We start from the raw sequence: 115343 nt of genomic DNA, 5'->3' as shown, positions 1-115343 counted from the left end.
TGCCGCTGAGGCTGCCGTTCAAGGCCAGATCGTTGCTGCCGACCAGCGTCAGTTGATCGTTCAACACGACGTTGTTGCCTACCGTCAACGCGGCAACGGCATCCAGTTCGGCAGGGCCGTTGACCAGCACGTCACCCGCGCCAAGCGCCGCATTGTTCCCAAGCACCAGCCTGCCTGCGTCCAGCGCAACGCCGCCGGTGAAGGTATTGGCGTTGCTCAACGTCAAGGTGGCGTTGCCCTGCTTATCGATACCACCGATGCCACTGAGCACGCCGTTGAGCGCAATATCCTGCGTGCCAGGCAGGGTCAACGTGCCATTCAAGGCGACTGCATTGCCCAGCGCCACGGCGGTGCTTGCCTCCAGTGTGGTACCGCCTGCGGCGGTCAAGGTGCCCGCGCCCAACGCCGTATTGCTGCCAACCAGTAACGACCCGCTCTGCAATTGCAGCCCACCGCTCCAGGTGTTGTTGCCGTTGAGGGTCAGCGTTTGCGCGCCTGACTTGATCACGCTGCCGGCGCCATCGATCGCGCCGTCGAGCGTGAGGTTTTGTCCATCGATCGTCAGCGCACCGTTGGTGGTGAGCGCGTTCTGCAAGGTCACCGCAGCCGCTGCGGTGAGCGCCGTGCCGTTGGCGGCAGTGAGTGCCCCGCTACCGAGCGCGGTATTGCTGCCCACGGCCAGGGCGCCGTCGTTCAACACGGTGCCGCCGGCGTAACTGTTGTTTCCGTTGAGCGTGAGCGCTCCGGTGCCTTGCTTGACCAGGCTGCCGGTGCCGCTCACGGTGCCGGTCAAGCCCAGGGTGTTGTTGCCGGTCAACGACAACGCACCATTCAGCACCACGTCGTTGCCAAGCGTGGTTGCCGCGGTGGCCTGCAGTTGCGTGCCGCCGGCCGCGGTCAACACACCGCTGCCCAGTACCGCGCCGCTGCCGATCGACAAGCGACCCGCGTTGAGATCCACGCCGCCAGCGAAGGTGTTCGCGCCGGTCAGCGTCAGCGCTGCAGCGCCGTCTTTGATCAGGCCACCGATGCCGCTGATGCCACCGGTGAGGGTCAGGTCCTGGCTGCCGCCCAGTTGCAGATCCGCATCCAGCACCACGTTGTTGGCCACCACCCGTGCAGTGGTGCTATCGAGCAGGCCGCCACTCACGTTCAGGCCGCCCGCCCCGAGTGCGCCATCGCTGCCCAGAATCAGGCTGCCTGCCGTCAGACGAGTGCCGCCGAGATAGGTGTTGTTGCCGCTGAGGGTCAGGCTGGCAGGGCCGAGTTTGTCCAGGCTGCCGGCGCCACTGATGCCTCCGGTCAGCGTGAGCGCGTTGCTGCCACCCACAGTGAGCTGCCCTGCCAGTGCAATTGCATTGGCAAGCGTGCTCACTGCCGCGCTGTCCAATGTCGTGCCAGCCGCTGCGGTCAGGGTCCCGCTACCCAGCGCGGTATTGCTGCCCACCGTGAGCTTGCCGGTGTTGAGCGCGGTGCCACCGGTATACGTGTTGTTGCCGCTAAGCGTGAGATCGCCGCCGGCCTTGACCAGGCTACCGGCACCGCTGATGGCGCCGCCCAAGGTCAACGCTTGCGCACCATTGACGGTCAGCGCACCGGTGCCCAGCGTCACTGCGTTGCTCAGCGCGGCAGCGGCGGTGTTTTGCAAGGTCGCAGAACCTGTGACATTCAACGCACCGGTGCCCAGTGCGGTGCCGCTGGTCACCTGCAAGGTGCCCGCGTTGAGGCTGGTGCCGCCGGTGTAGGTATTCAGGCCAGCCAGCGTCAGCGTCCCGCCGCCAAGTTTGTCCAATGCGCCGGCGCCACTGATGGTGCCGGTGAGACTCAACCCGTTGCCGCTACTGCCGACGCCCAAGGTTCCAGTCAGCGCAATCGCGTTGCCCAGCGTGGACGCGGCCGTGGCATCGAGCTCACCACCGCTGGCGACGAGCGTGCCCGTGCCCAGGGCCGCATTCGAACCGACCACCAGCCGCCCGGTGCTGAGCGTGGTGCCGCCGGTGTAGGTGTTGGCGTTGGTCAGCGTGAGATCGCCGGTGCCGCTCTTGATCAAACTGCCTGCACCGTTGATGGCACCGCTGAGCGTCAGCGCTTGTGTGCCGGTCCAGTTCAACGGCGCAGCGAGGCTGATGCCATTGGTCACGGTCAATGGCGCAGTGGTACTCAGGCTGGATGCGCCGGTGACATTCAATGCGCCCGTGCCGAGCGCGGACGCGGTACCCAGCTGCAGCGTGCCCGCTGCGAGCGTGGTGCCGCCGCTGTAGGTATTGGTGCCGCTGAGCGAAAGCGTCCCGGTGCCGATTTTATTGACACCGCCAACGCCGGCCAGCGTGCCGCTCAAGGTCAATGCGTTGCCGCTGGCACCCAGGCCCAGCGTATTGGTGAGCGCAACGTTGTTGGTCAGGGTCAGCGGCGCAGTGTTATCCAGCAAACCGCCTGCCGCCGTGACCGTGCCAGTGCCGAGCGCACCGGATGTCTCCAGCAGCACGCTGCCGGCACCCAAGGTGGTGCCACCGCTGTATGTATTGCTGCCACCCAAGGTCAGCGTGCCGGCGCCAACCTTGTTGAGCGTCCCGGTGCCACTGACCGCCCCTCCGAGTCGCAGCGCGTTTGCGCCTCCAATACCAACCGTGTTGCTCAGCGAAAACGCATTGGCCAGGTTCACCGCGGCACCTGCCAATACGCTGCCGCCGGATGCGGTGACCGTGCCGGTGCCCAAGGCGCTGTTGGCACCCACCGTCAACGCGCCATTGACGAGGTTGACGCCACCGCTGAACGTGCTGGTACCGGTCAGCGCCAGTCCGCCGGTGCCGGTCTTGGTCAATGCGCCGGTGCCGGTGATTGGGCTGCCGACGGTCAGGTTATTGGTGCCCTGTACGGTCAGGCCGCCCGCGCCAAGCGCAATGCCATTGGTCGGTGCAAGGGTCAGGCCTGCAGCCGTGGCTTCGAGCGTGCCGCCGTTGGCGGTGATGGTGCTGCCCAACTGCGCAGCATTGGCGAACTGCAGCACGCCGCCATTGAGCGCGCTGTTGGCGAAGTTGCTCGCGCCGCCCACCGACCAGGTGCCGCTATTGACGCGCAAATTGCCGAAATTGATGTATTGCGCAGTGCTCAACGTCCCGGTGCCGGCGCTACCGCTGCCGGTTCCGACTGCAGAATTTTGCAGGATCAGCGTGTTGTTTCCGCCCAGGCCTCCATCCACCACACCGGTTTGTGCGAAACTCAGCAGACCGCCGGGGCCAAGCAATTCCAGTGCAAGCCCCCCGCCGCTGTTGACGCTGCCACCGGTGACTGCAGTGAAGCTGTTGGTGCTGCCCGCCCCCATCGAAACACTGCCGTTGATGGTGCCCGAGTTGACGAACGTATTGCCGGTGGCCGAACTTTGAAAGCCCGCCCGTCCGTTGATGGTGCCGGTATTGACCGCGTTGACGGTGCCTCCACCGGTCACTGCGATCACCGGCGTGTCAGGCCCCAAAATCGACAGCCCTAGCAACGGGCGACTATCGATCACGCCGGCGTTGTTGATCTGCACCGTCCCGTTGCTGGCCGACGTCAGCCCCAGCGCCATGCCGTCGAGATTGAGCAGATTGGCGCCGAGCAGGCCGCCAGTGCCGTAGAGCGTGCCGCTGGCAAAGTTGTTGACGGTGACTGCAGTGGAGCTGGCATTGCCCATGGTCATGCCGCTGCTCAGTACCGAGAGCAGCCCAAGCACGGAAGGGTCGATGGTGCCGGCGTTGTTGAGTGTGGAATTGGTACCGCTCAGAGCGATGGCGGTGCCGCCCAACAAGCCTGCGGTCATCTGGCTGCCGGAGGCGACATTCACGGTCAGGTTATTGGCGCTACTGGAAAAGCTGTTACTGGTGACCAGCGTACCCGAGCAGGTGACTGTAGCGCCCGCCGCGGGGATGGCCGGCGTGCATGCGCCCCAGGCCAGCATTGGTGCGGCGGCCCCCAACGCAAGGACCACCAGGGCCGGCAAATGACGACGGGTAGAGCCAGGCTTGCGACGCCGACGCACCAACTCATGCGTCACCACCCAATTACCAATGGCTGCGTTCCAGACCAGCGCAAATGCACGATTCATTTGAATTCCCCCTGATTGCCGAGCAGAGACCAGCGCGCACCCATGCACGCACCTCCAAAGACGGGATTGGAATGACGGTAGATCCGGTTTAAAGAATCCAGGCCAGTTCAACAGTAAGGCTAAGAACCAGAAGCCCCTAAATAAGGAAGAGTTCGGTTAATACCAATACTGAATTACTGCGACGCTATATTAATAGGCGAATCAATCGACCTAAAACTGTGTCGAATATCACTAAGCTTGAACTCATCCACCACACTCACCGATTCTGTGAACTGATTTGCTCGTGCTCGTTAATTGCACTTTCGCGACCTCATCAGTAAAAGCTCACGATGCACGAACCAACTGCTTCACTAACAAAACAGGAACTTACCGACTTTTTCAAAGGCACCGACTGGATGAGGCTGGATTATTAAAACCAGGCTGATGCGTCGTTAAAACTCGGCGCAGTAGTGCCTTGTAACAATCGTTTTCAGTGAAACTTGCTGCGTCGCAAAAGTTCGATACATGCGCTTGCAGACGCTCCCGCCAATTTATGAGTTCGCTTTTATGAGTAAGACCACTGCACCGGTCGACACCGATTGGGGAGTGCGGTATTTGTATAACTCAGGCGCAGCGGCAGCAGTTATTGTCGGGGCTGCCAGCTTGTTTACCGCGTGGAACTACCCCAACGCTGATAGGGAATGTACGAATCGTGCAGACCTCATCACCTATCGATGACCCCGGTTTGTTTCTAGTAGCGGTGCAGTGTGATCTTCGACACGGAACCTGACGCCATGACGCTAGCCCCGGACGACAAACCGCAGGATCGCCACTTCGACTGGTCAGGCGTGCCGATCGACCTGGGTGGCATGGAGCCACTCGAGCAAATCGCACGATTGCTTTGCCATGCCCTGGTTTCGCCGGCTGCTGCGCTGACCATCACCGAGGGCGGGCGCCTACGCGTGCTGGCAGCGCGTGGTATCAGCAGCAGTCATGTCGAGCAGGCGATGGAGTTGTGCCAGCAGGTTCCGGCAGCGCCCAATGGCGTGACCGAGTTGATCGAGCATGCAACGCTTGCGCAAATCAAACTGGGCGATGCCGCCTTCCCCGGCTTGCCCGCGCGCTTTATCGCCTGTGTGCCGGTGGGTGCCCCGCAGACAGGCATTTCCGGCACCCTGTGCGTGATCGACACACGCGAGCGCCGGCTGGCGAGCCAGGAGCACCAGCAACTGCTGATGTTCGCCAATGTGGCTGCCGCACAACTGGAATTGCAGTTCGGTGCAGGCAGGCGCGAACCGCATAGCGGCTTGCTCAATACGCGTCAGCTGCAATCGGATCTGGACGCCCTCGCCTTCGGCAGCCATAGCGTGCCCACCATTGCTGCATTTATTGAGGTCTACGATACCCAGGCCGCCAACGAGGCGCGCCAGGCGCTGGGCATGCAGCCGTTGGAAGAATTGGTTCGCCACGCCAGCTATGTGTTGACGCGCGCCTTGCGCGGCAAGGCGACGGTGTACCACGTGGCCTCGATGCGCTTTGCGTTCTTCCTGCTCAACTCCGCGCCGGACGAGATGGAAGACCTGCTGCTGGATCTGCGCGACATGCTGCTCAAGCCGGTGGATGCCGCCGGCGTACCGATGTCGCTGACCTTTCATGCCGGTGTGGTGCGCTTTGCCCCGCAGCAGCCGGACACCAACGACGTGATGCGCAAGGGCTTGGTGGCGCTGGGCGATGCCATCAATAACCATGCCATCGTGTGCTGGTATAGCGCTTCGCACGACGATGCGATCCAGCGCTCCTACCGCTTGGCACTGGATGCCGAACAGGCACTGGACGCTGGCGATTTCCGGCTGGTGTTCCAGCCTCGCATCGATCTTGAAGACCTATCGGTGACCGGCTTCGAGGCGTTGCTGCGCTGGCATCATGCCAGCCTCGGCCCGATTGGTCCCGACGAGTTCATCCCGCTCTTCGAAAAAACCGCACTGATGTGCACGGTCACCAATTGGGTGATCGAAAGCGCCTTGGTACAGCTGGCGAAGTGGCGTGCCCAGGGCCTGGATTTTTCTATCTCCATCAACCTGTCGTCGCGCGATTTCGGCAACATCAATCTGGCAGCGGATGTGATCAACCGCTGCAAGGATCTGGCGATTCCCACCACATGCATCGAGCTGGAGATCACCGAAGGGCGCTGGCTGCGCAGCAATGTCGAAGCGGTGCCGCGGCTGCGCGCGTTGCGCGATGCAGGCGTGAGCGTGGCCATCGACGACTTCGGCACCGGTTATAGCAATTTCGGCTATCTCACCGAGTTGCCGGTCAATGTGCTCAAGCTGGACCGGTCGCTGGTGACTGGCATCGCCACCAAAACCGGCATGCAGATGCGCGCCGAGGCGGTGGTGCGCCTGGCCAATGCATTGGGTTATCGCACAGTGGCCGAGGGCATCGAGCACGCCGATGAGATTGCCTTGCTGCGGAGTTGGGGATGCGATGAAGCGCAGGGGTATCTGCTGGCCAGACCCATGGAAGCGCATCTGGTGGCCGATTACGTCAAACACACCGCGGCGGTGCAGCGCCTGCCGTAACGCCGCGGCGGCGCGCGGAGCCTGCCGGACAGGCAATCGCACCGCGCCGCTGTGCGGTTGCATACACGATGCCTGGCAATGCGATGCACGTCCAACCTGTTGCCTGCAATGCAGCGAGGCCCGCTCAACTGAGATCGTGCAGGTCCTTGCCTGACGGCGCACTCAGTGCCCAATCGGAGAACCGCACCTTCAGTCCGGCGCGCTCGGGCGTGCAGCACATCGGCCCGACCAGATAGGCGTTTGCTATCGGGAATGGACATAGCCGCACCAACGGCCAGTGACGGCCGTCCGCAGAGACCTGCAGGCGTAGCACACCGTCGGCAACCGTGGCACGGATCCAGAAATCCTTGGGGTCGGCTTCGTAAGGACCAGTGGCCCAATCCGATACCGGGTTGGTCAACACGCTGCTGAGCATGGCACGCCCGTCGCTGAGTTCGATCCCGGCCTTGACCCAGTGCCGCTCGTCCACGCGCACCATGATGCCGGCCTGGTCGTACAAGGCTTCGTACTGCGCGCGCACACGCAGCTGCGCGGTGAAGCCTGCGCCGGCCTTGATGCCCAGAAAGTGCCCGCTGTCGCGGGTGAACCCGTAGTGCGTCTTGCGCCAGAAGTCGGTCGCCTGGTCGGTCACCACATCCAACGTGTCGCCGTTGATAGCGAATGTCTTCGGCCGGTTGAGCCAGGTTCCGGCGTGCCAGCTGCTGTCCTGCGCCATGGTGTTCCTCGGGTTGGTCTGTTGTGCAAACGCGCCACCACTGAGCGTCAACCCGACCACGCCAGCCAACACGCGCCTGCGTGCGCCATTGAATGCAGCGTGTTGCATGGATCTGCGCTCGTGCAATTTATGAAAGCGTAGTTTACGCGCTGTACGCGCAAGGCCGCATGCGTGCGGCCCGTCCTCTGCTGGCCATGCAGGCAACGCGCCGGTCCATGCTGCGACGATGCACGGCCGTGCAGACGCGTCGCACACATGCGACGTAGCCGCAGAACCCTGGCCCGAATCCGCACGCGAGCAATCGCTGCGCGCGGCGTACAGGGATTTGCCGGCCAACCCTGCCGCGTACGTGCCTGAGAGCGGCTAACACAACGCAGCGAACAGTCGTCAGGTAGGCGTGGACGGCGCGGAGAAACCGGCGTGTACGCGTGGGACATGCCGGCTCCGAGCACCGGCAGCGCCCGCCTGGCGGCTGCACAGTCGTTTTGTCAGCTGCACTGAGTGCCCTGCCCTCAGTGCTGCGCCAATGCGTAGTCGATTGCCGCGCAAATTGCCGCGACCTGCGCAGCGTTGCATTGGTCGGGTGTGGCGCGCGGGCTATCCGGATAGACCTCGGTGGTCGTGCGATACCGCGCATCGGTGACACCGGCGCACAGGCCCAGTCGCCGCACCGGATAATTGATGACCCCATGCCCCACCACCGGTGCCCCGATGAGCCGCCCATCCGCATCGGCGGGCGCGATATGCGTCACCTCGGCCACCGCCGCGATCACCGCCTGCTGGAAGGCGGACTGCGGATCTTCACTGTCGCCCACCAGATAAAACCCGTCCGGGATGCTTCCCGGCACAAACACCGCACCGTCGCGCGCCGCCAACGCTGGGCGAAACTCGCTCTCGTCGCTATCGGTGGTTTCGTGCAGGTCGATATGCACCAGCATTCGCCCGGGGGTCGCAGCCACCACCCGCATCAGCGCAGCCAACTCTTCGGCCGGGCTGTTGTTGCGAAACGCGCGATTCGGATCCACTGCATCGGCATTCCAGCGCTGGATGCGCTCATAACCCCATGGGTTGATGCACGGCGCCACCAGTACATTGCAGCTGCCTGCGTAGTCGGCAGCACGTTGCTGCAGGAATTGCAGCGCACCTTGCACGCCGCTGGTTTCGTAGCCGTGCACGCCTCCAGTAACCAACACGCATGGCAGGCTGTCGTCCCACTGCTCGCTTCGTAGTGCCAGCAAGGGATACTCCCCTTGCGCATGGGCAATGGTGCCGTACTGCACGCGCTGGTATTGCTCGGCCAGGGTGGCGATCTGCTGCACGACATCGTCCGCATAACTGCGCTGCTGCAGCTGGCGTGCGCGCCACATGGCGCGTTCCGGCTCGCCCCACGGTTGCCCGGGCGTGCCGATCGGATACGTTGGGTTGGTCGTCATTGCAGACACCGGTGCGAGGAAAGCGCCAAGGGTAAGCGCTCTGCACGCAGAAGCAAAAAGGCCCCGCACTGCGGGGCCGATGCAAGCTGACGTAGCCGACGTTTACTTCTTTGCGGTAACCCCTGGGGTGGCGTCGCGTACCAGGAACTCTTCAGTCAACTCCGGCAGATGCGCCAGTAGCCAATCGGCCATGGCCTGCTCCTGGGGCAGGATCTGCTCGCACACGCGCTGCGTTTCGGTATCGCCTACCGTTTTGGCGGCACCCAGCAACGCGGTGTAGGTGGCGATCTCCAGGTTCTCGAACACGTAGCTGGCCATCGCACCCTTGACGATTTCGTCGGAGGTGGTCATGCCGCCCATCGCCTGCCCGAAGGCGGCCATCTTGCCCATGGCGTCCTTGATGATCGACGGTGAACCGCCCAGGCGCTCGATGCACGACTCGACCAAGCGCTGTTGCCCCAGCGTCTCTTCCAGATGCTGCTCGATGCGGGCTTTGAGCTGGGGGTAGTGCTCGATGCGTGCGGCCTGGGCCTTGAGCATCTGCTCGGCCTGCTGCTCCATTGCATGCGCATCGCGCAGCCAGTCCATCAGGTTTTCTTGGGGTTCGGCCATGGGGTTCTCCTGTTTGTTTGCGATATGTCCAGCCTGCAGCGGCGCGGATGAAAGATGTGACTGTTCCAGGTGAACGCTGCGTGCGCCGTCTACGTGCCATAGACATGGCGCGACGGCGCTGCGACCCCGCCATCCACAGACTGTTTGTATGCGGTCAAAACAGAACTGAGGACCTGCCTGGCGATCCCTCAGGACCTGCATGCAACGCAGGGCCGCCGACCACGCTGACCACCTGAGGTCGATGCGTTCGGCTACCGATCGCGGGGACACTTCACGCGGCGGCGGTGCGGTGAGCCCGCAATCCGGGGGGGTGCAAATCCTGCCGAGGTTAGGAGCTGCAGCAGGGCTGGAGTGAAATTTCTCCGTGCAATCGATGTCGGACATCATGCAGGGCTGCAAAAATTTCTCGCTTGTGCACGACGCATTGCACCGCAGGCGCTCGTGGATCTTTCAAGGTGCACAGAACATCACACGCGATGATTGCGTACAAAAATTTGCAATCGATTGCGCATTATCGCGCGCACAAATCGGTTTGCTTCAAACCAAAAACAGCACAGGCGCTAGGCCGCATGGGCGTAGCGCCTATACCCAGCCTCTCGCAAGATCCGCTCCCGAACAGGCGCGCCATGGCACGCCGATGGCTGGATTAAGCGGATTCTTCCTGCGGCTTGGCCTGCTTGGAACGCCCGCCCTTGCTGCCGATCCGCGACATGTGATCGCGATCGCGGCTTACGGCCTGGCCACCCTTACGACCAGCTTCGCGCGCTTCGTCGCTAGTAAATTCGTGCGCATTGCCGCTGGCATGCGCGGCTTTGCCACCGCTACTCGCCAACAGGCGGCGCTTCTCCGGATCCAATGCGGCAAAGCCGCGCCGGCTACGGGTCGTGTTTTGTCCGTCTTCCACTGTGCCTCCTCTCGATGCTTCGGTTACGCCTGGGTAGTGGGCTAACCGCAACATTCGTGCCAACCCGGAAAGGCAAGTCCCGCGGTGCATCGCGGATGGATGCAGGAAAAAATGGCTGCGCTCGCTGCGCAAATCTTGCACACCTTCGCATCGCCGGACGATCGGGCCTCCTTATTGGGTGGATCGCGCTATCAAAGGGCGCTGCTGCGATGCCGCAGCCGCCAGACAGCTTGCGCAGGCGTCGCAGGATCAGCTGCTGTGCCTGGATCAACTGCCCGCCGCTGCTGCGGGCGTGCTCCGATCTCGCGTCGCCTGATTGCCACGTACGGCGAGGAATCAGCCGTCGGCGTTCGGCCCACCAGATCGCCGCGTGAGGCCATCGCCTCGGTGATGGCGTGCACCGCGCCTCGCAAGGCGCGTGCTGTCGATACCGCAAGATCGCTCGGCCAATGCGCTACGGGCACGCTCAGAGCGGCGCAGCCACAGGTCGAAACAGGCAATGCACGCACACAGACTGCGCGCGGATCTGGGCGCGCACTGACACGCCTTCAACGCGCCACGTCGATACACCCTGCGAAAGACCTTGCGGTTGTGTGCAGGCTTGTACCACTGGCCGACGTTGACACCAGGCCGGAACCATTGCCAATGCATGCCGTCCACGCACGGATGCGGCTGGCCCAGAGGCTAGGCAGGGAATCTTCGGGATGCGCACGCACGAGCCGCACACGGTACCGCAGCCCAGGCGTTGCTTGAGTTGCGCAAGGTCGGCGCCCTCGTCGATGGCGGCGTGAATCGCGGCGGCCGAGACATGCATGCAGGTGCACACGATCGGATCGCCAGCTGCGCTGTGGGTATGCGCGAACACCGACAGCCGCGCACCATGCCACGGCTTGCCAGCCAATGCGGTGGCCAGCAACGATCGATTTTTGGCGTCGCTGGGTTGCGCGGCAGTGAGCAGCACGCCGTCGATATGGTGATGCCCGTCGTGCATGCGCCAGCCAACGCGGCGCATCAGCCCGCGGCGCAGGTCGCGATACTCCAGCACATCCGTGCCGGCCGGCAGATGCAAGGCGGCGACCAGGCGATCCATCCACGTGGCATCGGGCGCGCGTTCGCAGGCGGCATGCAGCACGACCCAATCCCCGGATGCATGCTGCCTGCTGCCGCCCAATGGCTCGGCATGCAGGCGCAGCGAAGCATAGCCGCAGTCGCGCAACAGTGGCTGCAACGTCTGCTGCAAGGCGATTGTATCCCCGCGCCGCGCCGCCAGCAGATGCCAGCCGAACGTGCTCTTTTCCACCCGCACGGCCGTGTGTTTGAGCTCGGGCTGTTGCGAACGCGCATCCACTGCCGGCGTGCTGACTTCGTTGATGCCGCCGCTGGACAGGCTCTGCCCGCTCCAGTGCATGGGGGCAAACACCGTGCCCGAGCGGAGTTCGTCCGACAGTTCCAGCGGCAATACCAGCGCGCCGCGTTTGCTTGCGATCTGCACCAGTTCACCGGCCACAAGACCACGCCGTTGCGCATCGCCTGGATGCATGCGCAGCGTCGGCTCGGGACTATGCGCGAATGCCGCCGCCACCCGCCCGGTGCGCGACATGCCATGCCACTGGTCGCGCAGACGGCCGGTCAACAGCCGCATCGGAAACCGTGCCGAAGTGGCCTCGGCCACCTTGCGATATGGCGTGACATGGAAGCGCGCACGTCCGTTGGCGTGCGCGAATACGCCGTCGGTGTAACGCCGCCCCTGCCCTTGCGTACTGCCTGCCGGAAATGGCCATTGCTGCGGCCCGAAATCCAGCAGCGCGTAATCCAGGCCGCTGGACGTGGCCCGATGGTGCCATGCAACATGGCGCTGGTGCGAGCCATCTTTTCGGAGTGTGTCGGATGCCGTTGTTCCCGTTGTTCGCCAACCTGCAGGGGCGCGCCGTACTGGTCATCGGTGGCGGCGAAGTCGCCACACGCAAGGTGCTGGCGCTGCTCAAGGCGCGTGCGCACATCCGGCTGTATGCGCACGCGCTTTCGCCCGAACTTGCCCAGCTGCTGCAGGCCGGGCGCTTTGAACAGATGACAGGCGAGTTCGATCCTGGCTGGATCGACACCGTGTGGCTGGTCGTCGCGGCCACCGACGATGTGGAGCTGAATCAACGTGTCGCCGCAGCGGCCGGCGCACGCCAGCGCCTGGTCAATGTCGTGGACGATGCCGAACTCTCCACCTACCAGGTACCGGCCATTGTCGACCGCGATCCGCTGGTGGTTGCGATTTCGTCGGCGGGCGCGGCGCCGATGCTGGCGCGCCGACTGCGCGAGCGACTGGAGCGCGAACTGCATGCGTCGGTCGGTATGCTGGCGGCCTTGTTCGCCCAGCATCGCGAGCGCATTCGTCAGCAGTTGCCGGACATGAACCGGCGGCGTCGCTGGTTCGATCAGGTGATCGACGGCCAGGTGCCGCAATTGCTGCAGGCCGGCGATACCGCCGCCGCCGAAGCGGCCTTTGCCGCCGCGTTGGAGGCGGTGGACAGCGTTCCGGCGCGCGGCAGCGTGCAATGGGTTGGTGCCGGCCCGGGCGATCCGGGCCTGCTGACGCTCAATGCCTTGCGCGCCCTGAACCTGGCCGACGTGCTGCTGCTGGCGTCGGACGTGCCCACCGCGGTGGTGGAACTGGCGCGCCGGGATGCGCAACGGCGCGCCTGGCCGCAGACGCTGGGCGAGCAGCAGGCCGTCGTAGTGGAGTTGGTCGGCGTCGGTCTGCAGGTCGTGGTCCTGCGCATGGGCAGCGGCGATACCATCCCGGCGGAGCTGGACGCCGCCCTGCATGCGCACGGCATCCTGTCAGCGGGGGTGCCGGGGTTGCCGCTCCGCTAGGTTTTTCCAAGCGCGTTGCCGATTCGCACACCGGCCATGTCTGCCTGATGGTGAGAGTCGTTGCTGTTCGCTGCGCTTCGCAGGCTTGATCGAAATCTTGGCTGGCTGAGGGCATCTAGCGCTTGCCGCTTGCAGGACACGCGGCGTGGTCCCGACACCGTGCTGCTTCAGCGCAGCAACCAGTCAGCCAGCAGGAATCCGCCGCTCATCGCCACGACGAGCAATGCACCGGTCAGACGTGGCGGAGCGGGCAGCGGCAAGTCGAGCAACCGGCAGCCGATGCCGATCGCCAATGCGAGCAGTACCCCGAGCACTGCCAGGCTCATACGTCGCCCTGCCGGCCCACGCGGCCGTTGGGCCCGCCACAATGCCCCAGATTCTTGGCGGCACGCTTGGCCAGAAAGCGGTCGGCCAGTGCGTAGCCGCACGTCATTGCCAGCACCAGCAGCGCGCCGACCAAAGCCGTCGGAGCAGGCGATGGAATGCCGGCCATACGGCAGCCGAAGCCGATTGCCACACCCAACGCGACACCACTGATGAACTTCCAGTCCACGGGCATCAGATATCCGAGTGCGCGTGCGGCGGCAGCGCAGCACCACCGCCACCGACGAAGTGGAGCACCACCGGCGCGCGCTCGCCGTGATGCAGGGCGCGGATCTGTTCCTGTAATTGGCGGTCGTCGCCGGTAACGCGTTCGTGCTGCCGCAAATGCTCCAGCCATGAGGCAAGGATGAAGTATTCCAGTTGCACACCCGGCGTTGCAGCGTCTTCGGCGATGCCCCAGACCACGGCGCCATCGCGGCGGCGCGCATTGCCCAGTTGTGTTATCAACTGCAAGAACGCGACGCGTGCCTCGGCAGCGATACGGTATTCCACTGTCACCAGCACCGGGCCGCGGTCGTGCTCGACGCGATCGACTTGCGCAGGTGCAGGCCAATGCCCACCGGGGGCGAGGTCCAGCTGTTCGGTCCCGGCAATCCGCGCGCGTTTGACCAATAGCGCGGCGATCACTGCACCGGCAGCGGCGATCTGCAGTGCTGTGGCAATCGACGTGCGTTGCGCCAACGCACCCCATAACAGCGAGCCACTGGCCATGCCTGCGGAAAACACCACGATGTACAGCGACAATGCACGGGCACGCACCCACGCAGGGACGGCGGTCTGTGCGGCGATCTGCAACGACGACAGCACCGTGATCCAGGCCAGGCCGTTCACCACCATCACCACGCACAACACGCCAAGCAGCCGCGACAACGCCAACCCCAGCAGCGATGCGGCGCACACCAGGGTGGCAACGAACACCAACAGATCGCGGTCGTAGTGCGCACGCAGGCGCGGCAACAGCAAGGCGCCGCTGATCGCTCCGAAGCCGATGCAGCCCAGCAAGACGCCGTAGCTGCCGGCGCCCAGCTGCATGTCGCGGCGGACCACCAACGGCAGCAGCGCGGTCAATGCGCTGGCGAACACAAAAAAGCCGGCGGCCTTGATCAGCACCGCCTGCAGGCGGCCGGCGCGCGCGGCGTAGCGCAACCCTGCGCGCAGGCCTGCGCCAAAGCTCTCCGGCGGCAGCGCCGAGGCGTGCACATCGCGGCGCCACCGCCAAAGCACGTACAGCATCATGCCAAAGGTCAGCCCGTTGAGCAGAAAGGCCCACGGCGGGCCGAATTGCGCCACGATCAGCCCACCCACGGCCGGGCCGATCGATCGCGCGATGTTCATGCCGATCGAATTGAGCGCCACCGCCGAAGCCAGCATCGGGCGCGGTACCAGTTCCGACACGATCGCCGCCTGCGCCGGCATCGCCATTGCTGCGCCCACGCCCATTGCAAAGGTGAGCGCCACCAAGACCCAGGGCGTCAGCAACTGCAGATGTGCCAATAACGCAAGCGTACCGGCCACCAGCAGCATCCAGGCCTGGGTCAACAGCAGGTAGCGACGACGGTCGACGATGTCGGCCAGCGTGCCGGCGACCAGTGCCAATAACACCACCGGCAAGGTGGTGGCCGACTGCACCGCCGCCACCATCAATGGCGAGCCGGTCTGTTCGGCCATCACCCAGGACGCGGCGACATCGTTGATCCAGGTACCGATGTTGCTGCCCAGGATCGCCAGCCACAAGGCGCGGAAAACCGGCTCACGCAGCGGCGCCCAGGCACCACCTTCGGCAGGTGCGGCAGAAACAGTCATCGCGGCAAGACTCCAGGCAATGGGATGAAACAAACGACGCGGGGGTGCGCCGCACCCAACGCACAGGCACGCAGAGGTGCCGGGGAAAACGCCATCAGAACGCGAAGCACGCGCATCCCAAGGCGCCCCAGAAGCTACGTAGATCATCGGTTGGGACAGCATGCAGCCCCGCATGCGCGTGCGTGCCGTGGGCTCGACACGCGTGGCCGTGCGCATGCGCGTGCGGCGCAGCGGCTAGCCCGCTCACCCTGCCTCCGACCTGGTAGCCGCCGAACCGATTCACCGGCGACCAGTCCGGCATGGCAGGCGGTAGCGTGGGGGCGAGCGCGGCAAAGTCGCCCTCGCCATGCACGACACGCCCGCCCAGGACGGTCAGCACGCTGGTGATGTCGGCGATGGCCGCTTCGTCGATGCGGAAGTAATCGTCAGATAACACGATGAAGTCGGCCAACTGCCCCGCCGCCAAGGTGCCCTTGTTGGTCTCGTCACCGGAAAACCAGGCGCTGCCCTGAGTCCACAACCGCAGTGCCTGTTCGCGATCGAGCAGATTCTCGTCGCCATACAGGGCCAGACCGCCCACCGTGCGGCCGGTGACCAGCCACGACAGCGCCACCCACGGGTTGTAGCTGGCCACGCGGGTGGCATCTGTGCCCGCGCCGACCGGAATTCCCGCTGCGAGCATGCGTCGCACTGGCGGCGTCTGCCTTGCGGCCTGCATGCCATAGCGCTGCACGAATGCCTCGCCCTGGTAGGCCATGCGATGTTGCACGGCGATGCCGCCGTTCAAGGCGCGAATGCGATCGATATTGCGCGGGGTAATCGTTTCGGCATGGTCGATGAACCAATGCAGGCCATCGAACGGGAGGTCGGCGTTGACCTTTTCGTAGACATCGAGAATGCGCGCGATGCTTTGGTCGTATGTTGCATGGATACGGAATGGCCAGCGCTTTTCCACCAGCAGCCGCACCACTTGCTCCAGCTCGGGTTCCAGCTCCGCCAGCAGCTCTGGGCGCGGCTCGCTGAATTGTTCGAAGTCTGCAGCAGAAAACACCAGCATCTCGCCGGCGCCGTTGTGACGCAGCAGGTCATCGCCCTTGCGTACCGGCAGTAATTCGGTCCAGCCGCGGAAGTCGTCGACCTCCTTGCCCTTGTTCTGGGTGAACAGGTTATAGGCGATGCGCACGCTCAGTTGATCGGCCGCGTGCAGCTGTTCGATGACCTGGTAATCCTCCGGATAGTTCTGGAAACCGCCGCCGGCATCGATCACCGAGGTGATCCCGAGCCGGTTGAGCTCGCGCATGAAATGGCGAGTGGAGTTGGCCTGGTATTCCAGCGGCAAGCGCGGGCCTTTGGCCAGGCTGGCGTAGAGGATCAACGCGTTGGGCTTGGCCAGCAGCAAGCCGGTGGGGTTGCCCAGCTTGTCGCGCTCGATGCGCCCGCCCGGCGGATCCGGGGTGGTCTTGTCGTAGCCGCAGGCGCGCAGCGCGGCGCGATTGAGCAAGGCACGATCGTACAGATGCAACAGAAACACCGGCGTGTCCGGCGCGATGGCGTTGATCTCCTCGAGCGTGGGCAGGCGTTTCTCAGCGAATTGGTACGCAGTGAAACCGCCGACCACGCGCACCCACTGCGGCGCTGGCGTGCGATCGACCTGCGCCTTCAGCATCGCCATCGCATCGGCCAGCGAGCGCACGCCATCCCAGCGCAGCTCCAGGTTGTAATTCAGACCACCACGGATCAGATGGGTGTGGCTGTCGTTGAGGCCGGGCAGCAGACGTCGCCCCTGCGCATCGATGGTGCGCACGCCCTTCGCCAAGGCCATGATCTGCGCATCGTCGCCGACTGCCACGATGCGTCCATCGGCAACGGCGATGGCGGTGGCGCTGGGCTGGCGCGGATCGAGCGTGGTGATGCGCGCATTGCAAACGACGAGATCGAGCATTGGAGACTTCCCTGATGCAGACGAGGCAGCCGGCAATGCACCCAACGCAAGACCGGCTGCGGCGCCCTGCATCCACAAGCGTCGTCCGGCATCGTGCTTGCCTGGCATGTGGCTCATGGCACACGCCTACGCAGGCGATCCAGCGACCAGTCGCCAGCACCGGCCGCAGCGAGTGCCAGCAACACCAACATCCATATCAGCGGGTATTCCATTCCACCGTGCATCCAGAACCAGCCCTTGGGCACGGCAACCAGCACGGTGGTTGCGATGAACAGCACTGCCAGTGCGGCGCTGGCACGCGTCCACACCCCCAGCAAGACGGCCAGCCCGGAGAGGGTCTGCACCAGGGCCAGCAGCAGCGGCAACGGTGCAGCGGATGGAAAGCCGAACTGCTGCAACTCAGCGGCAAATCCGGTCAAGCCCGGTCCACCGAACCAGCCCAGCAACTTGCCCAACCCATGCGGCAGCAGGAAGCCGCCGCCAGCGATGCGCAGCATCAGCAACGCTGACGAAAGTCCGGCGGTGCCACGTGGTGCCGATGCGTTCAATGCCCGCCTTCCTGCGCACCGAACATGCTCTTGGCGTACTGGATGCCGATGCCATAGCCGCCGGCATGTGCGCGTGCGATGCCGGTGGTCAGCGCGTAGGTGTCGCCACGTGCCCAGTCGCGCTGCAATTCCAGCAGGTACTGCACACTGGTCATGGGCGCAGCGCCGGCCTGCACCATGCGCGTGACTGCACGTTCGTGCGCTTCATCGCTCACGTCGCCGCAAGCATCGGTGATGACGTACACCTCGAACCCTTGTTCGATCGCCGACAGTGTCGGGCCGACGATGCATACACTGGTCCAGAGACCGGCGATCACCAGACGCCGCTTGCCGATTGCGTTGATGCGATCGATCACCCCCTGGTCTTCCCAGGCGTTCATGCTGGTGCGGTCGAATACCGGCTCACCGGGAAAGATGTCCGGCAGCTCCGGGAACAACGGGCCGGAGAACGACTTTTCAGCGACGGTCGTCAGGATCACCGGCACCTCGAACCCTTTGGCGCCCTTGGCAATCAAAGACACGTTGTTGCGCAGCGCCGAAATGTCGATGGTGTGCGTGGCGAATGCCATCTGCGATTGATGGTCGATCAGAATCAGGGCGTGATCGCCGGGCGATAGCAAGGATGTGCCGGGTACGGCAGTTGCAGTGGTCATGCGGGTTGCTCCATGGAAAGTGAAACCGATTCACCGCCGCGCCGCTGCGACGAGGGCATGTGGGCAGCGCCGCACGGCTCCATCGCCATCTGCGCGGCGAAACGCGCCGGCGTGCAACCGGTGGCGTTGCGAAAGCTGCGAACGAAGTGGCTTTGATCGAAGAAGCACAGATCGGTCGCGATCTGGCTGATGGTGTGGCCGCCCTCGCGTAACATCGCCTGGGCACGTTCGAGCCGACGAAGACGCAGGTACTCCATTGGGCTGGTGCCGACCGCATCGCGGAACACGCGTGCGAAATGGAAGCGGCTCATGCAGGCCGCTTGCGCAAGATGCGCCACGCTGACAGGTTCGTACAGATGCGTGTCGATGTACTGCATCGCGCGCGCAACAGCGCGCACACGCGGTGCCTGTCTGTGCATGCGCCCTGCAGCACGCGTATCGGGGCAAGCAACGGCAGTCAGAGGTGCCATGGGGCGTCTCCGGGGGGAATGACCGCATGGTGCCGGGGACAGCCTTGCTGCCCTACCCCTGATGGTGAGGCGAATCGTTCCCTCTTTCGGGGGAGTGCTTGCACGTCTTTGCCATGGGCAGCAGCTTGGATGTGATACGCGTTCGATAGAGCGCTGCGTCATGCCCCGATGCCGTGCCAGTGGAATCGGGAGAACGCAACGCATCGCCAGACATCGCGCTGATCAGACAGCGCGCCGCTGTTCAATGTCGCGATCAACACGAAACGGCGCGTCGAGGCGACCGGGAAGCAAACGCAACGGCGATGCGGTGCAGTCGAGCTGCAGCATGTCGAGGCGTTGCGCGCTGCCCTACAGTTCCCGCATCACGCGCGCGGCTTGCGTCAGTCGCTAAACCAACTCGGTACGCACGTGCCTCCCCCGAAAGAGGTGGTGGTGCTTCCCCCGATCCCGCCCGACAATGATGCGATGCCGCATGAGCCCGTCATCCATTCGCGTTCCTTGTCGCGCTTGCGCCCGGCAGCGGTCGTGGCGCTGTGGTGGCTATTCATGCTCTGTCGTCCCGCCTGCGCAGCCGGCATTGCCGCAACCCGCGACGGGCTGCTGCAGTTCCACCACACCGCCTGGAGCATCGAGCGCGGTGCGCCGGCCGACATCTGGGACATCCAGCAAGCCGATGGCGGCGCGCTGTGGCTGGCGACTGGCTTCGGGCTGTTCAAGTTCGACGGCGAACACTTCACCCGGCAGGCGGCGCCGGAGGGCGAAGCCTATGCATCGCACAATATGACCGCGCTGTCGCTGACCACGGACGACGGCGCGTGGATCGGCTATTTCAATGCCGGCATCGATCGCCTGGCAGACGGCCATCTCACCCATTTCGTGCCCGGCAAGGATGTGCCGGATGGGATGGTGTTCCGCATCGAGCGCGATGGCAGCGGCCGCCTGTGGGCCGCCATCGATGGCGGGCTGTGCTGGTTCGATGGACGGCGCTGGCACCGCGCCGGTGCCGACTGGGGCTACCCGGAATCCAGCGCGCAATGGCTGCTGCGCGATCGCCGCGGCATTCTGTGGGTGAGCGATGGCAGCCGCATCCTGTCGCTGCCACCGGGTGCACGACGCTTCGAATCCAGCGGCCAGCAGGTCGGGCACTTCACCACCATGGCCGAGCACCCCGACGGCACGATCTGGGTCGCCGATCCGCACCGCGGCGTGTTCGCGCTCACCGATACGCATGGCGCGGTGTTACCTGCCGTGGCACGCAACCGGCAGCAGTTTCCCGGCTTGTTCGCCCATCGCATCCGTTTCATGCGCGACGGCGCGCTGTGGGGCAGCGACTACATCGCAGGCGGGGTGTTCCGTGTCGCCCAGCCCACATCGCCTGCGCCGGTGCTCGAACGCTATGGCCCGCTGCAGGGTCTGACCTCCTCCACTGCCGGCCCGCTGCTGGAAGACCACGAAGGCAATCTCTGGGCAGGCACCAATCTGGGGCTCAACCGCTTCCGGCATCGCGCCCTGCTGCCGCTGGCGGCATTGCTGCCCGGCCATCCCACGGCGGTGGCGATCTTCGCAACCGTCGCCACGCCAGGCGCACCGATGTTGCTGGCGGTCCTGCGCGACGAGCGTCAGCTGGCCTTGACGCACCGGCATCCAGGCCCTGCAACGCGGCGCGCCCGCCAGCGTGCTGCAGGTGCCCGCCAGCGCCAACGGCTGGTTGCTCGGCGACAACCGCCTGCTGCGCCTGCACGCAGGCCGCACGCACGCCTTGCCCCTGCCGCAGGACGTGCGCACCGGATCGATCCGCGCGTTTGCCGTCGATGCCCAGGACACGCCCTGGGCGTGTCCCGATGCCAGTGGCCCGCAGCGCTGGGATGGTCATCGCTGGCAGGCGATTGCCAGCTTGCTGGACCAACCCTGTTCGGTCCTGCTCGCCGCGCCGGACGGCGCGCTGTGGGTAGGCAGCGTCACCGGTGAGCTCAGCGTGCTGCGTGGCGGGCAGGTGCGGCACTACACCGCCAACAACGGCTTGTCGGTCGGCCCGATCACCGCCGTTTGGCACAGCGCGGCCCTCACCCTGGTGGCCGGCGAAAGCGGGCTGGCAGTGCTCCGCAGCGATGGCCGCTTCCAGCAGTTGGCCGATCAGGCCAATCCGGTGTTGCAGGGCATCACCGGCATCGTGCGCGACCGTCACGACACCTTCTGGTTGAACGGCAATCGCGGCGTCGTGCAAATCGGCAGGCAGGCATTGCTGCGCAGCCTGCGCACCGGCGTGGTCAGCCCCACGCTGCGCCTGTACGACATCATGGATGGCCTGCCCGGCGTCGCCCAGCAGGCCACCCCGGTGCCTACCGCGATCGCCGCGGCCGATGGCCTGCTCTGGTTCACCACCAACCAGGGCCTGGCCTGGCTCGATCCCGAGCAGACCTACCGCAACCCCACCGCGCCGAAGGTCTTCATCACCGACGTGGTCGCCAACGACCGGCCTTACCCGCGTCAGGACGGCCTGCACCTGCCCAAATGGACCGACCGTCTGCGCATCGGCTACGACGCGATCAGCCTTACCCGCCCGGAGCGCGTGCGGTTCCGCTACCGGCTGGAAGGGGTGGATGCACGTTGGCAGGACGCCGGCAACCGCAACGAGGCCTTCTATACCAACCTTGCGCCCGGGCGTTACCGCTTCCGTATTGCGGCCGCCAACAACGACGGCCTGTGGAATGCACGCGGCGACACCCTGGACTTCGTCATCGAGCCGGCCTTCATCCAAACCTGGCAATTCAAGGCCTGCTGCGCGCTGGCGTTGCTGCTGGCGCTCGGCGTCGCCTGGCGCATGCGGACCCGGCAGGTGGCTGCACGCCTGCGCGCGCGTCTGGAAGAGCGTTACCGCGAACGCGAACGCATCGCCCGCGAATTGCACGACACCTTGCTGCAGGGCACCCAGGGGCTGATCCTGCGGCTGCATGCCGCCAGCCGCACGCTCCCCTGGAACGATCCGCGCCGGCTGGAGCTGGAACAGGCGGTGGATCTGGCCGAAAACGCGCTGGCCGAAGGCCGCGATCGCGTCAGCGGCTTGCGCGACAGCCAGTCCCTGCACGAAGACCTGGCCGCCGCCCTGCAGCGGGCGCGTAACGCCACCATGCCGCCGCCAACGGCCGCACTGCAGGTCTCCGTCGAAGGCCGGCCCGTGCGCTTGCGTCACCTGGTGGCCGACGAGCTGTTCCAGCTCGGACGCGAAGCGCTTGCCAATGCCGACCGGCACGCCGATGCCACCGGCATCGCGCTGGAACTGCGTTACGGTTCTCGTGACTTCACGCTGCGCATCCGCGACGATGGCCGCGGCCTGGATCCGGATGTGCTGCACGGCCACGCCCGCACCGGGCATTGGGGCCTGACCGGCATGCAGGAACGCGCGCAGCGCATCGGCGCCAAGATGCAGCTGTGGTCGCGTCCCGGCAGCGGCACCGAAATCCAGATCACCCTGCCCGCCCGTGCCGCCTACCTGCGCGCCAAGCGATGGTGGTGGCCAGTTCACACCGCACGATCCACGGAGAGTTCCAATGGCTGACATGGTCCGACCAACCGACGTGCTGGTGGTAGACGACCATCCGCTACTGCGCGATGGGCTCAGTGCCATGCTCGCCGCCGAGCACGACATGCGCGTGGTCGGCGAAGCGGAAGACGGCGAACAGGCGGTGGCCTGCTACACGCGCCTGCGCCCGGACGTGGTGCTGATGGATCTGCAGATGCCGCGCGTGGACGGGGTCGAAGCCATCCAGCGCATCCGCCAGGTCGACTCCGCCGCCAAGGTCATCGTGCTGACCACCTACACCGGCGACGTGCGCGCGGTACGCGCCCTCCAGGCAGGCGCCTGCGGTTACCTGCTCAAGAGCGCGCTGCGCCGTGAGCTGGTCGACACCATCCGCGACGTGCGTCGCGGCCAACGCCGGCATGTGCCGGCCTCGGTGGCAGAAAATATCGCCGCCCATGTGCTCGATGACGCCCTGTCCGCCCGCGAGACCGAAGTGCTGAACCTGGTCGCTACCGGCTGCTCCAACAAGCAGATCGGCAGTGCCTTGCGCATCTCCGAAGAAACCGTCAAGGCACATATGAAGAACATCCTGGGCAAGCTCGGCGTGCGCGATCGCACCCATGCGGTCACCGTCGCGCTGCGGCGCGGGATCCTGTCGCTGGAGACCTGAGCGGTGGCTTGCCAATCCTGCGCGCCACCCAGGAGGTAGCTTTTGCTATACGGTCCACCATTATTGAACGCGAGGCGACACGCGCGATAGACGCGCGCGCTCAAACCGATCGGCTTGCGCTATCGTATGCACCGCCAAGCGGCATGGGGGCCGCTTCAGCATCTGGTTCGACAGCCGATAACGGCTACGTCCAACCGCCGCACTGCGCTGCGGCGGCACTCGACTCAATCATTTAAACGCGTTCAGGGGAATTGCGATGCTTCGTCACTCTTTGCGGGTGCGCCTGCTGTTGCCGGTGCTGGCCTTGGTGCTGGTCGTGGTGGTGGCACTGACGGTCATTCTGGCCATTACCGAAGCGAACCGGGTCAAGTTCGAAACCGGCGACGCGATCGAGCGCCAGTCGGTGTCCTTGCAGACCTTGTTCGCGGGCACCCGCGCGATGATGCTCGACCGCGTCAATTCCTCCATGCGCCAGCTGCGCAGGGAAGCCAACAAGGAAGGCGCGCCCAGCGTTGGCGGCGACGTCCGCGTCGCCGATCGTAGCGCCAACGACCTGCTGCTGGGCCAGCGCTCGCAGGCAAATGCCTTCACCTTGGTCGACGAGGTCACCGCCATCCACGAAGGTACCGCAACGCTGTTCTCGCGTACCGGCGACGACTTCGTGCGTATCTCCACCAACGTCAAGAAGGACGACGGCAGCCGCGCCATCGGCACCGTGCTCGATCCGAACGGCCAGGCCGCCGCCAAGCTGCGTAACGGCGAAAGCTTCTACGGCGTGGTCGATATTCTCGGCAACCCGTACGTCACCGGCTACGAGCCGATCTTTGCCGGCAACGACAAGCGCGTGATCGGTGCGTGGTACGTCGGTTACAAGGCAGACACCCAGGCGCTGGAAAACGTGGTCAGCAGCCGTCGGGTGCTCGACTCCGGCTTCATTGCCGTGTTCGACAGCAAGAACAAGCTGCGCTTCCAGTCCACCACCGGTGCCACCACCGACACCGCCACCATCGAGCGTATCGTCAGGGACACTCCGGATGATTGGGTCGTCACCAAGGAACAAGTACCCGATTGGGGCTTCACCCTGGTCTCGGCCTATCCCAGAAGCGACGTCAATGGCGTGATCGTGCGCCAGTCGCTGTGGATCGCCGGCATCGGTCTGCTGGTCTGCGCCCTGTTGCTCGGCCTGCAGTGGGCCTTGATCTGGAGCCGCGTGTTGCGCCCGATCCAGCACTTGACCACCGTGGCCGAAGAACTGAGCCTGGGCAAGTGGAACCACACCATCGCAGAGGTCAACCTCAAAGATGAAATCGGTACCCTGGCGCGCGCCATTTCCCGCTTGTCCAACAGCGTCCGGTTGGCCATGGAGCGCCTCAGTAAACGCTGAGTCGCTGTCACCCACTCCGTACCTGATGCTGCAAGGAAGACGCCATGTCCACTGAATTCCGTCCGCTGATCGAGATCTTGCGCGAGCTCAAAGCGCTGGCATTGAAGAAGGCGTCCGGCTTTCTGTTCATCGTCACCGAGGAAAACCACTCCTGCATCGTCCGCATCAACAGCGGGCAGATCGAAGAAGTGGTGTTCCGCATGCTGCGTAATGATGAGGCGGTACAACGCCTCACCATGGTCAACGCGGCGAAGGCGCGCTTCCAGGTCGACCCCGGTGCCGGCCTGGGCAAACCCTCGCTGTTGAGCGACGACTCGCGGCAGTGGTTGATGGGCGGTTTTGAACAGGATCTCGGCGGCGCACCGTCGCCGGTGCGTGCGCCGGTTGCGCCGACACCCGCACCTGCCGCACCTGCCGCAAGCGCGAGTGCGGCGCCGGTTGCCACTGGCGCCGGGCCCGACGACAGCGTCCGCGCTGCACTGGAAGCGGTCGCACTGAACTATCTCGGCCCGATCGCCGGCATGCTGTGCGATGAAGCCTGGGATGCTTCCAGCGACATCGAGCAGGTGCTCAGCCAGCTCGCCGCCAATCTGGCCACACCGCAGGAAGCACAGAAGTTCATGGCCGACGCCCGCGTGGCATTGGCCAAGGTCCGCTGAGCATCTTCAGTTCGGCTCATGCATCAAGCCGCGCACTGCGCGGCTTTTTTGTTGGCGCATCAGTGGCACTCGCCATGCGTTGCAACATCAAGCAACGGTGACGCAGGCCGAGCATCGGCCGTGCGTTGCGGGTCTGCGAACCGTGCCCAGTGGCCAGCGTGGCGATAGATCAGGGCATCCGACGCAAGCTCAGCACGTCGGCCATCGGCAAACGCGCAGCTCTTGCAGACCGCAATGCGCGACCAAGCGCGGCAGATTGCCCGACAGACGTTTTTGCCGGTGCCGGATCCGGTAGAAGCGCCGCGTCGCATGCGGGTCTACAGCGCGCCACGCCTGGGACAACCGAGTGGCATCACGGACTGTCTGGCCTGGTCGGGGGCTGAAGCAGAAGCCTGAGCAGAGGATTCGGGAAACGTCGCGACATGGTCACCGCATGGAAGGTCTCCACGATGTCCGGCAATTGATCGCCTTCCATCAGTGCGCCAGCGGCGATCTCGTCCTTGACCACGATCGGCGGCAGAACCGCCAGGCCGATGTCCTCGCGGGCAAGCAGTCGCATCATCGCCATGTCTTCCACTTCCGCCACGATCTGCGGCCGCACGCCCAGGCGGTCGGCCAACGCGTCGAAGCCGATGCGCACGCTGCTATCCACCGTGGGCAGGATGATGGGGTGGCTGCGAAGGCGGTCGGCGAAGCTGGCCGCATGGCCCAACCGATCCGGCGTGCCCACCAGGCTGACCGGGTACTCCGCAAGCCGGTGGGTGACGAAGGGGGACAGCGCGTCACCGGCAGGTGCCCGATTCAGCAGCACCACGTCGAGATTGAGCGCCTCCAGCGCGCGCAGCAGCTCACCCGCGCTGCCCGAACGCAGGATGAGGTCGATGTCGGTGCGGCCCAGCAGCGGCCGCAGGAACTCCATCTGGAAGTTGCGCGACAGCGTGGCAAGCGAGCCGACCCGCAGTGCCTGCCGCGCCGCACCCGTCTGCCGCAACGTGCCAAGCAACTCATCGCCGGTGGCAAAGATCGCATCGGCATGGTCGAGCACGATCTGCCCGGCTTCGGTCAGATGCAGTTGCCGCCCGCGACGTTCGAACAGCGCGTGGCCCAGGCGCTCCTCCAGTTTGCGGATTTGCACCGAAAGCGCCGACTGGGTGAGGTTGAGACGCTCGGCAGTACGGGTGAGGTTCCCCTCGTGCGCGACCGCCCAGAAGTAGCGCAGATGGTTGTAGTTCAAGGCGGCCATATCATTCGATAATAACGAACGAATCTGCAATAACAATGAATTTTTATTCAACCCCACCGATCGTTATCGTGGCGCGGCCCGCCACCACGTTCGTTCCTAGGGGATTGTCTTGTCGCTCTATCTACTCCCACTGTTCGCACCATTCCTTCTGCTGACCGCCGCTGTCGTCGCCCTGGTCCGCGGCGGTCGCCCTCCATTGATTCCCCTCCTCGCCGAAGGCACCGCGCTCGGCGCGCTCTGCATCGCGATCGCATCGCTGGCGCTGGTGCTGTCGCGAGGCACTGGCGACAGCCCACTGATCGGATGGGGCGACATCGGCCTGTCCGCGCGGCTCGACGCGGTCAGCGTGACGATGCTCTTGCTGGTGACCTTCGTTGGCTGGATCGTGGTGCGGTACGCACGCACCTATCTCAACGGCGAGGCTCGCCAGGGCTACTTCACCGGCTGGCTGTGCATGGCGCTGGCGGCGGTGCTGCTGCTGGTGCAGGCAGGCAATCTGATCCAGGTCGTCATCGCCTGGATTGCCACCAGCATCGCGATGCATCGCCTGCTGCTGTTCTATCCCGAGCGCGTGGAGGCGCAGCGCGCCGCACGCAAGAAGCGCGTGTTCTCCACCACCGGCGGTCTCGCCCTGACCTGCGGCGCGCTGCTGATCTGGAAAGGCACGGGCACGACCGATATCGCCACGATCAACGCAATGGCCGCGCATGGGCAGCACTCCTGGTCGCTGGTCGCGGCAGCCGCTCTGCTCGCACTTGCTGCGGTGCTGAAATCGGCGCAGTTCCCGACCCACGGCTGGCTCACCGAGATGATGGAAGCGCCCACGCCGGTATCGGCCTTGCTGCACGCCGGCGTGGTCAATGGCGGCGGTTTCCTGCTGATCCGCTTTGCCGACCTGATGCTTGCCGCCCCCGGCGTGCTCGCCGTGCTGGCCATGCTGGGCGGGTTCACCGCCTTGTTCGGCGCGCTGGTGATGCTGACCCAGCCGGCGGTCAAGACTTCGCTCGCCTGGTCCACGGTCGCGCAGATGGGATTCATGATGCTCCAGTGCGGTCTGGCGCTGTTCCCGCTGGCCCTGCTGCACATCGTGGCGCATTCGCTCTACAAGGCGCATGCGTTCCTGGCCTCCGGCGGCGCGGTCGAGCAGGTGGCGGCCATCCGCAGGCCCGGCCCGGTCGCCGTTCCGAATGGGTCGGCGGTCGGCCGCGCATTTTTGATCGCACTGGCGATCTATATCGGCATCGGCACTGCATTCGGGTTCACCTTCGGCTTCGAGCACAAGTCGCCGCAGGCGCTGGCACTGGGCGCGATCCTGATCTTTGGGGTCGCCTATCTGCTGGCCCAGGGCCTTGCCGATGCCGCGCCGCGCGCCCTCACCCGCAGGACGGCGATCTACGCCAGCGCCGCGGCGACCGGCTACTTCGCGCTGCAGACCGCCGCCGAATGGCTGACGGCCGGCGTGCTGCCGGCAACGCCCGCACCGGGACGCCTGGAGTGGACGCTGATGGCGCTCGCGGTGCTGAGCTTCGGGCTGGTGGCGGTGGCGCAGGCGCTGTTTCCGCTCTGGGCATCGCACCCCGCTGCCGCCGGGCTCCGCGTCCACCTCTCCAATGGGCTGTATGCCAACGCCACGATCGATCGCCTGCTTGGCGGCTGGTCTGTTCGCAAGACCTCCTGACCCCCTTCACGCCAGGCATCCATGCTGATGACCACCACGACCACCACAATGTCTCTGTCCCACGATGTGATCATCGCCGCCGCGCAGCGTGCGGCACGCGCCATCCCGCCGCTGTGGCCGCTCGCCTCCAGCGTTGCGGTCAACCCCTTCCTCGGCCAGGCCAGCGAGCCGCTGGAAATGGCGGCGGCGCGACTGCGGCGCGCGTCCGGTATCGCCGTCACCATGCCGCGGCATTGGTATGCAGAACGGCTACAGTCCGGCGAAATCACCGAAGACGATCTGCGGGCGGCCTTGCAGAACGCGCCGACCGCACTGCGCCCGCCGAGCTTGTCCGCGCTCAAACACGCCCTCGCAGCCACGCGCCCTGCCCCGCAGGCGATCCCCACGGTCGCCGAGCTGGCCCGCGCTGCCGCTGCGATCGACTGGCCCGGCATCGTCAACGAACGCATCGGTCATTGGGCAGCCGGCTATTTCGACCAGGGCCAGGCGCTCTGGGCGGTCGGCCAGTCCGGTGGCGCTTACAGCACCTGGCGGATCATCGCGACCCACGATCTGACTCCGGAAATCGCCGGCCTGGCAGGTTTCGCACGGTATGTGGCGGATGCGCCGGCCAATGTCGAGGACGCAATCGTCGACTGCGTCGCCCGCCTCGGACTTTCGCGAGACGCGCTGGACGGTTATTTCCACCGCTTGCTGACCACGTTGGGCGGCTGGGGTCAGCTCGCCCGGTATCGGCTCTGGCAGGCTGAGTTGAGCGGCGCAACCGATGCATGCGCCACCGACCTGCTCGCCATCCGCATGCTCTGGGAAGCCGCGCTGCTGGGCAACGGCGGCGCCGCGCTGGTGCCTGGCTGGCGGACGGCCGTTGCCGCCTACGCCGAGCCGGTCGCTGCAACCTCGGACGATGTCATCGACAGCATCCTGCAGGAAGCGGTCGAACGTGCAGCGCAGCGAAGGCTCAACGCCGTGCTGGCCGCGCCATCGCCGGCCAAGGTCGCAGCTGGCCGTGTGAAGTTGCAAATGGCGTTCTGCATCGATGTGCGCTCGGAAGTCTTCCGCCGGGCGCTGGAAAGCCTCGATTCGGGCATCCAGACCCTGGGGTTTGCAGGGTTTTTCGGCTTGGGCATCGGCCATCGCCGGTTTGCCTCGGACGTGGTCGAAGCGCGCCTGCCGGTGCTGCTCGCTCCAGGTGTGGTCACCTGCGCAGGTGACGCGACGGCGTCGGCAGCCGCCTCCGACCTCAGCGCCCGGATCGCGGCACGTGCCACACGCGCCTGGGGCCGCTTCAAGCTGGCGGCCATTTCCTCGTTTGCCTTCGTCGAGGCCACCGGCCCGATCTACATCGCCAAGCTGCTGCGCGACGGGCTGGCGCTGGCTCGCCAGCATGCACCGAACGAGCCGGCGCCACGCGCTGCCGACGGGCTGGACCTGGACACCCGGCTGACCATGGCCACGCGCATCCTCAAGGCGATGTCGTTCACCGGCGGCTTCGCACGGCTGGTGGTACTCGCCGGCCATGGTGCGAAAGTGGTCAACAACCCCCATGCGAGCGCGCTGCACTGCGGCGCATGCGGCGGCTATTCCGGCGAAGTGAACGCGCGACTGCTCGCGTCGCTGCTCAACGATGGCCAGGTGCGCGCCGGTCTTGCCGCACGCGGCATCGTCATTCCCGCCGACACGTTATTCCTGGCCGCACTGCACGACACCACGACCGATGCGGTCACCCTCTACACCGCCGACCACGCTTCGCCCGGGCATGCCGAAGATCTCGCCCAAGCGGCGCAGTGGCTGGCCGCAGCCGGGGCGCTGGCGCGCGGGGAACGCGCCGCGCGCCTGCCCCGCGCGCACCGCAGCCAGGACATCGCACATCGCGCCCGCGACTGGGCCGAGATTCGCCCCGAATGGGCACTTGCCGGCTGCCAGGCCTTCATCGCCGCACCGCGCGCGCGCACTGCCGGGCGCGACCTGGCCGGGCGCGCCTTCCTCCACAACTACGACTGGCGCTACGACGACGGCTTCGGCGTGCTGTAGTTGATCCTGACCGCACCGGTCGTCGTCGCCAGCTGGATCAGCCTGCAGTACTACGGATCGACCGTTGCGCCCGAGCGTTTTGGCGCCGGCAACAAGCTGCTGCACAACGTCACCGGCGGCATCGGTGTGGTCGAGGGCAATGGCGGGATCCTGCGCACCGGATTGCCGTGGCAATCGGTGCATGACGGCCAACGCCTGACCCACGAGCCGCTACGGCTCTCCGTGCTGATCGACGCACCGCCCGAAGCGATCGCCAACATCCTCGAACGGCACCCGCAGGTCCGCGCCCTGTTCGACAATCGCTGGCTGCACCTGTTCGCCCTGGACGACGAAGGCCGCATGGCGCACCGCTATCTCGGCGACCTGCGCTGGGAGACGTCTTTCGGGGATGCGCCTTCGCAGAGCAATCGCACACCCACCCTTGCGTAAAGCAGGTTCCAGCTCGACTGGCGCCCTCGCTCGTGAATGGCGAGGGCGCACCTGGGGTCTACTTCCAGCCTCAAAGAAACGCCGCGCGATCAGATCACCGGTGCGGCGATTTCGATCGACGAAAGCGTGGGCCCGACAGACCGGCGGTCACTCCCACTCGATCGTCGCAGGCGGCTTGCCGGAAATATCGTAGACCACCCGCGAAACGCCGCGCAGCTCGTTGATGATGCGGTTGCTCACCGTGCCGAGGAAGTCGTACGGCAGGTGCGCCCAGTGCGCGGTCATGAAGTCGATGGTCTCCACCGCGCGCAAGGCGATCACCCATTCGTAGGCGCGTGCATCGCCGACCACACCGACCGATTTCACCGGCAGGAACACCGCGAAGGCCTGGCTGGTCTTGTCGTAGAGATCGGCCTTGCGCAGTTCGTCGATGAAGATCGCATCGGCCTTGGCCAGCAGCTCGGCGTACTCGCGCTTCACCTCGCCGAGGATGCGCACGCCCAGGCCCGGGCCCGGGAACGGGTGGCGATACACCATCGTGCGCGGCAGGCCAAGCTCGACGCCCAGGCGCCGCACTTCGTCCTTGAACAATTCGCGCAACGGTTCGACCAAGCCCAGCTTCATGTGCTCCGGCAGGCCACCAACGTTGTGATGGCTCTTGATCACGTGCGCCTTGCCGGTCTTGCTGCCGGCCGACTCGATCACATCCGGGTAGATCGTGCCCTGTGCCAGCCACTTGGCATTGGCCAGCTTGCTGGACTCTTCGTCGAAGATGTCCACGAACAGGTTGCCGATGATCTTGCGCTTGGCTTCCGGGTCGCTCACGCCTTCCAGCTTGGCGAAATAGCGGTCGGCCGCGTTGATGCGGATCACCTTGACGCCCATGTGCTCGGCGAACATCGCCATCACCTGGTCGCCTTCCTGCCAACGCAGCAAGCCGGTATCGACGAACACACAAGTGAGCTTGTCGCCGATCGCCTTGTGCAGCAGCGCGGCAACCACCGACGAATCGACGCCGCCGGACAGCCCGAGAATCACTTCGTCGTCGCCCACCTGTTCGCGTACGCGCGCGATCTGGTCCTCGATGATGTTGGCCGCAGTCCACAGCGTCTGGCAGCCGCAGACATCCACCACGAAGCGACGCAGCAAGGTCTGGCCCTGCAAGGTATGCGTCACCTCCGGATGGAACTGCACGCCGTACCAGCGCTTGGCTTCGTTGGACATCGCCGCCACCGGGATGCGGTCGGTCGTGGCGGTAATGGTGAAGCCCGGCGGCACCTGCGACACGTGGTCGCCGTGGCTCATCCAGACGTTCAGGCGCGACGCGCCTGCGTGATCGGTCAGCCCAGAGAACAACGCGTCGGCGGCGACCACCTCGACTTCGGCATGGCCGAATTCGCGCTGGTCGGCGGCTTCGGTGGCCCCACCCAACTGCGCGGCGAGCGTCTGCATGCCGTAGCAGATGCCGAACACCGGCAGGCCGCTATCGCACACTTCCTGCGGCGCCACCGGCGCGCCAGGCAACGTGGTCGACTCCGGGCCACCGGACAGGATGATGCCCTTGGCACCGAAACCGGCAATCTCCGACGGATCGTGATCCCATGCCCAGATCTCGCAATAGACCCCGATCTCGCGGATGCGCCGCGCAATCAGCTGGGTGTACTGCGCGCCGAAATCGAGGATGAGGATCTTGTCGGTATGGATGTTGGTCATTGAGAGCCGGGAATCGAGAATCGGGATTGGGGAATCGCAACAGCAAACGCAGCACCAGCCGCTATCGGACGAGGAAGCGGCGGGCTCTTACGATTCCCGATTCGCGATTCCCCATTCCCGATCATCCAGCGCGATAGTTCGGCGGCTCTTTGGTGATCTGCACGTCGTGCACGTGGCTTTCGCGCTGACCGGCGCCGGTGATCTTGACGAACTTGGGCTTGCTGCGCATTTCTTCGATGGTGGCGCAGCCCACATACCCCATGGTCGCGCGCAGGCCACCGATGAGCTGATGGATGATGCCGCCGACCGGGCCGCGATACGGCACGCGGCCCTCGATGCCTTCGGGAACCAGCTTGTCGGCATCGGAAGCATCCTGGAAATAGCGGTCCTTGGACCCCTTTTCCATCGCACCCAGGCTGCCCATGCCGCGGTAGCTCTTGTAGCTACGGCCCTGGAACAGTTCGACCTCACCCGGTGCTTCTTCGGTACCGGCCAACAGGCCGCCGACCATCACCGTCGAGGCACCGGCCACCAGCGCCTTGCCGATATCGCCGGAATAGCGGATGCCGCCATCGGCAATCAATGGAATGCGGTCCTGCAGCGCCTCGGCCACCATGTCCACCGCAGTGATCTGCGGCACGCCCACGCCAGCAACCACACGCGTGGTGCAGATCGAGCCCGGGCCCACGCCAACCTTGACCGCGTCCGCGCCGGCATCCATCAATGCCAATGCCGCATCGCCGGTGACGATGTTGCCGCCGATCACCTGCAGCTGCGGATAGGTCTTTTTGACCCACGCCACGCGATCGATCACGCCCTGCGAATGGCCGTGCGCGGTATCGACAATCACCACGTCCACGCCGGCTGCGGCAAGCAGCTCGATGCGCTGTTCGGTATCGCCGCCCACGCCCACCGCCGCGCCCACCAGCAAGCGCTTGGCGCTGTCCTTGGCCGCATTGGGGTTATCGGTCTTCTTCTGGATGTCCTTGACCGTGATCAGACCGCGCAGCTCGAAGCTGTCGTTGACCACCAAGACCTTTTCGATACGGTTGCGATGCAGCAGCTCGAGCACTTCCTCATCGCTGGCGCCCTCGCGCACGGTGATCAGGCGGTCCTTCTTGGTCATGATGTGGCGGACCGGATCGTCGAGCTTCTTTTCGAAGCGCATGTCGCGGCTGGTGACGATACCGACCAGTTCGCTGCCATCCACCACCGGCACGCCGGAGATGTTGCGCGCGCGCGTCAGCGCCAGCACTTCGCCGATGGTCGTGTCCGGGCTGACGGTGAACGGCTCGGTGATCACGCCGGATTCGAACTTCTTGACCCGCGCCACTTCGCCGGCTTGCTGTTGCGGGGTCAGGTTCTTGTGGATGATGCCGATGCCGCCCAGCTGGGCCATGGCCACCGCAAGACGGTGTTCGGTCACTGTGTCCATCGCCGCCGACAGAATCGGTAGTTTCAGGCGCAGGTCGCGCGTCAGCCGGGTTTCCAGGCTGACGTCCTTGGGCAGGACGATCGAGTGAGCAGGGACGAGCGAGACGTCGTCGTAGGTAAGAGCTTCAGCCTGGATGCGTAGCATCGGCGGACCCGAGTTTGGGGAAGCGCGGCATTTTAACGCATTGGGGCCGGGATTGGGGAGTCGGGATTCGCAACAGCGTCGCGTTGCACCGCCCACCGTTCGCCTGTTTGCCGATTGCCGGCCGATCTCGGATGCAATCCGGATCAGCCGATGCATGCACTTCGCCGTTGCCTTTAACGAATCCCGGATCCAGAATCCTGAATCCCGGCCGCATCAGCGGCCTCGATGGTGTTCTGCATCAGCGTGGCCACCGTCATCGGCCCGACCCCGCCCGGCACCGGGGTGATCCAGGCCGCGCGCTGCGCGGCGGCGTCGAAGCCGACATCGCCCACCAGGCGCCCATCATCGAGCCGGTTGATGCCGACATCGATCACCACCGCACCCGGCTTGACCCATTCGCCCGGAATCAGCCCCGGGCGGCCGACTGCCACCACCAGGATGTCCGCATTGCGCACGCTGGCTTCCAGCACATCGGGCGGGGTGAATTTGTGGCAACTGGTGACCGTGCAGCCGGCGATCAACAGCTCCAGCCCCATCGGCCGGCCAACGTGATTGCTCACGCCCACGATGGTGGCGTTGCGGCCGCGCACCGGCTGGTCGGTGTGGCCGAGCAAGGTCACGATGCCGCGCGGCGTGCACGGGCGCAGCCCGAATTCGCGCAAGGCCAGATGCCCGACATTCTGCGGATGGAATCCGTCCACGTCCTTGCGCGGGTCGATGCGCTGAATCAGCCGGTTGGCATCGGGAATGCCCGGCAGCGGCAGCTGGATCAGAATGCCGTGGATCTTGGGGTCGGCATTGAGCTCATCGATCAGCGACGCCAACTGGGCTTCGCTGGTGCCCTGCGGCAGGTCGTAATCGAAGGCTTCGATGCCGACCTTCTCGGCCGCGCGCCGTTTGTTGCGCACATACACCGACGATGCCGGATCGCCACCGACCAGCACCACCGCCAGCCCGGGGCGCGCCTTGCCGGACGCCACCCGCGCGTCCACCCGCAGCTTCAATCCGTCGAGCAATTCCTCGGCAATGCGGCGACCATCGAGAAGGCGGGCCGAAGCGGAGGCAGCTGGCGCAGAAGCGGTCATGGGGCGTCAGGTGTAGAGTCGAAGGCCGTCTATTGTCCCCGATTCCGCCATGACCGACACCACCTCACGCTCCGATTCGAGCACCACTTCGATCGAAGCGGCAGCATTTCGCCGTCTGCTGCAGCATCTCAACCAGGACCGCACCGATGTGCAGAACATCGATCTGATGATTCTCGCCGGCTTCTGCCGCAACTGCCTGGGCGATTGGTACCGCGAAGCGGCCGAAGCGCAAGGCCAGGCCATGACCAAAGAGCAGGCGCGCGAAGCCGTTTACGGCATGCCATTTGCCCAATGGAAACAGCAGCATCAAAAAGACGCCACGCCCGAACAACTGGAAGCCTTCGCCGCCGCCCAGCGCAAGCATGGCTAGGCAGGCATCAGTGAGCGCGTCTGCCAAGATGTCCCGAGCGGTCTGTGGCTGGAGGTGGGCGCGCTGAGAAGCCGGAGCGCACGAGCGCCCCATACCGTGCAGGCGTGGCGCGCCCGACGCTCGCGCGGTGGCGTGTGTCCGCTCCCAGTGGCCAGCAAGACGTAGCGAACCATCGTCCAATCGCGGCAATCGCACCGTACGAATGGCGCATCGCATCGCGCACTGGCCATCTCGCGTAGCGTCTGCGCAGCGGTGTTGTCGGCTGCCCTAGGAGCGTGTCATGCACGTTGAGATGAGATGCGTTGGCCGCCAGCGGTGCGGAGCGGATTCTGGCTGGCGTCGGCTTGGCTGGCGCCAAGGCAAGCCGCGCGGCGCCCGCGCCGTACCGCTGACGGCCAACCCGCCGGGAAGCGCCCTGTGGCGCGCCGATACCGTGTTGCGCGCCTTGTCTCGACGCGCCACAGCACGCTTCGCACTGACCTCAACGTACATGACACGCTCTAGTCGCGCGTCTGCGTCTGTACTTGTCCAGCCTGCGGTACCGCATCGGGATTCAGGGTGCGACTGCCGCGGCGCGGCCGCGTGAACGGCGTGGGCCGGGGTGCGGTAGGCACGGTGTTGCCATACATCAGCCTGGCTCCGGCCCGTGCATCGCCGGCAGTGATCTCCAGTTCGAAACGCTCGGCATCACGGCGGCGGACCTCACGCGAAATCATGCCAGCTTCGTCCTCGTCCACACCCAGTTCCACCAGCGCCACTTTGCCGAAGATCACCGCCGACTCGAAGGTCTCGCGGATCTGGTAATCCACTCCCGCCGCGACCAACTGCAGCGAATGCTGGCGGTCGTACGAACGCACCAGCAGCTTGGCATGCGGAAACTCTCGCGTCGCCAGCTCGACGATGCGATTAGCTGCCTCTTGATTGTCGACGCACACCGCAATCGCACGTGCGCTGTGTGCGCCGGAGGCGTGCAGCACATCGAGCCGGGTGCCGTCGCCGTAGTAGATCTTGAAACCGAATTCTTCCGCGCTTTGGATCATCTCAATGTCGTTATCGATGATGGTCACATCCACATCGCGCGCCAGCAGCGACTGACTGGCCACCTGCCCAAAGCGCCCGAAGCCGATGATCAACACGCTACCGGTCTGGCCGCTGGCTGCTTCCACCCCATCCAGCGAGATCGCCGCTGCCGGCGTCAGCCGCCGTTGCAGCAGCACGAACAACGGGGTCAGTGCCATCGACAACACCACGATGGCGGTCAGGCTGGCATTGACCTGGGCATCGATGACGCCCGCTGCCGACGCGGCGGCAAACAGCACGAATGCGAACTCGCCGCCTTGTGCCATCAGCACACCACGGTCCAACGCCTGGCGATGGTCACTGCGCATCATCCGCGCCACCGCATAGATGCACACGCCCTTGCCCACCATCAGGGCCAGCACGCCCACCACGATCAGGCGCCAATCGGCCGCGACCACACGCACGTCCAGGCTCATGCCGACACCGAGAAAAAACAACCCCAGCAGGATGCCGCGAAAGGGTTCGATATCCGCTTCGATCTGATGCCGGAACGTGGACTCGGACAACAGCACGCCGGCCAGGAACGCCCCCATCGCCATCGACAGCCCGCCCACCTGCATCAACAGCGCTGCGCCCAGCACCACCAGCAATGCTGCTGCGGTCATCACTTCGCGCGCCTTGGACGCGGCCAGGATGCGGAACAAGGGATTGAGCAGCCAACGCCCGGCCACCAGCAAGCCGACGATGCAGGCCAGACCGATGCCGATGCCCTGCCAACGCTGCGATGCGGCCTGCGGGTCGCCGCTGGCTCCCATCCAGGCCACGATCGCCAGCAACGGCACGATCAACAGATCTTCGAAGAGCAGGATCGCCACGATCTTCTGCCCCGGCGGCAAGGCGACGTCACCGCGCTCGGCCAACAACTGCATCACCACCGCGGTGGAGGTCAGCACAAAACCGGACGCCGCCACGAAGGCCACCGGTAGCGCAAAGCCGAGCAACATGCCGACGCCGGTCAACACCAGCGCGCAAACCGCGATCTGCAGCGTGCCAAGTCCGAAGATTTCCTTGCGTAAACTCCACAGGTGCGAGGGGCGCATTTCCAGCCCGATCACGAACAGAAACATCACCACGCCCAACTCGGCCACATGCAGGATGGCTTGCGGCTCGTTGAACAGGCCCAAACCGAACGGACCAATGGCAAGTCCCGCTGCCAGATAACCCAACACCGAGCCCAGGCCGAGACGACGGAACACCGGGATCGCAACCACGGCAGCGCCGAGCAGCACCACCACGTTGATCAGTTCACTGGATTCGGCAGGTTGGCTCATGCCCGGATTCTAGCGGCACCAGCGCGGCCTCGGCCTGCATCAGGGTGCGCATCTTTGCCCGCGCTTGGCGTTGCCAAGCCGGGCTCTGCAGACGCGACAATGCGTACGACAAGCTCCCAAACGACGAACGACGCCAGCTGGCGTCGTTCGTAGAAACAGCGATCAGGCAACAATCAGCCGCGCGCGTCGGCCTGGGCCAGTGCTTCGCGCAGGATTTCCTTCGCTGGGCCGCCATGCTTTTCGTGCTCGAGCGCAAAATGCACGGTTGCCTCGATCAGGCCGATATGCGCGCCGCAATCGAAACGGCGACCCTCGAAGCGGAAGGCATCGACCTGCTCTTCCTTCAGCAACTCGGCGATCGCATCGGTGAGCTGGATTTCACCGCCTGCGCCTGCACCGGTGGCTTCGAGCAGGTCGAAGATCTTGGGGCTCAGCACGTAACGACCGACCACGGCCAGGTTGCTTGGCGCGACTTCCGGCTTGGGCTTTTCGACGATCGCGTTGATGCGGCCCTTGCGGCCGTCGAATGCGTCGGTGGAAACGATGCCGTAGCTGGCGGTCTTGTCGTGCGGCACGTCTTCCACGGCGATCACGCTGCCGCCCGAGGCTTCCGCCACGTTGGCCATCTGGGTCAACGCAGCATCGCCGCGGTTCCACATCAGATCGTCCGGCAGCAACACCGCGAACGGTTCGTTACCGACAACGGCCTTGGCACACAACACCGCATGGCCCAGGCCGAGCGCCTCTGCCTGCGTGACAAAAATGGCGCGAACGCCCTCCGGCAATGCATGGCGCACCAGCTCCAGCTGCTCCAGCTTGCCTGCACGCTCCAGCTTCTGCTCGAGCTCATAGGCCTTGTCGAAGTAATCGGCAATGGAGTGCTTGTAGCGGTTGGTCACGAAGATCAGCGTATCGCAACCAGCCTGGATGGCTTCGTCGACGGCGTACTGGATCAATGGCTTGTCGATGATTGGCAGCATTTCTTTCGGCACGGTCTTGGTTGCCGGAAGAAAGCGGGTCCCAAGACCTGCGACGGGGAATACGGCCTTGCGAATACGCTGGCTCATTACAGTCTTCTGACCTCACGTGCGGGGAATGGAACGACCGTATCAGATCGCGCGTCGACTTTCCGTCGAGCAGCCGCAAAATCCGGCATCAAGCTGCCCAATACAGTCTCCATCGCCTTGATGTCATAGCGGTTAACGGCCTCGCGCAAGCGCGTGACCAGCTGCAGCACCTGCTCATGCGAGAACTCGCGCACACCGGCTTCCAGGATCTTGGGGTGCGCGGTGGGACGATAGTCTTCGTCGGAATAGAACAGCGTCTCGTGCAATTTCTCGCCCGGACGCAGGCCGGTATAGAGAATCGCCACGTCCTTGCCCGGCTGCTTGCCGGCCAGACGGATCATCTGCTCGGCAAGCAGTCGAATCGGCACCGGCTCGCCCATGTCCAGTGTATAGATCGCACCATGCGACGCGGATGCAGCTGCCTGGATGACCAACTGGCAGGCTTCGGGGATGGTCATGAAGTAACGCGTCACATCCGGATGCGTCACGGTTACCGGGCCGCCCTGGCGGATCTGTTCGCGGAACAACGGCACCACGCTGCCGGCCGAATCCAGCACGTTACCGAAGCGCACGGTGATGAAGCGCGTCGGCGCATCGCGCGCGTCGAGGCTTTGGCAGATCATTTCTGCATAGCGCTTACTTGCGCCCAGCACGTTGACCGGCTCGACCGCCTTGTCGGTGGAGATGAAGACGAAGGTTTCGATACGTGCACGCTGGCAGGCGCGCGCCACGTTCTCGGTCGCTAGCACGTTGTTGCGCACCGCCTCGCGCAACTGCTCTTCCAGCAACGGCACCTGCTTGTAGGCGGCTGCATGGAAGACCGCATCCGGCGTGGCAGTGTTCAACGCATGCGCCACGACCGCCGGGTCGCCGCAATCGCCCAACACGCGCACCACTTCGATATCCGGGAACAGCCGGCGTAGATCCGAGTCGATGGTCAACAGCGCCAGCTCGTCGATTTCCAGCAGGACGATCCGACGCGCGCCGTGGCGCGCGCACTGGCGGCAGACTTCCGAACCGATCGAACCGCCGGCACCGGTCACCATCACGGTCTTGTTGGTCAGCCAGTCGCGGATCAGGCGCCAGTCGGGCGTGACCGGCTTGCGGTTGAGCAGGTCCTCGATCGCGACCTCCTTCAACTCGCCCGGCAACGAGCGCCCCTCCAGTACGTTGATCAGCTTGGGCACCATGCGGAACGGCAGGCCAGTGCTTTCGCAGATCGCCACGACGCGCTGCATGCCAGAGGCGTCCAGCGACGGGATCGCGATCACCAGCAACTTGGCGGCGGTCTCCTTGGCAATGGCGGCGGCCTGATCCAGATTGCCCAGCACGTTGAGACCCTGGATCTTGGCCCCATGCAGGTTATTGGCGTCGTCCAAATACCCGACCGGCACAAATGCGCCGGTGCGACGCAGATCGCGCACCAACCCTTCAGCAGCGCGACCAGCACCAAGGATCAGCACGCGCTGCGCGGCATCTCCGGAGTGCGCAATCTGATAATCCTTCCAGGCCCGATACAGCAAACGGGGCGTACCCAGCATGGCCGACAAGGCAAATGGATAGACCACCAGCACCGACAGCGGCACGCCATCCAGACGGTCGTACGCCAGCGCCAGCACGATCGCGACCAGTCCAAGAAAACTCGCCTTGAAAATGTTCCACAGGTCCGGCACCGAGGCGAAGCGCCACAACCCGCGGTACAACCCCATCTTCCAGAACACCAGGCCCTGCGCCACCAACACCACCGCGGTGCGCCAGTCCCACAGCGGCAGATCCGGCGCGTCACGTAGCATCGAATAGCGACCGGCATGCAGCAGCTGCCAGCACACCCACACCATCAGCAGGTCATGTACCACGACCGCTATCTGCGGCAGGGCCTTGGTCAAACGGTCACGCCAGGAAATCATAAAAGTCCATTAGTCAGGAATTGCGCAGTCCATCGCGCAGAAAAAGCCAGATTGCAGTGGCGCCCATGCCCCACACCAGCGCGCCGGACACCTGCAGCCAGAACGGATCATGACGGATTAACAGGTACAAGCAGACGGCAATGAGGCTGAACGCGAAATAAACGCACGTTACCGGGACGTGCGTCTCAAGACGACGCGCCAGACGTTGGTACAGATGCTGGGCATGTGGCTCCCACCAGCGTTGCCCGGACAGCATGCGAGCAAGCAGCGTGAAGCCGGCGTCTACAAGAAAGGCCGTCAACGGGAACCAGCTGATCCACCAGCTCACCTGACCACTCGCCACGTTCAGCGCCAGCAGCGCCGCCAGCACGTAGCCGAGCGCGCCACTGCCGCCATCGCCCATGAAGATGCGCGCACGTGGGAAATTGAACGGCACAAACCCGAGGCACGCGGCTGCAATCGCCAGACCTGCCCACGACCAACCGGCAGGCGCTACCAGCGAGAATCCCAGCGCGGCCAACGCCGCCTGGGTGCTGGCGAGCCCATTGATGCCATCCATGAAATTCCAGACATTGATCAACACCACGGACGCAGCGGCAGTCAGCACTCCATCCCACACGCTGCCCGTCGCGTGCCAAACCAAGGCGCCCAATGCCGCCGATGCGGCCAGGTGAATCGAAAACCGCAGCCTTGCCGAAAGCGGACGGTGGTCGTCCCACCAGCCCACGCCGGCCACTGAGACCAAGCCCGCTGCGAACCAGCAGACCGTCAACCGGGATGTCGGCCATAGCGCGCACGCCGCAACGCAGCCCAGCAAGATTGCCGCCACAATCGCCATGCCGCCACCGCGCGGGGTCGCCACCAGGTGGCTACGCCGTTCACCGGGATGATCGAGCAGACGCCGGTGCAAGGCATAGCGCCGCAGCCCCCAGGTGCCCAGTGCCGCGACCAGCAGGTGCAGCGCGCACCACAGCCACGCCATCAGACCACCGCGTAGTTCAACAGCGGTTTGACCGTACCCCATTCCTTGCAGCTCGGGCATTGCCAGTGATGCGTCTTGGCACCGAAGCCGCAGCGCGTGCATCGGTAGCTCGGATTGCGCACCAGCAACTGGTCGGTGATGTGCTTGAGGTCCTGCAGGGTGCCGACCGGGTCGCTCCCCTCGGCCAGGGTGAGATCGATCAATGCCGACTCACCACGCACCGACGGCCGATCCTTGAGCTGGCGGCCAAGATAGGCAAGCGCAGGCGCGACGCCATCCTGGGCTTCCATCAACTGGGTCAGCGCCAGCACCGGAGCGATGCCGCGATAGTGCTCGGTCATCTCCGACAGGAAGTTGCGCGCGCCGGCGATATCGCCGACCCGTCGATACGCGGCCATCAATGCAGGAATGATCTCGGGCAGGTATTCCGGATCATGCCGGGCAGCCCGTTCGAACGCGCGCACCGCCGCTTCGTCGTGACCGCGCTCGGCTTCGATGCGTCCTTCCAGAATGCCGGCACGCACGGAAGTGCCATCGGCCTGGTAGGCACGTGCGATCGCTTGGAGTGCATCGTCGGTTTTGCCCAGGCCGCGATAGCGATCAGCCAGTTCGCATTCGAATTGCGAGATCAGCTTGCCCATCGGCTCGCCGGTCACCTCTTCATAGCGGGTGGCGTTGTCGATCGCCTTTTCCCAATCGCGCTCGGCCTGATAGATACCGATCAGGTGACGCAGCGCCTGCGGCGCGCGCTGGTCAAGTTGCGCCAACTCCGTAAAGACCGTTTCGGCACGATCCAGCAGACCCGACTTCATGTAGTCCTCGCCGAGCGCCAGCAAGGCCTGGACGCGCTGCTGATCGGTCAGGTCGCCACGCTGCACCAGGCCCTGGTGCAGGCGGATCGCACGGTCCACTTCACCACGGCGGCGGAACAGATGCCCCAACGCGACCTGGGTCTCGAAGGTTTCCTTGTCCAGTTCGGCGATGTGCAAAAACAGCTCGATCGCCTTGTCCGGCTGTTCGTTGAGCAGATAGTTCAACCCGCGGAAATAGGTACTGGAAAGACGACTGACCTGCGTGTCGCCATGGCGTTGACCGCCACGACGGCCGACGATCCAGCCGCCTAGCGCAGCCAGCGGCACGAACAGGAAGAACCAGATCCACTCGGTCAGAAATTCCATACGTCGTTACAGTCCATCGATGGGGCGCGGCTCGACGGTCGCAGGCGTGACAGCCCTGGCGTCGGCGCGACTGACCGCAACAGCCTTGTTGGCCTGGCGCAGTTTGGAATAGAGGGGAATGACCACACTGACCAGCACCATGCCGGCACCGACCAGCAGCGCGACGATGATCGCGACGCCTGAACTGGTATGCACGCTGGAGAACAGAAAATCGAGCGTGACGTCCTGGGAATTGACCGCACCGATGATCAGACCGACCAGCAGGAAGGCCAACATCACCAGCAAGCGAAGCACCTTCATGGCGAGACTCCGTCGGGAGGCGGACTAGCTTAACCGAGACCACATAAACGCAGCGCCAGAATGGCTTCAGTCTGCCGTATCGGCCACATCCACAGGCACCACGGAGCTGACACGCTCACGCAATTCCTTGCCCGGCTTGAAGTGGGGTACATGCTTGCCCGGCAGCGCGACCGACTCGCCGGTCTTAGGGTTACGTCCCAACCGTGGCGGACGGTAATGCAGCGAAAAACTGCCGAACCCGCGAATTTCGATCCGATCGCCATCGGAGAGCGCCTGGCCCATCATTTCCAGCAGCGACTTGACTGCCAGATCCACGTCGTCCGACTTCAGATGCGCTTGGCGTCGCGCCAGGATTTCAATCAATTCGGACTTGGTCATGGGAGACTTGCTTTTTTCGACTGACACATCGGAATCGGCCCGGGCAAGCCCGGGCCGATCCGTTACGCTCTTGCGAGCGCTACGCGCTTACTCGGACTTGTTGTTGTTCAACTGCGCACGCAGCAGCGCGCCCAGCTGAGTCATGCCGCCCGACGCGGAGGCGGACTGGTAGTCCTCCAACGTTTCGCGCATTTCGGCATCGTCCTTGGCCTTGATCGACAGCTGCAGGGTGCGGCCCTTGCGGTCCATGCCCACGAACTTGGCTTCGATCTTGTCGCCGACCTTCAGGTGCTGGGTGGCGTCGTCGACGCGCTCGTTGGCGATGTCGCGTGCAGCGACGTAGCCTTCGATGCCGTCGGCCAAGTCGATCGTGGCGCCCTTGGCATCCACTTCACGCACCACGCCTTCGACCTTCGAACCCTTCGGGTTGGACGCCATGTACTGACCGAACGGGTCCTGCTCCAGCTGCTTGACGCCCAGGCTGATGCGCTCGCGCTCCGGGTCCACTGCCAGCACGACGGCTTCCAGCGTGTCGCCCTTCTTGTAGTTGCGCACGACATCTTCGCCGGTGGTGTTCCAGCTGATGTCGGACAGGTGGACCAGACCGTCGATGCCGCCGTCCAGACCGATGAAGATGCCGAAGTCGGTGATCGACTTGATCTGACCGGACACCTTGTCGTTCTTCTTGTGGGTCGCAGCGAAGGTTTCCCACGGATTGGCGGCAACCTGCTTCATGCCCAGCGAGATGCGGCGACGCTCCTCGTCCACGTCCAGGACCATTACTTCGACTTCGTCACCGACCTGCACAACCTTGGACGGGTTGACGTTCTTGTTGGTCCAATCCATTTCGGAGACGTGCACCAGACCTTCGACGCCCGGCTCGATCTCGACGAATGCGCCGTAATCGGTGACGTTGGAGACCTTGCCGAACACGCGGCTGTTGGCCGGGTAACGACGGGCAATGTTGTCCCACGGATCTTCGCCCAGCTGCTTCAGGCCGAGGCTGACGCGGTTACGCTCGCGATCGAACTTCAGCACGCGCACGTCCAGCTCGTCGCCGACGTTGACGACTTCGGACGGATGGCGCACGCGCTTCCAGGCCATGTCGGTGATGTGCAGCAGGCCGTCGATACCGCCCAGGTCCACGAATGCGCCGTAGTCGGTCAGGTTCTTGACGACACCCTTCAGGATCGCGCCTTCCTGCAGCTTGTCCATCAGCTGCTCGCGCTCTTCCGAGTGCTCGCTTTCGACCACTGCACGACGCGAAACCACCACGTTGTTGCGCTTGCGGTCCAGCTTGATCAGCTTGAACTCAAGTTCCTTGCCTTCCAGGTAGGCCGGGTCGCGCACCGGGCGCACATCCACCAGCGAACCAGGCAGGAACGCGCGGACATCCTTGATGTCCACGGTGAAACCACCCTTGACCTTGCCGCTGATGCGGCCGGTGATGGTTTCGTTCTTTTCCAACGCTTCTTCCAGCTCGTCCCACACCATCGCGCGCTTGGCCTTCTCGCGCGACAACACGGTTTCGCCGAAGCCGTTCTCGATGGAATCGAGGGCGACCTTGACCTGGTCGCCTACGCCGACATCGATCTCGCCAGCGTCGTTACGGAACTGCTCGATCGGCACAATGCCTTCGGACTTCAGGCCAGCGTTGATCACCACCACGTCGCCGCGAACTTCCACGACGGTACCGGTGACGATGGAGCCCGGCTTCAGCTTCGCCAGATTGGCTTGGCTGGCTTCGAACAGTTCTGCAAAAGATTCTGTCATTTGAATTTACTCAGTTGAACACACGGGCGCCGATCGTCGGAGTGCGACAGATGCGAACCGCCCAGCCTGTTGGTCGACTCCATACAGCGAGTCGGTTAGAAGTCATAGAACTGCCACGCAGGATGCGCGACGGAGCTTTGGAACGCCTTACGGTCGGCGGGACAAACCCGCTTGCGAAACGCTTACGACGGCGCGCGGTCTGCGAGCAACCCGACCACACGCTGGACGACATCCTCGATTCCCATTCCACTGGTATCGATCAGCACGGCGTCTTCGGCCGGCCGCAATGGCGCCACCACCCGCTGCGCATCACGGGCATCACGGGCCATGATCTCGCGCAGCAGGTCGTCAAAGATAACCGAAACACCCTTTTCCATCAACTGTTTATGGCGACGGCCCGCACGTTCTTCGGCACTGGCGGTCAGAAACACCTTGTAGGCAGCATCGGGAAAGATCACCGTGCCCATGTCGCGCCCGTCGGCAACCAGCCCGGGCGCGCGCCTGAATGCGCGCTGGCGCTCCTTCAGGGCGCTGCGCACCTCGGGAATGGCCGCAATGGCCGAGGCCAGCGCACCGGTCGTTTCCAGCCGCAACTCGCTGGTCGCATCCGCGCCATTGACCAGCACGCGCAGTCCTGCCTCGCCCGCATCGTCGAATTCCACCCTGGTGTCGAAGGTGCAGCGCACCAGCGCTGCCGGATCGGAGACATCCAGGTCGGCCCAGCTCGCAGCAACCCCGACAGCGCGATACAGTGCGCCCGAATCGAGGTAGTGCCAGCCCAGCCGGGCAGCCACGATCCGGCTCACGGTGCCCTTGCCGGCGCCGGAGGGGCCATCGATGGTGAGAACGGGCGACAGGTCGGTCATTCAGGTGTCCGGAAGGTCATCAGCCGGTAGTGTAGCGCCGCTTGCAGCGATTGCGCCGCAACCACTTGAAAGCACGACGAAAAGCCGGTTAGAATCGCCGGCTTCATTCCGGGTGCACCCTCGATTGCGGGCACTCTTCCATCGAATCCAACCGTTTACGCCGAGGTGTGCCATGAAAGTCCTGTCCTCCCTGAAGTCTGCGAAGACCCGTCACCGCGACTGCAAGGTGGTCCGCCGCCGCGGTAAGGTCTTCGTGATCTGCAAGTCGAACCCGCGTTTCAAGGCGCGTCAGCGCTAAGCCTCTGCGGCGTGCGCAAGACCCGAGAAAGCCGCCTCCGGGCGGTTTTTTCTTGGCCGCTGCTTCACAGCACTGGTTGCCCTACGTCTCTGCCGCCGGCCGACCCTGGCAGGACATTGTCGTGACTGGGCCGGGGCGCCCGGGCAATCGCGGCCCCGCCAGGTCAGCCGTGTCGCAACAGCGCCTGTCGTCGTTTTTTGCTGTAATCACCACCTGAAATCTTGTCCACTGGGGAGTAGATGACATGCGTAACCGTTTGTTTGTGATGCCGCCGGTCGTGCTGACAATCGCGCTGATGGGGATCAGTGCCGTCGCTTCGGCCGATACGCTGCTGGTCGACCGCGCACAGCAGAAGCCTGCCGCTGCCCTGCCCTTGCGCGGGGAGAGCATGAGCCAGGTCGAAGGCCGCTACGGCGCGCCGCAGGAAAAGCTCGACCCGCGCGGCGGCCAGAAGCGCCAGTGGCCGACCATCCATCGTTGGGTGTATCCGGCCTTCACCGTGTACTTCGAAAAGAGCAAGGTGATCGACGTGGTCGCCAACAAGGCCGATGCCAACGAGATCGGGCCCAAGCCGCCGATCCGCTGAGACACGGCGACGGCTCGGCCGGAGGTGTTGGCATCTGTTATTCGCACGCCGGCCGTCACGATTCGCATCGCAAGCTGGACCGGGTCCGTCAGCATCCGGACATGCGTTGCTGCAATGCTGCCACAAAGCCGGGCGCGGCGAGCGGCGCCCGGATCGCAAGAGCCCGCAGCGACGTGCGGGATATCGATGAACGTGTGGGCGATGGCCCGCACACCAAGATGAGTATTTGCCTGGCATGATCGACCGTCTTCGCTTTCCCGCCGAGTGGGAACCCCAATCCGCTGTGTTGCTCGCGTGGCCGCACGCCGGTACCGATTGGGCCGAGCGCCTGGCCGATGTAGAGGAAACCTACATTGCGCTGGTCACGGCGATCTCCCGCTTCGAACCGGTGGTCGTCTGCGTGGCCGACGACGACCTGCAGATCTATGCCGAGGCGCGGCTGCGCTCGGCGCGGGTGGACATGACGCGGGTGCGTTTCGTGATCGCCGCCTACAACGACACCTGGCTGCGCGATTCGGGCCCGATCACGCTGCGCCAGGACGCCGGCTTCCGGTTGATGGATTTCCGTTTCACCGGTTGGGGCGGCAAGTTCGAAGCCAGCCTGGACGATCAGCTGGTGAGCTCGCTGGATGCCGCGCAGGTGTTCGTGCCGGCGCAGGTGGCGACGGTCGACTTCGCCCTGGAAGGCGGCGCAATCGAGACCGATGGTGCCGGCACCCTGCTGACCACCTGGAAGTGCCTGCATGAGCGCCACCCGCAGCACACGCGCGAATCGCTCAGCAGCGATCTGGCCGCCTGGCTGGCGCAGGAGCGCGTGCTGTGGCTGGATCATGGCTACCTGGAAGGCGACGACACCGACGCGCATATCGATACGCTGGCGCGCTTTGCCGGTCCGGATGCGATCGTCTATCAGGGCTGCGATGTGGCCAGCGATTCGCATTACACCGAGCTGCAGGCGATGGGCGCCGAACTGGCCGCGCTACGCACTGCCGACGGGCAACCGTATCGGCTGTTTGTGCTGCCGTGGGCACAGCCCATTCTCGACGAAGGCCGCCGGTTGGCTGCGTCGTATGCCAATTTCCTGATCGTCAACGGCGCGGTGTTGATGCCGGCCTATGGCGATGCCGCCGACGCAACCGCGCAGGCAGTGCTGGCGCAGGCGTTTCCGCAGCACGAGATCGTGCCGGTGCCGTGTCGTGCGCTGATCTGGCAGAACGGCAGCCTGCATTGCCTGACCATGCAATTGCCGGCCGGCCTGCTCGCGGCCTAATCGCAGTTGCGAACCTCGCCTGCGTCGCGGCCGCACCGACCGCGCGTGGCTTCCTGTTCCGGCCGGCAGGCCGGTGTTACGCCATGGCGCGCTACCTTAGTGCGCCACTTACGTTGGATGCTGCCATGACCCGTCATCTCCTTCCCGTCGCGCTGATCCAGGAGCGCAACCACGGCGACGCCGAGGCCAACCTGGCCGTCATCGCATCGCGCGTGGCCGAAGCCGCCGCGCAGGGCGCAAAGCTGGTGCTGCTGCAGGAACTGCACAACGGTGCGTATTTCTGCCAGCACGAGTCGGTGAACGAGTTCAACCTGGCCGAGCCGATTCCCGGTCCCAGCACCGAGCGCCTGAGCGCGCTGGCCAAGGAGCACGGCGTGGTGCTGGTCGCCTCGCTGTTCGAACGTCGCGCGGCCGGCCTGTATCACAACACTGCGGTGGTGTTCGAAAAGGACGGCCGGCTGCTCGGCAAGTACCGCAAGATGCACATCCCCGACGATCCGGGCTTCTACGAGAAGTTCTATTTCACTCCGGGCGACCTGGGCTTTACGCCGATCGATACCTCGGTGGGCCGCCTGGGCGTGCTGGTGTGCTGGGACCAGTGGTATCCGGAAGCGGCGCGCCTGATGGCGCTGGCCGGTGCGGAACTGCTGCTCTACCCCACGGCGATCGGTTGGGATCCGGAGGACCAACAGGCCGAGCAGGAGCGCCAGCGCGATGCCTGGATCCTCAGCCATCGCGGCCATGCGGTCGCCAACGGCGTGCCGGTGCTGTCGTGCAACCGCGTCGGCCATGAGCCCTCCCCGCTGGGCGCATCGGGCATCCAGTTCTGGGGCAACAGCCATGTGCTGGGGCCGCAGGGCGAGTTCATTGCCGAAGCCGGCCAGGACCCGACCGTGCTGATCTGCGATGTCGACCTGCAGCGCAGCGAACACGTGCGCCGCATTTGGCCGTTCCTGCGCGACCGCCGCATCGATGCGTACGGCGATCTGCTCAAGCGCTACATCGACTGACGCATGCCATTGGAGCTGCGTGCAGTCCGCGATGCGGACATTCCGGCGATCACCGCGATTTATGCGGAACAGATCGCCGGGGTCAACACCTACGAATACAACGCGCCATCGCTCGATGAGATGCGCGCGCGGGTGAGCGCGATCGTGGATGCGGGCTACCCCTATTTGGTGGCAGAGCTCGATGGCGTGGTCGCGGGCTATGCCTATGCCAGTGCATTTCGCGCGCGTGCGGGATATCGCTGGACGGTGGAGAACTCGATCTACCTGGCCGCCGCGATGCAGCGTCGCGGCATCGGCAAAGCGCTGCTGGGCGAGCTGATCGCGGTGTGCGAGCAGCGCGGCTTCCGGCAGATGATCGCGGTGATTGGCGATGCCGAGAATCTGGCCTCGCGCCGCTTGCATGAACGTTTTGGATTTCGCACGGTCGGAGTCTTTAACGGAATCGGCCGCAAACGCGGTCGTTGGTTGGACGGCGTGCAGATGCAACGCGCGCTCGGCTCCGGCGACACCGCCCCTCCTTCTGATGAAAAAAAGCCACATGACTGAGCAGCCCCCCCACGTTCTGGACGATGCGCTGTCCGGCCAGCCGCATCGCATCGTCGAACGCGACGGCGTGCGCTATACCCTGCTCGGCACCGCGCATGTGTCGCTGGCCAGCGTTGCCGCCGTGCAACGGGCGATCGGCAGCGGGCGTTACGACGCAGTGGCGGTGGAACTGGATGCGCAGCGCCTGCAGGCGCTCAGCGACCCGGATGCCCTCGCCCGCCTGGACCTGGTACAGGTGATCCGCAAAGGACGCGTGGCCTTGTTCGCGGCGAATTTGGCACTTGCCGCGTACCAACGCCGCCTGGCCAAGCAACTGGGCATCGAGCCGGGTGCAGAACTGAAAGAGGCGGTGAACCTGGCACGCGCGCAGGGCTTGCCGGTGCATCTGATCGATCGCGAGGTTGGCCTGACCTTCAAACGTGCGTCCGGGCGCCTGGGCTTCTTCGGCAAGATGAAACTGGCCGGCGGATTGCTCGGCGGCCTGTTCGCTGCCGATGAGGTCGGCGAAGAGGAAATCGAAAAGCTCAAGCAAGGCGACATGCTGGAGGCAAGCTTCGGCGATTTCGCCAGCGAAAGCCCGGAACTATACGAGACCGTCATTGCCGAGCGCGATCAATACATGGCCACGCGCCTGCGCGAAGAAGTCGGCGCGGATCAGCGCGAGATCTTGGCGGTCGTCGGCGCCGGGCATCTGGCCGGGCTTGCGCGCCATCTGGAACAGGACACCGCAGCACCCGGCCCGCTGCGCGAATCGCTGGAATACGTGCAGCAGCGCAAGCGCATTCCATGGATCACGCTGGGCATCCTGGCGATCATCATCACCGGCATCGGCATCGGGTTCTGGCGTGGCGGCCTGAGCATGGGCGCGGACCTGTTGCTGCAGTGGGCCATGTATACCGGCGGCATGGCCGCGCTCGGCTGTTTGCTGGCCGGTAGCCACCCGTTGAGCATTCTCACCGCCGCGGTCGTCGCGCCGTTCAAACCATTCCGCCTGAGCGTGCCGACAGGTGCATTCGCGGCGTTGGTCGAAGTGCATATGCGCAAGCCGGCCTACGGCGATTTTCTGTCGCTGCGCGACGATGCGCAGACGCTGCGCGGCTGGTATCGCAACCGCGTCTCGCGGGTGGTGCTGACATTCCTGTTGACCAATTTCGGCAGCATGGCCGGTGTATGGCTGGCCGGGGTGCAGATCTTCAACCGTCTGCATGGGTGAGCTTAAGCCGCTTGGTCCAGACCGTTCGCAGGAGCGCACCTGGGCGCGATGAGGCTTTACCGGTCAATCCCCGTCGCGCCCGGGTGCGCTCCTACGACATACGGTGGGTTGGTGGATGCTCCGGCGCGAGCTGCAGGTGTGCACAGACGCCGTGCGGAAACGCACGGGCGCGCCGACGCTTCTTGGTAGGAGCGCACCTGGGCGCGATGAGGCTTTCCCGGTCAATCCCCGTCGCGCCCGGGTGCGCTCCTAGGGCATGCGGTTGATTGCCGGACGCTCCGGCGCGAGCTGCAGGCGTACCCACACCCCATAGTGATCCGATGCCCAGCGGCCTTCGGCATAAGGCGCCTCGAATAGGATGCGGGCTTCGCGGGCCAGCAGGCGGTTCTGCTGGAAAAACACATGGTCGATACGCGCAGGCCTGTCGAAGACGTGCATGTTCAAGGTGCTGACCGTGGCATCGCTATTGCGATGCACGCTGCCATAGCTGTCGCCGTAGCCCTTGCGTAGCGCTTGCAGATCGAGCGTGTCGGCGGCGGTGTTGAAATCGCCGGCGATCACCACCGGCGCCTGCGCGCTGTTGGAGGCGATGAAGTCCAGTAGATCGGCTACCTGGCGCGTGCGGATGCCGGTACCGCGTGGGTCGGCGCGTTCATTGAGATGGGTGACGTAGACGTTGACCGGCTGGCCGTCGACATCGATCTGCAAATGCGCGGCGACACGGTAGTCGTCCAGCGGCTGCAGCAGGCGCTGGTGCGTGGCCAGCACCTTGCGGTGACTCAGCAACGCGTTGCCGTAGCGCTTGGGCGCGTCGACCGGATCGACCGAGGCGAAGGTGTAGTCGTAGCCGAGCTTGCGCGCCAGCCAGGCAGCCTGATTTTCCACGCTGCCGCGGCGCTCGATCACTTCCTGCAACGCAATCACATCTGGCGCCAGTTGCTTGAGCTGCCTGGCGATATAAGCGCGTCGTGCCGGCCAGTCTTCGCGATCGTGATGCAGGTTGAGCGTGACCAGGCTCATTTCACGCGGCGCCGCACTCGGTGACTGCCCGACAGCTGGCAGTGACCGATCGGTCTTGCCGCGTTGCATGGCTTGCGCAGGATTGACGCCCTGAGCTATTCGCCCGGCCTGCGCGCCAGTCGAGCACAGCAGCAGCACGAGCACCGCGACCGGCCATCCGGCATGTCGCCGTACTGGCGCTGCCCGCGACGGCTGCCACGCCTGCCTCATTGCGTGGCGCGCTCGGCCCGCCGCACCGCGCTGGGCACATCGATCTGCACATTGGCCGGCAGTTGCTGGATGCGCAGTTCGCCGTTCTGCCACTCGGCCGATTCGCCGTTGATGGTCGCCTTGCCGGGGGTTCCCTGATACGGCCACGGCAGCACCACGCCGCCCGGCGGCAGGATCAGCCCTGGCTGCAGTTGCAGCACCAGTTGCTTGTCGGTGCGCTGCAAGGTGTAACTCAGGCGCCCGTACGGTGTGCGCAGTTCGGCAATGCCGATTCCCTTGCCTTCGAACCAGCGCGTCGGCGTGCCGGCCGCGATGACCAGGCTGGCATCGGATTCGCGACCGTAGGCGAACATGTCCAGCACCGAGCGTACGAAGTCCGAGGCGACCCAGGCATGCGGCAGGTCGCCGACGAAGAACGGTGTGCGCGGCGTGCGCGAGACCACTTCGGCCCATTGGTTCCACGGTTGTGGCGCGCGGTCCTTGAAGAAGAACGCAGTCGCATCCCAGGCGCGGTCGCGCCAGCCCAGACGCACGAACGCGGCCACGTTGCGCCACTCGTAGGGCGTGTAGTCCTTCCATTCGCGCTTGCCGTCGCGGCGGTCGGAGAATTCCTTCCAATAACGCTCGAAGGTCTTGGTCAGCAGATCCTGCGGCAGGCGTTGCTGCTCGCCGCCTGGCGTCAACGCAATGGTGGTCGAGGTCGCATCGAAGTCGCCCAGTTCCGCCGAACCCGGCAGGAAATCCAGGTTGTGCTGACGCACGGCCGCACCCAACGATGCGACCAGGTCGCCGCTGAATTCATCGCGTGCGGTGCTGAAGCGGGCCACCGCCTCTGGCTTGTCCAGCGCACCGGCCAGCATCGCCGCGTCCTTGTAGCCGCGCAGCGCCCAGAAGTTGTCCCAATACGAATGCACCGGCTTGGCCGAATAGCCTTCGTGACTGATCGACACCGGCATCATTCCGTAGAAGGCCGGGTTACGCATGAAGTTTTCTTCGGTGCGCTCGCTGGCGCGCAGCGTTTCCATGTAGTCGTAGGCGCCGCTGACATGCGGCCACATCTTTTCCAGGAAGGCCTTGTCGCCGGTATAACGGTAGTACTCGGCGATGTTGTAGATCAGCTCACCGTGGCTGTCGTTTTCCGGCACCGGGTCGCTGCCACGGTCGTCCACGCAGCACGGCACCATGCCGTCGGCGAACTGATACGGCGCAAACCAGTCCACATAGTCGCGCACCACATCTTCGCGACCCAGCCGCAACAGCCCTTCGGAAATCATCGCGCCGTCGCGGATCCAGCTGCGCGAGTAAGAGCGCGTACCCGGCTGCAGGCGCGGGCCGATACGCGAGATCAGCATGTGCGCCAGCGCCGTGCGCAAGGTATCGACCACCGGCTTGCCTTCGGCCGGCACGCTGATGCGCACGCGATCGAGCTTGCTGCGCCATTGCTGCGCCACCTGCTGCTGCGCCTTGTCCGCATCGAAGTTGGCCGGCAGCTGCGCGGCGCCGGTTTGCGGAATGACCAGGGCCACTTCACGGCGTTGGCCGGGCTCCAACTTCCAGCGATACAGCAGTACACCCGAGGCCAGGCCGGTTTCGTCCTTGACCTGGGTCACCGTTGGGGACGTGGCCGCGGTGAGATGGCTGACGTCCATGCCGCTGTCGAAGGCGCTCGCAAAGCCGGCATCCGGCCGCTGTGCCGCGAACACCCGCGGCTTGCCGTTGACACTGACCTGGCCGCCATTCACTGCGAGTTGCTCGATGCGGCTGACGCCCCCCAGGGTATTGAGAAACTGCGCCGGCGGGTTGACCTGGAATGGCCGTACTGCCAACGCCAGGGTGAACTCGCGCGCGTCCTTGCCGGTGTTGTGCAGTTGGTAACGCGCGACCAGTTGCGCCTGATCGGGGGTGCCCTGCACAAAGGCGGTGACGCGCAGGTTCATCAGGTCGTGGTGCCAATCGACGCTGGGAATCGGCAGGTAATCGTCCTGCAGGCTTTGCTCGCTGCTGACATCGGACCAGTGCAACACCTTGCCGCCGGTAACCACGAACGGCTCGATGCTGAAACCGCCCTTGCCGACTTCTACCGCACCGTCTTCGCCGATCAGGCCCTGTTCGGTGCCGCCGTCCAGACCGAGAATGGTCCAGTACGGCTGTTCCCCGGAAAAACCGCGCGGATAACTGCCGCGCGGCAGCTGCGCCGCCAGCGACTTGATGAAGTCGTTGGGCGTTGCGGCAAATGCCAGCGGCTGCAACTGCACTTCCTTGATGCCGTAGCGCCAGTTGGGGCCGTCCTTGAGATCGAAACGCAGGTAGCGCGCCTCGGTATCGGGAAGCGCCAGCCAATCGGTGCCGCCCGCGCCGGCGGTGACCGTGCGCAGGTCGCGCCAGCTCCGTCCGTCGCTGGAGGAACGCACCACATATTGCGAAGCTTGCAGACCCGGCACCCACTGCACCACGGCGCCGCCGAATTCGCGCACCTTGCCCAGATCCAGCGTGACCGTCTGCTGTTTGACCGCGCCGCTGAGCCAGAACGTGTCCGGCTTGCCATCGGCCAGGCGCTGTTCCAACGCAGGCGCGGTGTCGGTGATGGCCTTGGCCTGCAGCGGCGAGGTGTCTTCGGGTGGCAGCGGCGTCAGCGCCAGGCGGTCGAAGCACACCGTGCCCTGGCCACCGACCTTGTTGTAGATGGTGAACTCCACGTCCGCACTGGTGCGCAACTGCTTGTCCGCACCCGGACCCCAGGCCTTCTCGATGTTGCGCTTGCGGTAGTTGAACGTGGTCCAGTTCTTCGGGAAGTTGAAGCCCGGCCGGTTGACCCACCACACGTTGTCGCCGCTGGCGTCGATCAGCTTGAGCTGCAGGTCGTTGGAGGGCGACTCGCCACGCACCGCGAACGACATCCGGTAATTGTCCGGATAGGTAATCGGCAAATTGCGGCGGATGCCGACATAGCCGGAGACGCCGTTGAAGTTGTAATCCAGACACAAGGCGTGCCCACCGGAGCTGGTGGCCACCGGGCGCAGCGAACCGCTCACCTGGTTTGACACCACCAGGCGCCAGGCACCGATGTCGTTGAAGCCGTCGAGCAGGCGCTCCTGCGCCTGCGCTGTGCCCGCAGACGTGACGAAAGCGGCCATGGCACACAGTCGCAGGAACACTGGTTTCACCCCTTCACACTCCCCAGCAGAAGCCCTTGGATGTAGTAACGCTGCAGCGCCAGGAACAATAGCAGCACCGGAATCACCGTCACCACCGCACCGGTCATCATCAGCTCCACGTCCATGATGTGCTCGCGCGACAGCGCCGCCAGTGCCACCGGCAAGGTGTATTGCTCCTGGTCGGTCAGCACGATCAATGGCCACATGAAATCGTTCCACGAGCCCATGAACGTGAAGATGGTCAAGGTGACCAGCACCGGCTTGAGCATCGGCAACACGATCTGGAAGAAGATGCGCATCTCGCTGGCACCGTCGATGCGCGCGGCCTCGATCAATTCATCCGGAATGCTGCGCGCGTACTGACGCACCAGGAAGATGCCGAACACCGTGGCCAACGCCGGCACCACCACCCCGCCGATGTTGTTGACCAGGTGCAGCTGCTTCATCAGCAGGAACAGCGGCAGCATCGCCACCTGCGCCGGGATCACCAGCGCCGCCATCAGGATCTTGAAGATGCGCTCGCGCCCGACGAACTGCAGCTTGGCGAACGCATAGCCGGCCATGGTGTTGACCAGCAACGACCCGAGCGTGATCAGCCCGGACACCAGCAAGCTGTTGGCGAAGTTGCGCGCCATGCCGGTGCGCGCGAACAGCTCGTGGTAGTTGGCCGCGGTAAACGCCGAGGGCAGCATCGGTGGCGGAAACCGGCTGGCCTCGCCAGTGGGCATGAACGACACCGACAGCATCCACAGCAGCGGTGCCAGGCTGATCAGCGCCAGCACCAGCAGGCCGCCGTTGATCAGCACGGCATTCCAGCGCGACTCGCCGACATCACGACTCATATCAGGTCCTTCTTGCGGCCAAAGCGCAGCATGACGGTGGTCACCGCCAGGATGATCAGGAACAACAGGAACGCCACCGCCGACGCGCGGCCGAGGTTCCACCACTTGAAGCCTTCTTCGAACATGAAATACAGCACGCTGACGGTGCTTTGCAGCGGGTCGCCGCGGGTCATCACATAGGGTTCGGCGAACAGCTGGAAGTAGCCGGAAATGGTGATCACCCCGACCACCATCAGGACCGGGCCCAGCATCGGCAAGGTGATGTGCAGGAACTGCTTCCAGCGCGACGCGCCGTCGATGCGCGCGGCCTCGTACAGGTCTTGCGGGATCGCCTGCAGCCCGGCCAGGAAGATCACCATGTTGTAGCCGAAGTTCTTCCACACCGCGAACAGCATGATGGTGGGCATCGCCCAGCGCGGGTCGCCCAGCCAGTCGATCGGGGCGATGCCCAGATGGCTCAGCCCGAAGTTGACCAGGCCATATTTGATATGGAACAGGTAACGCCAGATCACCGCCACCGCCACCAGCGTGGTCACCACCGGCGCGAACAAGGCGGTGCGGAACAGCGCCTTGAAGCGCGAGGCCTTGGCGTTGAGCAGCAGGGCCGCGCCCAGCGACACGCCGATCGACATCGGCACGCCCAGCAGCACGAAGTACGTGGTGTTCCACAACGACTTCCAGAACAGCGGCGTCTGCAGCAGGTCGATGTAATTGCCCAGGCCGACGAAGCGCAGATGGCTGCTGTCGGCCAATGCGTACAGGTCGAAGTCGGTCACGCTGAGCACCAGCGCGGCGAACACCGGCACGCCGAAGAACATGCCCAGCACCATGATCGACGGCGCGGCGAAGACCCAGCCGGCAACGGAATTACGCTTGATCATCGTGCGGCTCCCTGGTCCGCTGCGGCGGCTGGCGCAGTGGTGTCTGCAGCCGCTGGCTGCACTGCCGGCCGAGCCGTGTCACCGGCCGGGCCGACATGCCCGCCCTCCTGCTCGAAGATCCAGCGGCGCTTGGCCAAGATTTCGTCCACGCGTTGATCCAGTTCCTGCACGGCGGCTTCGTGCGATTGCCCGCCACGCACCACGCGCTCGGTGACCAGGCGCATTTCCTGCACGATGCGCTCCCACTCCAACACCTTCGGCGTGGCCTTGACACGCTCCAGCTGGTCGCCGAAGGCATGCGCCAGCTCGTCGTTGGCCAGCGAGGGCAGCTTCCAGGTGCTGCGACGCGGCGGCAGGTCGCCGATGATGGCGTGGAAACGTGCCTGTACCGTGGGCTGGGACAGGTATTCGATCAGCTTCCAGCTGGCGTCCTTGTGTTGCGAGGACTTGAAGATCACCAGGCTGGAACCGCCGGCAATCCCGGCACCCAAGCCATTAGGCCCCGGCAACGGCGCGGTGCCCCACTTGCCTTCCATGCCCGGCGGCTGGCGCAGCTTGAATTCGCGCACGTTCCACGGCCCGGACAGATAGAACGCGTAGTAGCCGTTGAAGAACTCGTACCAGACATTGGAGACCTGGGTCTCGGAGACCTTGGGCGCCCAGCCCTGCTGGTACATGTTGTCGTAGAAGCCCAGCGCCTTGCGGAAACCGGCGCCACGGAAATTGCCGTAGTTGTCATGGTCGCGCAGCAGGCGGTCGTCCTGCTGCAGCGCGAACGACAGTTGCTGCTCGAATTCGTTGAGCGGCATCAGGATGGCGTAGCGGTCGGGGCCGACCTTGCGCTTGATTGCGGCCATCACCTGTTCCATCTCGGCCCAGGTCTTGGGCATCTGGTTATAGCCGGCCTCGCGCAGCAAGTCCTTGCGGTAGAACAGCAGGCGCGTGTCCACGTACCACGGCACGCCGTACAGCGTGCCGTCGACCAGATTGGTATCCCACACTCCGGGGAAATAATCGGCGGGCTCGACGATCTTGGAGCGCGCCACGTACGGCTGCATCGGCTCAAGCGTGTCCAGCAGCGCGAATTCCGGCAGCCAGGTGTTGCCGAGCTGGCACACGTCCGGCAGGCCGTCGGCGGCAAAGGCGGTCAGCAGTTTTTCGTGCGCCGCGGTCATCGGGATGTTCTGCACATCCACATGGATGGTGGGGTTCTGCTTTTCGAAATCGGCCACCAGCTCGGCGACCACTTCGGCCTCCTTGCCCATCGCCCAGAAGCGCACCGTGGTCTTGCCCGGATCGGAGCGTTCGCATCCCGTCGCACCTGCACACAGGGCGAGGGCCAACATCAACAGTTTCAAAAGGCGCACGGATTACTCGGGTTTTTGGCGTTGCGAGGGGTCTTGCTGGGCCTGGGCGGCGGCGGCACGCGATTCGGCCATGCCCAGCGCGCGCGCAGCGGCCTTCTGCTCGTCCTTCTGCGGCGCCGGCTGCGGCTCGCCCTCCGGGGTGAGCCAGCCGCCGGTGAAGCCGGCGCGTTCCAGGCCGGCACGGATGTAGGGGTTCTTCTTCATCACGTTCCAGACGAATTCGTCTTGGTAGTTGGCGATCATCGTCAGGATCGGGCCCTGGTCGATGGCGATGTAGTCGCTGGCCACCCAGCCACGGTCCGGCACCATGCGCCCGGTCTTGATCGGGATGTCGTAGTTGAAACTGGGGTTGAACGAATCCAGGAACCCATAGCTCGAATACAGGAAGTCGCCATAGCGCTTGTGCATCTCCTGGGTGGCAGGAATCACCACTTCCGGGGCGAACACGATCGAGGAGATCGCCGCAGTCGGGGCGATGGTGCCGTCGTCGAAATTCTCGCGCAGACCGGCGCCGCGCGAAGAGTAATGGCGGAACTGGCGCTGCTCGCCGCGGTATTCCTGGCTGGTGTTCTGCGGACCATCGCTGGCGGTAAGGCCCCAGACGTTCTCGCCGTAGTCCTTCCACTTCATCGGGTTGTCGATGGCGTAGTCGCGCTGCGCCAGGGTGGCGCGGCGGCTGTTGAGGAAGTAGTCGATGCCGCGTTCGCGCATGTACTGGTCCTGGATATCGCGAAAGTCGATCCAGACATGGCTGTATTGGTGGCCGAACAGCGGGCCGAACGACAGGTATTCCTGACCCTGGTAGACGCCCCAGTCGTTGTTGTAGGTGCGGGTCCAGCTGGTCCAGGCGTCCGGGTCCACGCCATGCGTCGGCGAGCCCAGCGCGAGGATGTACAGCATCATCGCCTCGTTGTAGCCCATCCAGTCGTGGTTGATGAAGCCGCTCTCGGGGAACCAGCCCATCGAGATCAGCGGCGCACGCTGTTGCAGCCAGCGCCAGTCCACGCGCTTGTAGAGCGTGTCGGCGATCTGGCGGATCTCCTTCTCGCGCGGGTCGTCGCCGTCGTAATACGACTGGGTGAACAACACGCCCATCATCAGCAGTGCGGTGTCCACGCTCGACAGCTCGACCCAGCTGTCGTAGCGGTTGCCCTGCTGCATGTCCAGAAAATGGTAGTAGAAACCTTTGTAGCCGGCGCGGCCGGTCTTCTGCGGGCCCATCGGCGCGTCGCGGAAGAATTTCAGCGTGGTCAGGGTGCGGTCGATCGCCTGATTGCGGCTGACCCACCCGTTTTCGATGCCGATCGGATAGGCAGTGAGCGCAAATCCGACCGACGCAATGCTGGCGAACGGGCGCGACGGAAACCGATCCGGCGACAGGCCGTTGACCTCGTTGGTGGTGTCCCAGAAAAACTGGAACGTGCGGCGTTCGATGTCCGAAAACAGCGGCGGCAGCGGCGGCTTGACCGGTTTGGGCGGCAGCTGCGCCTCAACCAGGATGACTTTGACCGGTGCCTTCTTTTCGGCCACCTTGGGTTCCTCGGCTTGCTTGCACGACGCCACGACCAGCGCGCCCAGCAAGAGTGGAATCGTCAACCATCGCGACGTGTTGCCCCTGTCCATCCGCCCCCCACGTGTGTAATCGATTACATCTGACACGCCAACCTACCCTATCCAGGCGCCGAGTTCGACCGCCCTGGCGTTGCGGCCAGGGCGGTCGAGCACCTCACCAGTTCAGGCCGAAAGCCAGACGGAAGGTGCGCATCGGCGACGCCAGCACACCGGTCGGTGTGCCGTAAGCCGTGTTCAAGTCCTGCAATGTTCCGGTATCGCCGTTGAAGGTGGCGTAATTGACCCAGTTGAACACGTTGAGGATATCCGCACGCACATTGAATTTGACACCACCGCCGGTGTCCCACTCTTTATTGGCGGCAATGCTGAATTCCTTGTAGCCCAGCGTGCCATCCGGCTTGAACTGGATGATCTCGCACTGGTCGTTGCCGGCCAGGCAATTCTGGCCATAGCGCGCGGTCTGGCTGGCCAGGGAGAGCTTGCCGGACAGCTTGATCTCGTACGGCAGCTCGTAGATGCCGGTGACCACCAGGCGGTTCTTCGGGATGCCGCCGGCCTCACGCCAGCCGTAGTCCTGGATGCGTTCGCGGTCCAGCGCATAGTGCTCGCCGAACTGACGGTTCTCCTTCGCATCGGAATAGGTGTAGGCCACGGTCAGGCCCCAGCCGGATTCTTCGTCGAAGGGCTTTTCCACCTGCAAGGCCAGCTGGTTGTTGCGGGTTTCCACGCCATTGGTGCCCAGCACGATGGCGCTATAGCCGTTCGGGCCATCGGTCGGCACGCCGGAGGTGGTGCCCGGCTGGAAGAACGAACCGTCCGGCAGGCGGTTGCCGCGCACGAAAGCGAAACCGTCGTGGCTCTCGATGCGGCTAAGGGTGACATCGGTGAACCAGTCCTGGCCCCACAACGGCACCATATTGCGCATGCCGATGCTGAATTGGTCGGAGTACGGGGTCTTGAGGTTGTTGTCGATCAGGTAGACCTCACGTCCGCCACCACCGGTGCTGTTGGCCGTGAGTGTGTTCAAGCCATCCTGGCTGTTGTACGCCGGATTCCAGGCCGTGCACGGGTCGCCCAGGCAAGTGGGGTTGTTGGCGCTGGTGAAGTAGTAGCTATACGACTTGAAGGAGTTGTTGAGCTGCTCCAGTGCCAGGTAATCGAAGATGTTGCGGTCATAGGCACGGCCGGCGCCGCCATAGATCACGTGGGCCTGATCGCCGAACAGGTCGTAGGACGCACCCAGGCGCGGCTGCCAAGCATTCTTGAACGCCTTGCGGTTGTTGCCGGTGCTGATGAAGTCGTTGATGTTGTAGTTGGCGTTGCGCAGGTTGGGCCAGTTCTGCAGCGCGCTGGCGACATCCGAGGGGGTCACGAAGTCCAGGAATGCCGGGGTTTCTTCGTAGTCGTAGCGCACGCCCAGGTTCACGGTCCAGTGCTCGTTGACTTCCCAGTCGTCCTGCAGGTAGATGCCGTACTGCTTGTTCTTGGACACCACCGAACCGCCACCTTCCACCAGCGGCGCACCGAAGCGCACCCGGTACGGCGTTTCGACGTCGGTGAGGATGTTGTAGTAGTACTGCGGGTTGGCCGGGTTGAACTGGGTCGAATCCAGGTCGATGCTCTTGAACTTCACACCCATCTTGACGGTGTGCGCGCCGTGCCATTCCAGGCTGTTCAGGGTGAGGTCGTCCTGGAAGGTCCAGCCCTTCTGCCCCTTGCGCTGGAAGCTGCTGCCGGCCCCCGCCGCCAGGATGTCGGTCTCGTTGCCGCGCCCCGGCGCGTAGCTGAGGATGTAGCCATTGCCGTTGTTGATCGGCGCCTGGTTCCAGAACGCGCTTTCGTAGCTCAGGTTGGCCTCGTTGAGGAAATTGGCCCCGCTGTACTGCCAGCGCAGGTTGGCGCGCTTTTCTTCCTGCCCGTTGATGCTGCCGTGCTCATAGGTCGAGGTGCGGCCAACGTCGTTGAGCTCGTCTTCCTTGCGGTACTTGCCGGTCAGCTCGAAGAGGTTGTTCTCGCCAATGGTCCAGTCGATCTTGCCGAAATACAGGTCTTCCTTGAACGGCGTGCTGGAGGTCACCACCAGCGGCTGCAGCTGGGCCGGCAGCTGGTCGACGCGGTCGGAATAGATCGAGCCGGGAATCACCACGTTCGGGGTGGTGTATTCCTTGGCCTCATAGGCGATGAAGAAGTGCGCCTTATCCTTGAGGATCGGGCCGCTGAAGGTGGCGCCGTACTGGGTTTCTTCGAAGTCGTCGCGCACGCCGGCCTTTTTCTCCAGCGGGCTTTCCTCGCGCCAGCCGTCGTTGCTGGTGTCCCAGAAGAAGCTGCCGTGGAAGTCGTTGGTGCCGGACTTGGACGAGGCCACGATGGCCGCGCCGCTGACCTGGTCGAACTCGGCCTTGTAGTTGGACGTAATGACCTTGTATTCGCCGATCGCCGACTGCGGGAACGGGTTACCGCGGCTGGAATCCTGGCCGCTCACACCGCCGGTCAGCACGTAGTTCTTCTGGCTCACACCGTCGATGTAGACATTGGTGCCTTCGGCCGAGGTGGCACCGGTGCGCACCTTGGTGGTGCCGTTGGCCTCGCGGGTGAACTGCACGTTGGGCACGGTGTCGGCCAGTTCCAGGAAGTTGCGCGTGGCGCGCGGCAGGTTCTGGATCTGCACGTTGGAAATGTAGGTCGCGTTCTCGGAGGTGCGCGTCTCCACCAGTACCGGTGGCGCCTTCACCTGCACCGCATCCAGCGTGGTGGCGTTACCACCGGCGGCCGTGGCCGGTTCGCCGCCGACGCCCAGATTCAAGGTCGCGGTCTGGCCGACCTGCACGGTGACGTTCTGCGAGCTGGTCTGGCCATTGGCGGTGACATCGATGCGGTACGAACCCGGCGGCAGGCCGCCTACCGAATAGCCGCCATTGCTGACCTGCACGGTGCGGGTCAGGCCGGTGGCCAGATTGGTGGCGGTGACCTGCGCCTGGGCGGCAGGTGCGGCATCGACGGTGACCTGGCCACGGATGGTGGCGGCGGTGCTCTGTGCGAAGGCCGGTGCGGCGCCCAGCAGCAGGCAGCTGACAAGCGCGCAGCTGAGCAGCTTGCGCGCCGGGCGGGCGGAATGGGGGTGGTGGTGGCGCATGGTCGTCCCTCCAGGGATCGGTACAGATTGTTGTTGTGGCAGTGCAGTGGTGCAGGAACAGCCGCTGCGGGGACAGCGGGAGCGGACAGAACGTCCGCGAAAGGGTCGGCAGCCCAGAAACGCGTGGCCGCAAAGGTCAGTGAGCCGATTCGCCAGCACCGCAGGAGGCGCGGATCACCAGCTCGGGTGTCAGCAATTGCCGGATGCCGTCGTCGCGGTCGGGCGTTTCGACCAGGCGCATCAGCCGGCTCATCGCCTGCTCGCCCAGCCGGGCGATGCTCACCCGCATCGTGGTCAGCGCAGGGTGGACAAAGCGGGCCAGCGGAATGTCGTCGAAACCCGCCAGCGCCACGTCGCCAGGCACCGACACATCGGCCTGGGCGAACGCGTACAGGCAGCCCAGCGCAGTCATGTCGTTGGCGGCGAAGACCGCATCCGGCAACGCGCCGGCCGCCAGCATCGCCATCCCGGCACGGTGGCCGGAGGCTTCGTCGAAGTCGCCCGGGTATTCCACGCCCTGCGCTTGCGCACCGAACGCAGCAAGCGCATCGCGGAAGCCGCGCAGGCGTTCGCGCGCGTCGAAATTCAGCGCCGGGCCACCGATGAAGGCGATGCGGCGGTGCCCGGCACGCAGCAGGTGCTCGGTCATGGCCATGGCACCGGCGTGGTCGTCGATGCCCAGCACCGGATAGTCGGCACCGGGCAGGTGCGCATTGATCAACACCGTCGGCAGCGACTGCGGCAGGTTGTCGGTCAGGAACCCCGGCTGCTCGGCGTAGGGCGAGAGCACCAGCAAGCCATCGACGCGCCCGCGCATCGAGCGCAGCGCCCTGCCCTGGGCTTCCGGGTCGCCGTGATAGCTGGACACCAGCAGGTGCTGGCCCGCCGCACGCGCCGCGCCATCGATGCCGCGAATCAATTCGGAGAAGAATTCGCCATACAAGTCCGGCAGCACCACGCCCAGCGTCTGCGACCGCCGGCTGCTCAGGCTGCGCGCGGCCGCATGCGGGCTGTAGCGCAGCCGCTCGGCCACTTCCAGCACCTGCTGGCGCACCGGTCCGGCGACATTGTCGTGCCCGTTGAGCGCACGCGACACCGTTGCAACGGAGACCTGCGCTTCCCGAGCGACATCTTTGATGGTGACCGCACCCTTGGCCATTCGTGTCGCCCTCCGCGACCGACTTCCCAAAAACTGGCGCGGACTGTAAGCGTTTTCATACAGAGGCGTAAACCCCTATCTTCACACGCGTGAAAGCGCTTACAGATCAACTAGCTGCAAGTGAGGAGCGCGTGAAGCAATGTGCTGCGACGCAACAAATATGTACCCATGCGTCCACAAGCGAAGCACGATGCAGGTCACGCTTAACAACGAATCGACCAGGTCTCACCAGGAGTCGCACGACCGGTAGCCATCATCGGAACCGCCACGGCCTGGCCGGCTGCGCCCTGACCTTAGCTGGCGTGAAGGCGGTTGCCGTTGTGCCCCTGCGTTTCTGACACCGCGCGCGTTCGGGTACGACCGCATCCCTGCCCTGCAACGTTCAGCCCACCTCGCCCGGCGCGAAGGCCTCGATCGACAAGGCATGAATATCGGTCTGCATCATCTCGCCCACCGCGGCATACACCGCGCGGTGCCGTGCCAGTGGCGGCTTGCCGACAAATGCGGCGCTGACCACGCGCACATTGAAGTGCCCGCGCCCGTCGCGCGCACCGGCATGGCCTGCATGCCGCGCGCTATCGTCGACGACGTCCAGCTCGGTGGGCGCCAGTGCCGCCTGCAACGCTGCGCGGATCTGCTCGACCCGGCTCACGGCAAGACCCGGCGGAACGGCCGGACCTCGGTGCGCGTGTACACACCCGCTTCCACATAGGGGGCGGCATCGGCCCAGGCGCGCGCCTCGTCCAGAGCGTCGAACTCGGCAATCACGACGCTGCCGCTGAAACCGGCCGGACCCGGATCTTCGGCGTCGATGGCCGGGCACGGGCCCGCCACCAGCAATCGCCCCGCGGCCGCAAGTTCCTGCAGACGCGCCAGATGCGCCGGCCGCGCCTGCTGCCGTGCCGCCAATGCGTCGGGCCGGTCATACCCCTCGATTACGTACCACACACGCCACCTCGCCCAAGACTGGAAGATCACCGCGCTGATTCTAGCCGCGTCGGCGCTGGACACCGCCCCCGCGCACGCATTACCCTTGGCACCACTGCACACGCAACCGGACGCAGCGGCCCGTCGGCCCAGGCTCAACGCTCTTCCCGACGACCGATTCGCTGCCCACCGCCGGCCCGCGTAGACGACCTCCTCGCTGTTCCGTCGCCGCATGCCACACGGCGCCTGCTTGCATGTGGATTGGCGTATGTAGATTTGTGGGATCGTGCCGGCACAGGCACGACATTGATCGCAATAACTCAAGGCAAAGCCCTGCAGGCGCGGCTCAGACCTCCGCCGGCGACCGTAAGACCGATGTCGACCTGATGAATTCCGAACTCGCGCACGCCGCGACTCCGCCAGCCACGAGCGCGCCGCCACAGCAGCAGGAAATGCCGCTGGCGGTGGTGCATGGGCAACCGGTCCTGCAGATCCCGCAGGATCTGTATATCCCGCCGGATGCCCTGGAAGTCATCCTGGATGCCTTCGAAGGCCCGCTGGACCTGCTGCTGTACCTGATCCGCCGCCAGAATCTGGACATCCTGGACATCCCCGTCGCCGAGATTACCCGGCAATATGTGGACTACATCAATGTCATGCAGGAACTGCGCTTCGAACTGGCAGCCGAATATCTGGTGATGGCGGCGATCCTGGCCGAGATCAAATCGCGCATGCTGTTGCCGCGCCCTCCCAGCCAGGATGGCGAAGAAGAAGATCCGCGCGCCGAATTGGTCCGCCGTCTGCAGGAATACGAACGCTTCAAGCAGGCCGCCGAGGATTTGGACACCCTGCCCCGCATGGGCCGCGACAGCGCGCCGGTGCATGCGCATCTGCCCGAGCGCGCAGCGGTCAAGCTGCCGCCGCCGGTGGAATTGAAAGAAATGCTGATGGCGCTGTACGACGTGCTCAAACGCGCCGAGCTGTTTACCGGCCATGCGATCAAGCGCGAGGCGCTGAGTGTGCGCCAGCGCATGGGCGATGTGCTGAGCCGCCTGGACGATGGCAAGTTCTACCGTTTCGAATCGTTGTTCACTGCCGAAGAAGGCAAGCTCGGCGTACTGGTCACCTTCCTGGCGCTGCTCGAACTGGCCAAGGAGCAGTTGCTGGACATCGTGCAGGAAGCGCCGCTGGCGCCGATCTACGTGAAGTCGCTGGCGTTGGGCAATACCAATGCGCCGTTGCAATTCTCCAGCGAATTCGACGACAGCGATGCCGCCAACGAACCTATCTGAAGCCGATCATCGAATGGATCAAGCGCTGATCACCCGCATTATCGAAGCCGCCCTGCTGGCGAGCAGCCAGCCGCTGACGCTGGCGCAGCTGCAGGGACTGTTTCCGGAAGAAGAGCCGGCGCCGCCCGGCAGCGTGGAGCGCGCACTGGAACTGCTGCGCGAGGCCTGTGCCGACCGTGGCGTGGAACTGGTCGAGGTGGCCTCCGGCTTCCGCTTCCAGGTCAAGGCCGATGTGCATGGCTGGGTTGCCCGGCTATGGACCGAGCGCCGCACCAAGTACACCCGCGCCACGCTGGAGACACTGGCGCTGATCGCCTACCGCCAGCCGATCACCCGCGGCGAGATCGAGCAGGTGCGCGGCGTGGCAGTGAGCAGCAACATCATCCAGGCGCTGGAAGAGCGCGAATGGATCCGCGTGGTGGGCCACCGCGACGTGCCCGGCAAGCCGGCCCTGTTCGGCACCACCAAGGGCTTTCTGGATTACTTCGGGCTCAAGCGATTGGACGAGCTGCCGCCATTGTCTGAGTTGAAGGACATCGCCGAGCTGGAACCGCAGCTGCCGCTGGACCGCGACGGGCAACTGGATGGCGCAGTGCCGGCCTCGGCAGCGATGGACGCGGCGCAGGATCGGGCGGATGCCGGTGACGCTGAAGGCGGCGATTCGGATGCAGCGGCTGACGCTGCGGGTACTGCGGACGCGGATGCAGAAGCCAACGCTGGCGCCGAGGCCGACGACATCGGCGGCACCGGCGGCACCGGCGGTTGGCAAGATGCCCCGGATGCGGACGAGGCCGACGCCTCGGCGACTCCGTCCCGCAACACCGATGCAGCGAGCGACCACCAGACCAGCGCCGAACGCGATCCTGAAAGTGAAACCGACAACGATGCCGATGCCGACCAGGATGCGCAGGAACCGGTCGGCGATGCCGGGTTCGACCAGCAAGCCCCCGATCTCGACCAAGCAACCGATACGCACGCGACCGACGCAGTAAACGACCAGACACCGCAACACCCCGAGCATGGCTCGGTGCACGAGAAGAACACGCAGGACCCAGACGACGCCCGTGAGGGCGACCCCGACACCGCGCCGGGAACGCGCGCGGATGCAGTGAACGAAGACGAAGACAACGCCGTCGCGACGACGACCGTGGCTGTTGACGAAGCCGATTCCGCCCCAGAGGCCGACCCGCAACGCGGCGGCCGGAGCCAGACACATGAGTGACACCCCCCGCAAGCTGTCGTTGAACAAGCTTTCCCTCAAGCGCGACAGCGCGCCCGAAGCGCCCAAGCTGGAAGAGCGCCTGCACAAGGTGCTGGCCCAGGCCGGCCTGGGTTCGCGCCGCGCGCTGGAACAGCGCATCGCCGACGGCCTGATCAAGGTCAATGGCGCCGTTGCGCAGACCGGCATGTCGGTGCGCAGCGGCGACAAGATCGAGTTGGACGGCCGCAGCTTCGTGGCCAGCGCGCTGACCGAACCCTCGCGCGTGCTGATCTACAACAAGCCCGAAGGCGAAGTGACCACGCGCGAAGATCCCGAAGGCCGCCCGACCGTATTCGAGTCGCTGCCGGCCTTGAAGGGTTCGCGCTGGATCGCCATTGGCCGCCTGGACATCAACACCACCGGCCTGCTGCTGCTCACCACCGACGGCGAGCTGGCCAACGCGATGATGCATCCCTCCTACGAGGTCGAGCGCGAATATGTGGTGCGCGTGCGCGCACCGGAAGGCGAAGAAAAAGTCTCCGATGCCATCATCGAGCGCCTGTCGCGCGGTGTGCTGCTGGAAGACGGCGGCGCCAAGTTCGACGAAATCGAACGCATCGGCGGCACCGATTCGCACGACTGGTTTCGTGTGGTCGTCAAGGAAGGCCGCAACCGCGAAGTGCGCCGTCTGTGGGAATCGCAGGGTTGCCAGGTCAGCCGCCTCAAGCGCAGCCGCTACGGCAAGATTTCGCTGCCGCGCGAACTGCTGCGTGGGCACTCGGTGGAAGTGGCGCAGGACAAGGTCGACGCCTTGCGCGCCGAACTGAAACTGGAAGAAGGCGCGCCGTCGGCACTGACGCTGCAGCCGGTGATCGGCCAACGCCGCGCCGCCAAGTCCACCGTGCACGTCTCGCGCGATGGCCGCAGCAATGCCTACGTCAACGGCCAGACCTCCGGTGCCGATGAAGGTCGCGAGCTGCGCCGTTTCGACAATCTGCGCGAAGATCGCGGCCGCGGCGGTCGCGGCAAGCCGGGCGGCTTCAAGGGTGGCCTGACGGTCAGCGGCGAAGCGGCCGCGCGGCAATCGCAGCAGCGCCCGTTCAAGCAGCGCGGCCCGGCCAAGGGCGACCGCGGCGCGTTGCCGGACGGCAATCCGGCCGCGTTCCGCAGCTGGTATGTGCCCGATGGGGTGAGCACCGGCCCGAGCGGTCACCGCAATGCCGGCCCAAGCGGCCCGGGCACCGGTCAGGCACGCCCGTATGCGAAGAAAGGACCAGGCGGCGCGCGTCCGGGTGCTGGCGGTCCAGGTGGCGCCCGCTCGGGTGGTCCGGGACGCGGCGCTGGCGGCGGACAGGGGCAATCGCAAGGTCAAGGCCAGGGGCAGCGCAAGCACCCGTATGGCCACCCGGGCAACGCACCGAGCTTCCCTTCCGATCACGCCAACCCGGGTTTCAATCCGTACGGTGCGGCACGCCCTGCTGGCCGCCCGAGCGGTGGGCGGCCGGGACCGGGTGGCAATCGTGGCCCGGCATCCGCCAACCGCGGTCCTGGCGGTCCAGGTGGCGCACCGCGTGGCCCGGGCGGCCGTCCGCCGGGCGGCGGCAATCGTCGCCCTCCCGGCGGCGGCAATCGCGGTCGTTGAGCGTCAACTGATCCGCACGATAAAAAACGGCCCTGCAAGGGGCCGTTTTTTATGGCGGACGGCATCGGCCATCTACTTAAGACCGGGAAGTTGCGGCGCATCCGCGCATGCGGTCGTTTAGCGAAGGCACTCCCGGCGTCATCGCGATGCAAGGACCGCACGCACCGATTGGGTGAGCGCACCCCGGATGCTGCGACTCAGGCCGGCAGACGCCCGCGCAGCCGTCGAGTGGGCGCAACTCGTGCCGGAGATCGACACGAATCACTCGTGCTCGCCGATTTCGGACGTGCCGTGCACGCCCACCCGGGACCTGCTCGCCCGGTTTGTCACCACGCTTACTTGCGACGCTCGATCACGAAGTTACCGACGTTGACACCCAGGTCCACGCCCTCGCCTGTGCCTGCCAGCGCGAGCGAGATATCGCCCTTGGTGACCACCTGTGCGGTGCTGGACTTCACGACGCCCGCATGCGCTTCGGCAGCGGCATAGGTGCCGAACAGGTCGTTGAGGCTATAGGCACCGCTGAAGGTGCCGCGGCCGCCGACAATCTTGGATTTACCGACGGTCAGGCCACCGCCTTTGCTGGAGATCTTGACCGGAATGACCGCACCGTTATCGCACTTGATGGTGCCGGTACCGCTGGCGGTCTTGTAGAACACCGACCAACCGGACAAGTTGAACGACAGCTGGCAATCGATGTTGCCGGCGGCCTGCGCCTGCGGCGCCAGCGTGGCGGCGCCGAGCAGCGCGATGAGCGAAAGTGACTTGATCATGTGAGCAGTGCCAGTGGTGGACGTGGCGCGAGACTAGCAGCGCCGATGTGGCAGCCGCGACAAGATTTCAGTGCGGCGGATGCGTTTGTTCAGCGGGGTCTTAGCTAGCCTCGACATGGCAGCAGAGCTGCCGCCTGCAGCCGCGCCATGGGATGATTACCGCATGCCACGCACCGTCTACAGCCTGCTCGTCAGCGCACTGCTGCTGCCCACCCTCGCCCATTGCGGCGAGGCAATTCCCACCCAGGGTTACGCGGTCGTCAGGACCTATCCGCACGACACCGCTGCCTTTACCGAAGGCCTGTTCTATCTGGACGGGCATCTCTACGAGAGCACCGGCGAGCTGGGCCAGTCCAGCGTGCGCAAGGTCGACCTGGACAGCGGCAACGTCCTGCAGCAGGTCGACACGCCGCCGCCTTTCTATGGCGAAGGCATCGTGGCCTGGAAGGACCGCCTGATCCAGCTGACCTGGCGCAATCAGCGCGGCTTCGTCTACGACCTGGCCACGCTGGCACCGCGTACCCAATTCACCTATTCCGGCGAGGGCTGGGCGCTGACCAGCGACGACCGCCAGCTCTACATGAGCGACGGAACGGCCAACATCCGCCGGCTGGACCCGCTGAGCCTGAAACAGATCGGCACCATCCAGGTCACCGCCCGCGGCAAGCCGCTGGACAACCTCAACGAGCTGGAATGGGTCAAGGGCCAGTTGCTGGCCAACGTCTGGCTGACCACGCGCATCGCACGCATCGACCCCGCCAGCGGCAAGGTCATCGCCTGGATCGACCTCAAGGCACTGGTGCCAGACCCCGACACCTTGACCGACCCCACCAACGATGTCCTCAACGGCATTGCCTACGACGCCGAGCACGATCGCCTCTTCGTCACCGGAAAGCGCTGGCCGAAGATCTACGAGATCACGCTGGCTCAGTAGCCGGGATTGGGGATTTGGGATTGGCAGCAGCGGGCTGGCAGGGCATCTGTGCGGCCGTGCTTGTACCAATCTCGAATCACGAATCCCCAATCTCGAACCGATCGGCATCCAGCATCGCGGGAAAACGGGCGCGGTGCTCGGCCAGCGCGGTGGCGCTGATGGTGGTGGTGACCACCTGCTCGCGTTCGCGGATTTCCACCTGCGGCTGGCCAAGGAAATCGATCACCGCGCTGTCGCCGGCGTAATGCAGTTGGTTACCATCGATGCCAATGCGGTTGACCGCTGCCACAAAGCACAGGTTTTCGATTGCGCGTGCGCGCAGCAACGTCTTCCACGCATAGGCGCGGGCGGACGGCCAGTTGGCGACGAACAATTGCAGATCGAAATCCAGCTGCCCCGGGCGCTCCACATCGAAGCGGTTGCGGCAGAACACCGGGAAACGCAGGTCGTAGCAGACCTGCGGATTGATCCGCCAGCCCTTCCATTCCACTGTCAGACGCTCGCGCCCGGCCGCGTAGCGCAGATGCTCGTTGCCGAAGCGGAACAGGTGGCGCTTGTCGTAATACTGCAGCGCCCCGTCAGGCGTGGCCCAGAGCAGCCGGTTGAACACACCGGCATCAGTGCGCAACTGCACGCTGCCGGTGACCACCGCACCCAGGCGTGCGGCTTGCGCGCGCACCCACGCCACGGTCGGCCCGTCCATCCCTTCGGCCTTATCGATGGCGTCATTGGAGAACCCGCTGGTGAAGGTTTCCGGCAGGATCACCAGATCGGTCCGCCCGACCAGCGGCTCCAGCAGCGCAGCGTAATAGTCGCGATTGCCGGCGGGGTCATGCCAGCGGGTGTCGCCTTGGATCAGGGAGATGCGCAGGTCGTTCATAGAGAGGCGGGATCTGGGAGTCGGGATTGGGGATTCGAAACAGCGGGTGTCGGGCGGCTTGGTGCTATCGGTTTCGTATGGATTCAAAGCGACAAACAGCGCGCCGCCGTTGCCAATCCCGAATCCCGAATCCCCGCTCGTTAGAGCCTTTGCAGGCGCTCGATCGCCGCATCCAGCGTCGCATCGTTCTTGGCAAAGCACAGCCGTGCCAGGCGCTGCCCTGCAGGCGCGTTCTCGTAGAACGGCGACAACGGAATCGCGGCCACGCCCTTCTCGATCGTTAGCCACTTCACGAATTCGGTATCGGGCAGATCGCTGATGGCCGAGTAGTCCACCAACTGGAAGTAGCCGCCGGGCACAGGCAACGGCTTCAAGCGCGTGGTCAGCAATTGTTCGCGGAACCGGTCGCGCTTGGCTTGATAGAACGCGCCCAGTTGCTCGTCGTGTTCGGGTTCGTCGCGGATCATCGCAGCGAAGGCGTGCTGGGCCGGACCGAAGCTGGTGAAGGTGTTGTACTGGTGCACCTTGCGGAATTCGGCGGTGAGCGCCGGCGGCGCGATGGCGTAGCCGATCTTCCAGCCGGTGCAGTGGTAGGTCTTGCCGAAGCTGGAAATCACGAATGCGCGCTCGCGCAGTGCCGGCCAGCGCAGCACCGATTCGTGCCGGTGGCCATCGAACACGATGTGTTCGTAGACCTCATCGGACAGCAAAAAGATCTCGGTGCCGCGCAGCAGTTCGGTCAGCGTGTGCATGTCCTCGGCCGACAGCATCGCGCCGGACGGGTTGTGCGGCGAGTTGATCATCAACAGGCGCGTCCTGGGCGTGATCGCGGCGCGCAGCGCATCCCAGTCCACCGCAAAAGTCTGCGGGTGCAGCGCTACGTGCACCGCCCGCGCGCCGGCCAGATCGATCGCCGGCTCGTAGCAGTCGTAGGCCGGGTCCAGCACGATGACCTCTTCGCCGGCTCGCACCACCGCGTGGATGGCGTTGAAGATCGCCTCGGTGGCACCGCTGGTGACGGTGATCTCGGTGTCGGCATCGACCTGCGCGCCATAGCAGCGCTGCGCCTTGCCGGCGATGGCCTGGCGTAACGTGGCCACGCCGGTCATCGGTGGGTACTGGTTGTGGCCGGCCGCCATGGCCTTGCTCAGTTCGTCGACCAGCCGCTGCGGCACCGCGAAATCGGGAAAGCCCTGGCCCAGATTGACCGCGCCGTGCTCGGCCGCCAGCTGCGACATGACGGTGAAGATGGTGGTGCCCACCTTGGGCAGCTTGGTCGTGAGGGGCATGGTGCCTGTCCGGACAAGAAACGGGGGGACCGCGAGTGTACGCAAAGCCGCCAGCAGGTTGCGCCCGGACGCTGCAAAACAGCGTTCCCTGACACACCGCGGCGCCTGCAGCGCTGCCGCCGACGTCCCCGGCATGCCACCATCGTCGCTACAATGCGCGCCCGGTCCGGCGCGTGCCTGCCCCCGGCCCTTCCCCATGCCGTCCTGCGACCCGAGCCCGCTGCACCGATGATCGAACCGCTGCACACCGCACCGCCGCTGCTGGCGGCGCACGCCCTGGCCTTCAGCCGCAACGAGGAGCCGGTGTTTGGCCCGCTGGATTTCCATGTCGATGCCGGCGAGGCGCTGCTGGTGCAAGGCGACAACGGCGCCGGCAAGACCACGTTGCTGCGCGTGCTGGCTGGCCTGCTGCATGTGGAGCGCGGGCAGATCCAGATCGATGGCAAGACCGCCAAGCGCGGCGACCGCAGCCGCTTCATGGCCTACCTCGGCCACCTGCCCGGCCTGAAGGCCGACCTCAGCACGCTGGAAAACCTGCACTTCCTGTGCGGCCTGCACGGCCGCCGCGCCAAGCAGATGCCCGGCAGCGCGCTGGCGATCGTCGGCCTGGCCGGTTACGAAGACGCACTGGTGCGGCAGTTGTCGGCAGGCCAGCGCAAGCGGCTGGCGCTGGCACGGCTGTGGCTGTCGCCGGCGCCACTGTGGTTGCTGGACGAGCCGTACGCCAACCTGGATCTGGATGGCATCACCCTGGTTAACCGAATGATCTCCGCGCATCTGCGCGGCGGTGGCGCGGCGCTGGTCACCACGCATGGTGCGTATGCAGCGCCACCGGTGCGCACGCGCATGCTCACGCTGGAGGCTGCGGCATGAGCACGCATTCGCCGCAACCGTCGCTCTGGCAGGCGGCCCGCGCTCTGCTTGCCCGCGACCTGCAGCTGCTGTGGCGGCGCCGCAGCGATGCGTTGCAGCCGGCATTGTTCGCGCTACTGATCGTGGTGTTGTTCGCGTTGGGACTGGGCGGCCGCCCGGACCTGCTCGCGCAGGCTGCACCGGCGGTGTTGTGGCTGTCGGTGTTGCTGGCTGGCCTGCTGTCGCTGGATGCCTTGTTCCGCAGCGATGTGGAAGACGGCTCGATGGAGCAATGGCTGCTGGCACCGGTGCCATTGGCGTGGTTGATCGCAGTGCGCGTGCTGCTCCATTGGGCGACCAGTGCGTTGCCGCTGATTGCAGTGACGCCGCTGCTGGGCGAATTGCTGCACCTGCCGCATGACCAACTGCCGGTGCTGCTGGCATCGTTGGCGCTGGGAACGCCGCTCCTGAGTCTGCTCGGCGCTGTGGTTGCGGCACTGACGGTGACGATGAAACGCTCTGGTATTCTCGTCGCGTTGCTGGCGTTACCGTTGTACGTGCCGGTGCTGGTGTTCGGTGCCGGCAGCGTGGCGGCCAGCGGACAAGGGCAGGATGCGGTGGGTGCGTTGTTGTTGTTGGGCGCCGGATTGGTGATCGGTGTGGTCCTCGCACCGCTGGCTGCAGCGGCCGCGATCCGCATTTCGTTGAGTTGAGCGCTGCCGTCGATGCATGGTCGATAGCACGCCCCACACAACGCGTTGTTGCTGTTTCGAGAGCCAATGCCATTCCAAAGGCTACTGCCATCGCATGAACGTCGTCGTCCGCTGGTTCCACCAACTCGCATCGCCCCCGATCTTCGACCGTTTTACTGCGCGCTGGGCGCCGTGGTGCTACGCGCTGGCCGCGTTGCTGCTGGGCGTGGGCATCTGGCAGGCCTTGTTCGCGGTGCCGGCGGATTACCAGCAGGGCGACAGCTTTCGTATTCTCTACATCCATGTGCCGAGCGCGTGGATGAGCCTGTTCGTGTTCGGGCTGATGGCGCTGTATGCGGCCATCGCCTTGATCTGGCGCATCAAGATCTGCGAGATCCTGGCGATGGCGTGCGCGCCGATCGGCGCTGCGTTTACCGTGATCACCCTGCTGACCGGCAGCATCTGGGGCAAACCGATGTGGGGCGCCTGGTGGGACTGGGACCCGCGCCTGACCACCGAATTGATTCTGCTGTTCCTGTATCTGGGCGTGATCGGCCTGTACCACGCCATCGACGACCGCCGTCAGGCGGCGCGCGCGGCGGCGTTGCTGGCCATCGTCGGGGTGGCGCTGCTGCCGGTGATCCGCTATTCGGTGGTGTGGTGGAATTCGCTGCATCAAGGCCAGAGCATTCGCCTGCTTGGGCCGTCCACGATCGATGCAAGCATGCTGCTGCCGCTGTGGTTGATGGTGATCGGCACCAAGTTCTGGTTTGTCGGGTCGCTGCTGACGCGCGCGCGCGCCGACAACCTGCGTCGCGAGGCCGGCAAGGCCTGGATCGTGCGCGATGCGCCGGAGAGTGCGGCATGAACTACCTGCCTTACGTCATCGCCGCCTATGCGGTATTCGTGCTGGTGCTGCTGTGGGACCTGATCGCCGGCCGTTGGCAGGTGCGTCGCGCATTGAAAACCGCCCAGGCGCGCCGCCTGCGCGAGCGCAAGCGCGCGGTGCCCGGCGATGCGGAGCTGATCCGGTGAACCCGCAACGTCGCCGCCGCCTGTGGCTGGTACTGGCGTTGGTGCTGGCCGGCGGGTTGGCAACCACGCTGGTGGCCATGGCCTTGCAGCGCAATGTGGCCTACCTGTACACCCCTTCGGAAGTGCTGCGTGGCGATGCCGGCGCACATTCCCGCTTCCGGCTTGGCGGCATGGTCGAAAAAGGCTCGTTCAAACGCGCCTCCGGCGCATTGGAAGCGCAATTCCGCGTCACCGATGGCGATGCGCAATTGACCGTCAGTTACGACCGCATCCTGCCGGACCTGTTTCGCGAGGGGCAGGCCGTGGTGGCCACTGGCCGCATGCAGAACGGCATCTTCGTCGCCGAAGATGTGCTGGCCAAGCACGACGAAACCTATATGCCGAAGGAAGTGGCCGACAAGATGGGCAGCGCGCATCGCAAGCACGATGTGCCAGCCGCGGCCGGTCAAGTTGGAGAGCGGCAGTGATGCCGTGCATCAGGACATCGGCATGCCGGCAGGCAGGTGGCTTGCGCGGTGCGTGCGCAGGTAATGAAGTCACCGCGCGTGGGCAAGCAGGTGCAACCGCTGCAGGAATGCGGACTCGGCAGTGCACTTGCCGTTGTGGCACCGGCCCACGCTCGACAACGCGCCGGCCCGATGCTTCCTGAACTCGGGACGTTCCTGCTGGTGCTGGCCCTGCTGGTGGCGCTGGTGCAGGCCGTGGTGCCGCTGGCAGGCGCACAGCGCGGACGCAGCAGCTGGATGGCCGTGGCGCGACCGGCGGCGCTGGTGCAGCTGGCACTGATCGCATCGGCCTTCGCCGTGTTGACGCACGCCTTCTTGGTGCAGGATTTTTCGGTGCGCTACGTCGCCGAAAATTCCAACAGCCTGCTGCCGGTGATGTACCGCTATTCGGCAGTGTGGGGCGCGCACGAAGGCTCGCTGCTGCTGTGGACGCTGGTACTGGCGTTATGGACCGGCGCGGTGGCGCTCTGGTCGCGGCAGCTGCCCGCGCACGTGATCGCGCGGGTGCTCGGCGTCATGGCGCTGGTAAGCATTGGGTTTCTGGCCTTCCTGCTGTTTACCTCCAACCCGTTCGCGCGGTTGTTCCCGGTGCCGCTGGAAGGTGGCGACCTCAATCCGCTGCTGCAGGACCCGGGGCTGATCGTCCATCCGCCGATGCTGTATTGCGGCTACGTCGGCTTTGCGGTGCCGTTCGCGTTCGCCATCGCCGCACTGCTGGAAGGCCGCATGGATGCGCGCTGGCTGCGCTGGACGCGGCCGTGGACCAATGTCGCCTGGTCGATGCTCACCGTCGGCATCGCGCTTGGCAGCTGGTGGGCGTACTACGAGCTGGGCTGGGGTGGCTGGTGGTTCTGGGACCCGGTGGAGAACGCCAGTTTCATGCCGTGGTTGGTGGGCACCGCCCTGCTGCATTCGCAGGCGGTGACCGAAAAGCGCGGCAGCTTCGCCAGCTGGACCTTGTTGCTGGCAATCGCCGCCTTCGCGCTGTCGCTGCTGGGCACCTTTCTGGTGCGCTCGGGCGTGCTGACCAGCGTGCACTCGTTCGCGGCCGACCCGTCGCGTGGGCTGTTCATTCTGGTCTTCCTACTGGCCGTGGTCGGTGGTTCGTTGCTGCTGTATGCGTTGCGCGCGCCGCTTCTGTCGGTGGTGGACGATCCGCGTCGCGCATTCGCCGGCAGCTCGCGCGAAACCTTGTTGCTGTTGAACAACCTGTTGCTCACCTGCGCCTGCGCAATGGTGTTGCTGGGTACCTTGTATCCGCTGCTCGCCGATGCCTTGGGGCTGGGCAAGCTGTCGGTTGGGCCACCCTACTTCGGCACCTTGTTCGTGGTGTTGATGGCGCCGCTGGTCGCACTGTTGCCCTTCGGCCCGCTCACCCGCTGGCAGCGCGAACAGGCTTCGCGGCCGATGGCGATGCTGGCGCCGTGGGCGGGTCTGGCGGTGGCGGCCGGCGTACTGGCCTGGTTCGCCGCGCCGCAGGGACAATTGAAAGCCGCCTTCGGTGTCGCCGGTGCAGCCTGGGTGCTGCTGGGCACCACGCGCTTCCTGTGGACGCGACGGGCGGCCAAGGGGCGCAAATTCACTGCCGAGATGCTCGGCATGGTGCTGGCGCACCTGGGCGTTGCGGTGTTCCTGTCCGGTGCCATGCTGGTGGAGGGATTGAGCCTGCAGCGCGAAGTGGCGCTGGCGCCCGGGCAACAGGTGCAGATCGGCCGCTATGCACTGCATTTCGACCGGATCGAAGAACGGCGCGGGCCCAATTACGTGTCCGACCGTGCCAACCTGCAGGTATTCAAGGACGATGCCCCGGTAGGCGCGCTGCATGCCGAAAAGCGCCGTTACGCCAGTGGCGGCCAGACGTTGACCGAGGCGGCGATCCGCCCTGGTCCGTTTGGCGATCTGTATGTCGCCCTTGGCGAACCGCTGGGCAATCAAGCCTGGGCGGTGCGTGTCCACCTCAAACCGTTCGTCCGCTGGATCTGGCTGGGAGCGTTGCTGATGGCGCTTGGCGGCCTGGTGACCGCGGCCGACCGGCGTTTTCGTCGTTCTCCGGAGATCCAAGATGGTTGAGTCACGTTCGCCCCGCCTGCCCACTGCGGTTCTCGTGGGCGCCATCGTGCTGCTGCTCGCCCTGGCAGCGCTGCTGGTCTATGCGGTGGTGCGCTCCGGTCAGGACGATCGCGATGCCCTGCCCTCTGCGCTGATCGGCAAACCAGCGCCGGAATTCGCGCTGCCGTTGCTGCACGACCCGGCCATCGTGGTGCATGCGCGCGAATTGCGCGGCGCGCCATACATCATCAACGTGTGGGGCAGCTGGTGCCCGGCCTGCCGCGAAGAACACCCGGTGCTGAGCCGCTTCGCCCTGACCAAACGCGTGCGCGTGATCGGCTACAACTGGAAGGACGAGCGCAACGATGCGCTGCGCTGGCTCGAACAACTCGGCAACCCGTATCTGCTTGTGGTCGCCGATCAAGATGGCCGCACCGCCATCGATTTCGGCATCGCCGCCGCGCCGGAAACCTTCTTGGTCGACGGGCGTGGCGTGGTGCGCTGGAAGTACAGCGGCATGCTGACCCAATCCATCATCGACACCCAGTTGATTCCGGCGCTGAGCAAGATCGAGCGTTCCCCCACTGCCGCACCGGACCTGCACGCCAAACGATGACGCGCACCTGGCTGCTCCTGCTGCTGTTGCTACCCTGGCTGGCCGTTGCCCAGCCGGTCGGCGACCCGGCGCCGCTGCGCTATGCATCGGCCGAAGAGGAGGCGCGTTTTCATGCACTTACCGCCGAGTTGCGCTGCGTGCAATGCCAGAACCAGTCGCTGGCCGATTCCAACGCGCAAATTGCGCAGGACTTGCGCCGCGAGGTGCTGGCACTGATGCACGAAGGCCGCAGCGATGCGCAGATCCGCCAGTTCCTGGTCGCGCGCTATGGCGAGTTCGTGCTGTACCGTCCGCGTGTGGAGTCGCGCACCTGGCTGCTATGGTTCGGTCCGCTGCTGGTGTTGCTGCTGGGCGCGGGCGCCGTTGTGCTGGTGGTACGCAAACGCAGCGTGGCCGCGCCTGCCATGCCTGCCGATGAGCAGGAGTGGTGATGGCCGGCTTTGTCATCGCGGGGATCGTGATTGCGCTGCTGGCCTTCGGCGTGGTGGTGCGCCCGCTGTGGCGCGAGGCGCGCGGCCTGGCCGCAAGCGTGGCAGTGTTGCTGCTGGCCGCGAGTGCGGCGTTGTACTGGTTGGTCGGCACGCCAGGCGCCATCACCCAGCCGACCAATCGCCCGGCCACGCCACGTTCGCTGGATGAAGCCATCGTGCAGCTGCGCGCGGCGCTGGCCAGTAACCCCGAACAGGCCGAAGGCTGGGTGTTGCTGGGGCGCTCGCTGTCCAGCCAGCAGAAATTTGCCGAAGCGCGCGATGCCTTCGCACGCGCGGTGGCACTGCGTCCGGACGAAGCGGACGTGCTGGTCGCCGCGGCGCAGGCGCGCATGCTTGCCGACGACAGCGGTCGCCCGGATCCGGAAGCCATGCGCCTGCTCGAATACGCGCTGGCGGTGCAACCGGACCATCAACGCGCACGCTGGTTCCTGGGGGTGGTGCAGCGCCAGGCCGGTGAGCCGGCCAAGGCCAGTGCGACATGGGAGCCGCTATTGCGCGTGGTCGATGTCGCAACCCGCCCTGGCCTGCTCGAACAGATCAATGCAGCCCGACAGGACGCCAAGCTCGAGCCGATCCAGGCACCGGCTGCACCTACCGCCGCTGCAGCGAGCGACAAACGCATCCAGGTGCGCGTGACGCTGGATGCCGAATTCGCCAAGCGCGCCGGATTGTCCGGCGACACCAGCGTGTTCGTGATCGCGCGCGCGGCCGACACGCCGATGCCGGTGGCGGTGGAAAAACACGCGCTGAGCGAGCTTCCATTGACCATCATGCTGGACGATGGCGACAGCCCGATGCCTACGCTGGACAAGGTACAGCTGCTGGCCCGGCTGTCGCGCAGCGGCAACGCCATGCGTCAGGCCGACGACGTGGAAAGCGCACCGGTGACGATCGCACTGCCTGCGGACGCGCCAGTGGAGCTGGTGATCGGCCGCTGATGGCGTGTTGCGTCTCATTGCGACGCTTCGGCGCAGTGCCGCATAAGAATGCCAAACACCATCTGCGCCAGCCTGACGGCTGCGCAGGAGTTCTGTTGGTCGCTCCTGGTCGGTTGCGATGTTCAAATCATCTGTACCGACCATCTCGACCGGCCCTTGCCTGCTCACCGTCGCGGCACGGATGTCGCTCAGGCGCTTGCAAGGACGCATTGCAGCGTTCCGCGCTGGTGGGCATGCAAGGGTCTTGCAGCCAAACCGCAGGTCTGCCGCCCTGCAAAGTGGCATCACGCAGCGCATGGCTTCCAGCCAATTCCGGATTTCCCATTCCCATCCTGCACACTGGCGCGTGCCATGGCAGATAGAATTGGCCCATGACTGAATTCATCCCCGCCGGCACGCTGTACCACGCCCTGCCCTCACCGTTTCCGATGAAACGCGGCGGCGTGCTGCATCAGGCACGCGTGGCGTACGAGACCTGGGGCACGCTGGCAGCAGACCGCAGCAATGCGATCCTGATCGTCACCGGCCTGTCGCCTAACGCGCACGCGGCGGCAAACCAGGCCAACCCAGAGCCGGGCTGGTGGGACGCAATGCTAGGGCCGGGCAAGCCGATCGATACCACACGCTGGTTCGTGGTGTGCGTCAATTCGTTGGGCAGTTGCAAGGGCTCGACCGGGCCGGCTTCGGTGAACCCTGCCACCGGCTTGCTGTATCGCCTCACCTTTCCGGACCTGTCGATCGAAGACGTGGCCGACGCCGCAGCCGATGTGGTACGCGCGCTGGGTATCGCGCAGCTGGCCTGCCTGATCGGCAACTCGATGGGCGGCATGACCGCGCTGGCGCTGTTGCTGCGCCATCCTGGCATCGCGCGCAGCCACATCAATATTTCCGGCAGCGCGCAGGCATTGCCGTTTTCAATCGCAATCCGCTCGTTGCAACGCGAGGCGATCCGGCTGGATCCACACTGGAACGGCGGCCACTACGACGATGTGCGCTACCCGGAATCGGGCATGCGCATGGCGCGCAAGCTCGGCGTGATCACGTATCGTTCGGCGCTGGAATGGGACGGCCGTTTCGGCCGCGTGCGGCTGGATTCGGAGCAGGCGGCCGATGATCCGTTTGGCCTGGAATTCCAGGTGGAAAGCTACCTGGAAGGCCACGCACGTCGCTTCGTGCGCTTCTTCGACCCCAACTGCTATCTGTATCTGAGCCGCTCGATGGACTGGTTCGACCTGGCCGAGTATGTCGATGACGAACCGGCCGCCAACGTCGGCATGGACAGCCCCGGTGCAGCTGCCCTGCCCGCCTCCGCCAAGCCGGAGACCGGCATCTCGACCGCCGCAACCGTGCTCGCCGGGCTGGCGCGGATTCGCATCGCGCGTGCGCTGGCGATCGGTGCCAACACCGACATCCTGTTCCCGGTGCAGCAGCAGGAACAGATCGCCGACGGCCTGCGCGCCGGCGGCGCCGATGCGCAATTCATCGGTCTTGACTCGCCGCAAGGCCACGACGCGTTCCTGGTCGATTTCGCCCGCTTCGGCCCAGCGGTGAGCGACTTCTTGCAGGACTGTTGAGCTCCTTGACCCTCGCTCTGCGCTGCCGAATATCCGCCGATGTTGCTGCAATAGGACGACCATCACCGCTGCTTTGCCGGCTGAGCAATTGATGCGTTATAGACGCGCAGACCGCACCGGCAAGCCAAACCATCCGACAGAGCTATGCCAATGCGCTATCAAGGACGTCTCAGCGACTGGAATGATCACAAGGGCTTTGGCTTCGTCACGCCCCATGGTGGTGGCGACCGTGCATTCGTCCATATCAGCGCATTTGCACAGAAGACGCGTCGCCCGCGCGATGGGGAGATCATCACGTATGCAATCGAACGCGATGCGCACAAGCGCCTGAATGCCACGCAAGTGCGTTGGGCAGACCGTACCACCGCCGCCAGAACCGAACAGCGTCGCAGCGGGTTGCCGCGCAAGACGCTGGCTGCGGTGTCGATGCTCGCCTTGACGGCAGCCACGCTGATGCACGCGGTACCGGTGATCGTACCGCTCTGGTACGCGGCGGCCAGCCTGGTCACGCTGCTGATCTATGCGATGGACAAATCGGCCGCGCAACGCAATCAATGGCGTACACCCGAATCCAGCTTGCACCTGCTGGCGCTGATCGGTGGCTGGCCAGGTGCATTGCTGGCGCAGGACATCCACCGGCACAAATGCAGCAAGGCGGCGTTTCAGCTGACGTTCTGGCTCACGGTTGCGTTGAACGTCGGCGCGCTGGTGCTGGCGGTGACCGGGACCGATCTGATGGCCTCGCTTCCGGTGCTGTTCGATTGACGCGACCAACAGCGTGCGGCCAGGTGATCAATGCGCATCCCGCGACCACGTTCGAGGACCGCAGCGATTGGCTATGCGTTCTGATCGAGCAGTTCCAGCGTTCCCTCACGCATCCGGTAATGCCGTTGCACGACACCGCGCGGTAGCGCGTCGTGGGTGATCATCACCAGCGAGCGTTCGCCGAGTGCGGCGGCCAGGTCGAGCAGCAGCGCGTCGGCGGTATCCACGTCCAGACCATCGGTGGGTTCGTCGAGCAATAGGATCGGGGCATCGCGCAGCAGTGCCCGCGCGAGGGCAAGCCGGCGCGCCTGGCCGGCAGACAGTGTGGCGCCGTTTTCGCCTACCCAGGTGTCCAGGCCGTTGTTCGCACTGGCCCACGCGCCCAGACGCACCTGCTCGAGCACCTGCCACAACGCGGCATCGTCGGCAGTGGCGTCGCCGATGCGCAGGTTGTCGCGCACGCTGCCGGCAAACACCGGCGCATTCTGGGGCAGCCAGGCGATACGCTGGTGCCATTGCGCCTGTGCGACGTCACGCAGGTCGATGCCGGCGTAGCGCAGCTGCCCGGCCTGCGGATCCCACAGCCGCAGCAACAACGCCGACAATGTGCTTTTACCGCTGCCGCTGTCGCCGCTGATGGCAATGCGCTCGCCCGGCGCCAGGGTCAGATCGAGCGCATGCAGCACCGGGCGCACGCTACCGGGCCAGGCAAACGACAACTGCTGCAATTGCAGCGTACCAGTGCGCGGCACGTCGATTGCGTGCGTCGGATCGCCGACCGATGGCGCTTGATCGACGATGGCCTGCAGGCGCCCGGCGGCAACGCGCGCGCTTTGCAGCGCCTGTAACGCCAGCCCGGCACCGGCCCAGACTTCCAGCAACGCCATGGTCAAAAACACCAGGCCTGCAGCCAGTTCGGCGGCGATCAGCCCGCCTTCGGCCGCGCCAAGTGCCAGCCACAGCATGCCGGCCAGCCCCAGCCCGCCGCAGAGCGCATGCAGCAGGTTGCCGGTGATCAGCCGTCTGCGCTGGATGCAATCGCCGCCGGTGACCGCGGCGGCCGCGGCGTCGCTGCGCTGCAGCCAGGCGCCCTGCGCATCGACCGCAGCAAGGTCGGCTGCGCCCTCCAGGCCTTCGAATGCCTGCGTGCGCAAGGTGGTGCGCTGCTGCGCACGCAACTGCTCGCGCTGCGCGCCGCCGCGTGCCACCTGCCACGGCACCAGCCCACCGATCAGCACGCCGAGCACCAGCAACAAGCATGCAGCGGGAAGATAGATCAGTGCAGCGGCGGCGACACCGCCCAGCCAGATGCCGAGCAACGCGACCAGCGGTGCCAATGCGCGCACGCTGAGGCCGTCGACCTCGCCGATGTCGGACATCAGCCGCGCCAGCAGATCGCCGGTGCGGGTGGCCGACAATCGCCCGGGCGCCAGCGGCAAGGCGCGACGAAAGAACCACACCCGCAGATCGCGGGCGATGCGCAAGGTGGCATCGTGCCCGATCAACTTTTCGCCGTAGCGCGACACGATACGCGCGAAGGTCAAGGCGCGGATGCCGGCCGACGGCGAGAAGAAATTGAAGCCGGTCCCCATACCGGCAACGCCTGCCAGCGCAGCGGCGGTCAGGAAGCTGCCGGACAAGCCCAGCAGGCCGACACCGGCAAGCATGGTGACCAGCACCAGCACTGCCGACAACAGCAGACGCCAGGCATGCCGACCGAACACATCGCGCAAACGATCAGGCTGGGCGCGGCTCATGGTGCCTCCACCGTGACCGTCGCGCCGCGCAGATCGATCACCGTGTCGGCCCAACGCATCGCCGCAGCGCTGTGCGTCGCCAGAACGACCGCACGGCCGCGCGCAAAGATGCCCAGCGTACGCAGCAATTCCGCTTCGGTGTCCGCGTCGAGAAAGGCGGTGGGTTCGTCCAGCAGTAACACATCCGGCTCGCGCAACAACAACCGCGCCAACGCCACGCGTCGGGCTTCGCCACCGGACAAACCAAAGCCACGCTCGCCGATCACCGTGTCCAGGCCAGCCGGCAAGTGCGTGGTAAAGCGCAGCACTTGCGCCGCCTCGGCCACCGCATGCAGGCGCGCATCGTTGGCCTGCGGGTCGCCCAGGCGCAGGTTGTCGGCGATGCTGCCGTGAAACAGGTAGGGCCGCTGCGTGGCATATCCAATGCGCGCACCCGGGCGCACGGCCACGCTGCCCGCCTCGGGTGCAAGCCAACCAGCGAGTCCTTCCAGCAGCGTGCTCTTGCCGCTGCCGCTGGCGCCGATCACTGCAACGCGCTGCCCGGGCTCCAGCGTCAACGCAAACTCCTTGACCATCACCTGCGGTGCGCCGGCAGGACGCAGTGCCAATCGACGTGCCTGCAACAAGGGCGCATGCGCTTGTGCTGGCTCCAGGGCACGTGCGGGTAGCGCACCGGTGTCTGCAACAGCAGGCGGCTGGAAACCCTGCAGCAACCGCTCGGCCTCGGCCACTGTAGCCAAGGCGTTTGCGCGGTCATGGTAATGCGCGGCCAGGCGCCGCAGGGGCGCGAAGAATTCCGGCGCCAGCAAGAGGCAGAACATGCCCGCGCCCAGCGACGGCATACCGTGCAGATGGAGCATGCCCAGATAACTCAAACCGAAGTACAGCGCCACGATCGCCACGCTGACGGAGGCAAAAAATTCCAGCACGGTCGACGACAGGAATGCGATACGCAACACTTTCAGCGAGCGCTCGCGCACGCCCTCGGCAGCGGCGGCAATGCCCTGCAACTCAGCCTGGCCGCGGCCATACACGCGCAGCAATCCCAGGCCCTTGAGGCGATCGGCGAAATGCCCGCCCATGCGCGCCAACTCGCCGAGTTGTTCGCGCCCTGCGGCCTCGGCGCCCCACCCCACCAGCATCATGAAGAACGGAATCAGCGGCGCGGTGAGCAGCAACACCATCCCGACCACCCAATCGACCGAAAACACCGCGATCAGGATCAGCGGCGGCACCAGCAACATTTCGATGCGCGCGAGCTGGTAGCCGACGAAATAGCCTTCCAGTGCATCGGTATGCGCCAGGCTCAATTCGCCCAGTTCGCCGCTGCGCTGCCGGCGCAACCATAGCGGTCCGTGCTGCGTCAGGCGTCTGGCAATGCGCGTGCGCAGTTCGCGTTTGGCCACGTCGGCCACTCCACCGGTCAGCGATTGCGCCCAGGCGTTGAGTAGTGCGCGCCCGATCAGCGCCAGCAGCAAGCCCGCGCCCACGTTGCGCAATTGCGTCAACGCCAGGTGCTGCACCAGCACCGCCTGTACCAGCCAGGCGATCGCAGCCGATTGCACGAGCAGCAACACACCCGACAACGCCACCGCAACCCCGGCAAGCCGCCGCGCACGCGTGGCCGATGCGGCAAGCGCATCCAGCCACTGGCCGCGTTGACGGCGCCGGGCGGGCGTTTCGCTGGCTTGCACGCTGGGCTGGCCCACGTCGCTCTTCTGAAGACTGCGCATTGCACGCGATTGTAAGTCGCCGCCTCCCGGTCGGGGGATAGACAGTGTGACGCACCTGTCCGGGGCCGCATTGATTTGGATCAACGCGGCCGACGCGATCGCGGCAGATGATCGCCACATTCCTTACCGCCCCTCAACCAGGCCCACCCGCCATGATCGACTCGACAGTTGTCGAACTGTCGCGGCTGCAGTTCGCAGTCACCGCGATGTACCACTTCATCTTTCCGCCGCTCACCATGGGTCTGTCGTTCCTGCTGGGCATCATGGAAAGCGTCTACGTCATGACCGGCAAGCAGATCTGGCGGCGCATGACCATGTTCTGGGGCGTGCTGTTCGGCATCAACTTCGCCATGGGTGTCGGCACCGGCATCGTGATGGAGTTCGAGTTCGGCATGAACTGGTCGTACTACAGCCATTACGTGGGCGACATCTTCGGTGCGCCGCTGGCGATTGAAGGACTGATGGCTTTTTTTCTGGAGGCCACGTTTCTGGGGCTATTCTTTCTGGGCTGGAATCGCCTGAGCAAGGTGCAGCACCTGATCACCACCTGGCTGGTGGCGCTGGGCAGCAATTTCTCCGCGTTATGGATCCTGATCGCCAACGGCTGGATGCAGAATCCGGCCGGTGCGGTATTCAACCCGGACACCATGCGCATGGAAGTGGTGGATTTCGTGGCGGTGCTGTTCAACCCGGTGGCGCAAGCCAAGTTCGTGCATACCGTCAGCGCCGGCTACGTGCTGGGTGCGGTGTTCGTGATGTCGATCAGTGCGTTTTACCTGTTGCGCGGCAAGCATATTGAGATGGCACGGCGTTCGTTTGCGGTGGCCGCAGCGTTCGGTCTGCTGTCGTCGCTGTCGGTGGTGGTGCTGGGCGACGAGAGCGGCTACGCCGCCAGCGAACACCAGAAGATGAAACTGGCCGCCATCGAAGCGATGTGGGAAACCGAAGCTGCGCCGGCCGACTTCACTGCGTTCGGCATTCCGAACCAGACCACCCATCGCAACGATTACGCCATCAAGATTCCATACCTGATGGGCTTGATCGCCACGCGTTCGCTGAACGAGCCGATTCCAGGCATTCTCGAATTGGTCGGCCGTGCCGAACACCGCATCCGCGGCGGTCAAATCGCCTATGGGGCACTGCAACGCATCCGCGCCGACAAGAACGACGCCCAAGCGCGCAAGGTTTTCGATGCGCATTGGCAGGACCTGGGCCACGGCCTGCTGCTCAAGCGCTACCGCGACGATATCGGCAACGCCACGCCGGAGCAGATTGCCCAGGCCGCGATGGACACCGTGCCACGCGTGCTGCCGCTGTTCTGGACCTTCCGCATCATGGCCGCCATCGGCATGTATCTCATCGCGTTTTTCGCTGTCGCCTTCTGGTTTGCCTGCAAGCACAACTTCCAGGAAAAACGCTGGTTCCTGACCTTGGCCCTGTGGACGTTGCCGCTGCCCTGGATCGCGATCGAATGCGGCTGGTTCGTTGCCGAATACGGCCGCCAGCCGTGGGCGGTGGAAGGCGTGCTGCCCACGTTCTACGCCGCCTCGGGGCTGGATCTGTACGAGATCGTGCTGACGCTGGTGGGCTTCACCGCGCTGTACACCACGCTACTGGTGATTGCGATCAAGTTGTCGCTGAAGACCATCAACAAGGGCCCGGATGCGCTGTTCCCGCCGATGCTGCCCAACGCATTGCGCGTCGCCCCACACGAGCATGCCCCGCAAGACCACGCCCCGTCGCGTCACGCACCGCTGAGTTCCGGTGCCGTGGCCGGCAGCGCACCGTAAGCGAAGGAGAGACATCATGGATTTCGTATTGCTCGATTACACAACCCTGCGCGTGATCTGGTGGCTGCTGCTCGGCGTGCTGCTGTCCGGTTATGCGGTGATGGGCGGCTTCGATCTTGGCGTGGGCGCACTGCTGCCGTTCGTCGCCACCAACGATGCCGAACGCCGGCTGGTGATCAATACCGTCGGCCCGGTCTGGGAAGGCAACCAGGTGTGGTTGATCCTGGGCGGCGGCGCGATCTTTGCCGCGTTCCCGCCGTTGTATGCAGTGAGTTTCTCCGGGTTTTATCTGGCGATGTTCCTGATCCTGTTCGCGCTGATCCTGCGCCCGGTCGGTTTCAAGTTCCGCGGCAAGCTGGCGAGTGCACGCTGGCGCAGCAATTGGGACTGGGCGCTGTTCGTCGGTGGCTTCATTCCGGCGCTGATCATGGGCGTGGCGGTCGGCAACGTGCTGCTGGGGGTGCCGTTCCATTTCGACGACAGCATGCGCACGTTCTACACCGGCAACCTGTTGGGGCTGCTGACGCCGTTCGCGTTGCTCGCCGGCTTGCTCAGCGTGGCGATGCTGCTCGCGCATGGCGCCGCGATGCTCGTGCTCAAGACCGATGGACCGGTGGCCGAGCGCGCGGCACGTTTCGGCGGCATCGCTGCGCTGTGTGCGCTGGCACTGTTTGCAGCAGGCGGCGCATGGGTGGCGCTGGGTCTGCCCGGCTATGCGGTGACCTCGTTGCTGGCCACAGACGCGGCCACCAACCCGCTCGGCAAGACCGCTGCGCTCACCGCCGCGGGCGGCTGGTTGCACAACTACAGCAGCATGCCGGCCACATTGGTGGCGCCGCTGGTGGGCATGGTCGGGCTTGCGATGAGCGCGATGCTCTTGCGCATGCGGCGCGGCGGCGTGGCCTTCATCGCTTCCGGCAGCGCCATCGTCGGCATCGTGTTCACGGTGGGCTTTGCGTTGTTTCCGTTCCTGCTGCCCTCTTCCAGCACGCCGAGCGCGAGCCTGACGCTGTGGGATGCATCCAGCAGCCGTCTGACGTTGTGGATCATGTTGCTGGCCACTGCCGTGTTCATGCCGATCGTGCTGGCGTACACCAGCTGGGTGTATCGCGTGCTCAAGGGCAAGGTCACCGACGATGCGGTCACGGCCAATCCCAACGCCTACTGAGCGCCGCGGCAGCGATCGCAGTGCCTGCGCTGCCGTTGCCGCACCGCGCGTCACCATCTTTTTCAACGACTCGAGGAGCACCCCAATGTGGTATTTCGCATGGATACTCGGCACCGGCCTGGCGGCATCGGCCGCGGTGCTCAACGGCATGTGGTTCGAAGCACGCGAGCCCGAGCGTGGCGAGCCGCCCCAGTAAAATAATTTCATCGGATGCTTGCCGATTCCCCATTCCCTATGTAACATACGCTGCTCCTTCGGGGTGTAGCTCAGTCTGGTAGAGCGCTACGTTCGGGACGTAGAGGTCGCAAGTTCGAATCCTGTCTCCCCGACCAGTTTCAAAACACAAACCGGCCTCGTGCCGGTTTTGTGTTTTCAGGCGTCGTTGCACGCAGGTGCGCGGCGCGGATGGTCTGTCATGTCTGTTGTCACTTCCGCGTCTTCTTCGTCCGCCCAGTTGCGTGGTCGCGGCCTGGTGCTGGCCGCGATCTTGCTGTCCGCATTCAACTTGCGCACCGCGGTGACGTCGCTGACGCCGCTGCTGGAACGCATTGCCGACGAGTACGCCTTCGGCGCGCCCACCATGGGCGCGCTCGGCATGTTGCCGACCGCAGCGTTCGCACTCACCGGCGTGGCAACGCCCGCGTTGCTGCGCCGTTTCGGTTTGCTGCGCGTGGCGCTGGCGTCGATGGCGTTGGCCACGCTGGGATTAGTGCTGCGCCCGCTGCTGCCGGGCACCGCCGGGTTGCTGGTCGGCTCGCTGGTGGCGTTGGCCGGGATGGGCATGGGCAACGTGGTACTGCCGCCACTTGTGAAGCGTTACTTCGGCGACCGCGTGGGCCGGGTGAGCACGCTGTACATCACCGTGCTGCAGGTCGGTACGCTGCTGCCGGCGCTGCTGGCAGTGCCGGTGGCCGATGCGCTGGGTTGGCGCAGTTCGATGGTGGCGTGGGTGCTGCCGGCCCTGCTGGCAACGGCGGCGTGGGCGCTGGTGCACGCCAACCATCGGCGCCTCCGCGCAACCGGCCCGGCACCGGTCACCCCCACGCCCGAAGCCGAAGGCCGCGTCGCCCGTACTGCGCTGGGGTGGTGCATGGCGGTGACCTTCGGCATGACCTCGCTGGTGACCTATTCCATGTTCACCTGGCTGCCGACGCTGCTGCGCGAAGCCGGTGCATCGCCTGCGTTCGGCGGCACCATGGTGGCGTTGTTCGCGGCATTGGGCATGGCCGGGGCGCTGACCATGCCGGCGCTGGCGGTGCGCATGCGCAATCCGTTTCCGATCGTACTGCTCTGCGCAGCCTGCCACCTCGTCGCGTTTGCCGGGCTGTGGTGGGCGCCGCTGGCCGCACCGGTGCTGTGGGTGACCCTGCTCGGCCTGGGGCCGAGCACGTTTCCGTTGGCATTGGTGTTGGTGAATCAGCGCAGCCGCACGGCGGCCGGTTCGGCCGCACTGTCCGGTTTCTCGCAAGGTGTGGGCTATGCGGTGAGCTGCCTGGGGCCATTCCTGTTCGGCTGGCTGCACGCGCACAGTGGCGGCTGGACCTCCCCGTTCGTGTTCCTGGTCATCTGCCTGCTGGTGCAGCTGGCCGCCGCCTGGGTGGTCTGCCGCCCGCAGCTGCTGGAAGATGCGTGGGCGCCGCCGGCACGCGGCGCCCACGCGCTCAACGTACCGGCAGAGTGATGTAGCTGGGCTGCTCGGGGGACACGTACACCCGCTGCGTGGCTTTTTGATAATCGCCAGGCTTGGCGAAGAAGATGTTGGGCACGTAGGTCTGCGGATTGCGGTCGTATAGCGGGAACAGGCTGGATTGCACCTGCACCATCACCCGGTGGCCCGGTTGGAAGGTGTGGTTGGCGGTTGGTAAGCCGAACTGGAATGCCAGCGGCTGATTGGACGCCAAGGGTTTGGGCGTGCTGAAACTCTCGCGGTAGCGGCCGCGGAAAATCGCCAACGACACCGGCAACTCGTAGCCGCCCATCTTCGGGTTCGAGGCCATCTCCTCCGGATACACGTCGATCAGCTTCACCACCCAATCGCTGTCGCTGCCGCTGGTGGAGGCCTGCAGATGCACTTCGGGCGCACCGGCGATCTGCAGTGGCTCGGTCAGCGGCTCGGTGACGAAGGTCAGCACGTCCGGGCGGCCATCGACAAAGCGCTGGTCGTGCACCAGCCAGGTGGTCCACATCGTGCGGTCGGCAAAGTCCACCGGGCGCGGCACGAACGGCACCGGCTTGGCCGGGTCGGACACGTACTCTTCAAACCCCACCTGCCCGGCCACCGGTTGCTGGAACGACAACTTGCCGCCGGCCTGCAGATACAGCGGCTTGCTGGCCGAGGCGCAGCCATTGTCGCAACTGCGCGGCCACGCCTTGAGGCGGTCCCAATGGTTCTCGCCGGTGTTGTAGATGAACACCGGCGGCGTGTCTGCCTTGGGCGCGCCATCGACCAGGTACTGGTCGAAAAACGGGCGCAGCACCTCGGAACGGAATTGGCGCGCGGTGTCGCCTTCGAAATTCAGCGCACCCAAGGCGCTACCGTCGTAGTTCACCTGACTGTGGCGCCACGGGCCCATCACCAGGTAGTTGAGGGTATTGCCCTTGTCGCGCGGCTCCATCGCCGCGTAGCTGTGGATCGCCCCCCACATGTCTTCCTGATCCCACAGGCCTTGCAGCCACATCGTGGGCACCTTCAGCGGCGTGCGCGCCATCACCTTGTCCAGCGCCTGTTCCTGCCAGAACGCGTCATAGGCGGCGTGTTCGGTGAGCTTGTGCCACCACGGCAACTGCTCCAGGCCCGCAGCCTTGGCGAAGTCGCCGGCCGAGCCGGCCTGCAGGAAATTGCTGTAGTCGTCGTGCCCCTGGCGCGCGATGCCGGCGCCCTTGCCGCGTTTGCTCAGCTGGCCGGTGAAGTAATCGAAATTGACCTGGCGGAACGCGCCGTAATTGAACCAGTCGTCGCCCATCCAGCCGTCGATCATCGGGCTTTCCGGCACCGCCACCTTCAACGCGGGATGCGGATTGGTCAGCGCCATCACCACGGTGAATCCTTCGTAGGACGAACCGATCATGCCAACCTTGCCATTGGATTCCTTGACGTTCTTCACCAGCCAGTCGATGGTGTCCCAGGCATCGGTGGCATGGTCGACCTCGCTGGAATTGAGCGGCCCACGCAGCGGGCGCGTCATCACGTAATCGCCTTCGGAACCGTACTTGCCGCGCACGTCTTGGAACACGCGGATGTAGCCGCCTTCCACGAACACGTCGTCGCCGGGCGGCAGCAGATCCTTCATATGCGGCGAGGCCAGGCGCTCGCTCCGGCCACTGGCATCGTAAGGCGTGCGCGTCAGCACGATCGGCGCGTTCCTGGCGCCCTTGGGCAGCACGATCACCGTGTGCAGCTTGACCCCATCGCGCATCGGAATCATCACCTCGCGCTTGATGTAGTCGTTGCTCGCATCGGCAGCCACGAACGGCTTGCCGGTGATGTCCGGCGTCATCGGCGAGGTTTGCGCCCAGGCGCTGCCGGTGGCGGCGGCAATGGCGGTGGCGAGCAGGCAGGCGGCAAGGCGGCGCATGGAATCTCCGGCAGCAACGGTGGGCAGGATGAACAACTGCAGCAGCGTAGGCACAGACAACTGGCTTGCGGGAGTGTCGAAGGTACCGGGTCGGCCAGGCTGCGGCGAGCACGCGCTGCGGATCGGCTGCACGGGCGCCGACGTTTAGGTTGTCCTGAAATGACCACGCCGTGCATTGCATCCCTTGCACGCCAGTCTTCGATCGGTGCGCGCAAGCCACCCCCAAGCCAAGCAAACGTCATTGGAAGACCGGCAAAATCGCACGCTTCCGCAGGCGCGGCAGATGCTTTACAACGTTTGATCCCACGATTGCAGCGAGCGCTCGCATGCGCATTCCCCCCTCGCACGATTGCGCCAACCCACACCGCCGTCGCCTGCTCACCCACCTCGGTGCGGCCGCGCTGCTGCCGTTGCTCGGCCGTGCTGCCAGTAGCGACGCGACCACGCCACCGCTGCGCCCCACCCGTTCGCCGTTGCTGCCGCCCGAGCATGCGCTACGCCTAGCGTATGCGGCGCCTGCCAGCGATGCCCAGCTGTTGCGCGAAGGACTGCCGATCGGCAACGGCCGGCTCGGGGCGCTCTGCGGCGGAGCTCCTGCCTGCGAGACGCTGTTCGTTTCCGAAGGCAGCCTTTGGTCAGGCGGCAGCAACGCAGTGCTGCAGGACGATGGCCAGTTTGCATATACCAAGGAAGAGTTCGGCAGCTTCATGCTGCTGGCCAAGCTTTTTGTGGAACTGGAAGGGCATGCGCAGGCGCAGACGTCCGATTACCAGCGCGAACTGGACATGAGCAACGGCTGCGTACGCGTGCGCTATCGCATCGGCGACACGCGTTATACACGGACGCTGTTCGCAAGCCACCCGGATGCGGCCATCGTGTTGCGCCTGGATTGCGAAGGCGCAGGCAGCCACCGTGGCCGCATTCGCCTGGTCGACACGCATGCCGGGGCCGGTCGCGCCGACGGCCACGCCGGGCTGCGCTTCGCCGGCCAGCTCGATAACGGCCTGCGCTATGCCGCAGCGCTGCGCGTGCACAGCGACGGTGGCAGGCTCGAAACAGGCGAAGGCCTGCTGCAGTTTCATGACTGCCGTGGCCTGACCATCGTGTTGTGCGGCGACACCGACTACGCCGCCGATGGCGCACGCGGCTGGCGCGATGCCACGCGCGACCCGCTTGCGCTGGCGCGCAACCGCGCACAGGCCGCCGCCACAGTGCCTGCGGCGCTGTTGCTGGACACCCATGTGGCCGATCACCGTGCGTTGTTCGATACGTTGCAGGTGGAGCTTGGCCAGTCCAGCGATGCGCAACGCGGCCTGGAGACCTGGCAGCGCATCCAGGCCCGCGCCGCCACGCCTGCGCTCCCCGACCCGGAACTGGAGGTGGCCTATCTGCAATTTGGCCGCTATCTCACCATCGCCGCCTCGCGTGATGGATTGCCCACCAACCTGCAGGGCCTGTGGCTGGAAAACAACGACCCGCCATGGATGAGCGACTACCACAGCGACGTCAATCTGCAGATGAACTACTGGCTGGCGGACCCGTCCGGCCTGGGCGCCTGCGTCGATGCGCTGACACGCTATTGCCTGGCGCAGCTGCCGTCCTGGACACGCATCACCCAAACCCACTTCAACGACCCGCGCAATCGTTTCCGCAATACCTCCGGCAAGATCGCCGGCTGGACCGTGGCCATTTCCACCAATCCGTTCGGCGGCAACGGCTGGTACTGGCACCCGGCAGGCAACGCGTGGTTATGCGACAGCCTGTGGCAGCACTACGAGTTCACCCAGGACCGGGACGACCTGACGCGCATCTATCCGCTACTCAAGGGCGCCTGCGAATTCTGGCAGGCGCGCCTGATCGCAATGGAGGTCACCGACGCCGACGGGCGCACGCGACAGTGCCTGGTCGACGACCACGACTGGTCGCCAGAGCATGGCCCGGAAAATGCGCGCGGTATTGCCTATGCGCAGGAACTGGTATGGACGTTGTTCGGGCAATACCGCCAGGCCAGCGCCCTGCTTGGCCGCGACGCAGCCTACGCCGCGACCATCGCCACGCTGCAGCAGCGTCTGTACCTGCCGGAGATCAGCCCGCTCAGCGGCCAATTGCAGGAATGGATGTCCCCCACGGACCTGGGTGAAGCCCATCACCGGCACCTGTCGCCGCTGATGGGTCTGTTCCCCGGCCATCGCCTGCATCCGGATCTGGCGCCGCCTGCGCAGCTGGAAGCAGCGCGTAAGCTATTGGAAGCGCGCGGCATGCAGAGCTTTGGCTGGGCTTGCGCATGGCGGGCGCTGTGCTGGGCAAGACTGGGCGATGCGGAGCGTGCTTATGCGCTGGTGCTGACCAATCTGAAACCCTCGATCGGTCATCGCAATGGCACCGCGCCGAATCTGTTCGATATCTACGATCTCAGCCAGCACGGCGACCCCACCCTTGGCGGGGTGTTCCAGATCGATGCCAACTTCGGCACCCCGGCCGCAATGCTGGAAATGCTGCTGTATTCGCGCCCTGGGCAGATCACGCTGCTGCCGGCACTGCCCAAGGCCTGGGCCGCGCAAGGCCGCGTTACCGGCCTGGGCGCACGTGGCGGATTTACGGTGGACATGGCGTGGCGCAACGGCGTGCCGACGCAGATCAGCGTGCGCAGCGTCGGCGGCACCCGCACCCGCCTTAGCTGGGGCGCCCAGGCGCACGACATTACGCTTGCACGTGGCCAAGTGCTGCGCGTGCTGTGAGCCAGTGCCACGTGCCGGCCGCGCTTGAAGCGTGACGCGGTTGCAAGCGCGGCAAGGCATCTGCTCGTTGGCCGGCGATTGGCTGCGCCCCGCAGTATGGCCTGGCCCAGCGTTACCCAGCCAGGTCGCACTGCGCACGCAAGGTATTGTGGAAAGCAGGTGCGTCCGGGCAGCATCCAATGACGCAGCGACGACATTGCCGATCGCTCAGCGATGCAAGCAGCCGCCGTTGATGGCGCTTGCGGCAGGTGTGCAGCCTTGCCTAATGCCGCACCTGGCCTTGGCCGCGCACCACGAAGCGCTCCACGGTCAGCGCTTCCAGGCCCATCGGGCCATAGGAATGCAGGCGCGTGGTGGAGATGCCGATCTCCGCGCCCAGGCCGAGTTCACCGCCGTCGGAAAAGCGCGAGGAGGCGTTCACCATCACCACCGCCGAGCGTAGCGACTGCACGAACCGTTCTGCGTTGCCGGCGTCCTGCGTGGCGATGACTTCGGTGTGGTCCGAGCCGTACTGGCGGATGTGCGCCAGCGCCGTGTCCAGATCCGGTACCACGCGGATGGCAAGGATCAGGTCGAGAAATTCCGCGGCATAGTCGTCGTCGTCGGCAGGGGCGATCTCGGGCAACACCGCGCGCGTCGCCGCGTCGCCACGCAGTTCCACCTTGCGTTCGCACAATGCCTGCGCGGCAAGCGGGAGAAAGCGCTCGGCGATGTCTGCATGCACCAGCAAGGTCTCCAGCGAGTTACAGGCGGCCGGCCGCGTCGCCTTGCCATCGATCAACAGACGTAGCGCAAGCGTCAGGTCGGCCGACGCATCCACAAACAGATGGCACACACCCTTGTAGTGCTTGATGACCGGCACGCGCGCGTGCTCGGCGACAAACCGGATCAGGCCTTCGCCACCGCGCGGAATCGCCAGATCGACGATGTCGCTGAGCTGCAGCAGCTCCAGCATGGTCTCGCGGCGCAGATCCTCGACCAGGGTCAGCGCCGCTTCCGGCACATTGGCCTTGCGCAAGGCGCGCTGCAGTGCGCGGGCGATGGCGGTGTTGGAATGGATTGCCTCCGAGCCACCGCGCAGGATCACGCCATTGCCGGCCTTGATGCATAGCGCCGCAGCGTCTGCGGTGACGTTGGGCCGCGCCTCGTAAATCATCGCGATCACGCCCAGCGGCACACGCACCTTCTGCACGCGAATCCCGTTGGGGCGCACCTCTTCGCGCGTGACCTGGCCGACCGGATCGGGCAAGGCCGCCACCTCGCGCAACGCATCCGCGATACCGGCCAGGCGCTTGTCGTCCAGCGCCAGCCGATCGAGCATGGCACTGCCGGTGCCCTTGGCACGCGCGGCCTCCAGATCGCGCGCATTGGCGGCCAGAATCGCCGCGGCATCGGCTTCCAGCGCGGCAGCCATCGCGTCCAGCAAGGCGTGCTTGGCCTGTGCAGACAATTGCGACACCACCTGCGCGGCGTCACGGCATTGCAGAGCGAGCGTTTTGATGGTCATTGGAGAATCGGGAATGGAGAATCGGGAATGGTAAAAGCACGCGACATCACTTTACTGCGACGTAATTGGCGCTGGGAACGTTCGGTGGGAAGCTCTTGCGATTCTCCATTCCCGATTCTCCATTCCTCGCTACAACACCACCAGATCATCGCGATGCACCACGTTTTCGCCATAACTGTAGCCGAGCACGTTCTCGATCTCGCGCGAATGGCGGCCTGCGATACGACGGATATCCAGGGCCGAATACTGGCTGACGCCGCGTGCCAGACACTGTTCGCCCGTGGTATCGCGCCGACGGATCTCCACCATGTCGCCGCGACGGAAATCGCCGTGCGCGTCGGCCACCCCGCCTGGCAACAGCGAGGCGCCTTTGCCGGTCAAGGCCGCTGCGGCGCCGTCGTCGATGAGGATCGCGCCCGCTTCCACCGGTGCGTGCCGCAGCCAATATTTTCGCGCAGCGATGCGCGTGCGTGCGGCGTGGATGCGCGTGCCACGCAGGCGGTCCTGCGCCAGGGCGCGCACCACCTCGCCACTTCGGCCGTTGAACAGATAGGTTTCGATGCCGGCCGCGCCGGCCTTTGCAGCGGCTTCCAGTTTGGTGCGCATGCCACCGGTCCCTACGTTGCTACCGCTGCCGCCGGCCATCGCCAGCACCTCCGGGGTGAGCTCGGGCACATCGTCGAGCGGGCGCGCCAACGGGTTGCTGCGTGGGTCGGCGCTATACAGGCCATCGATGTCGGTGGCGATGAACAAGGCATCGGCATCGACCAGCGCAGCCACGATCGCGGCCAGGTTGTCGTTATCGCCCAGCTTCAACTCATCCACCGAGACGGTATCGTTTTCGTTGATCACCGGCAGCGCGCCCAGCCGCAGCAACTCGCCCAAGGTGGCACGCGCATTGAGGTAGCGGCGACGGTTGCGCAGGTCGTCATGCGTGAGCAGTACCTGCGCCACCGGTCGCTCGAAAAAGCGCTGCCACAACGCAATCAACTGCGCCTGGCCCAAGGCGGCCAGTGCCTGCCGTGCCGCGATCGGTGCGCCGATATCCATCGCTTTAGGCAGGATGGCACGGCCGGCGGCCACCGCGCCCGACGACACGATCACCAGCTCGCGCCCGGCTGCCAGATTGGCGGAGACGAACTGCGCCAGACCGAGCGCGAAGCGCGGGGACAGGCCACCCCGATCGGCGGCGAGCAGGCTGCTGCCGACCTTGAGCACCGCACGGCGCCATGGCGGCAGCGCCTGCTCGGTAAAGGGCGACAACGTGCTGGCAGGCGTGCTCATGGCAATGGCATCCTCAGTGCGTATTCCACTCATACACGGTCAGTGCAGAGGCATCGCGCAGCACCAGCGGGTCACGCGCAACGATCTGCTGGGCGTCTTCGAGGGTGGCCACGTTGACCAGCACATACGCGCCACCGCTGCGATCGCTGAAACCACCGGTCAGCTCAAGCTGCCCGGCGGCGCGCAACGCATCGAGAAAGTCCAGATGCGGCTGCACCACATCGGCGGGGAACCCCGGCTTGCGCAGCGCAAGCACCAGGTAGCGGGTCGTCATGCGCGCAGCGCCTGCCAGCGCGCCTGCAACACATCCAGTTGCAGGTCGGCCGCAGCACCGGGTGAGACGCGCGCAGCCAGGCTACCTTCCGGCGTGCGCCCCTGCCCTGCGGTCTCGGAGGCTTGCGCTGCGGCCTTGTAGGCCTCGCGGAACGGCACGCCGGCCACGGCGGCTTCCACTGCCACATCGGTGGCGTACATGCCCGAATCGATGGCTGCGCGCAGTTTGTCCGGGCGCCATTCCAGATTGGCCAACAAGGCCGGCAACAGTTCCAGCGCCGCAAGTCCGCGGCCAAAGCCGTGCACGATCGCGCCCTTGCTGCTCTGCAGATCGCGGTGATAACCCGACGGCAGCGACAGCAGCTGTTCGATCTCGATGCGCGCTGCCGCCACGCTGGCATGCGTTGCGCGCATCAGTTCGATCACGTCCGGGTTGCGCTTGTTCGGCATGATCGAACTGCCGGTGGTGTATTGCGCCGGCAAAGCGACAAACGCGAATTCGCCGCTGGTGAACAGCGACAGATCCCAGGCGATGCGGCGCAGATCCAGCGTGGCGCTGCCCAGCGCTTCGAGCGCGGCCAGTTCGTATTTGCCGCGCGAGAGCTGGGCATAGATCGGCGAGACCAACAGGCGTGCAAAACCCAGTTCGGCGGTGGTATGCGCACGATCCAGCGGCAGATTCACGCCATAGCCTGCGGCCGTGCCGAGCGGATTGCTGTCCACCAGCTGCAAGGTATCGGTTGCGCGTACGGCATTGTCGATGAAGGCTTCTGCCCAGCCCGCCCACCACATGCCGGCCGACGACACCACCGCCCGTTGGATATGCGTATAACCGGGCACCGGCAGTTCGGCCTCTGCCTGCGCGCGATCCAACGCCACCTTGGCGATCTCGGCGCTGAGCGTGGCAACGCGCTGCAGCTTGTCCTTCAGCCACAAGCGCGTGGCGACCAGGATCTGGTCGTTGCGGCTGCGCCCGGTGTGGATCTTGCGGCCTGCATCGCCCAGACGCTCGGTCAAGCGCGCTTCGATAGCCGAGTGACAATCTTCGTATTGCGCATCGAGCACGAAGGCGCCGCTGCGAAAATCGGCGGCCAGCAGGTCGAGCTGTTCGCTCAAGCCACCCAGCTCCTGCAACGACAAGATGCCGATGTGCTGCAGCCCCTGCGCATGCGCCTTGCTGGCAGCGATGTCATACAGGAAGAATTCGCGATCCAGGATCACATCGTCGCCGGCCAGGAAACTCTGGATCTTGGCGTCCACGGCAACGCCAGGTTTTTGCCACAACAGATTGGTCATCGGAAAGCGTCTCGAGTCAGTCGTCCAGTTTCGATCCCCGCACAGGGATGTGCGGGCTGTTGCAAGGCACTCGCTTCGTTGAATCCCTGCACAGGGATGTGCAGGCCCTTGCGAGGGACTCGCATCAACGAATCGCCATCAACTCGTCCCAGCCCAGCGCCAGGTTGAGGTTCTGCATCGCCTGCGTCGCCGCACCCTTGAGCAGGTTGTCCAGCGTCGCCACCACCACCACGCGCTTGTTGCCGGGCGCCAGCGTTACCCCGCCGATCTGCACGCCGTGCTTGCCGGCGATGCGGCTCACCCAAGGCGCTTCGTCGACGATCTCGATCAACGGCTCGTCGGCATAACGCTGCGTATAACGCGCCTGGATCTGCTCGCGTGTCAGCGGCTGCTGCAGCCACAGATTGACGGTCATGGTGATGCCGCGGAAATGCGGCGCCACGTGCGGCATGAACTCCACCGGCACGCCGAGCTGCGCAGACACCTCGCGCTCGTGCATGTGATTTGTCAGCGCATACGGCATCAAATTATTGGAGAGCAACTCGGGGTTGTTCTTGTCCGAGGGCGTGGTCCCCGCGCCCGAATACCCGGAGACGCCGAAACACTGCGGCGGCCCGGCCAACTGGTCGAGCAGCGGCGCGATGGTCAGCTGCATCGCGGTGGCATAACAGCCCGGGTTGCTGATGCGTCTTTGTCCGGCGTAGCTGCCGCGCGTCAGCTCAGGCAAGCCGTAGTACCAGGCCGGATCGAAGCGATAATCTGCCGACAGATCGATCACCAGCGTCTGCGGCGTTGCTGTATCGATCGCGGCGACGAAGGGCGCTGCCTTGCCGTTGGGCAGCGCCAGGATCACCACGTCGGCAGCCTTGACGGCCACTGCGTCGGCATCCAGGTTCTCGTAGCGCAACTCGCCTTGGTAGGCATCGTTATGCTCGGCCACGCGCTGCCCGGCCAGCTCGCGCGAGGACACGAAACTCAATTGCAGCTGCGGGTGCGCCGCAACCAGTTTGATCAATTCCGAGCCGGTATGCCCGCGGGCGCCGACAATGCCGATGGTCTTTGGTTGAACAGTCATGCGTTTTCTTCCAGGCGGAACTGCAGGTGGCGTTTGACCCCGGCCCATTCCGTATCGATGATGGAAAACACCACGGTATCGCGCAGCGTACCGTCGGCGTGGCGGGTGTGGTTGCGCAGCACACCGTCCTGTTTTGCGCCCAGCCGCGCGATCGCCGCGCGCGAAGTGTGGTTGAACCAGCTGGTTTCGAACACCACGCTCAAGCACCCCAATGTTTCGAAGGCGTATTGCAGCAGCATCAGCTTGGCTTCGGTGTTGACGCCGCTGCGCTGCACGCGCGGTGCGTACCAGGTGTAGCCGATCGACAACCTCGGCACTGCTGCATCCAGCGCGTAGTAGCGCGTGCAACCGACGATGTCGCCGGCCGCATCGCGCACCGCAAATGGCAACGCCGCGCCATCGGCGCAGGCGGCCAAGGCCGCAGCGATATACGCATCGACCTGCTCCGGTGCGGGCACGCTGGTGTACCACAGCCGCGACAGCGCGCCGTCGCCCACTGCCTCACGCAACCCATCGGCATGCGCTGCCTGCAGCGGTTCCAGGCTCGCATGCCGTCCACGCAGGCTGGGCTGTTCTCGCCAAAGGGGCGGCAAGCCGACGGCGCTCATCGCGCTCAGCCCAGCAAGGTCGGCTGACGCGTCGCGCAGTGCGCAACGCAATGCTGGATCTGCTCGAAATTTTCCAGCCCGTACCAGAACACCTTCCACTTCTCCTGCTTGATGCAACCGTCGGATTCGGCGTAGTAAAAGATATTGACCTGGTTGTTATGGCGCGAGCGCCAGAACAACTGCGGGGTCTCTTCGCGCATCACATTCCACACCGCCCGGCCAAGACCTTCGCCCTGCGCATCGTCGAGCACGGCGAACTTGTCCAGATAGGTCAACCTGCCCGCACCCAGCTGGCCCTCGTCGGTCAGGATCACCGCCGCACGGTAGTTTTCGCTGACATACGCGCGCAGCAACGTGGTGGTGTGGAAATACTCCGGCACCAGCGTGCGGCCGAAGCTGGATTCGATCAGCGACTTCAGGCGAGGCAGATCCAGTTCGTCCCAGGAGGTCGCGCGCAACACCCGCTCGCCGCGCCGCACCAGCGTGCCCGAGCCCTTGTGGGTGAACAGCTCCTTGGCCAGGTCCGACGGCCGGGTGATCGACACCGACGACTCCAGCGGCAGGCGATCGAGCAAGTCCTTGATCTGCTCGATCTTCACCCGCATGCCGCCGTTGATCCACGGCTGCTGCATCAGGTGATCGAACTCGGTAGACAGGTTGATCGAATCGATCAACTTGCCATCGGCATCCAGCAGGCCGCCGGTGCCGGTGAGGAAAATGATCTTGTACGGCTGCAGCTCCTGCACCAACTCATTGGCGGCAAAATCCGCATTGACGTTGAGGATCTGCCCGCTGGGCGTTTCGCCCAAGCTGGTGATCACCGGGATGGAGCCGGCCTGCAGACTGGCTTCGATCGGCGCCAGATTCACCGCCTTGACCTCACCGACCAGGCCGTAGGTGTCGCGATCCAGATACTCGGCCTCGAACACGCCGCCGGTGATCGAAGTCGCACGCGCGCCATTCTGCTGCAACGCTTCGACCAGTTTGAGGTTGGAGGTCTGGAACACCTTGCGCACGATCGCCAACGCTTCCGGCGAGGTCACGCGCAGTCCGTTGATGGTGTGCTTTTCGATGCCGGCTGCCGACAGCTCTGCATCCAGCTGCGGGCCGGCGCCATGCAGCACGATCGGGGTCAACCCCACTTCCTGCAGGAACGACAGCGACGAGGTCAGTGCGTCCAGATCGTCGCGCAACACCGCGCCGCCCACCTTGACCACCGCAAAGCGCTTGGCATCGAGCTGCGAAAACCGCTTGAGGTACTGGCTGATTTCCTTCGCGCTGGCCATGCTCGAGAGCAGGCGCACGATGGTCTGGCGGGTCTGTTTGTGGGGCTGTGCGGAAGAGGACATTGCCGTGTTCGAAAGAGGAAGGGGAGCGCCAGGCGCGTGTCGGTTCAGTGAGAGCCGTTGATGATGCGATGGACCGATTCGCCGTAACGCTGCAATTGCGCAATCGTCACGAATTCGTCGGCCGTATGCGCCTGGGCAATGTCGCCCGGGCCATAGACCAGCGCGGTGTAGCCACCGGCCGAAAACAGCGATGCTTCGGTCCAGAAGTCCACTGCGCTGCCGATCGGCAGGTCCAGCGCATCGGCCACATCGCGTGCGGCCAGGCGACGTTCTTCCGCGCGTGCGATATCGCCGGATGGCAGGCTCGGCCCGCGAAAGGTTTCTTCGAAATGCGCTGCCGCCGGTTCGGCGAATCCGGCGAAGGTTGCCAGCAATCCATCCACGTCCATCGACGGCAGCGGACGAAAGCCGAAGCGCACTTCGGCTGCCGGCGCGATCATGTTGGCCTTGATGCCGCCCTCGACGCGTCCGATGTTGAAGCGCAATCCGGTCAAACCACCGAAGCGCGCATGCGCCAGCGATTCGACATGCTCCAGGGCTTTGCCGCCCCAGCGCATTGCCTGATGCAAGGCGCTTGCAGAGGGGTCCTGTTTGCCCGAGGCGTGCCCGGCGCGCCCGGCAAACCGCATCAGCGCCGAACTGATGCCACGATGCGCCAGCACCGCTTCGCCCATGGTCGGCTCGGCCACCAAAACAGCTTCATACGGCACGCCACGCGCCAGGAACGCGGCGATACAGCGCGGATCATTGGCTTCTTCGTCAGAAGAAAACAGAAACGCGGCATCGCCGTCACCGGCATTGGCCGCGGCAACCAACGCCGCCGCCGCGCCCTTGATGTCGCACACGCCCAGGCCCACCACGCGGTCGTCCAGACGCCGCATCACGTGCGGGTCGGCACTCCAGTGCGGCGAATCCGGCACGGTATCCAGATGCACGTTGAACAGGTACTTCGGCGTGCCACGCACCGCGTACAAGCTCACCGCCCCTGCACCGTGATCGACCACCTCGACCTGGAACCCCGGCAGCTGCGCACGCAGGTAATCGAAGATGCCGCCTTCGGCGGCAATCGCACGCGGCGGATTGCGGGTGTCGAACGCCACCAGCGCCTGCAGGTGGTCCAGCGTGGAGGTGAGCAGGTCAGTCATGTGTGTCAGGCAGCCGTGGTGGTGGTGCGGTAGAGATCGGGATAGGCGATTTCCATCAACGCCTGCGGCCGCGCGGGCGCGGCGAAGCCGTGCTGTGCGTACAGCGCATGCGCATCGGAGGTGGCGAGCATGAAGCGGCGAAGGCCTTGCAGATGCGGATGGGCCATCACTGCCGCCACCAGTTGCTTGCCATAGCCGCGTCCACGGTATGCATCAAGCACGAACACATCGGCGAGATAGCCGAAGGTGGCACCGTCGGTGATCACCCTGGCGAACGCCACCTGCCCTACGCCCTCGCAATAACCGCCGAAACACAGCGAGCCGGCGATCGCCCGCTGCACCGTGTCCAGCGGGATGCCCAGGCACCAATCGGCCCGCTCGCTGAGGGAGCGATGGATCAACGGCAGATCGAGTTCCTGCTTGTCGGTACTGATGCGTAGTGCGGGCATGGGTTCCATCGCAGTGGCCCTCTTCTCCCACCGGGAGAAGGTGCCCCGAAGGGGTGGATGAGGGGCGCCTCACGAAACTTCGAGAAGCAACCCGGTCGAACGCGTCGCCACGCGTCCAGAGGGAAAACGATGGCAGCAAATGCTGCAGTAGTTCCCCATGACTGGCGCGTGGCGACGCGTTCGTCATGAGCGATCCTGAAGGTTTCCTGCGGCACCCCCAACCCCTCTCCCGGGGGAGAGGCGCTTTTGCTCAGCGGTTGACCTGCGCGTACAGCGTGGAGCTCATCCCGAACAGCTTGATGAAGCCCTCGGCCTCTTCCACACCCCAGTCGGCCGATTGCGCGTAGGTCGCACCCTTGGTGTTGAGCAGGTGCGGCGAACGCACCGCCACCGCATCGACGCGACCCCCGCGGGTTTCCAGCGTCACTTCGCCATTGACCTTGGACTGCGAGGACTTCAGGAACGCCTCGATATCGCTCTTGAGCGGGTCGTGATAGAAGCCTTCGTACACCAGCTCCACCCACTTGCGCGCCACGTCCGGCTTGAAGCGGTTCTGCTGCTTGGTCAGCACCGCATCTTCCAGTGCACGGTGCGCGGTGAGCAGCGAAATCAGGCCCGGCGCTTCGAATACGATGCGGCCCTTCAAACCGATCACGGTATCGCCGGTATAGACGCCGCGGCCCACGCCATACTGCGCGAACAAGGTGTTGAGCTTGGCCAGGATCTTCGCACCCGGCAGCGGCTTGCCGTCCAGTTCCGCCGCTTCGCCTTCGACGAACTTCAGTGTCACCGTTAGTGCTTCGCTCGGCCAGGCGCTACGCGGCGCGCACCAGCCGCGTGCACACTCGCCCGGCGCTTCCCAACGGTCGATCTCGCCGCCAGACATGGTCAGGCCCAGCAGGTTCTCGTTGATGGTGTAGGCCTGCTGTTTGGCACGCACGCCGAAGCCACGCGCTTCCAGATACTTCTGCTCATAGGCACGGGTCTGGGTGTGCTCTTTCTGGATCTCGCGAATCGGCGCAACGATCTGATAGTCGCCCAGCGCCTTCACTGCCAGGTCGAAACGCACCTGGTCGTTGCCCATGCCGGTGCAACCGTGCGCAATGATGCGCGTACCCAATTCTTCGGCACGCTTGAGCGCAGCATCCACGATCAGGTAGCGGTCGGACACCAGCAATGGGTACTGGCCCTGGTACCCCTCGCCCGCCCACACGAACGGCTTGACGAAGCCTTCCCAGATCGCCGGGCCACCGTCCACGGTGACGTGGCTGGCCGCGCCCAGTTCGGCGGCGCGCTTCTCGATGAACTCACGCTCTTCGGCATCCACACCACCGGTGTCGGCAAACACGGTGTGCACCGCATAGCCCCGCTCCTGCAGGTACGGAATGCAGAAGCTGGTGTCCAGACCACCGGAAAACGCGAGAACGATGTCCTTGGTGCCGGAAGTCGGGATTGGGGATTCTGGATTGGTGGAAGCGGTCTGCTGCGACATGGGGGTCTCTTAGGAGTTGACTAAATAGGAGTGGGAGTCTGATTTGCCGTGGCGAATCACGAATCCCCAATCACGAATCCCGGCTGCCCTGGCCCACCAGGGCAGCCATGATCGCCTTCTGCACATGCAGGCGATTTTCGGCTTCATCGATGGCGATGCAGTTGGGCGAATCCATCACAGCGTCGGTCGCCTTGACGTTGCGACGCAGCGGCAGGCAGTGCGAGAACACGCCATTGTTGGTCAGCGCCATCTTGCGTTCGTCGACGATGAAATGCTGGTACTGGTCGCGAATCGGCTTTTCCGGTTCCCAGTTGCCGAAGAACGGCAGCGCGCCCCAGCTCTTGGCGTAGACGACATCGGCGCCGGCATAGGCGCTGTCGATGTCATGGCTGACCTGTAGCGAACCACCGCTTTCGGCCACGTTTTGCGCGGCCCAGTCCATGTAGCGCTGATCCAGGATGTAATCCGGCGTCGGGCACAGCAGGGTCACGTCCATGCCCATGCGGGTGGCGATGGTCAGCGCCGAGTTGGCCACCGCTGTGTTCAGCGGCTTGGGGTGGTAGGTCCAGGTCAGCACGTACTTCTTGCCGCGCAGATCCTGTGTACCGAAGTGTTCCTGCAGCGCCAGCGCATGCGCCAGCTCCTGGCACGGGTGGGTGATGGTTTCCATGTTGATCACCGGCACCGGCGAATACTTGGCAAAGCTCTTGAGCACCTGGTCTTCGCGGTCCTTGGACCAGTCCACGAACTTCGGAAACGCGCGTACGCCGATCAGGTCGACATAACGCCCCAGCACACGCGCCACTTCGGCGATGTGCTCTTCGGTGTCGCCGTCCATGACCGTGCCCAGATTGAACTCGATCGGCCAGGCGTCCTTGCCCGGCTGCAAGACCACCGCATGCCCGCCCAACTGAAATGCGCCCAGCTCGAAGCTGGTACGGGTGCGCATAGACGGGTTGAAGAACACCAGCGCGATCGACTTGCCCTTCAGCTCGCTTCCCAGCTTGTTGCGTTTGAACAACGCGGCCTGGGTCAACAGCGCGTCCAGTTCGGCGCGGCTCCAGTCCTGGGTGTTCAAGAAGTGCTTCAGTGACATCGATCGATCCTTTGCTGCGTGCTACTGCTGCGTTGGTCCGCCAGGAGCGACGGGGTGCGCGACATGCGCGTTTATTGCGGTTGAAACTTTTGTGACGCCAAACGAAAAAACCCAGCCTGGGGGCTGGGTCTTCGACGTCGGAACAGCAAACGCCCCGGCTTACCCAGCGAAAATGTGGGATTCCGGTCGGCGGGCACGCGAAGTCATGCCGGAGGCCATCCGGGCGGCGCTGGTGTCGTGCTGAAAGGCGTTTGCTTGCATAGGGCGCGAATCCTCGCACGCATGTGGGCACGGCGCAACCGCTGCGCATCTCATCGTGGCGGCGCGACGATGGCGTCGGGAATGTACGGGGTCACCGAAACCCGGATGCGCAGCCGGTTACCCGGATCTTCCGGCAACCGCGAACGGTATTTGGTGCCCTTGTAGACATAGTCCACGTCGAAGGCGATCGGCCGGCGGAACTCGCGCGGCACTTCCACGACCTTGCAGTTGCGCCGCGTGCTGGTCGGCGGCACCGCAGCGGGCGCGGCTGGTTCGGGGCGACGCGAGAACATTTCCTTGACCGAATCCACCATGCGGTTGATGGGGCCCTCGTCCTCGGCCGGCGCTGCAGCAGCCTGTGCCGCCTGTTCGGATTCGCATTGCTCTTCGATACGCGTGGCGCGAAGCGTCTGGTAGACCGGCTCGACGTTGAGCACCTGCGCGTAATCCAGCTTCACGTTCTCGATCACCACGACCCGGTTCTTGGGGTCGGGCTCCGCCGCGTACGCCGGAGTGAGTTGCCCGGCAAACGTACACAGCAGCATGAAGAACGGAGAAGGTCGCATCAGTACCGGAACGCGCAGCCAGGCAGTACGTAAGTGTATGGAGCTTGCGGCCGCGTGGGCTGAACGCAACCCATCCGGTCGCCATTGTCAGGCTGGCGATTCGCCATCGCGCCACAACGGGCTAGAATCGCGCGATTGCCCTTTTTCGGATGCCGATGAGCCTGCGCCTGCACAACAACCTGACGCGGCGGGTCGAGCCGTTCGCGCCGCTCGATCCGTCCAGCCCCACCCTGTATGTCTGCGGCCCCACCGTCTACAACTACGCGCATATCGGCAACGCCCGCGGCCCGGTGGTCTTCGATGTGCTTGCCGCATTGCTGCGGCGACGCTACGGCGCGCTGCGCTACGCGCGCAACATCACCGACGTGGACGACAAGATCAACGCCGCCGCGCAGGCGCAGGGTGTGCCGATTTCGACGATCACCGACCGCTTCGCGGCGATCTACCGGCAGGACATGGCGGCGCTTGGCGTGGTTCCACCGGATATCGAACCGGAGGCCACCGCGCATATCCCGCAGATCGTGGCGATGATCGATCAGCTGATCGCCAACGGGCATGCCTACGCCGCAGAAGGCCACGTGCTGTTTTCGGTTTCCAGCTTCGATGGCTACGGCAAGCTCTCGCGGCGCGACCCGGACGAAATGCTGGCCGGCGCGCGCGTGGACGTGGCGCCGTACAAGCGCGACCCCGGCGACTTCGTGCTGTGGAAACCCTCCAGCGACGACCTGCCCGGCTGGGAATCGCCCTGGGGCCGCGGCCGCCCGGGTTGGCATATCGAGTGCTCGGCGATGGCTGCGGCGCATCTGGGCCCCACCATCGACATTCATGCCGGCGGCGTGGACCTGCAGTTTCCGCATCACGAAAACGAGATTGCGCAGAGCGAGTGCGCGCATGGCGGCGCCACCTTTGCGCGGTTCTGGCTGCACAACGGCATGCTCAATTTCAGCGGCGCGAAGATGAGCAAGTCGCTGGGCAATATCGAAACCGTGCACGAGCTCATCGCCAGGCATCCGCCCGAAGCGCTGCGCTATGCGCTGTTGAGCGCGCATTACCGTCAGCCGCTGGATTGGTCGGATGGGCTGATCGAGCAGGCCAAGAACACGCTCGACCGCCTGTATGGAACGCTGCGGGATCTGGCTGCACTGGAAACCGAAAGCGGCGGCGATGTCGCGATATCCAAGACGATTCCCGCCGAGGTGGAGTCCGCTCTGGATGACGATCTCAACACGCCGCTGGCCTTGTCCGTCATGGCAAGCATCGCCTCCGATGCGCGCGCATTGCGCAGCGAACTGATGCACAGCGGCCAGGCGTCGGCACGCATGGCCCAGCTACAGGCAGCGCGTGCCAAGTTGCTGGGTGCCGGGGTGGCACTGGGGTTGCTGCAGCAAGACCCGGCTGCTTGGTTCTCGCGCGGCACCGACGTGGGCGACGATGCACGCATCACCGCATTGGTGGAAGAACGCAGCGCGGCGAAGAAAGCCAAGGATTTCGCCCGCGCCGACGCCATCCGCAAGCAACTCGCCGACGAAGGTATCGTGCTGGAAGACACGCCGCAGGGCGTGCGTTGGAAGCGCGCTTGATCCTTCTCCCTTCTCCCTGCCGGAGAGAAGCTGCCCCGCAGGGGCGGATGAGGGTGCGCCGCAGCGACAATGAATCGTCGGTCATGGCAAACGCGTCGCCACGCGCCAGTGCAAGACGCATGACCGACGGCTCTCGAAGGGTGCCCCGCCCTGGCACCTGGTGACACATGCATCGGCCACAGGCGCTCCAAGGCCCGCGCGCCAGTGGCGCGTAAACCGTGCCTTCTTGCCCACAGGGGAGAGGGACTTGATCGAATGCTTCTGGATGTTTAGATGACCACCTCCCCCTTCCCGCTTGAACCCACTGCCACCGAGGCGCAGGACGCCATTGCCGAGGAATTCTCCTTTTTTGGCGACTGGTCCGAGCGCTACCAGTACCTGATCGATCTTGGCCGCAAGTTGCCCGCCTTCCCGGAACAGTGGAAAACCGAAGAGCACCGCCTGCACGGCTGCCAATCGATGGTCTGGATCGTGCCGGAAGGCAACGCCGAGCGGCTGGATTTCCATGCCGTCAGCGATTCGGCCATTGTCTCCGGGCTGATCTACCTTGCGCTGCGCGTGTATTCAGGGCGTAGCGCGCAAGAGATCCTGGCCACCGAGCCTGACTACATCGCCGGAATCGGTCTGGCCAAGCATCTGTCGCCGACCCGCAGCAACGGTGTGGCGGCGATGCTGGCCTTCATCCGCGATACCGCGCGCGCGCAGCAGTGAGCACGCCCGCCCCGTCACCCGCCGATTCGCTGCGGACGCTGCTCGCCCATCCAGGCTTCGGCCTGGTGCTGCTGTACCGCGTGGCGGCGATGCTGTCCTACCAGATCGTCGCCGTGACGGTCGGGTGGCATATCTACGAAATTACCGGCAACCCGCTCTCGCTGGGGCTGATCGGCCTGGCCGAAATCCTGCCGTTCTTCTGCATCGCCCCCTTCGCCGGCTACCTGGTCGATCACCTGCCGCGCCGCCGGCTGGGCATGGTCGCCGTGCTGGGCTTGGTCGCAACCGCGCTGCTGCTGTTGGCGATCACGCAAGGCTGGCTGCCCGTGGAAGGCGTGTGGCCGATCTATGCCGCCATCTCGCTCACCGGCGCGGCGCGCTCTTTCTTGTCGCCGGTCTACAACGCCTTGTTCGCACGGGCGCTGCCGCGCGAGGCATTCGCGCGCGGTGCCAGCATCGGCAGCGTCACCTTCCAGGCCGGCATGGTGATCGGCCCGGCGCTGGGCGGTGTGCTGGTCGGCTGGGGCGGCAAGGGCCTGGCCTACGGGGTCGCCGCCAGCGTGGCGATGCTGGCGATCCTGGCGTTGGCACTGCTGCGTGTCAGCGAGCCGGTCAGCGAGGGCCCACGTGCGCCGATCTTCCGCAGCATCGCCGAGGGCGCGCAATTCGTGCTGTCCAACCAGATCATGCTGGGCGCGATGGCGCTGGACATGTTTTCGGTACTGCTCGGCGGCGCGGTATCGATGTTGCCGGCCTTCATCCACGACATCCTGCACTACGGCCCCGAAGGCCTGGGCATCCTGCGCGGCGCGCCGGCGCTGGGTTCGATCATGGTTGGCGTGTGGCTGGCGCGGCACCCGCTGCAGCGCAATGCCGGGCGCGTCCTGCTGCTGTCGGTGGCCGGCTTCGGACTCTGCACCATCGCCTTCGGACTGTCGCGCCATTTCTGGCTATCAGCGGCAATCCTGCTGATGTACGGCATGTGCGACGGCGTCTCGGTGGTGGTGCGCCAGACCATCCTGCAGCTGGTCACCCCCGATGCCATGCGTGGCCGGGTGTCTTCGATCAACGGCATCTTCATCGGCTCGTCCAACGAGCTGGGCGCGTTCTACGACGGCGTCATGGCGCGCCTGGTCGGCCTGGTGCCGGCGGTGGTCATCGGCGGCTGTGTCACCCTGGGCGTGGTGGCCACCACCGCCTGGAAGGCGCCGCGCCTGCGCAAGCTGGACCTGCGCGATCTGCAGTGAGCTACGCGATCGCGTGATTGCCCGTGCCCGCTGCGGTGCGAAGGTGCTCGTGCTGCGGGCCGCGGTCACGTGCCGCCATGCAGCTGCGTGCGACGGCGCCCCACTGAACGGCGCTAACCGACCAAGCGCTAATTCGACGGATCGGGCCCCCATCAAAAAACCCCGCACATGGCGGGGTCTTTCGGCGAGCCAGGCGGACGATCAGTCGCCCTGCTGCTTCTGCAAGTGCTCCCAACGCTCCTGGGCGTCGATGGTGCGCTCGGCGGTCAGACGCGCTTCCAGGCGGTCCAGGCCGATCTCTTCGCCGGTATCCACGCAGTAGCCGTAGTCGCCGTCTTCCAGACGCTTGAGGGTACTGTCGATCTTGGAGATCAGCTTGCGGGCGCGATCACGGGCACGCAGTTCCAGCGAGTTTTCGGTCTCGCGGGTGGCGCGTTCGGCTTCGTCGCCGATGTCGCGCACTTCTTCGCGCAGGTTTTCGATGGTCTGCTTGGATTCCTCCACCATCTCGTTGCGCCAGCTCTGCAGACGCTGGCGGAAATATTCCTGCTGCAGCTTGTTCATGTACTCCTCGTCCGCGGCAGGCTTGTAACCCTGCGGCAGGATCGGGCGACCGGTGGCTTCGTCGGTCTTGTACTCGACCACCTTGTACTTGGTCTTGGGAGCCGCGTTGGACGGCTTGGAAGTCACGGCCACGGCCACCTTGCCGACCGGACGGGTCGCGGCAGGCTTGGCGGGGGCTTCGGTTTTGGTTGGCGTTTTTGCGGAAGATTTCGAAACGGGCACGGGATTCTTAGATGACGGGGTCGCAGGCTTTGCCGGCTTCGCAGGGACGGCCTTGGGGACCGGTGCGGGCGCGGGCTTCTCGGCCTTGACCGGGACTGACTTGGCCGGAGCCGGCTTGGTGGCCGGCTTCGGTACGGACTTGGACGCCACCGGCTTGGCAGCCGGTTTGGCGGCAGCCGGAGCTGCCTTTTTCGCCGCCGGCTTGGCAGCACTCTTGGCGACGGGTTTCACTGCCTTGGGGGCTGCGGACGCGGTGGTCTTGGAAGCCGGCGCCGGCTTGGCGGCGGCCTTCTTCGCAGGTGCCTTCTTCGCGGGTGCCTTCTTGGCAGCCGGCTGCTTGGTCCCCGGCTTTGCGGCCGGTTTCGCAGCAGCGGACGTCGCTGCCTTTTTCGCAACGGGTTTGGCGGACTTCTTGGCGGCCTCTACGGCCTTTTTTGCAGGTTTTTTAGCAGCCACGAAACGCTCATCCTTGGTTCCCCCGGGGCCCGGGAAAGCGGGCCTTTATAACGTACCCCGCGGACCCCCGGCAACCACCTATTAATGCAAGTGGCATATCATTGGCAAGTGATCTCACGCCTGCTCATCGCGCTGCTGCGCGTCTACAAGCTCGTCATCAGCCCCCTGCTCGGGCCGCGCTGCCGTTTTGCGCCAAGCTGCTCGGACTACGCGATGACCGCCATCGGCCGCTTCGGCCCGCTGCGCGGCAGTTGGCTTGCCGCACGCAGGCTCGGCCGCTGTCATCCCTTCCATCCGGGCGGATTCGATCCGGTGCCCGATGCGCCCACGTCGCCCTCCCCGTCTTCTTCCTGCAGCTGCAAAGGACCCCATCCATGAGCCGAACCGTCATCGTCAATGCCCGCCTGGTCAATGAAGGCAAGGAGTTCGACGCCGATCTCCTGATCGAAGGCGGCCGCATCGCCAAGATCGACAGCAAGATCGTCCCTGCCCCTGGCGATACCGTGGTGGACGCCGCCGGACGCTGGGTGCTGCCCGGCATGATCGACGACCAGGTGCACTTCCGCGAACCCGGCCTGACCCACAAGGGCGACATCGCGACCGAATCCGGCGCCGCGGTTGCTGGTGGCCTGACTAGCTTCATGGACATGCCCAACACCAATCCGCCGACCCTGGATGCCCCCGCGCTGCAGGCCAAGTACGCCGCCGCCGCCGGGCGCGCCTGGGCCAACTACGGCTTCTACATGGGCGCCAGCAACGACAACTTGGCCCACATCCAATCGCTGGACCCCAAGACTGCACCAGGCATCAAGGTGTTCATGGGCGCCTCCACCGGCAACATGCTGGTCGATAACCCCGAAACGCTGGACGCCATCTTCCGCGACGCGCCCACGCCGATCATCACTCACTGCGAAGACACCCCGACCATTGATGCGACGATGGCGCAGTACAAGGAAAAATACGGCGATGCGCTGACGCCGGAGATGCATCCGGACATCCGTTCGCGTCAGGCCTGCCTGAAGTCGTCGCAGCTGGCGGTGTCGCTGGCACGCAAGCACAACACCCGCCTGCACGTATTGCACATCTCCACCGCCGACGAGCTGTCGCTGTTCGAAGCCGGCCCGCTGGTCGATGCCGACGGCAAGTTGCGCAAGCGCATTACCGCCGAGACCTGCATCCATTTCTTGCGCTTCGATCGCAGCGATTACGCGCGCCTGGGCAACCTGATCAAGTGCAATCCCGCGATCAAGGACGCCGAAGATCGTCTGGCGCTCATCGATGCGCTGGCCGAAGACGTCATCGACGTGCTCGCCACCGACCACGCCCCGCACACCTGGGAAGAAAAGCAAAAGCCCTATGCGCAGGCGCCCTCGGGCCTGCCGCTGGTGCAGTACGCGCTGGTCGCGGCACTGGAGCTGGTACACGAAGGCAAGTTGCCGATCACCCGTATCGTGCAGAAGTTCGCGCATGCGCCGGCGCAATTGTTCGATGTGGAAGAACGCGGCTTCCTGCGCGAAGGCTATTTCGCCGACCTGGTGATGATCGACAACACCCCGTTCACCGTGAAGCGCGAGCAGGTGCTGTCCAAGTGCGGCTGGTCGCCGTTCGAAGGCACCACCTTCCGTTCGCGTATTGCTGCGACGTGGGTCAACGGCCAGCAGGTGTGGGATGGCGAACAGCTGGTAGGCAGCGCTGCCGGCCAGCGCCTGACCTTCGACCGCTGATGCGCGCAGTCCTGTTTGGCGCCTGGTTGATCCTGGCGCCGGTCGCGCTGGTTGCGGGACGCGCCGATGCGCGCAGTGCGGCCGTCGCAACTGATGTCGTGTTTCCGCAAAGCGCTTCGCAAGGTGCGCTGGTCATCGGCAAGGTGCCGGCTGATAGCAGGGTGCAATACGCCGGCCGCAGCCTGCGTGTGAGCGGTTACGGAAGCGTCGTGTTCGGTATCGGCCGCGATGCGACCGGGCCTTTGCAGGTGCAGGTCACCCAACCCGATGGCAGCACGCGGACCGTGAGCATCGCGGTGACGCCGCGCGACTGGCCGGTGGAACGCGTCAATGGCGTACCGCCGAAGACGGTCAACCCGCCGGCCGAGATTGCTGCGCGCATCAAACGCGAACAGGCGCAGGTCACGGCGGCACGCGACCGCGATGACGCACGCACCGATTTCGCCCAACCCTTCATCTGGCCGGTGCAGGGACGCATCAGCGGCCGCTTCGGCAATGCACGCGTGTACAACGGGCAGCCGGGCGCCGGCCATTCGGGCATGGACATCGCCGTACCCACCGGCACCCCGGTGAAGGCACCGGCTGCCGGCGTGGTGACGTTCGCCGCACCGAACCTGTATCTCACCGGTGGTACGGTGTTGCTGGATCACGGTTTTGGTGTGAGCTCGAATTTCCTGCATCTCTCACGCATCGACGTGAAGGTGGGCGATCGGGTCGAGCAAGGCCAGGTGATTGCTGCCGTCGGTGCGACCGGGCGCGCCACCGGGCCGCATCTGCATTGGGGGATGAATTGGTTCGATGTGCGGATCGACCCGTTATTGGTGCTTG

General features: G+C 65.1%; 94 protein-coding genes, 1 tRNA gene, 1 other RNA gene and 3 pseudogenes (1 of these 99 running past the window's edge). 43 read left to right on the top strand and 56 right to left on the bottom strand.

Features of this window, described 5'->3' with window-relative positions; genetic code table 11:
• A protein-coding gene (locus J7360_RS05815; protein ID WP_209033431.1) for an autotransporter-associated beta strand repeat-containing protein crosses the window boundary here: on the bottom strand, positions 1 to 4081 show its beginning. Its footprint begins 6113 nt before the window's first position; only the first 4081 of its 10194 coding nucleotides appear in the window; its start codon is at positions 4079 to 4081; its stop codon lies off the left edge, out of view.
• A 746-nt stretch (positions 4082 to 4827) separates the two neighbouring features.
• Here J7360_RS05815 and J7360_RS05810 point away from each other — a divergent pair.
• Positions 4828 to 6639, top strand: a complete 1812-nt coding sequence (locus tag J7360_RS05810; RefSeq protein ID WP_042674995.1) for an EAL domain-containing protein — start codon at positions 4828 to 4830, stop codon at positions 6637 to 6639.
• 124 nt (positions 6640 to 6763) lie between these two features.
• Here the strand turns inward: J7360_RS05810 and J7360_RS05805 are convergent, their stop codons facing one another.
• The 6 genes and pseudogenes from J7360_RS05805 to J7360_RS05775 form a co-directional block, all read right to left on the bottom strand.
• Complete coding sequence (locus J7360_RS05805; RefSeq protein WP_057661296.1) at positions 6764 to 7462, bottom strand: DUF1349 domain-containing protein; 699 nt, start codon at positions 7460 to 7462, stop codon at positions 6764 to 6766.
• Between the two features lie 253 nt (positions 7463 to 7715).
• Positions 7716 to 7791, bottom strand: a non-coding RNA gene (locus J7360_RS05800) — sX9 sRNA.
• A gap of 75 nt (positions 7792 to 7866) precedes the next feature.
• The gene (locus J7360_RS05795) at positions 7867 to 8787 is read right to left on the bottom strand and encodes a M14 family metallocarboxypeptidase (RefSeq protein ID WP_057661297.1); all 921 of its coding nucleotides are present in this window, start codon (positions 8785 to 8787) and stop codon (positions 7867 to 7869) included.
• 102 nt (positions 8788 to 8889) lie between these two features.
• Positions 8890 to 9399, bottom strand: coding sequence for a DUF892 family protein (locus tag J7360_RS05790; RefSeq protein WP_008575404.1), 510 nt, complete (start codon positions 9397 to 9399; stop codon positions 8890 to 8892).
• A 646-nt stretch (positions 9400 to 10045) separates the two neighbouring features.
• Complete coding sequence (locus J7360_RS05780; protein ID WP_005916070.1) at positions 10046 to 10303, bottom strand: KGG domain-containing protein; 258 nt, start codon at positions 10301 to 10303, stop codon at positions 10046 to 10048.
• 709 nt (positions 10304 to 11012) lie between these two features.
• A pseudogene (locus J7360_RS05775) lies at positions 11013 to 12122 on the bottom strand (molybdopterin dinucleotide binding domain-containing protein); the annotation flags it as partial.
• 68 nt (positions 12123 to 12190) lie between these two features.
• On the opposite strand from J7360_RS05775, the gene J7360_RS05770 reads away from it, so the two are divergent.
• Entirely contained in the window at positions 12191 to 13168 is a 978-nt protein-coding gene (locus J7360_RS05770; protein ID WP_057661300.1) for an NAD(P)-dependent oxidoreductase, read from the top strand.
• A gap of 167 nt (positions 13169 to 13335) precedes the next feature.
• On the opposite strand, the gene J7360_RS05765 is transcribed toward J7360_RS05770, so the two are convergent.
• The 7 genes from J7360_RS05765 to J7360_RS05735 all read right to left on the bottom strand — a co-directional run bounded on the left by J7360_RS05765 (position 13336) and on the right by J7360_RS05735 (position 18968).
• Positions 13336 to 13494, bottom strand: a complete 159-nt coding sequence (locus tag J7360_RS05765; RefSeq protein ID WP_017157566.1) for a XapX domain-containing protein — start codon at positions 13492 to 13494, stop codon at positions 13336 to 13338.
• On the bottom strand, positions 13491 to 13721 hold the full coding sequence (locus J7360_RS05760) for a DUF1427 family protein (RefSeq protein ID WP_057661327.1): 231 nt from the start codon (positions 13719 to 13721) through the stop codon (positions 13491 to 13493). Before J7360_RS05760 ends, J7360_RS05765 begins: the two co-directional genes overlap by 4 nt.
• A gap of 5 nt (positions 13722 to 13726) precedes the next feature.
• Positions 13727 to 15355 (bottom strand): MFS transporter, encoded by a 1629-nt coding sequence (locus J7360_RS05755; protein ID WP_057661303.1) that lies wholly within the window; start codon positions 15353 to 15355, stop codon positions 13727 to 13729.
• 94 nt (positions 15356 to 15449) lie between these two features.
• Positions 15450 to 17297 (bottom strand): amidohydrolase, encoded by a 1848-nt coding sequence (locus J7360_RS05750; protein WP_209033429.1) that lies wholly within the window; start codon positions 17295 to 17297, stop codon positions 15450 to 15452.
• Positions 17298 to 17410: 113 nt separating this feature from the next.
• Complete coding sequence (locus J7360_RS05745) at positions 17411 to 17845, bottom strand: DoxX family protein (RefSeq protein WP_057661307.1); 435 nt, start codon at positions 17843 to 17845, stop codon at positions 17411 to 17413.
• Positions 17842 to 18498: a hydrolase gene (locus J7360_RS05740; protein WP_057661309.1), complete on the bottom strand. Its 657-nt coding sequence runs from the start codon at positions 18496 to 18498 to the stop codon at positions 17842 to 17844. Before J7360_RS05740 ends, J7360_RS05745 begins: the two co-directional genes overlap by 4 nt.
• A complete protein-coding gene (locus J7360_RS05735; protein ID WP_007963464.1) occupies positions 18495 to 18968 on the bottom strand; it encodes an AraC family transcriptional regulator in 474 nt (157 codons plus the stop codon). The genes J7360_RS05740 and J7360_RS05735 overlap by 4 nt, the downstream gene beginning before the upstream one ends.
• 465 nt (positions 18969 to 19433) lie before the next feature.
• Between J7360_RS05735 and J7360_RS05730 the strand changes: the two are divergent.
• The 4 genes and pseudogenes from J7360_RS05730 to J7360_RS05715 all read left to right on the top strand — a co-directional run bounded on the left by J7360_RS05730 (position 19434) and on the right by J7360_RS05715 (position 25201).
• Positions 19434 to 22524 (top strand): annotated as a pseudogene (locus J7360_RS05730) (triple tyrosine motif-containing protein).
• Entirely contained in the window at positions 22517 to 23158 is a 642-nt protein-coding gene (locus J7360_RS05725; RefSeq protein ID WP_007970341.1) for a response regulator transcription factor, read from the top strand. Before J7360_RS05730 ends, J7360_RS05725 begins: the two are co-directional and overlap by 8 nt.
• 256 nt (positions 23159 to 23414) lie before the next feature.
• Positions 23415 to 24542 carry a Cache 3/Cache 2 fusion domain-containing protein gene (locus J7360_RS05720; protein WP_057661313.1) on the top strand — a complete coding sequence of 376 codons (1128 nt, stop codon included), beginning with the start codon at positions 23415 to 23417 and terminating at the stop codon, positions 24540 to 24542.
• Positions 24543 to 24586: 44 nt separating this feature from the next.
• Complete coding sequence (locus J7360_RS05715; RefSeq protein WP_057661315.1) at positions 24587 to 25201, top strand: hypothetical protein; 615 nt, start codon at positions 24587 to 24589, stop codon at positions 25199 to 25201.
• A 352-nt stretch (positions 25202 to 25553) separates the two neighbouring features.
• On the opposite strand, the gene J7360_RS05710 is transcribed toward J7360_RS05715, so the two are convergent.
• Positions 25554 to 26444 carry a LysR family transcriptional regulator gene (locus J7360_RS05710; RefSeq protein WP_057661317.1) on the bottom strand — a complete coding sequence of 297 codons (891 nt, stop codon included), beginning with the start codon at positions 26442 to 26444 and terminating at the stop codon, positions 25554 to 25556.
• A 109-nt stretch (positions 26445 to 26553) separates the two neighbouring features.
• Here J7360_RS05710 and J7360_RS05705 point away from each other — a divergent pair, with 109 nt between their 5' ends.
• Both J7360_RS05705 and J7360_RS05700 read left to right on the top strand, forming a co-directional pair.
• Positions 26554 to 28122, top strand: coding sequence for a proton-conducting transporter membrane subunit (locus J7360_RS05705; protein ID WP_209033427.1), 1569 nt, complete (start codon positions 26554 to 26556; stop codon positions 28120 to 28122).
• Between the two features lie 21 nt (positions 28123 to 28143).
• A pseudogene (locus J7360_RS05700) lies at positions 28144 to 30582 on the top strand (DUF2309 domain-containing protein).
• 147 nt (positions 30583 to 30729) lie between these two features.
• On the opposite strand, the gene guaA reads toward J7360_RS05700, so the two are convergent.
• The 3 genes from guaA to folD form a co-directional block, all read right to left on the bottom strand.
• Positions 30730 to 32295, bottom strand: coding sequence for a glutamine-hydrolyzing GMP synthase (gene guaA / locus J7360_RS05695; protein WP_057661584.1), 1566 nt, complete (start codon positions 32293 to 32295; stop codon positions 30730 to 30732).
• Between the two features lie 121 nt (positions 32296 to 32416).
• Positions 32417 to 33874 carry an IMP dehydrogenase gene (guaB, locus tag J7360_RS05690; RefSeq protein WP_007963221.1) on the bottom strand — a complete coding sequence of 486 codons (1458 nt, stop codon included), beginning with the start codon at positions 33872 to 33874 and terminating at the stop codon, positions 32417 to 32419.
• Between the two features lie 173 nt (positions 33875 to 34047).
• Complete coding sequence (gene folD / locus J7360_RS05685; protein ID WP_209033425.1) at positions 34048 to 34959, bottom strand: bifunctional methylenetetrahydrofolate dehydrogenase/methenyltetrahydrofolate cyclohydrolase FolD; 912 nt, start codon at positions 34957 to 34959, stop codon at positions 34048 to 34050.
• A gap of 49 nt (positions 34960 to 35008) precedes the next feature.
• On the opposite strand from folD, the gene J7360_RS05680 reads away from it, so the two are divergent.
• Positions 35009 to 35329 (top strand): DUF1244 domain-containing protein, encoded by a 321-nt coding sequence (locus J7360_RS05680; RefSeq protein WP_007963232.1) that lies wholly within the window; start codon positions 35009 to 35011, stop codon positions 35327 to 35329.
• A gap of 500 nt (positions 35330 to 35829) precedes the next feature.
• Here J7360_RS05680 and J7360_RS05675 read toward each other — a convergent pair whose 3' ends face one another.
• From J7360_RS05675 to cmk, 9 genes are all read right to left on the bottom strand, one after another.
• Positions 35830 to 37680, bottom strand: a complete 1851-nt coding sequence (locus J7360_RS05675) for a monovalent cation:proton antiporter-2 (CPA2) family protein (protein WP_057661579.1) — start codon at positions 37678 to 37680, stop codon at positions 35830 to 35832.
• A gap of 173 nt (positions 37681 to 37853) precedes the next feature.
• Positions 37854 to 38747, bottom strand: coding sequence for a UTP--glucose-1-phosphate uridylyltransferase GalU (gene galU, locus J7360_RS05670; RefSeq protein WP_007963236.1), 894 nt, complete (start codon positions 38745 to 38747; stop codon positions 37854 to 37856).
• Positions 38747 to 40654: a nucleoside-diphosphate sugar epimerase/dehydratase gene (locus J7360_RS05665; protein WP_007970136.1), complete on the bottom strand. Its 1908-nt coding sequence runs from the start codon at positions 40652 to 40654 to the stop codon at positions 38747 to 38749. The genes galU and J7360_RS05665 overlap by 1 nt, the downstream gene beginning before the upstream one ends.
• Before the next feature lie 13 nt (positions 40655 to 40667).
• Positions 40668 to 41636 carry a glycosyltransferase family 4 protein gene (locus J7360_RS05660; RefSeq protein ID WP_209033441.1) on the bottom strand — a complete coding sequence of 323 codons (969 nt, stop codon included), beginning with the start codon at positions 41634 to 41636 and terminating at the stop codon, positions 40668 to 40670.
• Positions 41636 to 42814, bottom strand: a complete 1179-nt coding sequence (lapB, locus tag J7360_RS05655; RefSeq protein ID WP_057661574.1) for a lipopolysaccharide assembly protein LapB — start codon at positions 42812 to 42814, stop codon at positions 41636 to 41638. The genes J7360_RS05660 and lapB overlap by 1 nt, the downstream gene beginning before the upstream one ends.
• A gap of 6 nt (positions 42815 to 42820) precedes the next feature.
• Positions 42821 to 43114 carry a LapA family protein gene (locus tag J7360_RS05650; protein WP_057661571.1) on the bottom strand — a complete coding sequence of 98 codons (294 nt, stop codon included), beginning with the start codon at positions 43112 to 43114 and terminating at the stop codon, positions 42821 to 42823.
• A 66-nt stretch (positions 43115 to 43180) separates the two neighbouring features.
• Positions 43181 to 43492: an integration host factor subunit beta gene (locus J7360_RS05645; protein WP_003489651.1), complete on the bottom strand. Its 312-nt coding sequence runs from the start codon at positions 43490 to 43492 to the stop codon at positions 43181 to 43183.
• Positions 43493 to 43579: 87 nt separating this feature from the next.
• Positions 43580 to 45265 carry a 30S ribosomal protein S1 gene (gene rpsA, locus J7360_RS05640; RefSeq protein ID WP_003489652.1) on the bottom strand — a complete coding sequence of 562 codons (1686 nt, stop codon included), beginning with the start codon at positions 45263 to 45265 and terminating at the stop codon, positions 43580 to 43582.
• A gap of 182 nt (positions 45266 to 45447) precedes the next feature.
• Positions 45448 to 46131, bottom strand: coding sequence for a (d)CMP kinase (gene cmk, locus J7360_RS05635; RefSeq protein WP_008572390.1), 684 nt, complete (start codon positions 46129 to 46131; stop codon positions 45448 to 45450).
• A 172-nt stretch (positions 46132 to 46303) separates the two neighbouring features.
• Between cmk and ykgO the strand changes: the two genes are divergently transcribed.
• From ykgO to J7360_RS05605, 6 genes are all read left to right on the top strand, one after another.
• Positions 46304 to 46429, top strand: coding sequence for a type B 50S ribosomal protein L36 (ykgO, locus tag J7360_RS05630; protein ID WP_005913193.1), 126 nt, complete (start codon positions 46304 to 46306; stop codon positions 46427 to 46429).
• Positions 46430 to 46673: 244 nt separating this feature from the next.
• Positions 46674 to 47015: a hypothetical protein gene (locus tag J7360_RS05625; protein WP_007970129.1), complete on the top strand. Its 342-nt coding sequence runs from the start codon at positions 46674 to 46676 to the stop codon at positions 47013 to 47015.
• A gap of 235 nt (positions 47016 to 47250) precedes the next feature.
• Positions 47251 to 48285 carry an agmatine deiminase family protein gene (locus J7360_RS05620; protein ID WP_057661570.1) on the top strand — a complete coding sequence of 345 codons (1035 nt, stop codon included), beginning with the start codon at positions 47251 to 47253 and terminating at the stop codon, positions 48283 to 48285.
• A 125-nt stretch (positions 48286 to 48410) separates the two neighbouring features.
• The gene (locus J7360_RS05615; RefSeq protein ID WP_057661568.1) at positions 48411 to 49295 is read left to right on the top strand and encodes a carbon-nitrogen hydrolase; all 885 of its coding nucleotides are present in this window, start codon (positions 48411 to 48413) and stop codon (positions 49293 to 49295) included.
• 3 nt (positions 49296 to 49298) lie between these two features.
• On the top strand, positions 49299 to 49841 hold the full coding sequence (locus J7360_RS05610) for a GNAT family N-acetyltransferase (protein ID WP_057661565.1): 543 nt from the start codon (positions 49299 to 49301) through the stop codon (positions 49839 to 49841).
• A complete protein-coding gene (locus J7360_RS05605; protein ID WP_039571193.1) occupies positions 49834 to 51054 on the top strand; it encodes a TraB/GumN family protein in 1221 nt (406 codons plus the stop codon). Before J7360_RS05610 ends, J7360_RS05605 begins: the two co-directional genes overlap by 8 nt.
• 249 nt (positions 51055 to 51303) lie before the next feature.
• Here J7360_RS05605 and J7360_RS05600 read toward each other — a convergent pair whose 3' ends face one another.
• From J7360_RS05600 to J7360_RS21330, 10 genes are all read right to left on the bottom strand, one after another.
• Positions 51304 to 52218, bottom strand: coding sequence for an endonuclease/exonuclease/phosphatase family protein (locus J7360_RS05600; protein WP_057661563.1), 915 nt, complete (start codon positions 52216 to 52218; stop codon positions 51304 to 51306).
• Positions 52219 to 52280: 62 nt separating this feature from the next.
• Positions 52281 to 55418 carry a discoidin domain-containing protein gene (locus J7360_RS05595; protein WP_057661561.1) on the bottom strand — a complete coding sequence of 1046 codons (3138 nt, stop codon included), beginning with the start codon at positions 55416 to 55418 and terminating at the stop codon, positions 52281 to 52283.
• Between the two features lie 26 nt (positions 55419 to 55444).
• Positions 55445 to 56281, bottom strand: coding sequence for a carbohydrate ABC transporter permease (locus J7360_RS05590; protein WP_057661559.1), 837 nt, complete (start codon positions 56279 to 56281; stop codon positions 55445 to 55447).
• Positions 56278 to 57162, bottom strand: coding sequence for a sugar ABC transporter permease (locus tag J7360_RS05585; RefSeq protein WP_017157814.1), 885 nt, complete (start codon positions 57160 to 57162; stop codon positions 56278 to 56280). The genes J7360_RS05590 and J7360_RS05585 overlap by 4 nt, the downstream gene beginning before the upstream one ends.
• Complete coding sequence (locus tag J7360_RS05580) at positions 57159 to 58529, bottom strand: sugar ABC transporter substrate-binding protein (RefSeq protein ID WP_057661555.1); 1371 nt, start codon at positions 58527 to 58529, stop codon at positions 57159 to 57161. The genes J7360_RS05585 and J7360_RS05580 overlap by 4 nt, the downstream gene beginning before the upstream one ends.
• A gap of 3 nt (positions 58530 to 58532) precedes the next feature.
• The gene (locus J7360_RS05575; protein WP_209033423.1) at positions 58533 to 60152 is read right to left on the bottom strand and encodes a glucoamylase family protein; all 1620 of its coding nucleotides are present in this window, start codon (positions 60150 to 60152) and stop codon (positions 58533 to 58535) included.
• Positions 60153 to 60255: 103 nt separating this feature from the next.
• A complete protein-coding gene (locus J7360_RS05570; RefSeq protein WP_209033421.1) occupies positions 60256 to 63234 on the bottom strand; it encodes a TonB-dependent receptor in 2979 nt (992 codons plus the stop codon).
• A 136-nt stretch (positions 63235 to 63370) separates the two neighbouring features.
• Positions 63371 to 64393, bottom strand: coding sequence for a LacI family DNA-binding transcriptional regulator (locus J7360_RS05565; protein ID WP_057661548.1), 1023 nt, complete (start codon positions 64391 to 64393; stop codon positions 63371 to 63373).
• A gap of 382 nt (positions 64394 to 64775) precedes the next feature.
• Positions 64776 to 65045, bottom strand: coding sequence for a BolA family protein (locus J7360_RS05560; RefSeq protein WP_008571805.1), 270 nt, complete (start codon positions 65043 to 65045; stop codon positions 64776 to 64778).
• Positions 65042 to 65341 carry a YciI family protein gene (locus tag J7360_RS21330; protein WP_057661546.1) on the bottom strand — a complete coding sequence of 100 codons (300 nt, stop codon included), beginning with the start codon at positions 65339 to 65341 and terminating at the stop codon, positions 65042 to 65044. The genes J7360_RS05560 and J7360_RS21330 overlap by 4 nt, the downstream gene beginning before the upstream one ends.
• A 365-nt stretch (positions 65342 to 65706) precedes the next feature.
• On the opposite strand from J7360_RS21330, the gene J7360_RS05550 reads away from it, so the two are divergent.
• Genes J7360_RS05550 through J7360_RS05540 form a run of 3 tightly spaced genes read left to right on the top strand, consistent with a single transcriptional unit; the run spans position 65707 to position 69455 of the window.
• Entirely contained in the window at positions 65707 to 66612 is a 906-nt protein-coding gene (locus J7360_RS05550) for a ScpA family protein (RefSeq protein WP_057661544.1), read from the top strand.
• 13 nt (positions 66613 to 66625) lie between these two features.
• Positions 66626 to 67834: an SMC-Scp complex subunit ScpB gene (scpB, locus tag J7360_RS05545; RefSeq protein WP_244667768.1), complete on the top strand. Its 1209-nt coding sequence runs from the start codon at positions 66626 to 66628 to the stop codon at positions 67832 to 67834.
• Positions 67827 to 69455 carry a pseudouridine synthase gene (locus tag J7360_RS05540; RefSeq protein ID WP_209033417.1) on the top strand — a complete coding sequence of 543 codons (1629 nt, stop codon included), beginning with the start codon at positions 67827 to 67829 and terminating at the stop codon, positions 69453 to 69455. Before scpB ends, J7360_RS05540 begins: the two co-directional genes overlap by 8 nt.
• A 335-nt stretch (positions 69456 to 69790) precedes the next feature.
• On the opposite strand, the gene J7360_RS05535 is transcribed toward J7360_RS05540, so the two are convergent.
• Positions 69791 to 70228 (bottom strand): hypothetical protein, encoded by a 438-nt coding sequence (locus J7360_RS05535; RefSeq protein ID WP_003487019.1) that lies wholly within the window; start codon positions 70226 to 70228, stop codon positions 69791 to 69793.
• 163 nt (positions 70229 to 70391) lie between these two features.
• Here J7360_RS05535 and J7360_RS05530 point away from each other — a divergent pair, with 163 nt between their 5' ends.
• Positions 70392 to 71162, top strand: a complete 771-nt coding sequence (locus J7360_RS05530; RefSeq protein WP_279627083.1) for a glutaminyl-peptide cyclotransferase — start codon at positions 70392 to 70394, stop codon at positions 71160 to 71162.
• Positions 71163 to 71238: 76 nt separating this feature from the next.
• On the opposite strand, the gene J7360_RS05525 is transcribed toward J7360_RS05530, so the two are convergent.
• Positions 71239 to 72042 (bottom strand): amidohydrolase, encoded by an 804-nt coding sequence (locus tag J7360_RS05525; RefSeq protein WP_007964633.1) that lies wholly within the window; start codon positions 72040 to 72042, stop codon positions 71239 to 71241.
• Positions 72043 to 72182: 140 nt separating this feature from the next.
• Positions 72183 to 73331 carry a pyridoxal phosphate-dependent aminotransferase gene (locus J7360_RS05520; RefSeq protein WP_089095339.1) on the bottom strand — a complete coding sequence of 383 codons (1149 nt, stop codon included), beginning with the start codon at positions 73329 to 73331 and terminating at the stop codon, positions 72183 to 72185.
• A gap of 228 nt (positions 73332 to 73559) precedes the next feature.
• On the opposite strand from J7360_RS05520, the gene ccmA reads away from it, so the two are divergent.
• The 11 genes from ccmA (at position 73560) to J7360_RS05465 (ending at position 82849) form a co-directional block, all read left to right on the top strand.
• Positions 73560 to 74204, top strand: a complete 645-nt coding sequence (gene ccmA / locus J7360_RS05515; RefSeq protein ID WP_008573812.1) for a heme ABC exporter ATP-binding protein CcmA — start codon at positions 73560 to 73562, stop codon at positions 74202 to 74204.
• Entirely contained in the window at positions 74201 to 74896 is a 696-nt protein-coding gene (gene ccmB, locus J7360_RS05510; RefSeq protein WP_003487009.1) for a heme exporter protein CcmB, read from the top strand. Before ccmA ends, ccmB begins: the two co-directional genes overlap by 4 nt.
• Before the next feature lie 94 nt (positions 74897 to 74990).
• Positions 74991 to 75743: a heme ABC transporter permease CcmC gene (gene ccmC / locus J7360_RS05505; protein ID WP_007971022.1), complete on the top strand. Its 753-nt coding sequence runs from the start codon at positions 74991 to 74993 to the stop codon at positions 75741 to 75743.
• Positions 75740 to 75910 (top strand): heme exporter protein CcmD, encoded by a 171-nt coding sequence (gene ccmD / locus J7360_RS05500; protein WP_022559269.1) that lies wholly within the window; start codon positions 75740 to 75742, stop codon positions 75908 to 75910. Before ccmC ends, ccmD begins: the two co-directional genes overlap by 4 nt.
• Positions 75907 to 76377 (top strand): cytochrome c maturation protein CcmE, encoded by a 471-nt coding sequence (gene ccmE / locus J7360_RS05495; RefSeq protein ID WP_042675285.1) that lies wholly within the window; start codon positions 75907 to 75909, stop codon positions 76375 to 76377. Before ccmD ends, ccmE begins: the two co-directional genes overlap by 4 nt.
• 171 nt (positions 76378 to 76548) lie before the next feature.
• Positions 76549 to 78486 carry a heme lyase CcmF/NrfE family subunit gene (locus tag J7360_RS05490; RefSeq protein ID WP_150146390.1) on the top strand — a complete coding sequence of 646 codons (1938 nt, stop codon included), beginning with the start codon at positions 76549 to 76551 and terminating at the stop codon, positions 78484 to 78486.
• Positions 78479 to 79081, top strand: coding sequence for a DsbE family thiol:disulfide interchange protein (locus J7360_RS05485; RefSeq protein ID WP_017157799.1), 603 nt, complete (start codon positions 78479 to 78481; stop codon positions 79079 to 79081). Before J7360_RS05490 ends, J7360_RS05485 begins: the two co-directional genes overlap by 8 nt.
• A complete protein-coding gene (locus tag J7360_RS05480) occupies positions 79078 to 79512 on the top strand; it encodes a cytochrome c-type biogenesis protein (protein WP_057661533.1) in 435 nt (144 codons plus the stop codon). Before J7360_RS05485 ends, J7360_RS05480 begins: the two co-directional genes overlap by 4 nt.
• Positions 79512 to 80510: a tetratricopeptide repeat protein gene (locus tag J7360_RS05475; RefSeq protein WP_057661531.1), complete on the top strand. Its 999-nt coding sequence runs from the start codon at positions 79512 to 79514 to the stop codon at positions 80508 to 80510. Before J7360_RS05480 ends, J7360_RS05475 begins: the two co-directional genes overlap by 1 nt.
• A 371-nt stretch (positions 80511 to 80881) precedes the next feature.
• Positions 80882 to 82084: a homoserine O-acetyltransferase gene (locus tag J7360_RS05470; protein WP_057661528.1), complete on the top strand. Its 1203-nt coding sequence runs from the start codon at positions 80882 to 80884 to the stop codon at positions 82082 to 82084.
• Between the two features lie 150 nt (positions 82085 to 82234).
• Positions 82235 to 82849, top strand: a complete 615-nt coding sequence (locus tag J7360_RS05465) for a DUF1294 domain-containing protein (RefSeq protein WP_022559274.1) — start codon at positions 82235 to 82237, stop codon at positions 82847 to 82849.
• A gap of 71 nt (positions 82850 to 82920) precedes the next feature.
• Here the strand turns inward: J7360_RS05465 and cydC are convergent, their stop codons facing one another.
• Positions 82921 to 84606: a thiol reductant ABC exporter subunit CydC gene (gene cydC, locus J7360_RS05460; protein WP_057661525.1), complete on the bottom strand. Its 1686-nt coding sequence runs from the start codon at positions 84604 to 84606 to the stop codon at positions 82921 to 82923.
• Positions 84603 to 86339, bottom strand: coding sequence for a thiol reductant ABC exporter subunit CydD (gene cydD, locus J7360_RS05455; RefSeq protein ID WP_209033416.1), 1737 nt, complete (start codon positions 86337 to 86339; stop codon positions 84603 to 84605). The genes cydC and cydD overlap by 4 nt, the downstream gene beginning before the upstream one ends.
• A 152-nt stretch (positions 86340 to 86491) precedes the next feature.
• Here cydD and J7360_RS05450 point away from each other — a divergent pair, with 152 nt between their 5' ends.
• The 5 genes from J7360_RS05450 (at position 86492) to J7360_RS05430 (ending at position 90978) form a co-directional block, all read left to right on the top strand.
• A complete protein-coding gene (locus J7360_RS05450; RefSeq protein WP_057661521.1) occupies positions 86492 to 88129 on the top strand; it encodes a cytochrome ubiquinol oxidase subunit I in 1638 nt (545 codons plus the stop codon).
• A gap of 16 nt (positions 88130 to 88145) precedes the next feature.
• Positions 88146 to 89297, top strand: a complete 1152-nt coding sequence (cydB, locus tag J7360_RS05445) for a cytochrome d ubiquinol oxidase subunit II (protein ID WP_088370814.1) — start codon at positions 88146 to 88148, stop codon at positions 89295 to 89297.
• Between the two features lie 85 nt (positions 89298 to 89382).
• The gene (cydX, locus tag J7360_RS05440) at positions 89383 to 89493 is read left to right on the top strand and encodes a cytochrome bd-I oxidase subunit CydX (RefSeq protein ID WP_022559279.1); all 111 of its coding nucleotides are present in this window, start codon (positions 89383 to 89385) and stop codon (positions 89491 to 89493) included.
• A 59-nt stretch (positions 89494 to 89552) separates the two neighbouring features.
• A tRNA-Pro gene (locus J7360_RS05435) sits at positions 89553 to 89629 on the top strand.
• Between the two features lie 122 nt (positions 89630 to 89751).
• Positions 89752 to 90978, top strand: a complete 1227-nt coding sequence (locus J7360_RS05430; RefSeq protein WP_039571944.1) for an MFS transporter — start codon at positions 89752 to 89754, stop codon at positions 90976 to 90978.
• On the opposite strand, the gene J7360_RS05425 is transcribed toward J7360_RS05430, so the two are convergent.
• Positions 90959 to 92872: a CocE/NonD family hydrolase gene (locus J7360_RS05425; protein ID WP_057678296.1), complete on the bottom strand. Its 1914-nt coding sequence runs from the start codon at positions 92870 to 92872 to the stop codon at positions 90959 to 90961. The genes J7360_RS05430 and J7360_RS05425 overlap by 20 nt on opposite strands.
• A gap of 326 nt (positions 92873 to 93198) precedes the next feature.
• On the opposite strand from J7360_RS05425, the gene J7360_RS05420 reads away from it, so the two are divergent.
• The gene (locus tag J7360_RS05420; protein ID WP_057678286.1) at positions 93199 to 95610 is read left to right on the top strand and encodes a glycoside hydrolase family 95 protein; all 2412 of its coding nucleotides are present in this window, start codon (positions 93199 to 93201) and stop codon (positions 95608 to 95610) included.
• 262 nt (positions 95611 to 95872) lie between these two features.
• Here the strand turns inward: J7360_RS05420 and J7360_RS05415 are convergent, their stop codons facing one another.
• The 12 genes from J7360_RS05415 to J7360_RS05360 all read right to left on the bottom strand — a co-directional run bounded on the left by J7360_RS05415 (position 95873) and on the right by J7360_RS05360 (position 107990).
• Entirely contained in the window at positions 95873 to 97117 is a 1245-nt protein-coding gene (locus J7360_RS05415; protein ID WP_057661513.1) for a glutamate-5-semialdehyde dehydrogenase, read from the bottom strand.
• A 129-nt stretch (positions 97118 to 97246) separates the two neighbouring features.
• Entirely contained in the window at positions 97247 to 98401 is a 1155-nt protein-coding gene (gene proB / locus J7360_RS05410; RefSeq protein WP_057661510.1) for a glutamate 5-kinase, read from the bottom strand.
• 13 nt (positions 98402 to 98414) lie between these two features.
• Positions 98415 to 98675 carry a YciI family protein gene (locus J7360_RS05405; protein ID WP_003486965.1) on the bottom strand — a complete coding sequence of 87 codons (261 nt, stop codon included), beginning with the start codon at positions 98673 to 98675 and terminating at the stop codon, positions 98415 to 98417.
• Complete coding sequence (locus J7360_RS05400) at positions 98672 to 99970, bottom strand: argininosuccinate lyase (RefSeq protein ID WP_057661508.1); 1299 nt, start codon at positions 99968 to 99970, stop codon at positions 98672 to 98674. Before J7360_RS05400 ends, J7360_RS05405 begins: the two co-directional genes overlap by 4 nt.
• A 124-nt stretch (positions 99971 to 100094) precedes the next feature.
• Positions 100095 to 101045 carry an N-acetyl-gamma-glutamyl-phosphate reductase gene (gene argC / locus J7360_RS05395; protein WP_057661506.1) on the bottom strand — a complete coding sequence of 317 codons (951 nt, stop codon included), beginning with the start codon at positions 101043 to 101045 and terminating at the stop codon, positions 100095 to 100097.
• Positions 101042 to 101653, bottom strand: a complete 612-nt coding sequence (locus tag J7360_RS05390) for a GNAT family N-acetyltransferase (RefSeq protein ID WP_057661504.1) — start codon at positions 101651 to 101653, stop codon at positions 101042 to 101044. The genes argC and J7360_RS05390 overlap by 4 nt, the downstream gene beginning before the upstream one ends.
• Positions 101654 to 101658: 5 nt before the next feature.
• A complete protein-coding gene (locus J7360_RS05385; RefSeq protein ID WP_057661502.1) occupies positions 101659 to 103002 on the bottom strand; it encodes an acetylglutamate kinase in 1344 nt (447 codons plus the stop codon).
• Between the two features lie 44 nt (positions 103003 to 103046).
• A complete protein-coding gene (locus tag J7360_RS05380) occupies positions 103047 to 104147 on the bottom strand; it encodes an acetylornithine deacetylase (protein ID WP_057661498.1) in 1101 nt (366 codons plus the stop codon).
• A 5-nt stretch (positions 104148 to 104152) separates the two neighbouring features.
• Complete coding sequence (locus J7360_RS05375) at positions 104153 to 104605, bottom strand: GNAT family N-acetyltransferase (RefSeq protein WP_057661496.1); 453 nt, start codon at positions 104603 to 104605, stop codon at positions 104153 to 104155.
• Between the two features lie 241 nt (positions 104606 to 104846).
• Positions 104847 to 106088, bottom strand: coding sequence for an argininosuccinate synthase (locus tag J7360_RS05370; protein ID WP_209033414.1), 1242 nt, complete (start codon positions 106086 to 106088; stop codon positions 104847 to 104849).
• 70 nt (positions 106089 to 106158) lie between these two features.
• A complete protein-coding gene (locus J7360_RS05365) occupies positions 106159 to 107184 on the bottom strand; it encodes an N-acetylornithine carbamoyltransferase (protein WP_007963158.1) in 1026 nt (341 codons plus the stop codon).
• 311 nt (positions 107185 to 107495) lie between these two features.
• Positions 107496 to 107990, bottom strand: a complete 495-nt coding sequence (locus tag J7360_RS05360) for a hypothetical protein (RefSeq protein ID WP_057661494.1) — start codon at positions 107988 to 107990, stop codon at positions 107496 to 107498.
• 176 nt (positions 107991 to 108166) lie between these two features.
• Here J7360_RS05360 and cysS point away from each other — a divergent pair, with 176 nt between their 5' ends.
• The 3 genes from cysS to J7360_RS05345 all read left to right on the top strand — a co-directional run bounded on the left by cysS (position 108167) and on the right by J7360_RS05345 (position 111549).
• Positions 108167 to 109591, top strand: a complete 1425-nt coding sequence (gene cysS, locus J7360_RS05355; RefSeq protein WP_033481156.1) for a cysteine--tRNA ligase — start codon at positions 108167 to 108169, stop codon at positions 109589 to 109591.
• 273 nt (positions 109592 to 109864) lie between these two features.
• Positions 109865 to 110302, top strand: coding sequence for a SufE family protein (locus tag J7360_RS05350; RefSeq protein ID WP_007963163.1), 438 nt, complete (start codon positions 109865 to 109867; stop codon positions 110300 to 110302).
• On the top strand, positions 110299 to 111549 hold the full coding sequence (locus tag J7360_RS05345; protein ID WP_209033412.1) for an MFS transporter: 1251 nt from the start codon (positions 110299 to 110301) through the stop codon (positions 111547 to 111549). Before J7360_RS05350 ends, J7360_RS05345 begins: the two co-directional genes overlap by 4 nt.
• A 201-nt stretch (positions 111550 to 111750) precedes the next feature.
• Here J7360_RS05345 and dksA read toward each other — a convergent pair whose 3' ends face one another.
• The gene (dksA, locus tag J7360_RS21325) at positions 111751 to 112239 is read right to left on the bottom strand and encodes an RNA polymerase-binding protein DksA (protein ID WP_007963167.1); all 489 of its coding nucleotides are present in this window, start codon (positions 112237 to 112239) and stop codon (positions 111751 to 111753) included.
• A 58-nt stretch (positions 112240 to 112297) separates the two neighbouring features.
• On the opposite strand from dksA, the gene J7360_RS21320 reads away from it, so the two are divergent.
• From J7360_RS21320 to J7360_RS05325, 4 genes are all read left to right on the top strand, one after another.
• The gene (locus tag J7360_RS21320; protein WP_033481151.1) at positions 112298 to 112876 is read left to right on the top strand and encodes a hypothetical protein; all 579 of its coding nucleotides are present in this window, start codon (positions 112298 to 112300) and stop codon (positions 112874 to 112876) included.
• Positions 112876 to 113169, top strand: coding sequence for a membrane protein insertion efficiency factor YidD (gene yidD / locus J7360_RS05335; RefSeq protein ID WP_005913106.1), 294 nt, complete (start codon positions 112876 to 112878; stop codon positions 113167 to 113169). The genes J7360_RS21320 and yidD overlap by 1 nt, the downstream gene beginning before the upstream one ends.
• Entirely contained in the window at positions 113166 to 114515 is a 1350-nt protein-coding gene (locus tag J7360_RS05330; protein ID WP_057661488.1) for a dihydroorotase, read from the top strand. The genes yidD and J7360_RS05330 overlap by 4 nt, the downstream gene beginning before the upstream one ends.
• Positions 114515 to 115343: M23 family metallopeptidase (locus J7360_RS05325; protein WP_209033410.1), on the top strand; the 829-nt coding region annotated here is incomplete at its 3' end. The genes J7360_RS05330 and J7360_RS05325, both read left to right, overlap by 1 nt.

This window comes from Xanthomonas sp. D-99 (genome assembly GCF_017746145.1).
Lineage (GTDB): Bacteria > Pseudomonadota > Gammaproteobacteria > Xanthomonadales > Xanthomonadaceae > Xanthomonas > Xanthomonas cissicola.
The sequence above is the reverse complement of the archived record's forward strand: the minus strand, read 5'-3'. Positions and strand labels throughout refer to the sequence as shown.

Coding starts and splice junctions, on each gene's coding strand:
- J7360_RS05805 (WP_057661296.1), bottom strand. CDS start 7,462: ATGCAACACGCTGCATTCAATGGCGCACGCAGGCGCGTGTTGGCTGGC.
- J7360_RS05795 (WP_057661297.1), bottom strand. CDS start 8,787: ATGACGACCAACCCAACGTATCCGATCGGCACGCCCGGGCAACCGTGG.
- J7360_RS05790 (WP_008575404.1), bottom strand. CDS start 9,399: ATGGCCGAACCCCAAGAAAACCTGATGGACTGGCTGCGCGATGCGCAT.
- J7360_RS05770 (WP_057661300.1), top strand. CDS start 12,191: ATGCCGTTGTTCCCGTTGTTCGCCAACCTGCAGGGGCGCGCCGTACTG.
- J7360_RS05765 (WP_017157566.1), bottom strand. CDS start 13,494: ATGAGCCTGGCAGTGCTCGGGGTACTGCTCGCATTGGCGATCGGCATC.
- J7360_RS05755 (WP_057661303.1), bottom strand. CDS start 15,355: ATGACTGTTTCTGCCGCACCTGCCGAAGGTGGTGCCTGGGCGCCGCTG.
- J7360_RS05750 (WP_209033429.1), bottom strand. CDS start 17,297: ATGCTCGATCTCGTCGTTTGCAATGCGCGCATCACCACGCTCGATCCG.
- J7360_RS05740 (WP_057661309.1), bottom strand. CDS start 18,498: ATGACCACTGCAACTGCCGTACCCGGCACATCCTTGCTATCGCCCGGC.
- J7360_RS05735 (WP_007963464.1), bottom strand. CDS start 18,968: ATGGCACCTCTGACTGCCGTTGCTTGCCCCGATACGCGTGCTGCAGGG.
- J7360_RS05725 (WP_007970341.1), top strand. CDS start 22,517: ATGGCTGACATGGTCCGACCAACCGACGTGCTGGTGGTAGACGACCAT.
- J7360_RS05720 (WP_057661313.1), top strand. CDS start 23,415: ATGCTTCGTCACTCTTTGCGGGTGCGCCTGCTGTTGCCGGTGCTGGCC.
- J7360_RS05715 (WP_057661315.1), top strand. CDS start 24,587: ATGTCCACTGAATTCCGTCCGCTGATCGAGATCTTGCGCGAGCTCAAA.
- J7360_RS05710 (WP_057661317.1), bottom strand. CDS start 26,444: ATGGCCGCCTTGAACTACAACCATCTGCGCTACTTCTGGGCGGTCGCG.
- guaA (WP_057661584.1), bottom strand. CDS start 32,295: ATGACCAACATCCATACCGACAAGATCCTCATCCTCGATTTCGGCGCG.
- guaB (WP_007963221.1), bottom strand. CDS start 33,874: ATGCTACGCATCCAGGCTGAAGCTCTTACCTACGACGACGTCTCGCTC.
- folD (WP_209033425.1), bottom strand. CDS start 34,959: ATGACCGCTTCTGCGCCAGCTGCCTCCGCTTCGGCCCGCCTTCTCGAT.
- J7360_RS05680 (WP_007963232.1), top strand. CDS start 35,009: ATGACCGACACCACCTCACGCTCCGATTCGAGCACCACTTCGATCGAA.
- J7360_RS05675 (WP_057661579.1), bottom strand. CDS start 37,680: ATGAGCCAACCTGCCGAATCCAGTGAACTGATCAACGTGGTGGTGCTG.
- galU (WP_007963236.1), bottom strand. CDS start 38,747: ATGAGCCAGCGTATTCGCAAGGCCGTATTCCCCGTCGCAGGTCTTGGG.
- J7360_RS05665 (WP_007970136.1), bottom strand. CDS start 40,654: ATGATTTCCTGGCGTGACCGTTTGACCAAGGCCCTGCCGCAGATAGCG.
- J7360_RS05660 (WP_209033441.1), bottom strand. CDS start 41,636: ATGGCGTGGCTGTGGTGCGCGCTGCACCTGCTGGTCGCGGCACTGGGC.
- lapB (WP_057661574.1), bottom strand. CDS start 42,814: ATGGAATTTCTGACCGAGTGGATCTGGTTCTTCCTGTTCGTGCCGCTG.
- J7360_RS05650 (WP_057661571.1), bottom strand. CDS start 43,114: ATGAAGGTGCTTCGCTTGCTGGTGATGTTGGCCTTCCTGCTGGTCGGT.
- J7360_RS05645 (WP_003489651.1), bottom strand. CDS start 43,492: ATGACCAAGTCCGAATTGATTGAAATCCTGGCGCGACGCCAAGCGCAT.
- rpsA (WP_003489652.1), bottom strand. CDS start 45,265: ATGACAGAATCTTTTGCAGAACTGTTCGAAGCCAGCCAAGCCAATCTG.
- cmk (WP_008572390.1), bottom strand. CDS start 46,131: ATGACCGACCTGTCGCCCGTTCTCACCATCGATGGCCCCTCCGGCGCC.
- ykgO (WP_005913193.1), top strand. CDS start 46,304: ATGAAAGTCCTGTCCTCCCTGAAGTCTGCGAAGACCCGTCACCGCGAC.
- J7360_RS05625 (WP_007970129.1), top strand. CDS start 46,674: ATGCGTAACCGTTTGTTTGTGATGCCGCCGGTCGTGCTGACAATCGCG.
- J7360_RS05620 (WP_057661570.1), top strand. CDS start 47,251: ATGATCGACCGTCTTCGCTTTCCCGCCGAGTGGGAACCCCAATCCGCT.
- J7360_RS05615 (WP_057661568.1), top strand. CDS start 48,411: ATGACCCGTCATCTCCTTCCCGTCGCGCTGATCCAGGAGCGCAACCAC.
- J7360_RS05610 (WP_057661565.1), top strand. CDS start 49,299: ATGCCATTGGAGCTGCGTGCAGTCCGCGATGCGGACATTCCGGCGATC.
- J7360_RS05605 (WP_039571193.1), top strand. CDS start 49,834: ATGACTGAGCAGCCCCCCCACGTTCTGGACGATGCGCTGTCCGGCCAG.
- J7360_RS05595 (WP_057661561.1), bottom strand. CDS start 55,418: ATGGCCGCTTTCGTCACGTCTGCGGGCACAGCGCAGGCGCAGGAGCGC.
- J7360_RS05590 (WP_057661559.1), bottom strand. CDS start 56,281: ATGAGTCGTGATGTCGGCGAGTCGCGCTGGAATGCCGTGCTGATCAAC.
- J7360_RS05585 (WP_017157814.1), bottom strand. CDS start 57,162: ATGATCAAGCGTAATTCCGTTGCCGGCTGGGTCTTCGCCGCGCCGTCG.
- J7360_RS05575 (WP_209033423.1), bottom strand. CDS start 60,152: ATGGACAGGGGCAACACGTCGCGATGGTTGACGATTCCACTCTTGCTG.
- J7360_RS05570 (WP_209033421.1), bottom strand. CDS start 63,234: ATGCGCCACCACCACCCCCATTCCGCCCGCCCGGCGCGCAAGCTGCTC.
- J7360_RS05565 (WP_057661548.1), bottom strand. CDS start 64,393: ATGGCCAAGGGTGCGGTCACCATCAAAGATGTCGCTCGGGAAGCGCAG.
- J7360_RS05550 (WP_057661544.1), top strand. CDS start 65,707: ATGAATTCCGAACTCGCGCACGCCGCGACTCCGCCAGCCACGAGCGCG.
- scpB (WP_244667768.1), top strand. CDS start 66,626: ATGGATCAAGCGCTGATCACCCGCATTATCGAAGCCGCCCTGCTGGCG.
- J7360_RS05540 (WP_209033417.1), top strand. CDS start 67,827: ATGAGTGACACCCCCCGCAAGCTGTCGTTGAACAAGCTTTCCCTCAAG.
- J7360_RS05535 (WP_003487019.1), bottom strand. CDS start 70,228: ATGATCAAGTCACTTTCGCTCATCGCGCTGCTCGGCGCCGCCACGCTG.
- J7360_RS05530 (WP_279627083.1), top strand. CDS start 70,392: ATGCCACGCACCGTCTACAGCCTGCTCGTCAGCGCACTGCTGCTGCCC.
- J7360_RS05525 (WP_007964633.1), bottom strand. CDS start 72,042: ATGAACGACCTGCGCATCTCCCTGATCCAAGGCGACACCCGCTGGCAT.
- J7360_RS05520 (WP_089095339.1), bottom strand. CDS start 73,331: ATGCCCCTCACGACCAAGCTGCCCAAGGTGGGCACCACCATCTTCACC.
- ccmA (WP_008573812.1), top strand. CDS start 73,560: ATGATCGAACCGCTGCACACCGCACCGCCGCTGCTGGCGGCGCACGCC.
- ccmB (WP_003487009.1), top strand. CDS start 74,201: ATGAGCACGCATTCGCCGCAACCGTCGCTCTGGCAGGCGGCCCGCGCT.
- ccmC (WP_007971022.1), top strand. CDS start 74,991: ATGAACGTCGTCGTCCGCTGGTTCCACCAACTCGCATCGCCCCCGATC.
- ccmD (WP_022559269.1), top strand. CDS start 75,740: ATGAACTACCTGCCTTACGTCATCGCCGCCTATGCGGTATTCGTGCTG.
- J7360_RS05490 (WP_150146390.1), top strand. CDS start 76,549: ATGCTTCCTGAACTCGGGACGTTCCTGCTGGTGCTGGCCCTGCTGGTG.
- J7360_RS05485 (WP_017157799.1), top strand. CDS start 78,479: ATGGTTGAGTCACGTTCGCCCCGCCTGCCCACTGCGGTTCTCGTGGGC.
- J7360_RS05480 (WP_057661533.1), top strand. CDS start 79,078: ATGACGCGCACCTGGCTGCTCCTGCTGCTGTTGCTACCCTGGCTGGCC.
- J7360_RS05475 (WP_057661531.1), top strand. CDS start 79,512: ATGGCCGGCTTTGTCATCGCGGGGATCGTGATTGCGCTGCTGGCCTTC.
- J7360_RS05470 (WP_057661528.1), top strand. CDS start 80,882: ATGACTGAATTCATCCCCGCCGGCACGCTGTACCACGCCCTGCCCTCA.
- J7360_RS05465 (WP_022559274.1), top strand. CDS start 82,235: ATGCGCTATCAAGGACGTCTCAGCGACTGGAATGATCACAAGGGCTTT.
- cydC (WP_057661525.1), bottom strand. CDS start 84,606: ATGAGCCGCGCCCAGCCTGATCGTTTGCGCGATGTGTTCGGTCGGCAT.
- cydD (WP_209033416.1), bottom strand. CDS start 86,339: ATGCGCAGTCTTCAGAAGAGCGACGTGGGCCAGCCCAGCGTGCAAGCC.
- J7360_RS05450 (WP_057661521.1), top strand. CDS start 86,492: ATGATCGACTCGACAGTTGTCGAACTGTCGCGGCTGCAGTTCGCAGTC.
- cydB (WP_088370814.1), top strand. CDS start 88,146: ATGGATTTCGTATTGCTCGATTACACAACCCTGCGCGTGATCTGGTGG.
- cydX (WP_022559279.1), top strand. CDS start 89,383: ATGTGGTATTTCGCATGGATACTCGGCACCGGCCTGGCGGCATCGGCC.
- J7360_RS05425 (WP_057678296.1), bottom strand. CDS start 92,872: ATGCGCCGCCTTGCCGCCTGCCTGCTCGCCACCGCCATTGCCGCCGCC.
- J7360_RS05420 (WP_057678286.1), top strand. CDS start 93,199: ATGCGCATTCCCCCCTCGCACGATTGCGCCAACCCACACCGCCGTCGC.
- J7360_RS05415 (WP_057661513.1), bottom strand. CDS start 97,117: ATGACCATCAAAACGCTCGCTCTGCAATGCCGTGACGCCGCGCAGGTG.
- proB (WP_057661510.1), bottom strand. CDS start 98,401: ATGAGCACGCCTGCCAGCACGTTGTCGCCCTTTACCGAGCAGGCGCTG.
- J7360_RS05405 (WP_003486965.1), bottom strand. CDS start 98,675: ATGACGACCCGCTACCTGGTGCTTGCGCTGCGCAAGCCGGGGTTCCCC.
- J7360_RS05400 (WP_057661508.1), bottom strand. CDS start 99,970: ATGACCAATCTGTTGTGGCAAAAACCTGGCGTTGCCGTGGACGCCAAG.
- argC (WP_057661506.1), bottom strand. CDS start 101,045: ATGACTGTTCAACCAAAGACCATCGGCATTGTCGGCGCCCGCGGGCAT.
- J7360_RS05390 (WP_057661504.1), bottom strand. CDS start 101,653: ATGAGCGCCGTCGGCTTGCCGCCCCTTTGGCGAGAACAGCCCAGCCTG.
- J7360_RS05385 (WP_057661502.1), bottom strand. CDS start 103,002: ATGTCCTCTTCCGCACAGCCCCACAAACAGACCCGCCAGACCATCGTG.
- J7360_RS05380 (WP_057661498.1), bottom strand. CDS start 104,147: ATGACTGACCTGCTCACCTCCACGCTGGACCACCTGCAGGCGCTGGTG.
- J7360_RS05375 (WP_057661496.1), bottom strand. CDS start 104,605: ATGGAACCCATGCCCGCACTACGCATCAGTACCGACAAGCAGGAACTC.
- J7360_RS05370 (WP_209033414.1), bottom strand. CDS start 106,088: ATGTCGCAGCAGACCGCTTCCACCAATCCAGAATCCCCAATCCCGACT.
- J7360_RS05365 (WP_007963158.1), bottom strand. CDS start 107,184: ATGTCACTGAAGCACTTCTTGAACACCCAGGACTGGAGCCGCGCCGAA.
- J7360_RS05360 (WP_057661494.1), bottom strand. CDS start 107,990: ATGCTGCTGTGTACGTTTGCCGGGCAACTCACTCCGGCGTACGCGGCG.
- cysS (WP_033481156.1), top strand. CDS start 108,167: ATGAGCCTGCGCCTGCACAACAACCTGACGCGGCGGGTCGAGCCGTTC.
- J7360_RS05350 (WP_007963163.1), top strand. CDS start 109,865: ATGACCACCTCCCCCTTCCCGCTTGAACCCACTGCCACCGAGGCGCAG.
- yidD (WP_005913106.1), top strand. CDS start 112,876: ATGCAAGTGGCATATCATTGGCAAGTGATCTCACGCCTGCTCATCGCG.
- J7360_RS05330 (WP_057661488.1), top strand. CDS start 113,166: ATGAGCCGAACCGTCATCGTCAATGCCCGCCTGGTCAATGAAGGCAAG.